This is a genomic window from Roseovarius sp. ZX-A-9 (genome assembly GCF_028369135.1).
Classification (GTDB): domain Bacteria; phylum Pseudomonadota; class Alphaproteobacteria; order Rhodobacterales; family Rhodobacteraceae; genus Roseovarius.
In genome coordinates this window covers 169,238-252,032 of record NZ_JAPWHW010000004.1, presented here as the reverse complement: position 1 = coordinate 252,032, position 82,795 = coordinate 169,238, and the positions used below count along the sequence as shown (strand labels likewise).

Here is an 82,795-nt window from a genome sequence, read left to right as displayed (position 1 = left end):
GGCCGAACACAAGACTGCTTCTGACAAAACGCCAGCACAAATAGGACTTGCAAAAAAGGAGCCATCCACACAGGACGGAGCAACCTATTGCAGAATGTGGGGGCTCTCACCGCGGCAGGCTCATCCCGCAGCTACGGTGGCCGACTTTTCCACCGCTGTTCTCGGCCTAAACTACATAGCTAACAAACTGTCCCGTTGGGCGAGAGTTGGTTCTCGTAGAAAACGCGGGCATTTCATGCTAAACGCTTTTACCTGAGAAGCTCTGAGTCGCTTCAGTGTCTGGACATTTTTTCTTTCGTTAAGCGCCCGTGAATTTCTTGGAAGACCTGTTTTTGTCACACGCTCGTTTTTGGATTCTAGAATTTTTAGGGAGGTACACCATGTTCAAAACATTAATGGCGGCGGCGGTAGCGCTTTGCGGTATCTGCGCCACGCAATCGGTCGCCGCGACGCTCAGTTTCAGCTTTTCGTTCGGTAATGAACGTCAGTCCGCCGGTAGCATCGTCACCGGGATCGTATCCGGGCTGAACGATGACGCCACGGGTGCCGCCAGCAGCGTCATGGTGACATCGAATACTGCTGGCTTTGGATTGGGCGAATATGTCGGTAATCCGCAATACAACAGTTTCACGGTTGCAGGCGGCCGGATCACGTCGTTTGAATTCGCTGTTTTCGGCGAAAAAAATGCCGCCCCCGACGTCACCTGTTGCAACCTTGGCCTTTCGTCGAATTACAACATTGATCCGAATAATTTCGGAGCCGGTCTGCAAAATGGCACAAACGTAATTAGCTACAATTACGGTAGGGACAACAATGGAAACGTGCTTGGCCTGTCCTTCACCCCGATCCCCCCGATCACGGCGGTTCCGCTGCCAGCGGCGGGCTGGCTGCTGCTTGCATCCCTGGGCGGTTTTTCCGCACTGCGCCGCCGCAAACGCGCCGCCTGAGCGTCAGCGCTATTCAGCGGTTCTGAATGCTGGCGCAAGTGTTCTGAAACTGACGCTTGCTACCTGCCGGCTACCCGGCAAAGGACCGGATTGGGCTGCGTTTTGTGCGCATCCTCAATCCCGAGATTTTTCTCCGAATCCGGCGGTGTGCCGTCAGGCATGCAGCAATCTGTGCACCCAGTCACCAGGGGCGCAAGGGAGTCGGGGGATAGCGATGTGTCGGCGCGAACCCTTCGACGACAGGCCTTTAGCCCGTGAGTGATCCGAAATAGTCGCTCCAGCTTTGATGCGGTCTGCCTGCGACTTTCGCAAAGTCGCTGGGCACATCGTAAATGCCAAGGCGAATACCCTCATATATGCCGCCGATGATCGGCCCGATGAAATCGCCCAGTTCGGCGGTGCGATCCGCAACGTACTCTTCTGGCGTCATTTCCCGATAGGTCAGCGACGTGCCGAATGCATCGTTCAAGTAATCGGCAAGCTCGGTTTGACTGATCGGAGTGCCCCACAGGTTAAACGTCTGGCCGTTTAAGGTATCGTTGCTCAACAGGCAGGCATAGGCATGGGCGAGTTCGGCGCGGGTTGTGTAACCGCATTTTCCTGCACCGGCGCTGTTGGCGATCTCGCCTCTGGCTTTGTAGCTTGCGATGTATTCCACGTCCGGTTCGATATAGATGCCGTTGCGCCCGATAGCATAGGCAAGCCCGCTGTCGCGCACATCGGCCTCGGTCTGGCGGTTGCTTTGGACGACGGGGGAGAAGGCTGTGCCGTCCTCAGCGCCCTGAATGCTGGTATAAACGATCTTCTGCACGCCCGCAGCCTTAGCGGCCTCAATAACATTGCGGTGTTGCTGGATACGGGCATCGGGGGCATCCATGCCGGATACGAGCAATAAGGTATCAACGCCGTCCAGAGACGCGCGCAACTGCTCCGGTTGTCCGTAGTCGCCAGGGCGGATTTCGATTCCAAGACCCTTTGCATTCGCCGGGGTGCGGGCAAGGCCGATGATGGACTCACCACCTGCTGTCTTGATCAAGTTGCGGGCAATTGCTCCGCCAAGTTGACCGGATACGGCTGTTATCGCGATTGTCATTGGGCGCTCCTTCATTGCGGCAGGCGGGCGCAGGATACGCCCACCTGAAAGAATTCTTAACCGTGGTAGGCTTGGCTGATGGCAAAGCTGTCTTCGAACCAGTTCCACAAAACCACCTGACCATCGCGCACCTTGGCACGCAGCGCGAAACTAAATTCGCCGATTTCTTTGCCGCTATGAGTGGTGATGCCATTCATACGGCCAAACACAGCAACTGTATCGCCAGAGGCGAAGGCGTCAGTGTTTTCCCATTTGGTGGTTTCAAAGTTAGTCGAAAATACGCCAAGGAACTCAAAGATGGCTTCTTTGCCGAGGGTCTCGCCGATCCAAGGCAATGTCGTGTCGCCTTCACTGTGCCAGACCATATCACCAGCCATCAGGCTGCCCATCGTTTCCACATCGCCGCTGCCCATAGCGCCCATAAAGGCCATAACGGTGTCAAAGCTGGCTTGTGTTGTTTCGTCCATCTCTTGCGCTCCAACTTGTGTGCCGAGGATCAACGCAAGCGACGCGCCGAGGGATGTTGTGAGTAAAGTTCTACGGTGCATGATGTCCTCCTGCAGGGTGTCGGCCCAAATTTCTCTGGGCCGTTACCGTTTGATTTACTGGCCAGAAAGCTGCTGCAACGCGCCTGCCCAGTCTTCGACGTGGTAGGTGCGGGCGATGACGCCGTCTTCCAACTCGTGGATGTCGATGGTCATGATGTCAAAGCTGCGGCCTTCACCATCAACACCGAAGAATGGCGCGACAGGTGTGCCAGTTGCACGGCTGCGCACGACGAATGTGTCACCGTCTTGGTGCATGTCTTGAATGGCCCAGTTGAGGTCTGGCATCAACTGCGCAAAGCCACCCATCTGACCGAGAAACGCCTCGCGGGTTTTTTTGCTACCGGAATAATCGCCCGTGCTGGTCCAGTCCTCGGACGTCGCAGCTTCAAACGCGGTGACGTGTTCTGCGGAACCCGGATTGCTGAGGAGATCGTAGAACGTTGTCACTGTGGCTTTGTCGTCGGCGAATGCACCTGTGGCGAGAGTTGCGAGGGCGGCGGACGCGAAGAGGGTCTTAAATGTCATGGTATTTTCCAGTTTTTGATGAGGGGGGGGGGGAGTAAAGAGTTAGGCAGAAACGACGGGCTGCCAGTCGAGCTTTGGGTTTTCGCGGAACGCGAACCGTTCAAGATGGCTGCCGATAACACGACATGATTTGGTTAGCTCGGCTTGGGTTTCGGCGCTGATAGTAAGCTCCAAAACGCCTTGCTCGGCGGCCAGAACACACTGGCCAAAGGGGAAGGTGATCAGCCCGGATGTGGAGTCAAACTGCACCTCAATCTTGTGCCCGAAGTGCTTGCAAAGTTGTTGCAGGTAGCTGCTGGCCCGTTCGGTTGTGAATTTTGCATTGCTTGTGAACATTGCTGTCTCCTCTGTGTTGAAAACAGAAATAGACAGAACCCGCCTTTTTGATTATCCCACTTATTGAGAAATCATTTTTTCAGAAAGTAGAAAGATGATCGAAGACTACCGCAGCCTCGCTGTCTTTGTCGCCATCGCCGACACGGGGAGTCTGAGTGCTGCGGGGCGTCGTCTAAAGCTTTCAACTTCCGTGATCAGCCACCATCTGTCACGACTGGAAGAACGTCAGGGCGTGACGTTGTTCTTTCGCTCAACGCGGTCCATGTCTTTGACACCAGAAGGTCAAATCGCCCTTGATCCGGCTCGCCGGATGGTCGCCGCAGGGGAAGAGGCCCTTGATGCGATTCATGCCGGTAACGAGGAACCTGTCGGCGCGCTTCATGTGGCGATGCCAGCTTTCGGTGAGCACAGCAAACTACACCAGGCGCTATGGGGATTTACCAAAATGCACCCGATGGTCGCGATATCGCTCCAGTGCAGCGATATGCCGACTGATCTGGTAAAGGACGGGTTTGATTTGGCGATCCGGTTGGGCACATTGCGCAGCAGCAGCTTGAAAAGCCGCCGTATTGCAGATTTTGAACGCATACTGGTTGCCTCTCCGGACTATCTGTCAGCGCGCGAGCCCATTGTAACGCCATACGACCTTGAGGCGCATGACTTCATCGCCGTGACGCAAATTCCGCCGATGATGACGTTGGAACGCAAAGACCAATCCGTGAGCATTGCCCCAACCAACATGCGCATTGAGGTGAATACCGTAAATGCCGCCAAGGCTGCCGTGCTGGCCGGGCTTGGTATCTGGCACCTCCCCCGAAGCGTGATCGAGCAGGAACTGACCGAAGGGCGACTGGTTCGGGTTCTACCGGATTGGAACCTGCCCACATTGGGCATTTACGCTGTTTGGCCAGATATCGGACCGCAAAAAGCGCTGACCCGACGCCTGATTGATCACTTCATAGCGCATCGTTCGGATTTGATGTTGTAGCCGCCCTCTATGTAAGCGCGCTTTTAATCTGTCCATCAATCGCGGCAACAACCTTTGCGACTTTGCCCGCATCAGCCGCATCGGGATGTGGTGCCGAAAAGCTTTTGCTGTCGTTGTCAAAGTATCGGCCTGACGCATCTGAAAATTCATCTGAAAGCACTGCGCGGGTCAGGGTATCAACACCGTTGCAGGTCATTTCCTGCGGTCCCAAAGCCCTCACGCACCATCTTGGTGGCCAGTAGATCCCCCGGATTCACGGCCACCGACATAGGCCCATCCGGGTGATGTACTGCGAAGTCCTGGCTCCACATGGTTAGTGCCAGTTCGCTTTGTGCATAGGCTTTCATGTCGTTCAGGCGTCGCTTTCCCTCTATTGCGTCCACGTCGACGTGGGCTTGCGCGGCGGACGACAGATGCACCAACCGCCCGTCGTTCGGTATGATTGGCAGCAAGAGGGTGGAGAGGAGCGCTGGCGCGTATGTGTTCACCACAAATCGAGCGAACCTGTTTTGTGCCGCTAATTCCCTGATCAACCGTTCATAATGTTGCAACTGCAACAGGCTTGCTGCCAAGGACCGTTGAGTTTCATGCTGAGGCACCGAGTTCCATCGTCTCTTGGGCCATGTCAGCTGCGAGTTTTAAGATGTCGTCTCGAGATGTTCCGCGGAGCATTTCGATGCGCAGGGCGGATATGTTGGCTTGATAACGCAGCGCGAGGCGCTTTGGGTCCGCATCGGGTGGTAGCTCACCCGCGATACGGGCAGCCTCGAAACTCTCGGCAAACTCCGCGCACATTTGATCAAGGTATTGTTTTGATGCGGCGGCGATTTTGGGATCGGTGGAAGTGGTATCAACAACCGTTTTCATCAGCATGCAGGCCCTCCGCGCCGGATCCTCCTGCGCAAGGTTTGCATAGTTTTGAAACTGTTCGGCCAACCCTGAAAGCGGCGTCGCGGCCTTGGCCATTTGTGCGCGAAAACCAGCGCGAGATGCTTCAAAATAACGCTCGATCGCCAGAAGGTAGAGGTTTTCCTTGCTGCCGAACGCGGCATAGATGCTGCCGGGTTTCATGTGCAGAGCCGTTTCCAGATCCTTGAGCGATGTCGCGTGATAGCCCTTGCGCCAAAACAAGGTCAGGGCCGCATCGAGTGCGCGGTCACGATCATAATTCGCGGCGCGGGCCATGGATTAGCCTTCCATCTCGGCGAGTTGCGACAGAATGCTGGTGTAATTTTCTACGCCCTGCGCCCCAGTGACAAGATGTTTGCGGTCAAAAACCATGGCAGGCACGCCAGAAATGCCCTGTTGTTGCCAGAACTGTTCGGCGCTGCGCACGTCATTAGCAAAGCGCTGATCGTCAAGCACGGCGGCGGCCTCTACACGGTCCAGTCCGATTTCGGCGGCCACATCGGCCAGAACAGCAATGTCAGACAAGTTGCGCTGGTTCGTGAAATGGGCAGTAAACAGCGCCATTTTCAAATCATGCATGCGGCCTTGGGTGTCTGCCCAATGCAACAGTTGATGGGTGTTGAATGTGTTGTGCATGCGCGAGTCTTTGGTCCACTCGAAATCAAAGCCGAGATCGCCCGCCAATGCTTTCATCTGCTGGCGCGATTGTTCGGATTGCTCAGGCGTGCTGCCGTATTTTTCGATAATATGCTCGCGGGTGTTCTGGCCTTCGGGCGGCATTTGCGGGTTCAACTCGAACGGATGCCAGTGGATTTCGTGATCGGTGCCAGTGGCATCCAGCGCCTTTGACAGTTGGAGATACCCGATGATGCACCACGGGCACATGACATCGGATACGATATCGATACGTAAAGGTTCGGTCATTTTATATGCTCCGTTTGTGGCTAGGGGCCCGACGGTCGCCGTCAAACCAGAGCCGTAAATCATTGTTGTCAAACAGCAGAGACGCGAGGTTCGCCAGCAGAAGTATTGATAGATAAGTGACGTAGGCGCCATTTGCCACGGGCCGCACAAAAATCAGTATCAAAACCAGCGGCAACCAAAAGATGACATGGCCGCCTGGGACAAGCCTGGTAAAACCGTGATGGAGTATAAGCGTGGGTATACTGACCAGCATCCCGCCCCATGCAAGCGCCGAGACAAGAGCCCCCTTGGGTTCGGTCACGACATAGAGGCTGATCATATTGATTGGCCCAAGCAGGGCCATCATCCAGATCACCACCCAGAGCGGCAAGGCGCGAAACGATTTCCAGATATCTGCAAAGCTGTTGGCTCTTGGCATCGTTCGGTCCCGGGTTTGAAGTGGGCGTGCTGGAGCGGTTGGCCCGCTCCAGCAGCTGATTCATTCAGCCGCGACGGCTGTCTTCTTTTCCCAGGCGAACTTTTGGAACACTTGGTCAACAGGGGTCTTAGCAAAGTGGTTGGTGTAGTTCGACATCAGTTTTTGCGCAGCGCCCAGAATGATTTCGAGGATGTTTGTTTCAGTGAAACCTGCGTCCAGGAACGCCTGCGTTTCGGCATCGGAAACGAACCCACGGTCACGGATCAACGCGAGGGTGAAGGTGCGCAAGGCTTCGAGTTTGGCTGTCGGCAGCGGTGTTTCGTTGCGCAAAGCTTCGGTGATGGCGTCGTCGATTTTCATCATCTTGGCGATGCCGGTGTGGGCTGGAACACAGTAGTGGCAGTTGCTCTCGACATTAATTGTCTGCCAGACAACTGTCTTTTCCTCGTCTGTCATGGAAATTGCCATGAACTGCTGGTGGGCAAAGTTATAGGCGGCCAACAGGGGCGGGGCCGCTGCCATAGTACCGTGCAGGCCCGGAATGCGGCCGTTGTTTTTGAGCGAAGTTTCCAGAAGCGGTTTGCCGGCTTCGGGGGCGGATTCGACTGTATGGATCGGGAAGGTTGCCATGGTCTGTCCTTTCGGGAGGGAGTTTCTTGTCTGGTGAGTTCGACCTAAGTTATATTGAGTGATCACTCAATAATACATTTGAGCGATCACTCAAAAGTGAGCGACGTAGTTAAGCCCGTAGCATTACGAACAGCCTAACCACGTGTTGAAGGCTGTTTCGTCCGATGACACAGCCGCTAACCTTGCTGCCTATGCGGATACAGATTTGCCAATCGCTCAGGGTGTTGTGGAGGCGGTCACGCAGTTCCTCGAACAGATTGACTAATAGAGGCCCTTTAAGAGCGCGCCAAAAACGCTCGGTTTTTGGACCAGCGTAAATTACCTCGTCCAACGCCGCCGCAAACCGCGTTCAAAACCCAAACAGTGTTGAAGGTTTTTGACTTGCCGATGATGGCAGACATTCATGGTCGATGCAGCATTAGTCAAATTGGGGCTCAGAGCCGACTTGCGGCGGTGCAGAGCAAGGCCCGACTTCCAGCGCGCTTGAATGTCGGCTCCCTACTTCGGGGCAAGACTGGCTCGCACGCGCGCCGAACGGCAGCTCTCCGCCCATATGCCCCTCATGCAGGCTTTCCCCGACTAGCAACCAAACCTTGGCGCTTCATCTACTTCGATCTCTGGCTCGGCGCTGCCCTGCGCCCGTTTCGTCATCCGCACAACGAGACGCGCGAAGCTCCCAATCAGCTTGCGGATGGGCGTTGACACTCTGTCGCGTTCATCTCCTTGAAGGCGGGAGACGATGTCGGGCCAGCGGGGCATGTGCAGTTTGCCATTCACCACCTCAGCTTCACCGGACTCAACCGCCTCGAACATCTCCCCCATAGCATCGACCGCCTCGGTTAATTCCCTCTCGCGGCGCAGGAGTTCATTTTCTTTTTCGATTTGCGCTTTTTCTCGCTCTGCGCGAGCTTTTTGGTCAGCAAGCTCTTTGCGACGCAGGGCGGCACGATCCTGTTTGAGGGCGACCACATTGGCCTCATGTGCTGCCACCCGTTCAACGAGCTCCGCGTCCATTGCCTCTTTGCGAGCCGCAAGATCGGCATCTTTCGCCGCCAGTTCCTTGCGCTGTGCTTCAAGCCGCCTCGCATCATCCGCGAGACGCTTGGCATCCCGCCTTTCAGCCGCATATTCCTTTGTGGATTTACGCGCCTGACGCGGACCGACACGAAGCAAGCCGGAGGGCTTTCCAACAGCCTCATAGTAATCGTCCTGCAGTTTTTTCATCGCGTCGGTGTAGGCTTTATTGACGGACGGACGTCCGCGTTTCCTGCGTGCCTCTTGCAAATGCGCCTTGTTTTCCGCCTCCCATGCATCGATCAGCAATTTGTTTCCGGCCTCGACCTCAGCGCATTCCGCTTCCCAAGCCGCAAGTGCATCCGCATGACGGGCGTCATTCTTTTTCTGGGTGTTGCGGTTCTTGGACGGACGCGGTTTTTTGGGCTTTTTCGGGCGCCTGGCCAATTCGGGTTTTGGCAAGGAGGGGATCACATCCGAAGCGTTTTCCTTCCGGTGCAATGCAGCGGCCATCTTCCCCACATGCAGTTTGTTTGCATCAAGCTTGGGGTCGGCGGTGTTCATTGCCAAAATGTGGATGTGAACATGCCCCTCATCGAGGTGCAAAACCGATGTGTAATCGATCCCCTCCGGCATACGTGCTTTGAAGTCATTCAACGCCCGCGCGCTCCATGCATTGACGGTTGCAGCATGGGCATCGGGATCTGCCAAGAACTCTTCCGATGTTAGAGGATGAGAATGAATCTCGGTGTAAAGCGTGGCCGCATCCTTGCGTAGCCTACGGGTGTATGTGGTTCCGTTCTTGAGAGTGACGGTTTCTGTGATCTCCGCCAGCAAACGGGCGCGTTTTGCCCTAAAATCGGCAATTGTCAGAGTTCCCGCGAGTTGCGTGGCAGGCAAGGGGCTGTCCACATGCTCCGAGTAGAGCGGATCACGGGCGGCTTCCCCTTCAACCTGTGCCGCGCTGTTGAAGTGATCCTTGGACCCTTTTACGGGCTTGGGTTGCTCGCTGTATGTTTCTATATGCATGAATTGATAGGCCATGGCGTGTCCTTTTGATGATAACCATTGACAACCACTTATGGCCTATCGCTGAAAGTCAGAGCTGGATTCTGACATGGGAACATATTTTTTGTGGACATAGCGCCTTCTATCAAGCTGAAAATACGCACTAAAATTTAGTTCTTCGCTTACAGCCTGCCTTTGAATACCCTCTGCAACACACTCTTTACTTTCCCCCTTGAGCCACCACCTTTCCACTTCCCCGACCTCAAAACCTTTATAGGTTCCGACCGCAGGGCTTGCTTGCAAGCCTTGCCCCATTTCTTCGCGCCTCCCCAGATTCAGGCGCTGCAAACCTACGTGGATACACGCGCCAAAGCCGGGCCAACGACACGGCAAAAGAGGTTGATCGAATATGGAAAAGGGTATTCGCCTTCGACCGGATTTGTTATGCTTGATTGCCGTATAAACTGTGCGCCCGCTGCTGAAAGAGCGGCCGGGAAAGCTATGCATAGAGACAGACTATAGGTAGCTAAAGCTACCTCGTCTGCCCCTTGCGCCGGAGAGGCGCTCCGTCTGTTCGTAAAACCATGCGTGGCATGATTTTACGAACAAACTGCGCGGCTGGCGTTGCCAGCCTTGCATGACTTCCGTGAAAGCGGAAGGAGAAAGCCTCACGATGCTTGCACGGTCTCGCGTGACGCCAGTTGATCTGGCTGCGCGACCGGCAGCCACGGCAGTTGGCCGATCGCCTCTGCCTTTGGAGAGGACGTCGGTTCGCAGTGAAAGGCAGATCGCAGAACTTTGACCAGGGTTCGATATCTCGAGCCGGGCCGTCGGCAGACGCCGTCGGAAGAAGAAGCCCGAGGGGCGTTTTTCGAGGTAGGGGATATGTGCGACTCCGGCCATGGGGCAGCCTCCGAAAACGGGTTCCAGGGAATCTTGGAGTCGGGATCCGTGTACCGGTTCGTGCACGCGTTTGTGCACCAATTTGTGCACGTGCACGCGTGGCTCCGACTCTTGTCGGGGCTCAACCAATGAAATCAACCAGTTAGGTGATTTTGGCTCCGGCGGTAGGGGGCGCTCCGCGCAGTCAAGTCCCCTTGATTTCAAAGGATTTTTCGACACGGCCGTGCACCGGTTTCAGACGGACTCCAAGATGTGCCCGGAATCTTGGCGTACTGCGAGCATCAATTCAAGCACCAAAAATCAATCCTTACATGCCCGATATTGAACAGACCCGACGTCCGCGTCACGTCGCGGCTCGACGGGCTGGGCAAGCTAACTTGCGGTATCAAATGACCGCAGCATTCCTTGGTGACAGCGACCTCGACACGAGCGATGCCAAAGCGCTGGCAACGGATGAGTGGCTGGCCGAAACGTCGACAGTCGAGACGATGAGACGGTCCGCTCCGTTAGGAGATACGATGTCATATGACCTGCAGATTGGGTCCGCTGACAACTCGTGGTGGTGGGGGTAAAGCAGCATGACCCTGTCGCATTCGTAGATCCGGGAATAGGCCATGAGTTGATACACGTCAGCTTGGCTCACCCCCTGTTTCGGGTCGTCGATCCTGGGCGTTATGCGCTTCCATTTCGTGTCCACGACCATCGCAATCCCGTTTGCGTCCCGGATCAGGATGTCTGGGCGTGTTCGGAAGCGACCGGTTCCATCCTCGTAAAGACAGTCCCGGTGGCCGCCTTGGGTGGTCACCCGAAATGCCGTACCTGCCAGGGCGCGCTGCAGTAGCCGCGCGACATATGCCTCGAAGAGTGTGCTCATCTCGAATAGCAAGGCTTGCCCGTCGGTAGAGCCGACACTCGTCGTCTGGTATCGTTCGCCGAGGAGTAGCCGGGCGAGAGAAAGGAGCTCGTGCCAACGCTGATTGGTGCGGTCAAGGATGGTCAAATCCCACCGGAGAGCGGCGGGCGGTACGGCGGCGATGTCGGAATAGGCGAAAGACAACTCCCGCAGGCTGCGTTGATTGTCGGCGGCCGTCGCCAGTCGGGCGAGCCGGGAGATGGTGGCCTTCATTATCTGATTGAGGGCGATGTTGGGAGAGAGTTCGTCATATCGGCAGGCGAGCGTCTGGGGTTGCGCTGCCAGCGTCGAGAATTGCCGCGTCACGTCGAGCCGACCGCGCAAGGCCGGAAGGTCGTCTTCATGCGCGATGTAGCGCCGCGGAATCCCCTGTCGTACGGCCTCGATCATCTTGCGGCAAAACAGGCGGATCAGGATCTCGAGAAGTGTGTCCCGCTGCCAGCCAAGGTTGGCGGAGTTCCGGGCATCGATGCGGATGTCCCGTGCGACTGCGAGCATGTGGACGAGACGGCGACGGAGGGCTTCGTCAGTCGCATTAGCTTCGCCGATGGCCTCGATCTTGGGTAGAATCTCAAGCTGGCAACCGGGAGACGCGATTACGCCGACAACACCGCGCGCGCGAAGGTGCTTTCGGCGATACTCCAGCACGCCCTCTCCACCGCGTCCGGCGAAGGGAGAACGGCCGGCGACCTCGATGAGCCGCGCGGCGTGAGCTTCAGATATGCTCGCCTCATCTTCGCCGTATGCAATCGTTTCCCACTCTCGAAGGCTTCGCTGTATCATTCGCCGCCGAGCCCGGCGTAATCAAATGCGTCCTCGCGCAGTGACCAACGATATCGAGGAGCGCCGTAGCTATCCTCCATCCCCGGCGGAACGTTCAGAACGTCCCGGATCATGAAGCCTCCTCGCAACGTCCGCTCGTCCGGAGAAGCATCTCCGAGAACGGCGGCCACCTTACCCCAGTCCTCGAAAAAATATTCGGCAAGTAGCGGGATGACCTTGTGGCGCATCACGTCGTCGACTTGGTCCCGGTTGGCGCAGTTAATGAAATAAGCATGCCCGATCTGGTGTTCGCGGTCGTAGAGATACTCGATCCGTTCGTTGAGCGCGGTCAGGATCCGCGGCAGGTCGAGGCCGCTTTCCCGGGCCGCATCTCTCAGTGCCTCCGGTTGGGGCAGCATTTCTCGGAATTCGAATCGTCGACGTAGGGCCGTGTCGAGGAGCGCGATTGAGCGGTCGGCTGTGTTCATAGTGCCCAAGATATGCAGATTGGCCGGCACCCCGAATTCCTCGCCGGAATAGGGCAGGCGCGCCGTCAGCGCGTTGGACATTCCTAATCGTTTGTCGGGTTCGATGAGCGTAATCAATTCGCCGAAAACTTTGGAGATATTGGCCCGGTTGATCTCGTCGATGATCAGCACAAAGGGTTGAGTTTCGCTCCGCCCGTGATCGCTGTCGCGGTTTACCAAGCGCTCAATCGAAGCTTGGTCGATGCGCGTGGGATCAAGCCTGTAGATTGATCGCATGGTAAAATTGCTGCCGTATATCTCGCTCACCGGGACACCACCGCGATCCACCCAGAGCCATCTAACGGCACGTCGGTGACAATAGATGCGGCTGTCGCGCTGTAGATACTCGTAGCTGCCTGTAACCTCGCCTATGGCCCGAAAATACCCGTTGCCTTTACTCACGACAACGACATCTCCAATCTGCATCTGATTGCGAAAGGCATTCAAGAGTGCCACCTGGCCTGATTGCGCAGTCACTTCACCTTCGCGCTTTCCATATTTGCGGCAAGCCTTCAGAATTTCATCAACATCAGAGAAGCGCTCGTCGCTGAAGTCGATGTCCTCCCACCCGAGCAAGGTGTATCCTTCGGATATGGCCTCTTCGAACAAATATTCTTCGGCTGCGATGTCGGCGCGCGCGATCGACATTTTGAAGATCTGCCGCTCTGAAAGCGAAAAGGCATCGTCGTCCGTTTGAACCGCAAAGCCGCTTTCTGCCCGCTCCGCGATACGTCGGAAGATACCGGACACGGGCTCCAGACGGAACCCAGTGCCGACACCGTCAGCGCCATCCGTGACGGGCTGGCGCCCCTCGATAAAGTCCTCGTAGGATAAGGATTGATGAAAGGTAACGAACTCGACCCGCTTTTCGTTGCGCAGTCGATTATAGGAAGCCATCAACTCGGCGCGGTCGTCGGGCACGGGTTCGCCGCACATACGCAATGCCTCGGCCGCGGTGGCAAAGGTTTTGCCCGTGCCCGGTGGGCCATAAAGTATAAGATTGGTTGGAGGCATATCGTCTGAAACTCCGGGTACGGATCCTGCCAACGCATCGCTTCGAGATAGTCGATAGGTGAATGTCGTTGTGCTACTTTGATTGGGACCGCTGATGTCGGGTTTGGTGGCTCCGATCATGTCCAGAAACTTGGATCCCCCCAGGGCCTGGCAGATGTTCGGGAAAACGTTTGTCAGGCCCATGAGCTTTGCCAGATCACTGACATGAACCGTGACCCCTACTTCTCCGGCATCGCGCGCCGGTTCGATGAAGTAATTGCTCGCGCAGGCTCGGATGCGATCAGCCCCGCTCTTCAGATGGCTTTGCTCTGGCGCGTTGCTGGGTCGACCTTCAGAATCGACTATGATGTAGCCAGCGTTGTGTAACCGAGCGGCCGCGGCCCCCGGGGACCATCCGCCGTTAAATTCAGTTTTATCCAATAAATAACCAACAATGGGTTTTGTTGGGTAAGGGCGCTTTGCCGTGTGTGAGGTCGAACGCACCCAATAGCTGCTTGGGTCTCCGAATGCGTCGAATATTTGGGAGTGTTTCCCGGTGTTCTCGTATTCGTCGAATGCCACCATTGCTATCTCGACATCGCGACGCGAAAAATTGGATGCTGAACTTTCGTTTCTCTTGTCGACGATCTCAAACCCGAGTTCGCGTAACTTGGCGCGCGATTCTGCTTCTCCGGCCCCATTGAAATACTGGCTGGCGTTTAGTGATGGCCCGTCGGGCAACTTGGCAATCGCGGCGGCTACTGTTGCCTTGGACGGATACAGAGCGGTCTCGTTGTTCGGTCGTGTCGTCCATTGTTGGGGTTTTGAAAAGCCGACTCGGCGCAAGAAATCCTCGACCCCTTCGGCATCGCAGTCATCCATGACGCTCAGAATTTCTTCCTTTGTCAACTTGTCGACCCATTCCTTATGGGTCTTCATGTTAGGCGCTGCATGATTGTCCTTCCGGAAATCATCATATAGTCCGATTGCCTGCCGCAGAGTAGCGAGACCCGTGCGAAGATCACCATCGATCGGGACTGGTGACGGATTGCTCCGCTGCTGCCGCTCGTCTTCGGTGCTGTAGGCAAATTGTGCAAGCAGTCCGTCTTTCGAAGACCGCTCCAGGGCCTCATCGAGATCACCGATGAACTGCTCGATTCTTCGGATATTGCTAATGCGCGCGCCGATTGTCCGTTCCTCATGGCCACGCCTGCTCAGCCAGTCCCTGAAATCATTTTCTCTCAAATGCCTTGTCCTCAAACTCTCTCGCCGGTGACACCGGCATGCCCGCTACGATCCGGCCATAGCCGACTGATTACCCCAACAGTTGAATACCGAGGCGATGCTCTTGGCAAGCGCAGCAAGTAGTGGGACGATTCACCAGAGCATGCTCGTCCGATGATCAGGAGATAACCGTCTCTCATGGCTCATTGCATTTTGGCGATGTTCGACAAGGACCAATATTCCTTTTGACACGGTGAGAACCTGTCAAGACACATGCCCAAGGAAAAAATGAATGACCAATAGAGAGAAAGCCTCTGAAATTGCTCAACTGCCCCCGGAAAAGCAGGTAGAACTTCTCAAAGTTGCGGCCCGTTCTGTACCACCTCGATCCGTGAGGGGGAGCACCAAAGACCGATTCTATGCACACCAGTGCGGTCTTTCGCGCCGAGTGGTCAAAGCCATGCGAGATGAAGGCCATGGCGAAAAGATATTCTCCGGAAAAGGAATGAACTCCGGGAGGTGGTATTTCCCGATTGAAATCCTTGACCAAGCGATATCCTGGCTCAAGTCCAATCATGGCCGCCTGCATTTTCACGTATTGGCGTCTCGACATCAAAATCGCGATGGCTGAGTGGGGTAACATGCGACCACAGATTACCGAAATAGCCGACATCAAGGATATTATGGAGCTCCGTTTCAAGCCCTCCGATCGAGCCGGGTCGGCCCATTTGATGACCCCGAGTGAGCTACGTGCCGCCATCCACCGTGCGCGCAGGCTTTTCTATGAATCTCCGACAAAGCCTAATCGGGAAGAAAGTTTGAAACGAATTCTTGCCGAAGCAACAAAACGCGAAACTGAAACCAGTTATGATCGCGCTCAGCGTTTGCGCCAACGGATAGCGTGGGAGGTCGCTCAGGAGAAAAAAGAAGAAAGTACTGTTCGGCGCTATCGTAGAGTCATTCGGTATTGACTATGGAATGCTCCTGGCTTTGTTGCACAAATCATCTGAAGTCCGGAGTTCCCCTTTCCCCGGACGGATTTATCCTACGGCCTCTGTGACGGGTATGCCAAGAGCGGTGTAGCGGTTCAGGACGGCGATGCGGACCTGGATTTCTGCGACCTGCCGGTCGAAGTCTCTCGACATCAGGGATTGGCCGAGAAGCTTGATGCAGTTCACCTTGGTCTCGACGCGACTTCGGCGGTGGTATCCGCTCCAACGTCGCCACAATGCCTTGCCAAGATAGCGGGATGCACGCACCGCCTCGTTTCGGGTGACGGCCCCGGCGCTCGTGGGCTTCCACGGTTTGGCGTTCTTGCGCGGGGGTATGACGGCGTGGGCATTTCGGGCGGCAATCGCGTCATGGCATTTGCGCGTGTCATAGGCCCCATCTGCGGTCACTGATCCGATGTTCTGATCAGGCGGGATCTGGTTGAGTAATTCTGGGAGCATGGGGGCGTCACCGACATTGCTGGTGGTGACCTCGACTGCACGCACCTCCAGCGTTTCCTCGTCGATCCCTATATGTATCTTGCGCCAAATGCGCCGTTTGGGGCAGCCTTGCTTGCGCGCGTTCCATTCCCCTTCACCCTCGGATTTGATGCCCGTGCTGTCGATGAGCAGGTTCAGAGGGCCGGTGGCACCGCGATACGACAGGCTCACGTTCAGTGTCTTTTGACGGCGGCAAAGGGTGCTGAAATCGGGCACTGCCCAGTCCAACCCAACCAACCGCAACAGGCTTTCGACGAAACCCGTGGTTTGCCGCAGCGGCAAGCCAAATAGCACTTTTAGCGTCAGACAGGTCTGGATGGCCGCGTCGCTGAACTCTTGCTGTCGCCCACGCTTGCCCGTTGGCGGCGGCGTCCAGGTCATCTCCGGATCAAACCAAATCGACAGCGATCCGCGTTGCTTCAGCGCTGCGTTGTACGAAGGCCAGTTCCTGGTCTTGTACTTCGTAGGGGCCCAACTGCTCATGTCGCCCAGCTATCATGCTGGATTCACACAGTGAATCCCTGAAGCGATTTATGCAACAAAGCCCTTATTTATCCAACACTGAATCGGCGCAAGCAGCTGGACAGGCATTTGGCAGATACAAGAGGCTTATCGAAGCCCAAGAGAAAGAAATCCTCAAGATTAAGGCGATCTTTGACGAAGCTTCGAAATCAATTAAGAGCACTAAGGATGCGGCGGAAACCTATAGGATTGAACTCCTAGAAGGCACGGAGGAAAAGAAAAGCATTCAGTCTGAAATTCATGAAAAGGCGTCTCATATTGATAGAATGCTTTCAGCTACAGAGAGCTTCTATCGAAAGCTAACAGAAGGAGACGCTGAATCCGCATCCATCGAAAACAAGATTGTCGAAGCTAGAGCGAGCGCAGTCGCAAATAGTGATGAAATCACCAAGAAACTTACCGCAGCAAAGAATATGCTGACGGATTTGGATAGAATACATTCTGAGGTGATGGGCTCTAATGCAGATGCGGATGGAGACACAAACGAGAGAGGATTGAAGGCTCAACTTGAAGCACGAACTACTCAACTCGAAAATTTGGTTTCGGATTTTGAGAAGAAGTTTAGCGGTGTGCAGGAGCAAATCGAGGGATTGCTGCCTGGCGCAACAAGTGCGGGCCTCGCTACGGCATACAACAACAGAAGGATAAAGGCGGAGAGAGACGCTCGATTTTACTCTCGAGCGTTTTTTGTAGGTATCTTTTTGTTAGCACTTTCGGCAGCAGCAACAGTTACGCAATCTTTCAGCTTGCAGACTTTGTCTTGGGAACTCATCAGCTTCTCTAGCGCAAAAGAGTATTTAGACAAGTTGCTGTTCAAGCTTCCAATTGTGATACCTATTTTGTGGGCAACGCTGACGGTTTCTAAACGCCGTAGTGAAATGCATCGTCTAGCCGAGGAATATGCTCACAAGGAAGCATTGGCACAATCATACGAGGGCTTCAAACAGCAGATTACTGAAATTGGCAAAGATGATGAACCCCTTATCCGTGACCTCCTTGAAGTAATTCTAAAGGCAATTTCAATTAATGCCGCTACGACCTTAGAAGGCAAGCATGGCGAAAAAATGCCGACACAAGAAGCATTCGAAGAAGCGATGCGTACAGTGACGCGGGGGAATATTGGGAAATAGCGAAGGTCGGCAATCTAGGCTGCGACCGAAGCATTGAAGTAGCACGTCGAACGGCAGCTTTGGGCCGTTGATGTCGATCTGAGGGCCCGGGCACTCGCGATGCATGCCGCGCCGCCGCAGGTCGGCTTTGGAGCCCAGAGTGTCGGATGCTGCATGGTGTATGAATGACGGCTACTACCATCGAGCCAATGCCTTCAATTGCCTGCCAAGTTATTTTGCGGGATTTTTGGCAGCGGAAAACTGGCTTGTCAGCTTACCTTTGTTTGAGCAGGACAGCTTAGTCTCGTAGTGTTTGAATTGGGAAAAGGAGAATTAGCTGATGGCCCGTATAAAAGAGTCAGTAGCTGTGCTTGATGGTGAACCACATCTCAAGCTGACAAAAGGTCGAAGTGCCGCCCTTGTTGAAGCCTGTCGTATTGCTCTTGAAAGTGGTCGCCTTGAGAAAAGGCAGAAAGGCACGATCGGGAGCCTGCGCGAATTGTTCGAGGAGACCGCATCCGGACACTTTGTCGAGCCAGACCCTGCCTGCTTTGTTTACGTACATTACCGCGAAACTCAAACGGACGCATGTAAGATTGGCCACACGCGGGATTTGGAAAAACGTCTGAGCCGCAACACCGACATGACCGAGCCGCTAAAACGCGCGGCGGCTTGGGAGTTTGTTTCAGTCAAAGAAGCAATGAAGCAAGAGGATACGGCGCGAAGCTTATTCGAGCCTTATGGTGCTGGTGGTACCGAGTGGGTCCGAGCGCCTGCTCAGACAGTCGTTTCTCGTTTGATTGAACTGTGGGGACTACCGAACAGAGAGTAAGTTAAGTGCGCGACAGTGTCTTGTGCAAAACCCAGTGTCTTTACTTCTGGGGTTCCGGCAAACAAGAGGCGGTTCTAATCCCAAAGACGACCGTTTGTTATGCGGTTCGCTGAACCGGACATCGGCGCAGTTGCGGCGAATTTACACTTCGTCCGCAGACTGTAAGTTCGCTGCGTCCTTGATTTTGCGTTGCGGCGAAAGTCCGGAATGATGGGCTGCATCGCAGCGGAGGTAGGGCTCGATCAATGGCTGGTATGGGCTGGTAACAGCAATGAGCCGTTTGGAGTACATGACGCAACGCTACCAAGAATTTGCCCTGGGAGCCGTTGGGGTGCTGGCGGAACTGCATCGGCAATGCGGGGGGGGGGCATCCGTGTTTAGACAAGATATTGCTACCAACCGATGCGCCTCCATAGAAGAGAAATATCCCCGTTTCAGAATCTTGGTTATCTGCGAGGAATCGGCAAGGCTGAATTCGGTGACAAATCCGGTGACAAGCCCAAAATCCCCCAATCTCGCTTGGGGCGAGTCTAAGCTAAGTTATTGCTTATTTGGGGTTTTTTGGCTCCGGCGGTAGGGATCGAACCTACGACCAATTGATTAACAGTCAACTGCTCTACCGCTGAGCTACGCCGGAATACCGATCAGGCGTATAGCAACCACGCATGGCGGCGTCCAGAGGGATTGTGAGAAATTTTTGTGTTCATTTCAGCGCAGCGAAAAGATCGTGTCAGCAGTCAGGGTGCCGTGGGGCTCAACCTTTGATTTGATAAAAAGATCAATGAGATGCGCAAGAACGTTGCGCGCGGCGGCGGGCATCAGGGTAGGGGGCGTGTCGGTATAGACTGCGTCGGCGATCTGGCGCGCGTTGGCGGGGCCAGTCGCGAGTCGCTCGATGATCGCGGCCTCTCGCGCGCGCCGGTGTGCGATGAGCCATGTCAGGCGGGCGTGCGGGTCTTCGACCGGGGCGCCGTGTCCGGGCATGAGACGGGTGGCGCGCAGGTCAAGCAGGCGCTGACAGGAGGACATGAAATCGCTCAAGTCGCCATCAGGCGGCGAGACCAGTGAGCTGGCCCAGCCCATCACCAGATCGCCGGTAAAGATCATGTGGTCTGACCGGAACGACAGGTGATTGCCAAAGTGGCCCGGCGTCCAGAGCGCCTGCAGCCGCCAGTCTGGCCCTTCGAGCGCCGCGTCGTCTTGCAGAATAATATCGGGGGCAAAACCGTGATCCACGCCTTCACCACCGGCCACCGTCCCGGAGCGCGCCAGCTCCGTCATCACCGCGCTGCGCCCGGCCTGGGCATTGCCAAAGGCATGGACCGGCGCACCGGTCTGCGCGCTCAGCCGTGCTGCCAGGGGAGAATGATCGAGATGGGCATGCGTGACAAGGATATGGGTGATCCGTTGCCCCGGTGTCAGCGCGCCCAGGATTGCCGCCAAATGCGCGTCGTCGTCCGGGCCGGGGTCGATCACCGCGATATCGCGGCTGCCCAGCAGATAGGTGTTGGTGCCGCGCCAGGTCATCGGCGAGGGGTTCGGCGCCAAGATTCGCCGCAGGCGTGGCGCGACCGGCTCTGGCTGGCCCGGAACGGGATCGAAGGCTGCATCTGAGGACATCGGCGGGTGGCTCCCGGGATTGTTGCGGCGATGGCGAAACGGCTTGCGCCGGGCGGTACGCCGGTTAGGCTTATCCCATGTCTTTCGCCTGGCTCAAACGATATATGCCGCGTGGCCTTTATGGCCGGGCGGCGCTGATCCTGCTGCTGCCGGTGATCTCGGTGCTGGTGGTGGTGTCGGTCGTGTCGGTGCAGCGTCTGATCGAGGGCGTGACCAAGCAGATGACCACCGCCACCGCGCGCGAGGTCCGGCTGGTGCTGGACAAGCGGTCGGAGCCGCGCGATGCCGCCATCCTGGCCATCTCCGTCACACCGGTCGCCCAGGAAGCCGTGCCCCAGAGCGATATCCGGTACTGGTATGATTTCAGCGGCATCATCGTGATCCGTGAATTCAATCGGCTGCTGCCAACGCTGCGATCGGTGTCATTGGCCGACAGCCAGTTGGTGTCGCTGTACATCCAGACCGAGGCCGGGCCCGTCGAACTGCAGTTTGACCGGCGGCGGGTCTCGGCGGCGAATCCGCATCAGCTGTTTGTCAACATGGCGGTGTTCGGGGCGTTGATGACGCTCATTGCCTTTCTCTACCTGCGCAATCAGTTGCGGCCCATCACCCGACTGGCGGCGGCCGCCGCGGCATTCGGGCGGGGCGAAAGCGTGGTCTACCGTCCGGCGGGCGCCAATGAGGTGCGCGCCGCAGGGCTGGCATTCGTCAACATGCGCGCCCGGATCGAGCGGCAGATCGAGCAGCGAACGCTGATGCTGTCGGGGGTCAGCCATGACATGCGCACGCCGTTGACCCGGCTCCGGTTAAGCCTGGCAATGCTGGATGACGAGGAAGAGCGCGAGCCGATGCTGCGCGATGTCCGCGACATGGAGCGGCTGCTGGATGAATTCCTGGCCTTTGCCCGCGATGCGGCTGAAGGGGAGACGGAGCTGATCGATCCCGTCGCCCTGGTCCGGCAGATCGTCTCGGATTGCGAGCGGGCCCGAATTCCGGCGACACTGCACAAGGTCAGCGGCAGCGGCCAGTTGCGACTGCGCGAGGCGGGTATTCGCCGCGCGGTCGAAAACCTGATTGGCAACGCGGTGCGCTATGGCAGCCTAGCTGAAGTGTCGGTGCGTCTGAGCGAACGGTCGCTGCGTATACGGGTCGAGGATGACGGGCCGGGCATTCCCCCCGACCGCCGCGAAGAGGCCACGCGCGCCTTTACCCGGCTGGAGCCGGGCCGCAATCAGGACAAGGGGACAGGCGTGGGGCTGGGCTTGTCGATCGCGGCGGATGTGGCGCGCGTCCACGGGGGCAGCTTGCGGTTGGGGCAGTCCGAACGTCTGGGCGGGCTCTGCGCCGATATCATCATCGCTCGCTGACCAGCCCTCGATCTGCCTGAAAAACGCGGGCATTGCCAAATCCCCGCCAAGCCGCCACTCTGGTGTTGACGAAAACATGCGCGAGCGCGCAGCCGTGACACCCGCCCTTGCGTCGGGTGCGGCAACGGCGGGCGCGGCAGATAATGTTTGGGGGGCCATGCAGACGATTTCGGATCGACAGTGCTGGCGCGCCGCAGACGATGATTGCCCCCGGGATACAGACCGGGTCCGAGAGGGTCGTCAACGCCCCGGTCCCATGCATGAAATCCCCCTTCTTTTCAGGAGCCGAGAATGACCGATAAATCCGATGACATTGACCCAATCGAGACGCGCGAATGGGAGGAATCGATTGAGGATGTTCTTGCGCGTGAGGGGACAGGGCGGGCGCATTACCTTTTGGACCGCGCCGTTCGTGTTGCGCGCGAAGCGGGGGCTGATCTGCCATTTTCGGACACAACAGGGTACCAGAACACGATCCCCGTCGAGGAGCAGATCGGCGATTACGGCGACATCGCGATGGAATGGCGGATCCGGACGATCAACCGGTGGAACGCGATGGCGACGGTGGTGCGGCGCAACAAGATCAGCAGCGAATATGGCGGTCACATCGCGTCATTTGCGTCTTCGGCGACGATGTACGACATCGGCCTCAACCACTTTTGGCGGGCGCGGAATGAAAACCACGGCGGCGATCTGGTGTTTTTCCAAGGCCATGTCGTGCCGGGGATCTATGCGCGCTCGTTCATGGAGGGGCGGATCAGCGCCGAGCAGATGGACAATTTCCGCTCGGAAGTGGGCGGCAATGGTCTGAGTTCCTATCCGCACCCGTGGTTGATGCCCGATTACTGGCAGTTTCCGACGGTCAGCATGGGGCTGGGGCCGTTGATGGCGATCTATCAGGCACGTTTCATGAAATACATGCACAACCGGGGCCATATCGACATGGCCGACCGCAAGGTGTGGTGTTTCCTAGGCGATGGCGAGATGGACGAACCCGAAAGCCTGGGCGCGATCGGTCTGGCGGCGCGCGAGAAGCTGGATAACCTGATTTTCGTGGTCAACTGCAACCTGCAACGGCTGGACGGGCCGGTTCGTGGCAACGGCAAGATCGTGCAGGAGCTGGAAGGTGGCTTTCGCGGCTCGGGCTGGAACGTGATCAAGCTCTTGTGGGGCAAGGGCTGGGACGAGTTGCTGGAAAAGGATGAAACCGGCCGTCTGCGGCAGTTGATGGATGAGACGGTGGATGGCGACTACCAGACGTTCAAATCGAAGGACGGCGCTTATATCCGCGAACATTTCTTCGGCAAATACCCCGAGACGGCGGCGCTCGTGGCGGACTGGTCTGACGACCAGATCTGGGCGCTGCGCCGCGGCGGGCATTCGCCGCGCAAGGTTTATACCGCGTTCAAGCGGGCGTCCGAGACGCAGGGCAAGCCGACCGTTCTGCTGGTCAAGACGGTCAAGGGGCTTGGCATGGGCGCGGCGGGCGAAGGGCAGAATATCACCCACCAGCAAAAGAAGATGACCACCGACCAGCTTCGGCACTTCCGCGACCGGTTCGACATTCCAGTGTCGGACGAGGATGTAGCCGGCGCGCCTTTGGTGGCGCTGAACGACGAGCAGCGCGCCTATCTCAAGGCACGACGCGATGCCTTGGGTGGCCCGTTCCCGCAGCGACAATGGCGCGATGCGCCCAAGCTGGAGGTGCCGGGGCTGGAGGTGTTCGAGGCGCAGACAAAGGGCACCGGAGATCGCGAAATCTCGACCACGATGGCTTTCGTCAGGATCCTGACGACGCTGTTGCGCGACAAGAAGATGGGGCGCAACGTGGTGCCGATCGTGCCCGACGAGAGCCGCACCTTCGGGATGGAGGGGCTGTTCCGCTCGGTGGGGATCTACAACCCGCTGGGGCAGAACTACACGCCGCAGGATGCCGAACAGATGATGTTTTACCGCGAGAGCATCGACGGGCAGGTGCTGCAGGAAGGCATCAACGAAGCCGGCGCGATGTCGGACTGGATCGCGGCGGCCACGTCCTATTCCAACCACGGCGTGCCGATGGTGCCGTTCTACATTTATTATTCGATGTTCGGCTTCCAGCGGATCGGCGATCTGGCATGGGCGGCAGGCGACAGCCGGGCGCGCGGCTTCATGCTGGGCGGCACGGCGGGGCGCACCACATTGAACGGCGAAGGCTTGCAGCACGAGGACGGGCACAGCCATGTGCTGGCGGGCACGATCCCCAATTGCATCAGCTATGATCCGACTTTCAGCTACGAGGTGGCGGTTATCATCCAGCGCGGGTTGCAGCGGATGTATGTAGAGCAGGAGGATGTGTTCTTCTACCTCACGCTGATGAACGAGAACTACGTTCATCCCGACATGCCCGAGGGCGTCGAAGAGGGGATTCTCAAGGGGCTCTACCGGATGCGCAAGACCGCCCGGCCGGGGAAGAAGCATGTCAATCTCATGGGGTCCGGGACGATCCTGATGCAGGCCATGAAAGCGGCCGAGATGCTGAAGGCCGATTTCGGCATCACGTCGGATATCTGGTCGGCCACGTCGATGAACGAACTGGCGCGCGACGGGCAGGATGCGCTGCGCCACAACAGGCTGAATCCGTTGGGCAAGGAGCGGGTGCCGTATGTGACGCAAGTAATGAAGGGCCTCAAGGGGCCGGTGATCTGCGCCACGGACTACATCAAGAGCTATTCCGAGCAGATCCGCGCCTTTGTGCCGGGGCGTTACACGGTGCTGGGCACCGACGGTTTCGGGCGCTCTGACAGCCGCGCCAACCTGCGGCGGTTCTTCGAAGTGGACGCGGCGCATATCGCGGCGGCGGCGATGACCGATCTGTGGCGCGACGGCGCGATCAGCGAGGCTGATCTGAAGAAAGCCCTGAAGAAATACGACATCGACGGCGCCAAGCCGAACCCGAGACTGGTGTGACCAGTCGGGTGTGATCGGGATAGAAAAAGAGGACAGATGATATGACAATAGACGTGCAAGTCCCTGATATCGGCGATTTTGAAGATGTGCCCGTGATCACGGTGCTGGTGGCCGTGGGCGACATGGTGGCCGCAGAGGATCCGCTGGTTGAGCTGGAGAGCGACAAGGCGACGATGGAAGTGCCCAGCCCGGCCGCAGGCAAGGTGGCCGAGATCAAGGTGAAGCCGGGTGACCGGGTGTCGCAGGGCGCGCTTTTGCTGGTGCTCGAAGGCGACGGGGCAGAGGCAGCACCGGCAAAGGCAGAGCCTGCGGCCCCAGCCGCCGCACCGACAACCTCGGCTGCACCGCCCGCCTCACAGGCAGACGCCGCGCCGATGACAGCTCCCGACTTTACCGGCATTCATGCCTCGCCGTCAGTGCGCGCCTTTGCCCGCAGCCTCGATGTCGATCTCAACCGGATCGCGGGCACGGGCCGCAAGGGCCGGATCCTGCGCGAGGACGTGACGGCATCGTTCAAATCTTCCGCAGCCCCTGCTGCGTCTGGGCCGGTGTCAGGCGGCATGGGCATCCCGCCGATCCCGACGGTGGACTTCTCGAAATTCGGGCCCGTCGAGGATGTGGAGATGCCGCGCATCAAGAAGCTGAGCGGCCCGGCGCTGCACCGCTCTTGGCTCAACATCCCGCATGTGACCCATAACGAAGAGGCGGACATCACCGATCTCGACGCCTACCGGCGCGAGCTGGACGCGCAGGCCAAACAGGAGGGCTACCGCGTCACGTTGCTGAGCTTCGTGGTCAAGGCCAGCGTCTCTGCGTTGAAAACCCATTGGGAGGTCAATAGCTCGATCCATCCCGATGGTGACAAGCTGATCAGGAAATCCTTCTACAACATTGGTTTTGCAGCAGATACCCCGAACGGGCTAATGGTGCCTGTGATCCGCGACGCCGACCGCAAAGGCATCGTGGAGATCAGCAAGGAATTGGGCGATCTCAGCGCCAAGGCGCGGGATGGCAAGCTCAAGGGCGACGACATGGCGGGGGCCACCTTCACCATCTCGTCGCTGGGCGGGATCGGCGGCACGTCGTTCACGCCGATCGTCAACGCGCCCGAGGTGGCAATTCTGGGCCTCACGCGATCGAAGATGGCGCCGGTCTGGGATGGCGAGGCATTCCAGCCGCGCAACATGCAGCCGTTGAGCCTCAGTTACGATCACCGCGCCATCGACGGTGCACTGGCGGCGCGGTTCTGCGCGACACTCAAATACTTGCTCGGCGATGTGCGCCGGCTGATGCTGTAAGGGGGCGCAGAAATGGATGTGAAAGTACCCGATATCGGCGATTTCAAGGATGTGCCGGTGATCACCGTGCTCGTCAGCGTGGGCGACACCGTCCGCGCCGAGGATCCATTGATCGAGCTGGAGTCCGATAAGGCGACGATGGAAGTGCCCAGCCCGGCGGCGGGCAAGGTGGCCGTGATCAAAGTGGCACCGGGCGACAAGGTCAACCAGGGCGACGTGATCATGGTGCTGGAGGCGGCCGCGGGCGATGAGGTCGACAAGGCGTCGCAAGGGGCGGAAGAGGCCCCCGCCGCACCAAAATCCGTCGCCGCCAGCGGCACTGCGGCAGGCCGGGGCGATCTGCATGCCGCGCTGGTTGTGCTGGGTTCAGGGCCGGGCGGTTACACGGCCGCGTTCCGTGCCGCCGACCTGGGGCTGGACGTGATCCTGATCGAGAAATTCCCGACGCTGGGTGGGGTCTGTCTCAACGTCGGTTGCATCCCGTCCAAGGCGCTGCTGCACGGCGCCAAGGTGATCACCGAGGCCGCCGAGATGGGGGAACACGGTATCAGCTTTGCTGCGCCGACGGTCGATATCGACAAGTTGCGCGGCTGGAAGGACGGCATCGTGCGCCAGTTGACCGGCGGGCTCGCCGGGCTGGCGAAGGCCCGCAAAGTGCAGGTCGTGACCGGCTATGGCAGCTTTACCGGGCCCAACATGATCGAGGTCGTGGGCGCGGAGGGCACCACCAGCAGCGTCAGTTTCGACCAGTGCATCATCGCTGCGGGGTCCGCGCCGGTAAAACTGCCGTTCATCCCGCATGACGACGCGCGGGTGATCGACAGCACCGGAGCGCTCGAGCTTGATGGCGTGCCCGAGCGCCTGCTGGTGCTGGGCGGCGGCATCATCGGGCTGGAGATGGCCTGTGTCTACGACGCGCTGGGAGCGCGTGTGACCGTTGTCGAGTTCATGGACCAGATCATCCCCGGCGCCGACAAGGACATCGTGAAACCTTTGATGAAGCGCATCGAGGCGCGCTACGAGGCGGTCCTGACGAACACCAAGGTAACGGCGGTCGAGGCGAGGAAAAAGGGCCTCAGGGTCACGATGCAGGGCGATGGCGGCGAGAGCACCGACACGTTCGACAAGGTGCTGGTGGCGGTGGGCCGCCGCCCGAACGGCGCGGCGATCGGGGCCGAAAAGGCCGGCGTGGCCGTGGACGAGCGCGGCTTTATAGCGGTCGACCGCCAGCAGCGCACCGGCGTGCCGCATATCTTTGCCATAGGCGACGTGGTGGGCCAGCCGATGCTGGCGCACAAGGCGGTTCACGAGGGCAAGGTGGCGGCCGAGGTCGCGGCAGGACACAAGCGGTTCTTTGATGCAAAGGTGATCCCGTCAGTGGCCTATACAGACCCCGAAGTGGCGTGGGTCGGGCTGACCGAGACCGAGGCGAAGGCGCGCGGCATCAAGCTGGCGAAGGGCGTGTTCCCTTGGGCCGCCTCGGGCCGGGCGCTGAGCAACGGCCGTCCCGAGGGGATGACCAAGGTGCTGTTCGATCCCGAAACCGACCGGGTGCTGGGCGCGGCCATCACCGGCACCGGCGCGGGCGAACTGATTGCCGAAGTGGCGTTGGCCATCGAGATGGGCGCCGATGCGATCGACTTGGGCCACACCATCCACCCACACCCGACGCTGAGTGAAACCGTCAACTTTGCCGCCGAGATGTACGAGGGCACCATCACCGATCTGATGCCCCCGAAAAAACGCGGCTGACCCCGCTCCAACGGCGCGCGCGCCCTTTGGGGGTGGCGGCCAGTTGGCGCGGCTTGTCAGGCGGTACCACCGAGGCTGGCAAGCCGCAGCGGGCCTCCGATTCTACCGAAATGTCCGCTTTGTGATTGCCGTTGCACGCGCAATCCCCTTTTATGCCCGACAATTGCCCGGCGCGCGTCGACCCGGGAAAAAGAGAGCGCAAACATGACCCGACCCACCGACGAGACGGCGCAAGCGCCTTATCTCCGCCTTCGCTGGCGGGACGGGCGCGCGGATGTCGCCGGGCAGTCGCGCTGGCAGTCGGACCCGGTGCTGCGCGATACTGGCGTCGGGCGGCTCTGGGCGCGGTGGGTCTGGGACGGGACGCGGCTGACGGCCGAGGTCGATCCGTTCGGTTTTTTCAACCTTTTTGTTTATGAAAAGGATGGCACGCTCGCGGTGTCTTCGTCACTGTTGGAACTGGTGGCGCTGGGCTGTGATACGACGCTTGACCACCGGGCGCTGGCGGTGTTCCACCGGATGGGCATTTTCATCCATGATGACACCCCGCTTGCATATGTGCGGACCCTGCCGCCGGGCGCGCGGCTGACATGGCAGGCGGGTGAATTGCGTATCGAGGGCGGCGTGCCCGTGCCAAAGGCCCAGCAGATCAGCCGCGAGAGCGCGGTGGAGGGCATGACGGAACATTTCCGCGCTGCGATGCGCGGCATTCTCGCGGGCTGGGACGGGCCGCTGACCCTGCCGCTCAGTGGTGGACGGGATTCGCGCCATATCCTGCTGGAAATGCTGCATCAGGGGCGTCGGCCGGACGCTTGCGTCACCTTCCACCACAATGGCGGCGCCATGAACGCCGAGGCGCTGGCCGCCCGCGCGCTCGCGACCCGCGCGGGTGTGCACCACGATGTGCTGGGCCATGCCCGTCCGCGCCTGGCCGACGGAATGCGTGCCATCGTGATGACCAGTCTGTGCGCCGAGGAACACGCCCAGATGATGCCGCTGCACGATTATGTAATGGAGCGGGAGGGTGCTGCCTTTGACGGGATCGCGGGAGATATCCTGACCAACCCTGACGGAGATGCGGACCGGTTCTACCGTCTGGCACATGCCGATGACTATGTGGGCATCGCCCGCGGTCTGGTCCAGGGGCACGGGCGGGTCGTCTCGAAGGAGCATTGGGGGCAGGGCGCGGGGCCGCTCTATTCGCCGGGGATGGACGAAGAGGTGCTGGATTACATCGGCCGCGCGGTGGCCGAGTACGCGGATGCGCCGGACCCGTATCAGGTGTTTTGGCTGTATCACCGCACAAGGAGAGAGATAAACTTTGTTCCGCAAGCCATTCTTTCAAAATCAGAAATCGTATTTTGCCCTTACCTGGATGAGGCGTTTGCAAATTTTTGCCTGTCGCTTCCCTATGCGGTCACGAAGGACCAGCAGTTGCACAATGACGTGATCGCGCGGGCCTATCCGGATTATGCCGATATCCCGTTTGCCGAAGGGTTCACGGCGCCGCCGCGGCAGGCTGGATCGCTGCGGCACAAGCTGCGCAGTGCCGCGGATGTATGGCGGATCACCCGCACGCTTGGGAATGTGCCAGGCGGGGCGCGTGCGTTTGTCGGTGAGCCGAATGAACTGCGCCGCAGCCCGGACATGATGTACCGCCTGCACGCCGCCTGTCTGGATGGGTTGGACGCGGAGCGTGCGCGCCTTTTGCAGAAACTGGCCGCACGGTTGGAGCGGGACCGGCCGACGCGGCTGGTTTCGGACGCGCTATGACTTTGGAACGGATCACCCGGCGTCTGGGCGCGATGCGCTATGCGCGGCGGCGCAAGAGGGCGTTTCAGCGCCCGTTTGATGCAAGCGCCAAGCACCGCGTTCTGCTGCTGGCGGTTGATCATCGCATCCCGCAGAGCCAGTATTTTCCGTTTCACTACTATGCCGACAGGTTTCGCGATCAGTATGATGCGGATATCCGTGAGGTGGTGATGGAGGAGTACGGCTCGCAGGAGGAACATCCAGAAGGCGCGACAACCGTCTGTTACCAATCGAATTTTGACATATCGGATGCGGATCTGGAGCGGCACATGTCACTGATCCGCACGCGCAATCCGGATGCGCGGGTGGTCTACATGGATTGGTTTGCGCCCACCGATCTGCGCATGGCCGCGCGTGTGGCACCCTATGTGGATGGATACCTGACCAAACACCTGTTGGCGGATCGCGCGCGCTATGACCGGCCGACCTTTGGCGACACGACATTGATGGATTACTATGGGCGCAATCTTGACCTGAACCACACGGTGCAAAGATTTGATATTCCACTAGGTTTTTGGGACACTCTGCATCTCGGGCCGTCCTTTGCGACAGCCGATTTCATGCTGCCGGTCTTTGACAAGGGCGCGTTGCCACAGGGGGCACGGCCGGTTGATCTGCATGCACGGATCGCGGTGGAGGGTACGCCGTGGTACCGCGCCATGCGGCAGGGCTGTGCCGATGCGGTAGCAGCGCTGAAGGGCGTTCGCAGCGTTACCGGAACGGGCATTCGCCACGACCTCTTTTTGCGCGAGTTGCGCGCCTCGAAGGTATGTTTCAGCCCGTTTGGTTATGGTGAGGTCTGCTGGCGCGACTACGAGGCGGTGATGACGGGGGCGGTGCTGCTCAAACAGGACATGAGCCATGTGGAGACTGATCCGGATATTTTCGTGGCCGGAGAAACCTATGTGCCTGTCGCATGGGACCTGAGCGATTTCGCCGAGAAGGTTGATTGGCTCTTGCGGGATGACGCGGCGAGGGCGAGGATCAGCGCAGCGGCGTTCGAGCTTCTGCGCGACTATGCGCGCTCGGCTCGGTTCGTCGAACAGATGGCACCGGTGCTGCAGCTATGACGGAACAACTTACTGACCTGCCGCCCGTCGATGCGGTGGTGATCGGGCGCAACGAGGGTGCGCGACTGGAGGCGTGTCTGGGCTCGCTTCGGGGGCAGGTGCGGAGGCTGGTCTATGTTGACAGCGGATCGACCGATGACAGTATCGCGATAGCCCAAGCGGCGCGCGCCGAAGTGGTGTTACTCGACCTGCAGCAGCCCTTTACCGCCGCGCGGGCCCGCAACGCGGGTCTGGCACGGCTGGATGGCGATGGGTTGGTGATGCTGGTTGATGGCGATTGTCGGGTGCAGCCGGATTGGCTGTATCAGGCTGCGCTGCATCTGACAGAGCGCCCGGACTGCGCGGTGGTATGCGGACGGCGACGCGAGATTGCGCCACAAGCCAGCATCTACAACCGGCTGATCGACCGCGAATGGGCAGGGCCCGCAGGCGAGGTCAAGGCGTGCGGTGGCGACGCGTTGATGCGTCGGGCGGCGTTGCGCGCCGTGGGCGGATTCAACCCGGGCCTGATCGCGGGCGAAGAGCCGGAGCTGTGCCTGCGCCTGCGCCGGGCGGGCTGGCAGATCTGGCGCATAGATGCAGAAATGACGCTGCACGATGCGGCGATCACGCGGCTGGGCCAGTGGTGGCGGCGGTCTAGGCGGGCAGGGCATGCCTATGCCGAGGGGGCCGCATTGCACGGCAGCGGCCCGGAACGGCATTGGGTGGCCGAGACACGGCGCGCGCTGCTTTGGGGGGCAGTGCTGCCCTTGGCGATTGTTGCGCTGGCGTTCGTGAACGTGCACGCTCTCTGGCTGTTCCTGATCTATCCGCTGCAGGTGATCCGGCTGGGCCTGCGGCCGGGCGGCGGCTGGGACTGGGCGTTTTTCACGGTGCTAGGCAAATTTGCCGAGGCGCAGGGCGCGCTCGGATACTATCTGGGTCGTCTGATGGGCCGGAAATCGGCACTGATCGAATATAAGTGATAGGGCGGCATTCGATGCGGTGAACAGGGCAGGCCGGTGCCTTGCCGCCTATCCACGCCGAAAGGGAGCGCCGGGCTGTCAGCCGCGTCGGCGCTGCCGCAACGCCTGCACTGTCAACGCCGGCAGAATTGCGAAACAGCGCGCATAGCGTGGCACCATCCGGCGCGGGCTGCTGAGTGCGCGCCAGAGCCATTCGAGCGCCAGCCGCCGGACCACGGTGGGTGCACGCCGCTGGTGCCCGCCCAGAAAATCGAGGCCCGCGCCAATCGAGGCAAACCCCACCGACGGGGCCAGATCGCGGCCCCGCGCCGCCAGACGTTCCTGCTTGGGCGCACCAAGCGCCAGGAAACACAGGCCCGCGCCCGAAGCTTCGAGCGCGCGCAGGATCTCTGCCGCCGCCGGGCCATCGGGATCGAACCCCATCGCAGGGGCATTGGTATAGGCCACTTTCAGCCCCGGCACCGCGCGCGTCAGATGGTCTGCGGCATCGCCGAGTGCGGCCTCGGTGCTGCCGATCATCGCGATGGCGCGCCCCTCGCTCGCGGCAACCGCGCAAAGCGGCAGCACCAGATCAGAGCCGGGCAGAAGGTCTACCGGTTGCCGGGCCAGCCGCGACAGCCAGACCACAGGCCGCCCATCCGCCACCACGATGTCCTGGGCGGCATAGGCGGCGGCAAAGGCAGCATCGTGGCGCAGCTTGACCAAATGATCGAGGTTCAGCGTCGCCAGGGCAAAGCCGGACCGTGCCCGAAGATGCGCGCGCACGGCGTTCACCAGCGCGTCGCGGGTGGGCGTGTTGATTTCGATCCGGTTCTGGTCCGTGGAAAACTGCAAAATGGCGCTCCGCGTTCTGGTTGATTGCCAGCCCAAGGCTTAGCCGTGGCGCGCAGCTGCGAAAAGCAAAATCCGCCACGCGCGGCAAATCGGGACAAAGCGGTTCGGCCATGCTAGGTTGCGGCCAAGGCGGCAAGAGACCGCCCGGCCCTTGATGATCAGAGCAGACCGACAGACACGATGCCCAATGCCCTTGCCTATCTGATGCTGATGATCTGGCCGGCGGTCTGCGTCTTCCTGTTTCGGCGGGTGTCGCTGGAGAGGGCGATCATCTGGAGCATTCTCGGCGGCTATTTGCTGCTGCCGCAAGTGGCCAAATTCGATCTGCCGCTGGTCCCGGACATGACCAAGACGTCGATCCCGAATATCTGTGCCTTTATCCTGTGCGTCTTCGTCCTGAAAAAACCTGTCACCATCTGGCCCCGTAACTGGGCAATGCGTCTGTTGCTGACGGGGTTCGTGATCGGGGTGGTGCCGACGGTTCTGACCAATGGCGACGCGATCGTTTTCACCCTGTTGGGAGAGACCGCGCCCATCGTGTTTTCCACAGCCTCGCTGCCGGGCTTGGGCCTGCGTGACCTGCTGTCGGTCGTGATCAACCAGATCATCGTGGTGCTGCCATTTTTCCTCGCGCGCAACTACCTGTCCACCGATACGGGCCTGCGCGAGCTGCTCTATGCGCTGGTGATCGGTGCGCTGGTTTATTCGATTCCGGCGCTGATCGAAATCCGCCTGAGCCCGCAGATAAATATCTGGACCTATGGCTTCTTCCAGCACAGTTTCGAGCAGATGATGCGCGACGGCGGGTTCCGTCCTCTGGTGTTCCTGCCGCACGCATTGTGGCTGGCGTTCTTCGTGATGAGTGCCGCGATGGCAGCGCTGGCGCTGGGACGGCAGGCAGACGGCAGCGAGCGGGTCAGGTTCTACGCCTTTGCCGTTTACCTGCTGGTGCTGCTGGTGCTGTGCAAGAGCCTCGCCTCGATGCTCTATGCGCTATCGCTGGGGGCGCTGCTGCTGATCACCAATGCCAAGGTGCAGATACGCATCGCGCTGATCTTTGCGCTGATCGCGGTGATCTACCCGATGTTGCGCGAGCAGGGATTGATCCCCCTTGATGCGATCCTGAAACAGGCCGAAGCTTTCAACCCGGACCGGGCGCAATCGCTCGGCTACCGCTTTGACAATGAAGAAGCCCTGCTGGAGCGCGCCCATGAAAAGTGGCTGTTTGGCTGGGGCGGCTGGGGCCGTAACCTGGTGCATGACATGCAGACCGGTCAGATCCTCAGCATCCCGGATGGCTCGTGGATCATCGTCTTTGGCACGTTTGGCTGGGTGGGGTATATCAGCCAGATGGGCCTGCTGGGCGGGCCCTTGATCCTGTTGTGGTGGTCACTGCGCATGACCCCAGTGCGCGACGTCCCGCCCTATGTGGCGCCGCTGGCACTGTTGCTGGCGATCACGCTGATCGACATGTTGCTGAACGCGATCCTGACGCCTTACACATGGCTGATCGCCGGCGCGATCTTGGGGTGCAGCGAGCGGCTGAGTGTATCAAAGCCAAGGCGGGCGCCGCAGCCTGCGCCAACCCGTCGAACGGTGATGGGCGCGCCGGTCAAGCGCAGCAGGACGCCACTCTGAAACAACCGTCAGGGCCAAGGCCGGGGGCCAAGGTCAGGGAATTGCACAGAATCACCGCCGACCGGGGGATTGTTGAAGAAACGTGACCAATTTGTTTCCCGCTTGCGGTTTGTCGCCTGAAGCAGATCAACTACATTCTTTACATGGTCGTGAAAAATATAAATAAAGCAAAGTTTTAAGGTGGAAACTTAAACTAACAGCATTTGCATTGCTTCGTGATTTTTCCCGGCTTTGATAGTACATTGGCAGCCAGACAGCCGTGTTTTGTATCCTGTGGAGCTTCGACATCCGCCATGACCCAGCCCACCCCGAACAAGATGTCCGGTGATATTGCAATCGTCGGCATGGCGCTGACCGTGCCCGGGGCGGCCGATGTTGCCGCGTTCTGGCAAAACCTGCGCGCCGGCGTCGAGAGCATCGAGGTGCAGGACGAAGAGGCGCTGCTGGCGGCCGGTGAAGCGCCCGCGCGGATGCGCCAGAAGAATTACGTGCCGGTGGCGGCAAGGCTGGACGGGTTCGACACCTTTGATGCGGAATTTTTTGGCTTCGGCCCCAAGGAGGCGGCGATCCTTGATCCGCAGCACCGCAAGTTCCTGGAAGTCAGTTGGCAGGCGATGGAGCAGGCCGGACGCACACCCGCGCAGTTCCCCGGACGTATCGGCGTCTATGCGGGGTGCGGCATGGGCAGCTATTTCTATTTCAACATCTGCTCGAACCCAGATCTGGTGGATGATGTGGGCATGTTCCTGCTGCGCCATACCGGCAACGACAAGGATTTCCTCAGCACGCGGGTCAGCCATATTTTCGACCTCAAGGGGCCGAGCGTGAACATGCAGACCGCGTGTTCCACATCGTTGGTGGCGATCCATTATGCGCGTCAGGCGTTGATGACCGGCGAATGTGACATGGCGCTGGCGGGCGGTGTGACCATCGAACTGCCGCAGGGGCGTGGCTATCTCTTCAAGGAAAACGAGATCCTTTCGCCTGATGGGCATTGCCACGCCTTCGACCACCGCGCGCAAGGCACCGTTTTTGGCAGCGGCGCGGGCGCGGTTGCGCTGCGGCGGCTGGAGGATGCGGTCGCCGACGGTGATCAGATATGGGCGGTGATCAAGGGCTCGGCGATCAACAATGATGGCGGGGCCAAAGCCGGGTATCTGGCCCCCTCCGTCGATGGTCAGGCCGCCGCTGTGCGCGCCGCAATGGAAGATGCTGCCGTACCTGCCGAAAGCATCGGCTATGTCGAATGCCACGGCACAGGCACCTATCTGGGCGACCCGATCGAGGTGGCGGCGCTGACCGAGGCCTATCGCAGCCAGACCGACGCCAGCGGGTTCTGCGGCATCGGGTCGGTCAAGACCAATATCGGCCATCTCGACACGGCGGCAGGCGTCGTCAGTGTGATCAAGACGGCGCTGTCGCTGCACCACGCGCAAATCCCGCCCAGCCTGGGCTATGAGGCGCCGAACCCGGCGATCGAATTCGAGGATAGCCCGTTCCATGTGAACGCCACTCTCAGTGACTGGCCCGCAGGTCCTCACCCGCGCCGGGCGGCGGTCAATTCGCTGGGCGTCGGCGGCACCAACGCGCATGTGGTGCTGGAGCAGGCCCCGGAACGCGCGGCGTCGGACGAGTCTGACTTTCCGTTCCAGGTGCTCTGTGTGTCCGCCCGTAGCAAGGCGGCGCTGGACGCGAACGCCGCAGCCCTTGCCGCACATCTGCGCGCCAATCCTGATCAGCCCCTGGCCGATGTGGCCTGGACGCTGAAAGAGGGGCGTCACGGGTTCGACAAACGCCGCGTGCTGGTGGCCGAAACCGCCGAAGAGGCCGCGACTCTGCTGGAGGCGGGCGACCCGCAACGTGTCTTTACGCATGAGCGGTTGGGTGACGCGCCAGAGGCGGTGTTCATGTTCCCCGGTGGCGGGGCACAATATCCCGGCATGGCCCGCGATCTCTACGAGACAGAGCCGGTCTTTGCCGAATGGATGGACCGGGGGCTGGCGCATCTGGAACCGCAGCTGGATTATGACATCCGCGCGCTCTGGCTGCCCGAACCGGGGGAAGAGGCCACCGCCGCCGCGACGCTGAAAAAACCGTCGGTGCAACTGCCGCTGATCATGATCACTGAATACGCGCTGGCCCAGCTCTGGATCAGCTGGGGCGTGCGCCCGGCGGCGCTGGTTGGGCATTCGATGGGCGAAAACACCGCGGCCTGTCTTGCCGGGGTGATCGGGTTTGAGAATTGCATCGACCTGGTGTTGCTGCGCGGGCGGCTCTTTGACACCGTGCCCGCGGGCGGCATGTTGAGCGTCTCGTTATCGCGTGCAGAGCTTGAGCCGATGCTCGGCGATGATCTGGACATGGCCAGCGTGAATGCGCCGGGCCTTTGTGCGGTCTCCGGCCCGCAGGATCGGCTGCAAGCGCTACAGACGCAGCTGGATGCCAGCGGCATCGACTACAGCCGCATCGCCATCGATATCGCGGCGCATTCGCGCATGCTCGACCCCATTCTGAGCGATTTCCGCAGCTTCCTGCAAAAACTGACGCTGAGCGCGCCCAGCATTCCCTTTGCGTCGAACCGGACCGGAGCGATGATCACCGATGTGCAGGCGACCGATCCCGAATACTGGGTTCAGCAGTTGCGCAACACGGTGCATTTCGCCGATTGCATCGACATGCTCGGCGCGCGATCCGACCGCGTGTTCATCGAGGTCGGCCCGGGCAAGGCGCTGAGCTCATTGGCGCAGATGAGCGATGCGCTGAAACCGGGACAGGTGGTCAGCACACTGCGCCACCCGGATCAACAGATCGCCGACGATGCCTATTTTCTGGGTGTGATCGGGCGGCTTTGGGCCTGCGGGATCGAGGCGGACTGGGGCCAGATCTGGGGCGAGGCGCGGCGCAACACCGTTGTACTGCCCACCTACCAGTTCCAGCGCAGCCGCTATTTCATCGAACCCGGCAAGGCCGCGCAGGTAGCCGAACCGGCGTTGGCCCGGTCCGAGGATATGCGCGAATGGGGCTACCGCCCGGTGTGGAAGCCCAGCCTCGCCGCATGTGAGCTGGACGTGACCGAGGATCTGGGGACACCGCAGAACTGGCTGTTTTTCGAGGATGACGCGGGTATCGCCGCGCCTGTCATCGCGGCACTGCACGAGGCCGGGCATGGCGTCAGCACCGTGCGGTCGGGCGACAGCTTCCAGCGGCGTGGAGAGGATGCCTATATCCTGTCGCCCGAACAGGGGGCGGAAGGATACGAGGCGCTCTTGGCTGCATTGGCTGCCGATGGCCGTTTGCCGCAGCGGATTGCACATTTCTGGCTGGTAACGGCGGATTCGACGCACCGCCCCGGCAGCAGCTTCTACGACCGGAATATCGAGCACGGTTTTCTCAGCCTGATGCATCTGGCGCAGGCGATGGGTGGGGCAGAGATGCCGCAGCCCTGCCATCTGGACGTGGTCAGCAATGGCGCGGTTCAGGTGCGGGATGAGCCATTGCCCACCCCCGAGAAAGCCTGCGTTCTGGGCCCCGTAGGTGTGATCCCGCGCGAGTTTCCCGGTGTCACCGCTTCGCTGCTGGATATCGAATTACCGCCGCCCCCTGCGCGGCGGAGCCTGTTTTCTCGCAAAAGCGACGATATCGGCGTGCAGCACTCCCTTACAGAGCGGCTCTTGGAGGATCTGCTGGCAGAGCCCGAAAACCACGTTGTAGCCCTGCGTGGGGCCAAGCGGTTGGTGCGCTCGGTCAAGCCGGTTGCGTTGGATGCGGCTGCGGCTGCGCCGGGTTTCCGACCGGGCGGGACTTACCTGATCACCGGCGGTTTTGGTGGGATCGGGTTGAGTGTCGCACGCGATCTGGCCGAGAATTTTCAGGCCAACATCGTGCTTTTGTCGCGCGGCGCCGTGCCTGCACGTGCCGATTGGGACAGGCACGCCGCCGATAGCCGCACAGGCCGCAGGATCGCTGCGCTGCGCGAGATCGAGGCGCTTGGCGGGCAGGTGATGATCGCACAGGCGGATGTGACCGATATCAGCCAGATGGAAGGTGTTGCAGATGATATCGCCGCGCGTTTCGGCCCGCTGACAGGCATCATCCATGCCGCTGGCAGCATCGACGACGCGCCGATTCTGACCAAGGACGCCGCCAGCGTCGCGGGTGTCTTTGCCCCCAAGATAGGCGGCTTGCGGGTGCTGGATGCGGTGTTTCCCGACGGCAGTATCGAATTGATGGTGTTGTTTTCCTCCACCAGCACATGGACACAGCCCGCAGGTCAGATCGACTATGTGGCAGCCAATGCATATCTCGACGCCTATGCCGCCGCCCGAAGCAGTGGCCAGACCCGCGTTGTGGCGGTCGACTGGGGAGTGTGGAGCGATACCGGCATGGCGGCACAGGCGATGGCCGCCCGACTGGGCGCGGCGGAGGCGCCCGAGGCCCGAGCGCTGGACGCGCCGCTGCTCGACGAAACGTGGACCGATGCCGACGACAGGCAGCATTTTAGCGCCACGCTGTCGGCAACGGATGACTGGGTGCTGGCCGAACACCGCACCCGTACGGGCCAGATTCTGCTGCCCGGCACCGGTGTGATCGAACTGGCCGCAGAAACAATGGCCGGGCCACAGGGCTGGACCCCGTTCGAGATCAGCGATCTTTATTTCCTGCGCCCCATGGATGTGGCCGAAGGCGGAACGCGGCGGATCACCCTTACCCTGAGCGGCGATGCGTCAGAGCGACGGTTGGAGCTGCGCGGCGGCGTTACCCTCGATGGCCGTAGCGGCACGGTCCAGACGGCAGAGGCGCGGCTGGTGCCGCTCAACGGGTCTGCACCCGCCATCGACACCAACGCTATCACCGCGCGGTGCGGCGATGTGGCACCCGCACCTTTCGTCTCGCCGCAAGAGGCGCATCTCGATTTCGGCCCGCGCTGGCGGGTTGTGACCGAGGCGCGCTTTGGCGAGGGCGAAGGCATTGCACATCTGTCGCTGCCCGATGCGGCGCAGGGTGATCTGGTGGCGGGGTACCTCGCACATCCGGCCTTGATGGATCTGGCGACCGGCTGGGCGATTGCGCTGCACCGTGCCTATGATCCGGCGCAACTCTGGGTGCCTGCGGGCTACGGGATGGTGCGGCTTTATGCGCCACTTCCCGCGCAACTGATCAGTTGGGTCCGACTGAACCCGGCGGCAGAGGGTGGCACCGCGATCTTCGACATTTCTCTGGCGACGCCAGAGGGCAAGGTTGTTGCCGATATCCGCGCGTTCCAGATGCGCCGCCTCGACAATTCGGCGCTGACCGGGATGCCTGCACTGGCCGCACGCGATGTGCAATTCGATGATGCGGGTGCCGAGGTGGCGCCGCTGTCGCCTGCCGAGGCGCGTCTGATGCATAATATCTCGCTGGGTATCCGCGCCGAAGAGGGGCCGGAGGCCCTGCGCCGGGCGATTGCCCTGGGGCAGAGCCAGATTGTCATCTCGTCGCTGAACTTGCCCGCGTTGATCGATCAGGCAGGCCAGCAAGACACCGTAAGCACGCAGGGCGGCACCAGCTTTGAGCGGCCCGATCTGGACAGCGCATTCGTCGAACCCGCACCGGGGATCGAGACCGCGCTGGCGGCCGTCTGGTCAGGTCTGCTGGGGGTGGCGGAAGTCGGGGCCGACGACAGTTTCTTTGATCTCGGCGGGCATTCACTGCTGGCGGTGCGGTTCTTTGCTCAGGTCAAGCGCGACTACGGCGTGCAATTTCCGATTTCAGTGCTGTTCGAGGCCCCGACGGTTGCCGCGCTGGCCCAGAGGATCGCGGCAGAGACCGGGAGGGATGTGGCGGCCGAGGACGGGCCGCAAGGCGCAGACAAGGCCACCCCCGCAGCGCCGGTCCGCCGTCATCTGGTGGCATTGCATCCCGATATGTCCGGCGGCAAGACACCGTTTTTCATCGTGGCGGGCATGTTCGGCAACGTTCTGAACCTGCGGCATCTGGCCCTGCTGATGGGGCGCGAACGGCCCATCTGGGGCTTGCAGGCGCGCGGGCTGATTGGCGACGAGGCGCCACATGCGACCATCGCAGAGGCGGCCCGTGACTACATCGCCGAGATCCGCAATGTTCAGCCGGACGGCCCGTACTACATTGGGGGATTTTCGGGTGGCGGGATCACCGCGCTTGAAATGGCCCAACAGTTGAAAGATGCGGGGCAGGAGGTACGGCTTCTGGCGATGCTGGACACGCCATTGCCGGTGCGTCCGGCCTTGAGCCGCCGCGACAAGGCCCTGATCAAACTGGCCGAACTGCGCCGCAAGGGGCCGGGTTACCTGCTGGACTGGGCCAAATCCCGGATCGCCTGGGAACTGGCCAAGCGGCGCGGCGATCACCCTGCGAGCGTGGGCGATACCGGCAGTTTCAACAACGCCGAAATCGAAGCGGCGTTTCGTCAGGCCGTTGCCGCGTATCAGGTCAAACCCTGGCACGGGCCGCTGACGCTCTTCCGACCGAAGCTCGACCGGCGTTGGAAAGTGTCGAACGGCAATTGGGTCAGCGCCGCGCGCGAATACGTGTTTGCCGACAACCAATGGACCCAGCACGCGCCACGCACACAGGTGATCGAAGTTCCGGGCGATCATGACAGCATGGTGCTGGTGCCCAATGTCAGCGTTCTGGCCAAGCATCTGGGCGCGCTGGCTCGCGCTGCTGATGCCTTGATGGTCGAGTCCTCGGACCCTGCCGGAACGCCCCATGATGATACGCCAGCGCCCGATTGGGCGCGTTGCACAGCTGCAGAGTGATCGCGATGACCGAACCCACCGTCCTGACCATCGTGCTGAACTACCGCACGCCCGAAATGACCATCAAGGCCACCGCCGCCGCCCTGCGCGAAATGCGCGACATCAAGGGCGAGATCATCGTGGTCGACAATGATTCCGGCGATGACAGCTGCGCGCTGATTTCCGATGCGATCGAGCGTAATGGCTGGGGCGCTGAGGGGCGCGTCAGGCTGAAACAGTCGGGGCGCAATGGCGGCTTCGGTGCGGGTAACAACATTGGCATCCGTCACGGGCTGAGCAACGGTGCGGTGCCTGATTTCTACTATATCCTCAATTCCGACGCCTGGCCGGAGCCCGGCGCTATCCGGGAGTTGCTGAAGGCGCTGCAGGACGATGCGCGCGCGGGCATCGCCGGCAGTTACATCCGGGGTGTGGACGGTGTGCCGCACGAAACCGCATTTCGCTTTCCCTCTATCGCGGGAGAATTCGAAGGCGCGGTGCGCACCGGTGTCGTCTCGCGCCTGCTGAAACACAGCATCGTGCCGCTGCCGATCCCCACTGAACTGAGCCGGGTGGACTGGGTCGCGGGGGCCTCGGCGCTGATGCGCCACCGGATGTTGGAGGAAATCGGCCTCTTTGATGAGACGTTTTTCCTCTATTACGAGGAAACCGACCTTTGCCGCCGGGCGGCGCTGGCGGGGTGGCACACGCTCTATGTGCCGACCAGCGAGGTCGTGCATGTCGGCTCGGTCTCGACAGGGATGAAGACCTGGGCGCGCACGCCGCACTACTGGTTCGACTCGCGACATCACTACTTTGTCAAGAACCACGGGCGCGCCTATGCGGTGGGCGCCACGCTGGCGCGGATCGCGGGGGCGGCGCTGTGGCGGGCGCGGGTCATGCTGTCCGGCAAATCCTTGGGCGACCCGCCGCATTTCCTGCGCGATCTGACCCTGCACGCGTTGCGCGACCCGCTGCGCCGCAAGGCAGCCCAAACACCCGCCCCATTGCCCCGGCTGGCCACAAAGGATGTTAAATGATGTCTGGTTTTTCCTGTATTCTGGTTGGTGATGAGACGCTTCTGGTTGGCTGCGGTGACCAGTTGATCGAACGCGGCGCGCAGGTGCATGTGGTGGCAACTCGCGATGCTGATGTGCGCGCCTGGGCCGAGGGGCACGGCATACCCGTGGTGCGCCGGATCACCGAGATCAAGGATCTGGTTGCCGCCGGTTCGGTGGATTGGTTGCTGAGCATCGCGAACTTGCGGATCCTCCCCGAGGACGTACTGGCACTGCCCGCGCGTGGCGCGGTCAACTTTCACGATGGTCCGCTGCCTGAAATGGCCGGTCTGAATACACCAGTCTGGGCGCTGCTGCAGGGTGCGCAGACCCACGGGATCACCTGGCATCACATGACGGGCGGCATCGACGACGGCGATATCCTGCTCCAGCGCCGGTTCGACATCCTGCCCGACGACACGGCACACTCGCTTAACGCGCGCTGCTATGCCGAGGCGATGGACAGTTTCGGCGCAGTGATGGACGAGCTTGCCTCGGACGCACCTGCGCGCCTGCCGCAGGATACCGAGGGCAGGCAGTATTTCGGGCTGGACGCACGCCCGCATCTGGCCGGCCATCTGGATTTTGCGCGCCCCGAGCAGGACTTGCTCAACCTTGTTCGCGCGCTCGATTTCAGCCCCTACCGGAACCCTGTGACGACGCCCAAGCTGGCCTTGCCCGACACCGTGCTGGCGGTCGGTGCGGCAGAGCGTGTCGAGGGCACAGGTCAGCCCGGTAAGGTTCTGGCGGTGACAGAGGATGGCATCACCGTGGCGGCGCAGGACGGTGCGCTGCGGTTGACCGGTTTGCGGGACATGGCAGGGCACCGCGTTGATGCGCGCACGCTGATTGACGTTGCTGGGCAAGTGTCAGTGCCGTCATGTGCCGATGATCTGAATGCCGTGATGAAGGTGCTGGCCCGGGAAGAAGATCACTGGCGCGCACGCCTTGCGGAGTTGCAGCCCATCGAGGTCCCGCTGGCAGCCGAACCGCGTGCGGAGGCGGATTATCTGCAGGTCGAGATCGCAGTAGATACTGCGCTGGACCGGGCGGGACGGATCGCGGCGATAGCCGACTGGGCCGTATCCGGGGCAGGGCTGTCGGCGGGCGATATTGCATATCACAGCCCCGCGCTGCAGACTCTTGGCGATCTTGGGACCTATGTCATGCCGTGGCTGCCGCTGCGCAGCGGCAGCGCCGAAGAGATCGCCGGGCAACTGGCCAAGCTGGATGCGCGCGGTGGGTTTGCCCGCGATATCGTGCTGCGCGACCCCGCACTGAGCGATCTGGCGATGCCACAGGTTGCGATCAGCGATGCAGGCCCATTGCTGGGCGCGGCGATCACGGCAGAGCCGGGCGAGACTGGCCGCATGGTCCTGCATTTCGATCAGGCACGACTGAGTGACGCGGCGATTTCGCTGTTGCGCGACCGGCTTGAGGCGGCTCTGGGCGGGCGGGATGCCCGCAGTGTTGACGCGGCGCGGATCGCGGAATGGAACGCCACGGACACGCCGTTACCCGCAGTCCAGACCATACACCGCGCGTTCGAGGCACAGGCCGCGAAGACGCCCGATGCGGTGGCGCTGATCTATGAGGCCGAGACGCTGACCTATGCAGCACTTGATGCGCGCGCCAACGCGGTTGCGGCGACGTTGGTCGCGGCGGGTGTGCGGCCGGGCGTGAATGTGGGTCTCTGCCTGCGGCGTGGGCCGGGGCTGTTGATCGGGGCACTGGCGATCCTCAAGGCAGGCGGCGCCTATCTGCCGCTTGATCCTGATTATCCGGCGGACCGGCTACAGCATTGTCTGACTGACAGCGCCGCGTCCGTGATCCTGACCGAGGCAGCGCTTGCGGCTGGCCTGCCAAAAACCGATGCGGCCGTGATCACGCTTGAGCAGGCCCCCGGCATGCTGGCCGAAACGGTAGATGGTGGGGCGGGGCCGGGCGATCTGGCCTATCTGATCTACACCTCCGGCTCTACCGGCCTGCCCAAGGGCGTGATGGTCGAGCACGCACAAGTCGCCAACTTCTTTACCGGCATGGACGCGCATATCACCCATAGCGAAGGCGACACATGGCTGGCGGTGACCAGTCTGGCCTTTGATATCTCGGTGCTGGAGCTGTTCTATACCCTTGCGCGCGGCTTCCGCGTCGTGATCACCGGGGACGAGAACCGCGCGGCGGTCAGCGGCGGTGCGATCCCGGTCTCGGACAAGGGCATGGCGTTCGGCCTCTACTACTGGGGCAATGATGATGGGGCCGGGCCAAAGAAATATGAGCTGCTGATGGAGGGCGCGAAATTCGCGGATCAACACGGGTTCACGTCGCTCTGGACGCCGGAACGGCATTTCCACGCCTTTGGCGGCCCCTATCCGAACCCTGCGGTGACCGGCGCGGCCGTTGCCGCCGTGACCCGGAACCTGAGCGTGCGGGCGGGCAGCTGTGTCGCACCGCTGCACCATCCCGCGCGTATCGCCGAGGAATGGGCGGTGATCGACAACCTGACCAATGGCCGCGCGGGCATCGCCTTTGCCTCTGGCTGGCAGCCCGACGATTTCATCCTGCGCCCGGAGAATACGCCACCGCAGAACAAGCCCGCGCTCTATGAAACGCTGAAGACGGTGCGCGCCCTTTGGCGTGGTGAAGAGGTCGGGTTTACCACGGCCAAGGGCGACGCGCATGTCGTGCTGACGCAACCGCGCCCGGTATCGCGCGAATTGCCCGTATGGGTCACGACGGCGGGCAACCCGGCAACATGGCGCGAGGCCGGAGAGCTAGGCGCGAATGTGCTGACGCATCTTCTGGGGCAGAGTATCGAGGAAGTGAAAGACAAGATCGAGATCTATCACGCCGCTCTGCGCGAGGCGGGCCATGACCCCGAGGATTTCCAGGTCACGCTGATGCTGCACACCTATCTCGCCGAAGACCGCGAGACCGCGCGGCGCATCGCGCGCGAGCCGATGAAGGATTATCTGCGCAGTGCGGCGGGCCTGATCAAGCAATATGCCTGGGCCTTCCCGGCCTTCAAACGGCCCAAAGGCGTGAAGAATGCCTTCGAGATGGACCTCGGTTCGCTGGAAGAGGACGAACTGGAGGCGATCCTTGATTTCGCATTCGAGCGGTATTTCGAGGATGCGGGCCTGTTCGGCACCGTCGAGGATGGCGTGGCGCGCACCGAAGAGCTCAAGGCGATCGGCGTGACCGAGATTGCCTGCCTGATCGACTACGGGATTGATCCAGCCACCGTGCTGGAAGGGTTGAAGCCGCTGGCCGAAGTGCTGCGGCGAGCGAACACGCCGGTCACCCTGGAAGAGGATGACTTCTCGATTGCGGCACAGATCGTGCGCCATGGCGTGACCCATCTGCAATGCACGCCCAGCATGGCGCGGATCATGGCGATGAACCCCGAGGCGCGTAGCGCGTTGGGCCGCATCCGCCACCTGCATGTCGGCGGCGAGGCGCTGCCGAACGATTTGGTGCGTGAACTGCGCGCCGCGACCAAAGCTGAAATCCTCAACATGTATGGCCCGACCGAGACTACGATCTGGTCCTCGGTTGCGCGCGTCGATGCCGAACCTGCCACCCTGGCGGGGATCGGGGCACCGATTGCCAACACCGAAATGCATGTTCTGGACGCAAGCGGCGCGCCGGTGCCTATCGGCGTGCCGGGCAATCTCTGGATCGGGGGTGCCGGGGTGGCGCGCGGCTATTGGCAGCGTGACGACCTGACCGCCGAACGGTTCCGCTGCGTTCCCGCCAGCGGCAGCGATGCGCGCCTCTACGATACCGGCGATATGGTGGCATGGTTGCCCGATGGGACGCTGCGCTTCGTCGGGCGCGCCGACAATCAGGTCAAGATTCGCGGCCAGCGGATCGAGCTGGGCGAGATCGAAGCCTGCCTCAGCTCGGTGGGCGGAGTGACCGAGGCCGTCGTGGTGGCGCGAACCGGCAAGGGCGGCGATGTGCGGCTGACGGGGTATTTCACCGGCCCCGCCACCGTGCCAGAGGCGCTGCTGCGCAGTCACCTGCAACGCCATCTGCCCGAGGTGATGGTGCCCGCGCATCTGGTGCAGATCGACCGCTTTCCGTTGACGCCCAACAAGAAAATCGACCGGAACGCGCTGCCAGAACCGGAACTGTCGGCAAAACCGCCACAGGCCGCCAATACCGGGGCGGCACCGGTGTCGGAGATCGGGCGGATCGTGGCAGGTGTCTGGAGCGCCATTCTCGGCGTGCCGAATATTGGCGCGCGAGATAACTTCTTTGATCTCGGGGGGCATTCGCTGTTGGCAGTGCAGGCGCACCGCGACATTCGCAGCCAGATCGGCGGCCGGCGGCTGACGATCACCGATATCTTCCGCTTCCCGGTCTTTGGCGATCTGGTGTCACATCTCGAAGCGTCCGGCGGGCCTGTGTCTGCGCCCGAGCCTGCGCCGAAGGACGCGCCCGACCGCGCGGCCACGATGTCGAAACGCCGCGCGATGCGCGCCGGACGGGGGGCGAAATAATGATGCCGGTCAATGCTTTGCCCTTTGAGCCCGCGCGCGCAGACCTGTCATTGGAGGCGGCAGTACGGCTGATGCTCGGCCCGCGCGTCGCCGTTTCGGTCACCGATCCGCGCGCGCCGGATGCGGTTCTCTGGCCAGCCGAAGCGGTTGCAATCACGCGCGCCACCCCGGCGCGCAAGGCCGAGTTTGCTGCGGGACGTGCGGCGGCGCGCAGCGCGATGCAGGCGTTGGGTCATCCACCGCAGGCGGTTCTGAGCGGCGCAGATCGTGCACCTATCTGGCCGGACGGGTTGACCGGCAGTATCAGCCATACGGGCGATACCTGCATCGCGGCAATGGCCGAGGTCAGCGCGTTGCGCAGCATCGGTGTCGATATCGAGGAGGACAGCCCGCTGGAGGCCGACTTGATCCCGCATGTGTGTACCCTGGCCGAACGCGCCTGGCTCGCGACCCAGCCAGAAGCAGACCGTGGCCCGCTGGCCAAGCTGATCTTCTCGGCCAAGGAATGCGCCTACAAGTGCCAATACGTCGTGACCCGCACGCTCATCGACTTTGCCGCGCTGGAGATCACACCCGATCTGGACACTGGCCAGTTCGAAGCAACGTTTACCTGCGATGTTGCACCGATCACGGCGGGCACCCGTCTTCATGGGCGGTTCGCATTGCTGCCCGGTCTGATCGTCACGGCAATGGGCCTCTCGCGCAGCCCGCGCTGGACAATACAGGGTCAATGAGAATGTTTCGACGCAGGGGCGGCGGTGCTGGTGATGTGATATGCGTAATCGAATGACGGTATGGACTCTCCTTGGCCTGCTGGCGCTAGCAATTACGCTGGTGGCAAGCTGGGCATTTCTGCGCGGCAAGGGGCCGTCGGCCGAAGTGGTTTCGGCCGCCTATGCAGCACCGTTGCCCGCACCCGAAGCACCGTTGCGGGTGTTCCACCTCGGGCACAGCCTGGTGGGCCGCGATATGCCCGCGATGCTGGCACAATTGGCAGGTGACGGTCACCGCTACGAAAGCCAGCTGGGCTGGGGCACGTCGCTCAAGGAACACTGGGAACCGGGCCAGCCGATCAACGGGTTCGAGGCCGAGAACGACCATCCGCGATACCGAGATGCGCGCGAGGCGATTGGCTCGGGCGATTACGACGCGGTGGTGCTGACCGAGATGGTCGAAATCCGGGATGCGATCAAGTACCACGACAGCGCCCGCTACCTGCGCAAATGGGCAGCCCTTGCGCGGCAGGCAGATCCGGCGCCGCGTCTCTATCTGTACGAAAGCTGGCACCATCTCGATGACCCCAAGGGCTGGCTGGCGCGGCTGGATATGGATCTGGGGCAATACTGGGAGGATGAACTGCTGTTGCGCGATCTGGAGGCCGGCGCGGACTATCCACCGATGCGGGTCATTCCCGCGGGTCAGGTGCTGGCGCATTTCGTGCGCAGCGTCGAAACGATGGGCGGGCTGGAAAATGTGCAGACCCGCGAGGACCTCTTTCAGAGGCGCGAGGATGGCAGTCTTGATACGATCCATGTGAACGATCTGGGGGCCTACCTGGTGGCGCTCACGCATTATGCGGTCCTTTATCACCGTTCGCCGTTGGGATTGCCGTATCAATTGCAGCGCGCGGATGGCAGTGCGGCAGAGCCGCCGGGCCCGCAGGTCGCGGAACTGATGCAGAAAACCGTTTGGGAGGTCGTCTCGCACTATCCAAAGACGGGCGTGGCGCCATGAGCGTGACGCTGACACGGCGCGGCTTTGGTGCGCTGACCTTTGGCCCGTTGGCCATGGCGGCGCTGCCGGGCTGGGCGCAGGGTGCCGCGCGCCCCATCGCGATGAACCTCGCGTCTGTGACCGACTGGGCGACACAGCAACCTTTCCTCGATATCATGAAAACCGCGCGGCGCTGGATCGGGCATCGCCCCGGCCAATGGGGCGGCGTCGAGTTCGACACCTTGGCCGCCCTCGGCCTGCTGGACGACGATGGCTGGCCGGTGCGCATTCCGTCCGATCTGGGCTCGATCGGGACGCTCATCCTGACCGATATTCCCGAGGCCGCCGATCTGGCCGGGCGCTATGTGCTGCGGTTTGACGGCGACGGCATCGTCGAAGTGAGCGGGCGGGCCAGGAACAAGCGGTATGGCAAGAACAAGGTCAGCTTTGACTACACGCCCGGACCGGGGCCGGTCGAGATCCGCATTCAGCGCAGCGACCGGCGCGGCAGCGGCGATTACGTCCGCAACATCACCGTCACGCGGCAAGAGGACCGGGCCGCATTGGCGGCGGGCGGGGTCTTTCGCCCCGGATTTCTGGATATGCTGCGCGGCGTGGCTGCGTTGCGTTTCATGGATTGGATGAACACCAACGATTCCGAGCAGGTTGACTGGAATACGCGCCCAAGGCCCGGCGATTTTTCCTATACGCGCGGCGGCGTCCCTATCGAGGTGATGGTTGATCTGGCCAACTCGCTGGAGGCGGACGCGTGGTTCAACATGCCGCATCTGGCTGATGATGCCTATGTCCGCAGCTTTGCCGAACTGGTGAAGGCGCGGCTTGACCCGGCGCGCCGGGTCTATGTGGAGCACTCCAACGAAGTCTGGAACTGGCAATTCCTTCAGACCGATTGGAGCGATGCCCAGGCCGAAGCGCGTTGGGGGCAGCAACATCGCGGTATGCAATTCCACGGCATGCGCGCGGCGCAGGTCGCGCAGATCTGGGCGCAGGTGTTCAGCGGCGCGGATCGCAAACGGCTGATCAACGTGATCGCGACCCAGACCGGCTGGCTGGGGCTGGAGCGCGACATTCTGGGGGCGCCGCTCTATGTGGCCGAAGACCCCGCGCAGAACCGCCCGCCGCACGAGGCGTTCGATGCCTATGCCGTCACCGGCTATTTCGGCCATTCGCTGGGCACCGACCAGTTTGGAGATCTGATGCATGACTGGCTGGAACAGAGCCGCGCCGCAGCCGAGGCAGAGGCCACCGAGCAGGGCCTGACGGGCGCCGCGCTGGCAGATTACATCGAAGTGCACAGGCATGATGCTGCGGTTGTGCTCGCGGCAAAGGAATTGCGAGATGGCAGCGTCACCGGAGATGCGGTGGATTCGGTTGCCGACCTGCTGGACCGGGTGCTGCCCTATCATGCGGCTGTCGCTGCCGAGCATGGGCTGCAATTGCTGATGTATGAGGGCGGCAGCCACGTGGTCGGCATTGGTGGACAGGTCAATGACGAGGCACTGACCGCGTTTTTCACCTATCTGAATTACACGTCGCAAATGGGCGCGCTCTATGATGAGCTGCTGGCGGGGTGGTTCGCCCTGACGGGTGGAATATTTTGCCATTACGCGGACATGCAAGCGCCGGGCAAATGGGGTAGCTGGGGGGCTTTACGCTATCCCGGTGATGCAAATCCGCGTTGGGATGCCATCGCCAGGCTGTTATGAGCGCGTCGCGCGCCGCCAGCGTGATCGTGCCCGCCCATAACGAGGCAGGCTACCTCGCCGATTGCCTGCATGCGGTGCTGGCCTCGGATCTGGGTGATGCCCAGATCGAGATACTGCTCGTCGCCAATGGCTGCACGGACGATACCGCACGGATCGCGAGAGATATCGGCGTGCGCGCGGCGGTTCCCCTGCATGTGATCGAGACGCCGCAGGGTGGCAAGCTGCATGCGCTGCGACTGGGGGATCAGGCGGCGCTCTACGGCACGCGCATCTATCTTGATGCGGATGTGCTGGTGACTGCTGGGCTGATCGCGGGCCTGATCGGCGCGTTGGCGGACGATGCCCCGCGTTATGCCAGCGGCGTGCCCTGCATCGCACCCGCCCGCAGTGCCGTGACACGGGCCTATGCGCGGTTCTGGAAGACGTTGCCTTTCGTGCGGCAAATCGCTCCGGGCTTCGGTCTCTTCGCAGTGAACGCGGCCGGGCGTGAGCGTTGGGGAGACTGGCCACAGATCGTTTCGGACGATACTTTCGTACGGTTGCACTTTGCGCCGTCAGAGCGGCTGCGCGTCGCCCACGGCTATAGCTGGCCGATGGTCGAGGGGTTCGGCAATCTGGTGCGGGTCCGGCGGCGGCAGGATCGCGGGGTGGCCGAAATCGCCGCGCGCTATCCGCAGTTGTTGCGCAATGACGACAAGGGCGGCGTGGGGGCCGCCGGGCTGGCGCGCCGGGCGCTGCGCGACCCGCTGGGCTTCGCGGTTTATGGCGGTGTCGCGCTGGCGACGAAACTGCCGGGGCAGGGCGGTTGGGTGCGCGGGCGCTGAGCTAGACAGACTCTGCGCGCGGCAAGGCGGCCTCCCGGATCGCTGCCGCAAGTTTGGCCGCCTCACCTTCGACATCATGGCGTGCCAGCACACGGTTGCGGCCTGCCGCACCCATTTTGGCCCGGTCTGCCGGGGAAAGCCGCGCCAAAGCCTCTGCCGCAGTCACCAGTGCCGCCACATTGCCCGCCGGCACCAGCCAGCCGGTCTTGCCGTCCTGCACCAGTTCGGGCGTGCCCGCGATATAGGTGGCGATCACCGGGCGCGCGGCGGCCATGGCCTCCATCACTACCATCGGCAGACCTTCGGCAAAGCTGGGCATGATCAGCGCGTGACACTCCGCCAACGCGCCGCGCACACCGGCCTCGTCGAGCCATCCGGTAAACGTCACGGCGTCGCCCAGACCTGCTTGCTGAACCGCATGTTCAAGCGCGTGGCGCATCGGGCCATCGCCGATCAACGTCAGGTGAGCATCCGGGTGCCGCTGGACCAGTTCGGCCAATGCCGGGACCAAAACCATCTGGCCTTTCTGTTCGACAAAGCGGCCAATCGCGACGAGGGACAGGCCGCTCTCTGGCATCGGCGCCGGGTCGGCAAAGCGGGCAGGCTCAATCCCGCAATGTATGACCTTGATCCGGTTCCAATGGTCGAAATCCACCCAGCGGCACAGCTGGCTGCGGCCGAACTGGCTGATGGCGACGGTGAAGGCCGAATGTCTGATCTTCAGGCCCAGCGAGAGCGCGCGCGGGGCATCGAACTCTTCCGGGCCGTGTACGGTGAACGAGTAGCGCGGCCCGCCCAGCATGTGCGACAGCATCGCAACGGTGGCCGCGTTTGTGCCGAAATGCGCGTGGGCATGCGTCACACCCTCGGCCTCGCAGCGGCGCGCGACATAGGCGGCTTCGGCGAGGTAAACGAGGTGGCGCAGGCGACCGACCTCTGATGCGGCCCCCATCCGCCACGCTTGTCGTAGGGCGGCCAGCATGGCACCCGGACGCGCGATTCCGACGCGCAGCAACGCTGCCAGCAGGCCAGTCGCGCCCGCGCGCAACACATAATGAGTTTTTTTGGCCTCGGCACGGTCCAGCGCGTCGACCAGTGGCACGTCAGCGGCGCGCATGGCCAGCCGGATGATCTCGAATCCGTGCCGTTCGAGCGCGTGTAGCTCGCGCCGGATAAAGCTGTGCGAAGGTTGCGGATATGTGTTGAGGATGTAGGCAATTTTCACGGGCGACGGTTCCGGCTTGGTGTGCGCCCGAGGTTAGGCGCAGCGCGGCAAAAGGGAAAGCGCGGGAAACGCGATTTGCCGCGCTCCGCGTACGATATGGCACAGTCGCCGTTTCGATCGCGCTGACCCGGCTCCGGCTGATTGACCGGCGGGCGCGGGCGGCATAGCGTGCGATCAGGCAGGATCGGCTGCGGAACATGGAATAGCGGCGCGATGAAACGTCTGATCAAGGTAATGAGCGGTAATCAATTAACTGCGCGCATCCTGCGCAGCACATCCTGGGTGCTGGTCGGGTTTGGCGGCGCGCAGGTGATCCGGCTGGCGTCGAACCTGATCCTGACGCGTATCCTGTTCCCCGAGGCCTTCGGGTTGATGGCGTTGGTCACGGTGATCACCGTGGGGCTGATGATGTTCTCGGACGTGGGAATCGGCCCGAGCATTAGCCAGAGCAAACGCGGCGATGATCCGGCGTTCCTGAACACCGCTTGGACCATTCAGGCGATGCGAGGGCTCACGCTCTGGGTGATCACGCTGCTCTTGGCCTGGCCGATGGCACAGTTTTACGATCAACCGGATCTGGCGATCTACCTGCCGGTCGCGGGGCTGGCTCTGGTGATCTCCGGCCTGCTCCCGACGCGGATCGAGACCGCACGCCGGCATCTGATCTTTGGACGTCTGACGATCCTTGACCTGATTTCTCAACTGATCGGGCTGAGCCTGATGGTGATCCTGGCCCTTATCACGCATTCGGTGATGGCGCTGGTTCTGGGGGGGATGTTCAGCGCGGCCACCAAGCTGATCCTGACATGGCGCTATCTGCCCGGTGCGCCCAACCGGTTCCAGCTGGAGCGCGAGGCGGTGAACGAGCAGGTGCATTTCGGCAAGTGGATATTTCTCAGTACGGCGTTCACCTTTGTCAGTTCGCAAGGTGACAAGGCGATCCTGGGCAAGTTGCTGACACTGGGGGTTCTGGGCGTCTACAATATCGGTTTTTTCCTTGCCAGCTTTCCGATCATGCTGGGCATGACGATGGCGCACCAGTTGATGATCCCGATCTATCGTGACCGTCCGCCGGGGGCCTCGCCCGGCAATCGGGCACAGTTGCGCAAGATGCGGTTGTTCATGTCCGGCGGGCTGTTTGCAATGTTAGGCTTCATGAGCTTCGCCGGGCCGTGGCTGGTCGATCTGCTCTATGATGACCGCTACGAACAGGCGGGCGCGATGATCGTGCTGATGGCCTGTGCTTTCCTTCCGCAGGTCATCGGGCTCAGCTATGACCGCGCGGCGCTGGCGGCCGGGGATTCGCGCGGTGCGTTCATCTTTTCGGGCATTCGCTCACTGGTGCAGATGGTGTTGCTGTATGTGGGGTTCACCACATACGGGCTGATCGGCGGCCTGGTCTCTTACGGGATCGCGATGGTGCTGGTGCATCCGGTGCTGATTGCGCTCGCGCTGCGGCACCAGGCGTGGGATGCCGCGCATGACGTGGGCTTTGCCGTGCTGGCGCTGGTGATAACCGTCGTGGCGGTCTGGCTGCATGGTGATGCAATCGTGGCGCTGGCAGCGATCAGGTAGCGCGTTCAGGACTGCCCGGGCGGGCGGCCCCCAAGATGCGATAATCTGCGACGCCACGATCCCTTGCGCCGAACCGGTTTCATCTCGGGGATCGAAATGACCGGGCGCAGGCCGAGCTCGCGCTCCATCTGCGCGGCAGAGCGGATCACCGGATGGCGCAGATCCAGCGCGAAGGCCACGCCGAGGCCCAGCAGCAGGCTGGCCGCCGCGCCAAGAACCACGATCTGCTTGCGGGCGGTGGTAAAGGGATATTCCGGCAGCGGCGCGGGCTCTAGCACGGTCAGGCGCTCGGACTGGCGCTGCGTCTCAAGCTGCAGGCCGATCTGAGCCTCTTTGCGCCGGGCACTGACCTGTTGCAACTGGGCGCGCAGATCGGTCAATTGGCGGGTGTATTCGGCCAGTTGCAGGTCCAGTTCCGGCGTGCCGACGAGGCTGTCGTTTAAGCGCTCCAGCGTGCGCGCCAGCAGTGCGCGCTCGGCTTCAAGGCCCTGCAGTTCCAGCATGTCGGCTTCGCGTTGGCGTTTCTCGATCCGGGTGTTGGCGGGGGCGGCGATCTGGCGCTGCAAGGTCAACATCTTGCGGTCGATGTTCAGAATCGCCTCGGTCACGGTTTCGGCTTCGCGCTGTGCCGCTTCTATATTGCCGGGGGTGGCAATGTCGTTCTCGGTGCGAAAGCGCGAGATGTCGGCCTCGAGCGTTTCGATCTCGGAGCGGACCGCCGCTTCCTGAAGCTCGAAGAAGGCAAGTGTCTCGCGGGCCTGTTCCAGTCGGGAACTAATGCTGAGCGCGATGGTCCGTTGTGAAAACTCGTGCGCGATTTGCTGGGCGCCATCCGCACTGGGCCAATTCGCGGTGATCCGCAGCAGCGAAACGGTGCCGTCGTCGCTATAGCCCTCGCGCGCGGCGGCAACCCCTTCGAGCGAGACCGCGCGGCGGATCAGACCGACCTTGTCAGCGTCAGACATGCCTTCTGCATCGGCGAAAAGCCCCAGCTTCTCGATCAGTTCCAGCACGCCACCCCGTGACATTACCTGTTGCTCGATCATTTGCAGGCGGCGGGCCGAGGATCCGCTGATGGTGGACGGTGCCAGTTCCGCATCTATCTTCGGGCTCTGGACCTGCAGGACCTCGGACGAGGTGTAGAGGTGCTGTTTTGAAAGAGCGTAGAAAAATGACAGGGCGGATCCGATCAGGAAAACAGCAATGATCGTCACGATGCGGCGGCGCACCATGTCAATCGCGTCTGCAATCGAAAAAATCGATCCCATATAGTTGCCTTCTGCCTCAATCGCGCCATTTGGCGGCATCTGTGCCGGGCTGAACCCGGGCTGCTCGGCTTTACGCCTCGCATATCATATAGGCGAAACTATGACGTGCAGCCAGATTGCGCCGCTCAGGCGGCCTGCAGGGGCACGTCGATCCGCGTGCGATTGAGAATGATGCCCAGCAGGTTCGTCTTGCCCTGCAAGCGCCGTTCGCATTCCTCGATCTGCGGACCGAGCGTGCGGCTGGCATCGGCTACAAGAAGCACCCCGTCGACCTGCGGCAGAAACGCCTCGAGGTCATCGTATTCCAGCATCGGCGGCAGATCGTAAAGCACGATATCGGGGAAAAGGGTGCCAATCATGTCGTCGAGCACGGCGCCGGTGCGCTTGGAATGCAGCATTTCCGAAGGGTTTACGGGGCGTGCGCGGTTCAGACCGACCGCCAATGTCTCGGAGCAGCGCATCAGGTGATCGCGCGCCGAGACCTGCCCGGCGAGATAGCGGTGCATGTCGCCCGGGCCGCGCAGGCCAAGCGCCGTGGCGATCCCCGGATTGCGCTGGTTGAGGTCCATCAGCACGGTCCGGAAATCGGGGATGCGGCTGATGCTGAGCGCGAGGTTCACGGCGGTGAAAGTGGTGCCACAGCCCGATGTGGGGGCGGTTACGGCGATGCGGTTCCAGACTTCGCTCTGAAGTGTCTGGAGCAGTTGCGTGCGCAGATCGTCGATCACCCGCAGAACACGCCGGTCGCCGCCTGCCAACGCCATCTGAGCTTTCAGGGCCGAGGATGCGCCGTGGCCGAACGGAACCTGTTCAAGCGTTTCCCAGCTGCCGCTGCCATATTGCGCAATCTGGGCCGCGCGCTGTGCGGCGGGCAATGCCGCTTCGTCCTCGTCAAGGAAAGGCACTTCGGCCAGTCCCAGCGACGGGTCGCGGTTGCCCCATTTGGCCGGCATGTACTGGCCATTGACCCGGCGGGTCAGTTCCAGGTCAAAGGGCAGGTCGCGCGTATTCGCCACGTGCCCGCGTGTGCCTGCGCTGCCGCGTGTTCCGCCCTGTTTGGGTTGTGCCGACTCCGATTTCATTTTGCGCGAGCGATCAGCGCCGCGTGCTTTATTGTCTCGTTCCACTATTGCACCTTTTACAATTGCGCCGGACAGCCAATCCGGCAAGGCGCCCCCAAAAATCTTAGTACCCGGTTCGTTTCAACACAGCGCCCACTGTCAGCAGCAGCACCTTGAGGTCCTGCATCAGCGACATGCACCGATTATACTCTTCGTCCAACATCACACGCAACTTGAACAGGCTCTCATTGCGCTCGGACACTTGCCAAAGGCCAGTGATTCCCGGACGCAGCGAAAAATAATGTTGTGCATCGCCGTAGATCGGCAACTGATCCACCATCATCGGACGCGGCCCCACCAAGCTCATCTCGCCTGTCAGCACGTTCCAAAGCTGCGGCAACTCGTCAAGCGAGGTCTTGCGCAGGAAGGCCCCGCAGCGTGTGATGCGCGGGTCATTCTTCAGCTTCTGCGTCGACTCCCATTCGCGGCGCAGCGCGTCATCCTCGGCCAGCAGTTTTTCCAGCATGGCATCGGCATCGCGCACCATGGTCCGCAGTTTCAGGATTCGAAACACAGTGCCGCCTTCGCCAAGACGGTCCTGACGATAGAACGGCGCGCCGCCCTCGACCCACAAGAGCAGGGCGCTGAACCCGACCAGCAACAACGCGAGCGGGGCCGTCAGCAGCACGAAGGTGATATCGAGAACCCTCTTGCCCGTCGACCGATAGAAATTTTGCCGGGGCAGGGTCGTTTCAACCGGAACAGCCGGGTTGATCGGGCGCAGCAGATCGACCACCTCTGCGGGTGAGGGGCGATTGAAATAGCTCATCAACGCTGGTTTTGGAAATCCGGTATGCGGGCCACCCGAAACAGCATTCGGCTGGCCTAATTGCATATTTGTATCGGCCATAGGCATTCCCCAATCGTCCACAACACGTCACACCACTCAACTGCCTCTGCCCGGCGCCGCCATGTCTGCGGCTTCCCGTGTTCGATTCCGGCGCGGCCTGCGAACGAAATGCTTCGTTGCGACCCCGTTAAACCCGGTCCCTAGATCGGTTGTGGACAGCTCAGAGACGAAAAGTTGCCTCTAAATTGACACTTTCCAACCTAACATTTCTCGGCAAATTTTTAATGAAATCTGCAGAAACACATTGTTTCCATAAACGATAACCCAAACAGCTAACGACTTGAAAGAAATACATCTTTAGCGTGTATTTTGGTTCCTCAAACGATGACGGCGACGCCCAACCGGCAGAATTGTTTCCGGTCCGGAAACGCAACGTTAAACATGCGGCATGAAATTGGAATCGGGCGACACTTTTGCACTGCCCGATTTCTGCCCAGATTTTGCCCTGTTTTGTCAGAATCACCGTCTTGCCCCCCTGGTTGGCCACCTTTTGCTGCAACAAGCCGGCGCAGATCAGGGGAAATTGACAGTTTTCCCGTCATAAATGTGGCAAGAATTCCTGCTGCGCGGCGCTCTTTTACGCGATTGTGGCACAGCCTGCGCGGGCTCTTTTTGAGGCCGCCAAGATGCGTGGATTCGGCATCTACTAAATTTTTAGTTTGACATGGCGGCCCGCGAAACATGACACTCATTCCCATCGGGGGAGACCGATCACAAACAATCCAAGGGAGGAGACAAGATGCGTAGGTATCTGCTCTCTGCCGTCGCGGCCACCGCCGTGATCGCAGGGTCACAGGCCGCCATAGCCGACGAGGCGGCGGCACAGCGCTGGATCGACAAGGAGTTCCAGCCATCCACACTCTCCAAGGCCGAACAACTGTCCGAGATGCAGTGGTTCATCGAGGCGGCCAAGCCCTATGCGGGCATGGAAATCAACGTGCTGTCCGAGGGTATTCCGACACATTCGTATGAATCGGACGTTCTGACCAAGGCATTCCACGAAATCACCGGGATCAAGGTCAATCACCAGATCCTTGGTGAGGGCGAAGTGGTGCAGGCGGTACAGACCCAGATGCAGACCGGCCGGAACCTCTATGATGGTTATGTGAATGATTCCGATCTGATCGGCACGCATTCACGCCTGCAGCTTGCGTATAACCTGACGGAGCAGATGGCGGGCGACTGGGCGGCGACAACGTCACCGACGCTGGATCTGGATGATTTCATGGGCATCCAGTTCACCACAGGGCCGGATGGCAACCTCTACCAACTGCCTGATCAGCAATTCGCGAATCTCTACTGGTTCCGCAAGGACTGGTTTGACCGCGAAGACCTGAAAGCGGCGTTCAAGGAGAAATACGGCTACGAACTGGGCGTTCCGGTCAACTGGTCGGCCTACGAGGACATCGCCGATTTCTTCTCGAATGACGTGAAGGAAGTCGATGGCACGCGCATCTATGGCCACATGGACTATGGCAAGCGTGCGCCTGACCTTGGCTGGCGGATGACCGATGCCTGGCTGTCGATGGCGGGCGCAGGTTCCAAAGGTGAGCCGAACGGCATCCCGATTGATGAATGGGGCATCCGCATGGAAGCGGGCACCTGCAACCCGGTTGGCGCAAGCGTCACACGCGGTGGGGCAGCGAATGGCCCGGCAGCGGTCTATGCGATCCGCAAATGGGATGAATGGCTGCGCAATTACGCCCCTCCGGGTGCGGCAAGCTATGATTTCTATCAGTCGCTCCCGGCTCTGGCGACCGGCAACGTGGCCCAGCAAATCTTCTGGTACACAGCCTTTACCGCCGACATGGTGGCACCGCAGTCCGCTGGCAACAACACGGTGGATGAGGACGGCAACCCGCTCTGGCGGATGGCGCCCAGCCCGCACGGGCCATATTGGGAAGAGGGCCAGAAGGTCGGCTACCAGGATGTGGGCAGCTGGACGTTCCTCAAGTCCACGCCGTCGGATCGCGCGCAGGCCGCATGGCTTTATGCGCAGTTCGTGACCTCCAAGACGGTGGATGTGAAGAAGTCGCATGTCGGCCTCACCTTCATCCGCGACAGCAGCGTGCGGCACGAAAGCTTTAGCGAGCGTGCGCCGAAACTGGGCGGCCTGGTGGAATTCTACCGCTCGCCCGATCGCACCGCGTGGTCGCCCACGGGCATCAACGTGCCGGACTATCCCAAACTGGCACAGATCTGGTGGCAGCAGATCGGTGACGTGAACTCGGGCGCCTTCACGCCGCAAGAGGCCATGGACCGGCTGGCAAACGAGATGGACATCACCATGTCGCGGATGCAGGCGGCAGACGAGGCCGCGAATGTCTATGGCGGCTGCGGTCCGCGCCTGAACGAGGAGAAGGACGCGGAATGGTGGTTCGCCAATGGCGGCGCCAAGCCGAAGCTGGAGAACGAGAAGCCCCAGGGCGAGACCGTCAATTATGACGAGCTGGTCGCCCGCTGGGCGGCTGAGTAATCCACCTGAACAGGAACGGGCCGGGGCGAATTACGCGCCCCGGCCCACGCGCCTGTAACTGGCAAGGGTCAAGATGACTATCGAATTACACGCCATCACCAAGCAGGTCGCGGGACGGGTGCATATCAAGCCGACAACGCTGACCCTGCATCCGGGACATTTCAACGTGCTGCTGGGCCAGACCGGCGCGGGCAAGACATCGTTGATCAAGATGATGGCCGGGCTTGATCCCATTGCCTCGGGGCAGGTGATCATGGACGGGCAGGACGTGACCCGCCTGAGCACGCAAAAGCGCAACATCAGCCTCGTGCATCAGTTTTTCGTCAATTACCCGCATATGACGGTGTTCGACAACATCGCCTCGCCGCTGAAGGTTGCCGGCGTGGCAAAGTCCGAAATTCAGGGCCGCGTCGAGGAGGCCGCCGATATTCTGCAATTGCGCCCGATGCTTCACCGACGCCCGCATGAATTGTCGGGCGGGCAGCAGCAGCGAACCGCGCTGGCACGGGCCATCGCCAAGGAAAGCCGCGCAGTATTTTTGGACGAGCCGCTGGCGAACCTCGATTATAAACTGCGCGAGGAATTGCGCGAACAACTGCCCGAGCTATTCGCCGGGCGCGGCGCCGTGGTTGTCTATGCTACGTCTGAGCCGGAAGAGGCGCTGCTGCTGGGCGGCGAGACCGGGCTGATGGAGGACGGGCATGTGGTGCAATTCGGCCCGACGGCCGAGATTTACCGCAAGCCTGCGACGCTTGGGGCGGCACGGGTCTTTTCCGACCCGCCGATCAACGTGGCACAGGTGCGCAAGACCGGCAGTGAAATGCAGATGGGTGATGCCGCGCGCTGGCCAGTGCCGCGCGGGCAGGAGGGGCTGGCCGATGGCCCCTATACGCTGGCCGTGCGACCGCACCACGTCACGCCCCACCCGCGCGGAACCGCGACCGTTCAGCTGAGCGGCAAGGTGCTGGTAACGGAAGTCAGCGGCTCGGAGTCGAGCGCGCATTTTCAGATGCAGGATGCCGCGTGGGTGTCGCTGTCGCACGGGGTAACCCGGTTCGAGATCGGCCAGCAGCATCCATTCTACCTTGATCCGGCGGGCTGCTACTACTTTGGTAAGGACGGCGCGCTGGCGGCGCAGGGGGGCGTGGTCTGATGGCGAAAATCACCCTCAGAGGCCTCCGGCACAGTTACGAGCCCAGCCCCAAAGGGCCAGAAGATTATGCGCTGAAGGCGATTGATTTGGATTGGTCCGATGGCGGTGCCTATGCGCTGCTGGGCCCGTCGGGTTGCGGGAAATCGACGCTGCTAAACATCATTTCCGGGCTTCTGGTCCCGTCCGAGGGGCAGGTACTGTTTGACGATCACGATGTGACAGCCCTGCCACCCGACCGGCGCAACATCGCGCAAGTGTTTCAGTTTCCGGTGATCTACGACACGATGAGTGTCTACGACAATCTGGCCTTTCCATTGCGCAATCGCGGTGTGCCAGAGGCGCGGGTGGCCGAGCGTGTGGGCGAGATTGCCGAGATGCTGGATGTCACCGATCTCTTGCGCACGCGCGCGGCAGGGCTCAGCCCCGACAACAAGCAGAAGATTTCGATGGGGCGAGGGCTGGTGCGCGATGACGTCAACGTGGTGATGTTCGACGAGCCGCTGACCGTGATCGACCCGCATCTGAAATGGAAGCTGCGCAGCAAGCTGAAAGAGCTGCACGCCCGCGTCGGTGCCACGATGATCTACGTCACCCACGATCAGACCGAGGCGTTGACCTTTGCTGATCAGGTGGTGGTCATGCAGGATGGCGAGATCGTGCAGATCGGCACGCCGGTAGAGCTGTTCGAGAGGCCCGCGCATACCTTCGTCGGCCATTTTATTGGCTCGCCCGGCATGAATGTGCTGCCAGCGGTGCAAGACGGCGCGCGCGTGCTGTTCGAAGGGCATTCGGTCGCGCTCGAAGGGCCGGTGACTGGCGGGGCGGGGCGGCTGGAGATCGGTATACGCCCCGAGTTCATCGAACTGGCGGAAACGGGCCTGCCTGCAACGGTCCGTCGCGTTGCCGATGTCGGACGGCATAATGTGGTCGAGGCGGTTGTTGGGAAAACGTCGGTCAAGCTGGTGGTCGAAGGCGACGTGCCGGCCCCCGGCAGCGATGTGCATCTGGGCTTTCGCCCGGATCAGACCCGCGCCTATCGTGACGGTTGGTTGGCCACCGAAAGGGAATCGACATGAGAACCCATAACCAGAAGGCATGGTTTTTCGTGCTGCCCGTCCTCCTGCTGGTGGCGTTCAACGCGCTTATCCCGATGATGACGGTGGTCAACTATTCGGTGCAGGAAACCTTTGGCAACAACGTGTTCTTCTGGGAAGGGCTGCGCTGGTTCCAGGAGTTGCTGAATTCGGACCGGTTTCATGCCGCGCTGGGGCGGCAGTTTCTGTTCACCGGGATCATCCTAGCGGTCGAGATCCCGCTGGGCATCATCATTGCGCTGGCCATGCCGCGCAAGGGGATGTGGGTGCCGGTCTGTCTGGTGCTGATGGCGCTGCCGATGCTGATCCCGTGGAACGTGGTGGGCGCGATGTGGAACATATTCACCCTGCCGCGGATCGGCATGCTGGGCTATTTCATGAACGATGTGCTGGGCGTGCATTATGACATGACGCAAAACCCGACTGCGGCATGGATCACTATCGTCATCATGGATGTCTGGCACTGGACGTCGCTGGTGGTGCTGTTGTGCTACGCAGGTTTGGTCAGCATTCCCGATGCCTATTACCAGGCAGCCAAGATCGACGGGGCGTCAGGCTGGGCTGTCTTTCGCCACATCCAGTTGCCCAAGATGAAACAGGTGCTGACCATCGCGATCCTGCTGCGCTTCATGGACAGCTTCAACATCTATACGGAGCCTTTCGTGCTGACCGGCGGGGGGCCGGGAAATTCCACGACATTGCTCAGCATCGATCTGGTGAAGATCGCCCTGGGGCAGTTCGACCTCGGCCCGGCAGCAGCGATGAGCCTGATCTACTTCGCGGTGACGCTGCTGGTGTCGTGGCTCTTCTACACGTTGATGACGAAGGACGATGAGCCATGAAAAAGCGCAGCCTGATCCCGATCCTCTACATCGCCTTCCTGATGCTGCCGATCTACTGGCTGGTGTCGATGTCATTCAAGACCACAAACGAGATCCTCTCGGGGTTCTCGCTGTTTCCGCGCACTTTCACGCTGGAGAATTACAAGGTGATCTTCACCGATCCCACCTGGTACTGGGGGTACATAAACTCGATCATCTATGTCTCTCTGAACACGGTAATTTCCATATGCGTCGCACTGCCCGCGGCCTACGCGTTCTCGCGTTATCGGTTCCTAGGGGATAAGCAGCTGTTCTTCTGGCTTCTGACCAACCGGATGGCGCCGGCGGCGGTCTTTGCATTGCCGTTCTTTCAGCTTTATTCGGCGGTGGGCCTGTTCGATACGCATCTGGCCGTGGCGCTGGCGCATTGCCTGTTCAACATCCCGCTGGCGGTGTGGATCCTGGAAGGCTTCATGCGCGGCGTTCCCAAGGAGCTGGACGAAACGGCCTATGTGGACGGCTACAGCTTTCCACGGTTTTTCGTCACCATCTTTTTGCCGTCGATCAAGGCGGGCGTGGGCGTGGCCGCGTTCTTTTGCTTCATGTTCTCATGGGTCGAATTGCTGCTGGCCAAGACGCTGACCGCAGTAGAAGCGAAACCCATCGCCGCGACCATGACGAAGACCGCCAGTAGCGCAGGCTATGAACTGGGCCTGTTGGCCGCTGCGGGGACGCTGACGATCATACCCGGTGCTATCGTGATCTATTTCGTGCGCAACTACATCGCCAAGGGCTTTGCCCTGGGGAGGGTGTGATGAGACGCATCGCGACTTTGGCGCTGCTTGTCCTGCCTGCCGCAGCAACGGCGCAAAACAGCTGGGGCACCGTGGCGCAGGAGGCGGAAAAGCCGTTTTCGTGGACAGCGCCCCTCTGGCCAAGTTTCTGGATGGCCTGGACGCCGGTCACGTTGCTGTTGTTCATCGGCATCTTTGCGGCGATGGGCGTCATCACCGTGCTGGAAATCCGTCGCCCCGGCGGCGACGAACGTAAAGGCGCGCTTGGCCTCACCACGACCCGTGGGGACCGGCTCTTCATCACGCTTCTGGGCACGGTCTATATCTTCCTCGCCTGGCTTGGGTTGGTGGGTATGCCGCTCTGGGCGCCACTGGGGCTGAGCATCGCGTGGGGAATTTTCTGCTTCTGGAAGGTCTGAGCCGACGCGCTTGGCAGAAAGCCGGATATGCTGTCTATTGGATGATACGAGCAGACGAGGGATCAACCGGAAAAGCAGGGTACGGAATGCGGCCAAGAAAGAAGAACGATTTCCTGACAGATGTCGAACTGGAATTGATGACGCACCTGTGGGAACTGGGCCGCGGATCAGTGCGCGATGTGATGGGCCTGCTCGCGCCGGAGCGGCCGCTGGCCTACACGTCGGCGGCGACGATCCTGCGGATCATGGAGCAGAAGGGCTTTGTGCGCAGCGACAAGCAGGGCAAATCGCTGATCTACGAGCCGATCCTGGCCAAGGATACCTATCAGGCCAAGACCCTGCGCGATCTGTCGGACAAGCTGTTTGACGGTACGCCCGCCAGCCTGGTGGCGCGACTGGTTGATGATACCGGCATGTCAGAGGAATCCCTTGAAGAGATACGGGCACTTCTGGACAGGAGATTGCGAGATGATCCGGCTGAATGACGTGTTCGATGCTTATCTTGACGCCAACATCGTGCTGGCGCTTGCTGCGGCTGTCTGGCTGCTGACACGCACGGCGCTGCGGGCGACGCCGCTGCGTGGGGCCTATGCGCCGCAGTTGCGGCTGGCCTATGCGCTGCTGGCGGCCATGACGCTGGTGCCGCTGTGCCAGGCGGCGCTTGATCTGGCGCGGGCCAGTGGCCTGCTGGACAAGAACGCAGTGCTGCACCTTTCGGACATCGCGGTGGCGCAGTTTCTGGAAGGCCGGATCGCGATGTCACCCGTGGCATTCGAAGAGATGCTGGGCTGGCGTGCCGCGTTCACGCAGGCCGTCGTTGCGCCCACAGGCTGGGCGGGGTTGGCCATTGCGGCCTTTCTGATCATCGGCAGCGCCGCCGCGTTGACATGCAGCCTGCGCAGCCTGATCCGGGTCCGCGGGCTGATCAAGCGCAGCTACCTCTGGCGCCGGATCGGGGCGGTCGAGCTGCGGTTGACGGATGAGATCCATGTGCCGTTTTCCACGCGCGGGCTGTGGCGGCACCATGTGGTGCTTCCGTCAGAGATGCTGGCACGTGAGAGCGATCTGCGTATCGCGGTCACCCATGAGCTTCAACATATCCGGCAGGGCGATCTGGGCTGGGCACTGGGAATCGAGGCGTTGCGCGGGCTGTTCTTCTGGAATCCGGCCTATCATTTCTGGCGCCGCGAGATTGAACGGCTGCGCGAACTGGCCTGCGACCAGCAAGTGCTGGCGAGCGGTCGATTCGGGGTCAAGGCATATTGCGATTGCCTGATCCGGGTGTGCCGCAACAGCTTGCGCGACAACCGCCGCGGCCAGATCGGCGTGCCGGTGGTCAGCCTGGTGCCGATGCGTGCTGGCCGGGCAGGGTGCCGCGCCTCGACCGTACTGCGTGGGCGGGTCCTGTCGATGCTGCATGCCAGACCGCTGGCGCGCACCGGACGGATCACCAGCGGCGCGATCATCGGTGTGACGGTTCTGACATTGCTGGCTCTGGCGGCAATAGCGCAACGCTCTGGCGACTGGAGCCATGACCGGCTGATGCTGTCCACCATCGTCAATCTCGAACGGCTGGCGCAACATAATGCGCCGGTAGCGCCGGTCTGGTAGAGTCGGCAGCCGCGACATACTGCGCAAGCCCGCATTCGGTGCTATACTTTAGCTCTGCGGCGGTATAGGTGGCGCTCTTTGGTGGCGACGCTTTGTACTTTTGCAGATCGCCCCGCATTCAACGACCCTCAAAGAGACGGACCACACGTGAAAAAAGCCCTCGCCGACGCCCTGCAATCCCGTGGCTACACGGACCTGACCCCTGTGCAAAAGGCGGTCACCGAGCCCGGGCTGGAGGGGTCTGATCTGCTGGTCTCCGCCCAGACCGGATCGGGCAAGACGGTGGCCTTTGGTATTGCCATCGCGCCTGCCATTCTGGACGAGGCGGAGCGCTTTGAACCCGCAGCCGCGCCACTGGCGCTGGTCATCGCGCCGACACGCGAACTGGCGTTGCAGGTCAAGCGCGAACTGAGCTGGCTTTTTGCAGGCGCCGGCGCGGTTCTGGCCTCTTGCGTGGGCGGTATGGACATGCGCGACGAGCGGCGCGCGCTGGGACGCGGTGCGCATATTGTCGTCGCGACGCCGGGGCGGCTGCGCGATCACCTGACACGCGGCTCGATCGACCTGAGTGCGTTGCGCGCCGTTGTGCTGGACGAAGCTGACGAGATGCTCGACCTCGGGTTTCGCGAAGATCTGGAATTCATCCTCGGCGAGTCTCCAGAAGAGCGCCAGACTCTGCTCTTTTCCGCCACGGTACCAAAATCCATCGCGGCCTTGGCGCAGAAATATCAACGTGACGCGATCCGCGTCTCCACGAAGGCCGAAGAGAGCCAGCACGCTGATATCGAGTATCGCGCACTGTCGGTGGCGCCGCAGGATGCGGAAAATGCGATCATCAACGTGTTGCGGTATTTCGAGGCGCCCAACGCCATCGTGTTCTGCAACACCCGTGCGATGGTCAGCCGGATGACCACGCGCCTGTCCAATCGCGGCTTTTCGGTCGTGGCGCTTTCGGGCGAGTTGAGCCAGGCCGAGCGCAGCCATGCCTTGCAGGCGATGCGCGACGGGCGGGCACGGGTCTGTGTGGCCACTGACGTGGCGGCACGCGGGATCGACCTGCCCAACCTCGATCTGGTGGTCCATGCCGAACTGCCATCCAGCCACGAGACATTGCTGCACCGCTCTGGCCGTACCGGACGCGCCGGGCGCAAGGGCATCAGTGCGCTGATCGTCCCTCCGAAATCGCGCAAGAAGGCCGAGCGCATCCTGCAAAGCGCCAAGGTGCGCGCCACTTGGGGCCCCGCGCCGGGTGCTGACGAGGTGATTGCGCAGGACGAGGCCCGGATGCTGGCCGATCCCGCCTGGCACGAGGCCATCGAGCCGCAAGAGCAAGAGGCGGTGGACAAGTTGACCGGCCATTTCTCGGCCGCACAACTGGCGGCGGCCTACTTGCGGCTGCGTGCCGAGCGTCATTCCGCGCCGGAGGACTTGTCGGATCCGGGCGCCAAGCCCGAGCCGCGCGCGCCTTTCGGCCCGTCGGTCTGGTTCTCGGTGTCGGGTGGGCGCGCGGCAGGTGCCGAGCCGCGCCGTCTGTTGCCGATCCTGTGCAACGCGGGTGGGATCACCCGTGACGATATCGGTGCAATCCGGGTGCGCGACGACATGAGCTATGTCGAAATCCGCGCGGCGAGTGCCGCGAACTTCATCACGAGCATCGGCCCCGGCGGCACGGTCGAGGGCAACGCCACGGTCACGCAACTGGACCGCGCGCCGGATTTCGCCAAAACCTACAAATCCGCGCATCCGTCCAAACCCGCAGGCGCGCCGAAATATGCCAAACCTGCCGGTGCGACTAAATATGCGAAATCCGAAGGTGGGCCGAAACACGCCAAGCCCAAGACCAAGTCCGAGGTGGCGATGGAGGATGGCGCACTGGTGGCCAAGCGCGGCCCCAAGCCCAAGAGCGGCAAGCCCGACCACGCCAAAGGCCCACCGCCGCCCAAAAGCAAACCCAGCAGCAAGAAGAACCGCGCCCGCGTTGCCGTTGGCAAAACTGCGCATAAAGGTGCGGGCAAACCCTTTGGCAAACCTTCCGGTAAACCCGGTGGCAAACCGGCGCCGCATCGCAAGGGTGGCGCGAAACGCGAGGATTGATGCGTTGCGGCAAACCGTTGCATCGCGGCGTTTTGTCGAAACCTGTCAGGAGACGCTGCGGCCGATCGTGCTCAGGTAGTTGTCGTAGAAACTCTGCACGCCCCATTCCATCTGTGACAGCGGGCCGGGCACGAAGCGGTGCGCATTCACGCCCTGTTGGTTGATGCGGATGATCCGTTCGTCATCCAGAGAGGTCACATGCCAGAGCCAGGTAAGGGCGTCGCGATCATAGTCGCGCCCAGCTTCGGCGTCGCCGCGCACATACCAGACGACCTGGATATCAGTCTCTTGCAGGCCGCGCGGGATGAAACGGTAGCCGACCACATGATCGGAATAGATCAGGAAATTGTTGAGAATTCCGATCTGCAGATCGGTGGCGCCGCCATCGTAACCGCCGAGCGTGCCCAGTAGCGGCGCCAGCGGCGCGCCGGCGTGGCTGCCGGTCTCATAACCGGGATAGAGCGGGTAGCGGCGATAGTAGAAATTCATGCCCGTATCGCCAGTTTCAGGCAGGCTCAGAATTTCGTCCGGCAGGCCAGCGGCGCGCGCCCGGTCGCGCATCGCCCCCAGCAATTCATCGGTCATCGACGCCGGATCCTTGAGGCTGTGACTGCGCGAGTATTCCTTGTGGGAGGGCGCGCAATGATAGCACTCCATGTAATTTTCCACCGCCAGTTTCCAGTTGGCAGGCACCGGATAGGACGCGCTGTGCGCGATCCGCAGGTTTTCCAGACCAAACGGTGCCGTCAGCGGGCGCAGCCGGTCCAGGCCTGGGTCTATCTCCGGCGCAGTCTCGCCCGGACAGACGAAGATCAGCCCGTCAAAAACGCGCAGATGCGCCTCAAAGAGCCCGTATGCGGACGGGTCGAAATCCGGCCCCATGTCGCGCCCGCCGCGCAACTGTCCGTTCAGATCATAACTCCACGCGTGGTAGGGGCAGACGAAAAGGCGCGTGTTGCCCGCCGCTTCGGTACAGACGCGCGAGCCGCGATGGCGGCAGATGTTGAGATAGGCGCGCACATTGCCCGTGCGGTCACGGGTGATGATCAGGGATTCTTGCGCATAGTCGAAAAGGAAATAATCACCCGCATCGGGGATCTGGCAGACATGCCCGACCCAGATCCAGCTTTGGTTCCAGTAGGCGGCAATGTCGTGTTCATAGATATCCGCGCGCGTGTAGAACGGTCGGGGCAGCGCAAAGCCTGTGGAGCAGTCGTTGAGCAGAGCGGGCAGATCGGTGGGTAATGTAACGGACATGGGCGAGGTCCTCGGATGCAAACGGTGCTGGTGGGATGGCTCTGCACCACCAGACCAGACGACCCGCCGCCGAGGCAAGACAGGGGAAAATCACGCGCGCCGCTCTGTGGCCGCGCCGCCTCAGCTGTAGTGCTATCCTGCTTTCCGGCGACCCGCCTGTGATGTGGCGGGACTCCGGGATCAGACGCAGATCGATCTAGTCGACCATCATCTCCTTGATCGCGGTAAGGGTCACGTCCGGGTAATCGCGCTCGATCCGGTCGATATCCCATTGCAGGCGCGTCAGGTATACAACGTCGCCGTCATTGTCATGCGCGATATGCTGCTTGTTGGCCGCGATGAATTTTTCCAGTGCCGTTTTCGACCCCTGTGCCCAGCGGGCCGATTTGAACTGAGTGGGTTCGAAACGAACCGGCAGGCCGTATTCCAGCTCGATCCGGCTGGCCAGAACCTCGAATTGCAACTGTCCCACGACGCCGACGATGAAACCCGAGCCGAAGACCGGCTTGAAGACCTTGGCGGCGCCTTCCTCGGCAAACTGCATCAGAGCCTTCTCCAGATGCTTGGATTTGAGCGGGTCGCCCGCGCGCGCGGTCTGCAACAATTCGGGGGCAAAGCTCGGGATGCCGGTCACGCGCAGGGCTTCGCCCTCGGTCAGGGTATCGCCGATGCGCAGCTGGCCATGATTCGGGACGCCGATGATGTCGCCGGCCCAGGCCTCGTCGGCCAACTCGCGGTCGGAGGCGAGAAATAGCACAGGATTGGAGATGGTCATCGGCTTCTTGGTCCGCACATGGGTCAGTTTCATGCCGCGTTTGAAATGCCCCGAGGCCAGACGCAGGAACGCCACGCGATCGCGGTGCTTGGGGTCCATGTTGGCCTGCACCTTGAACACGAAACCGGTGACGTTGGTTTCTTCCGGGGCGATCTGGCGGGGCTGGGCCGATTGTATCTGTGGCTCGGGTCCGTAGACGGCAATTCCATCCATCAACTCTTTGACGCCGAAGGAATTTATCGCAGAGCCAAACCAAATCGGGGTCATATGCCCTTCGAGCACCGCTTGCGGGTCGAGCGTGGGCAGCAATTCGCGCGCCATCTCGACCTCTTCGCGCAGCTTTGTGACCAGCGCGGCAGGCAGGTTTTCATCGAGCGCCGGATCGTCCAACCCGTTGATCTCGATGCTTTCTGCCACCTTGTTGCGGTCGGCCCGGTCCATCAGTTCCAGCCGGTCGCGCAGCATGTCGTAACAGCCGACAAAATCGCGGCCGACACCGATAGGCCAACTGGCCGGGGTCACGTCGATGGCCAGATTTTCCTGTATCTCGTCGATGATCTCGAACGTATCGCGGCTTTCGCGGTCCATCTTGTTACAGAAGGTCAGGATCGGCAGATCGCGCAGGCGGCACACCTCAAAGAGTTTCTGAGTCTGGCTCTCGACCCCTTTTGCACCGTCGATCACCATCACCGCCGCATCCACTGCCGTCAGGGTGCGGTAGGTATCTTCGGAGAAATCCGAGTGGCCGGGCGTGTCGACGAGATTGAAGCGAAATTTCTTGAAATCGAACGACATTGCAGAGGCCGAGACCGAAATCCCCCGGTCTTTTTCCATCTGCATGAAGTCGCTGCGCGTGCGCCGGGCCTCGCCCTTGGCGCGGACCTGGCCGGCCATCTGGATGGCGCCGCCGAACAGCAGGAATTTCTCGGTCAGCGTCGTCTTGCCGGCATCAGGGTGACTGATGATCGCAAAAGTACGGCGGCGCGCAATTTCGAGCGGCAGATCGGGGCGGTTTGGGGCGATGTCCAACATGCGCCGCGTATACGGCGCGGGCGCCGGGCGCGCAATACGCGCCGCACCCTGATACAGAATGGAGATGCCAGGCGATGGAACCGGAAATGCGCTGCGGGATTTGACGGTTCGGACGATCAGGTCGAAGGACTGTCCGGGGATAGCGGACCTTAGCGTGTCGAGGCCCGCCGCAACATGGCGGCGGCATCTGGATGGTCCAGAAGCGCCTTGCTGACTTCGAAGTCGAGATGAACGCGCTCTGAATGCCCCGGCAGCACCTGTGCGAGTTTCTCGTTTAGTTCCGGTGGCAGGGCGGGGCGTGTGCGGGTGTCGACCAGCAGCGTCTCGGCCGCGATCCCTTCGGCATAGATGATTTGGTGGCTATCAAACAGCAATTGAAAATAATCGACGAACCCGCCATCAGCCTGAACAATGGTATCGCCGTTCACCAGGTGCCGCGCCCGCACCAGCAATTCGTGGCGACCGGCCCCCAGCGCATCCGAGCGCTGGTAGATGAAAAGCCTGTGATCGGGACTGACATTGAGATCATTGGTATTGTGCAGCGCACCCGCGCGGATGCGGATCGGTGCAAAGGCGCCCACCGCCCGCACAGTCGAACTGCCGATCCAGCGCACCTCTTGGGGGCCGTCATCGCGGGTCAGCACCATGTCGCCAACCTTCAGCTCTTCGATCGGTCGCTGTGCGCCGGAGGCCAGCGTGATATTCGTGCCGCGCGAGAATGAGACACAGGCCAATTCGGCGAATTTCGCCGCAGCCCCTTCGATGTCGATCCCGACCAGCGTGTAATCCGTGCGCGGCACCATCGGGGCCAGCGGAATGGCAAAGATCTCCTCGACATCGCCCGCGTCGTCCACTTCGACGAGAATCAGGATCTCGGTGGTGGCGCCTGTCGCGCTCATCATCGTCACACAGCAATCTATGTGCAGCACGTCCCCTGGCCGGCCAAGCTGCGTGCCTTGTGCGACGGTCAGCGCGCCCGCGCCATCGGTGCTGAAAGAGAGCCGTTGCAGCGCGACGTCAAGGCCCAGTTCATAGGTGTCGTCCAGGTCAAGCTCGGCTGCGAAAGACAGGGAGTCGCCCAGATTGGCGCCATTCACCACGCTGATTGCATCGGCGGGGTAGACCGGGATGGATTGGACAAGGGCTTGGATCATCTGCACAACTCGTTTTACATCTTTTGGTCCGGCAGGCTGTGCCGTAAGCTGAAGTTAAAGCGAAATTGTGGCAAAGAGAGGCCGATCCGCGGCGGATTTCAGGACATTCTGGCCCGTTGGCGCGTTGACGTCACGGGGAAAAATCGCCGGGCGGCAGGCAGAATCAATACATGAGAATGAAGGAGAGCAAGTGATGGATATGGGGCTGACGGGAAAACGGGCGCTGGTATGTGCGTCGTCCAAGGGTCTGGGGCTGGGCTGTGCGCGGGCGCTGGCGGGCGAGGGCGTCAATCTGGTGATGAACGCACGCGGCGCCGAGGCGCTGGCGCAGGCGGCAAGCGCGATTCGCGATGAGTTTGGCGTCGAGGTCACTGAAGTGGTCGCTGACATCACCACCGCCGAAGGTCAGGCGCGCGTGCTGGAAGCCGCTGGCGATGTGGATATTCTGGTGAACAATGCGGGCGGGCCACCCCCCGGCATGTGGCATGACTGGAACCGTGACGATTTCATCAAGGCTCTTGATGCCAACATGCTGACGCCGATTGCTTTGATGAAGGCGTTGCTGCCGGGCATGATCGACCGTGGCTGGGGCCGGGTGGTCAACATCACCTCGCAATCTGTCAAATCGCCGATCCCCGTGCTGGGGCTCAGCAATTCCGCGCGGGCTGGCCTGACCGGCTATGTTGCCGGCACGTCGCGTCAGGTGGCGGGCAAGGGTGTGATCATCAACAACCTGTTGCCGGGCATTCACGACACCGACCGGGCCACCTCGCTGGATCAGGCGGTTGTGGACGCGCAGGGTGGCACCTTCGAGGAGGTCCGCGCCCAGCGTTGCGCGTCGATCCCCGCAGGGCGTTACGGCACGCCCGAGGAATTCGGCGCCGCCTGTGCATTCCTGTGCTCGAAACATGCGGGGTTCATCGTCGGGCAGAACCTGTTGCTGGATGGTGGTGCGGTCAACACGACACTCTGACAGGCCGGGAAAACCGTTCACAAACGCGTTTGTGATCTGATCGGGCATAGTCCGAAGCGCGCTGTCGGGCTACCCATTGGCAAAAAACAGCCAAAGGGGAGCCCGCCTCATGCAGGCCATCGCCATTATAGCCGCATTCGGTCTCGTCGTCGCCGCCAGCATCGTCGTGGCCCCGCGCCGGGCCACGGTCGAAGGGTTCTTTGGCGGGGTTGGCGCGCGCGGACATGCGCCGAGTCTTTGGGTTCTGGTGCTGAGCCAGGTGACAACATGGATCTTTGCCCGGTCGCTGATGAACTCTGCGATCCTGGGCTATTTCTACGGGATCTGGGGCACGTTGGCCTATGCCGCCTATTACGGATCATTTCTGACCGGCGGGTTTATCGTGGCGCGGTTGCGGGCGCAGGGCGCACATTCGGTGCAGGACTGGCTTGGCGCGCGGTTCGGTACGGTGGGGCAGGCGTGCTACAATCTGGTGGTGGCGCTGCGCCTGCTGTCCGAAGTCTTTGCCAATCTGCTGGTGGTAGGGCTGATCTTTGCCGCGGCGCTGCCGCAGATCGACGTTGCGCGCGAAGCGTCAATCGCGGTCGTGGCCATGCTCGGCCTTGGCTATAGTGCATGGGGCGGGCTGAGCGCGGCATTGCGCACCGATGTGATGCAGATGCTGGTTTTTCTCGGTGTCTTTGCCGCCGCCTTTGTGGCGCTGGTCGTCAGTCCGGGGTTCTCCATGATTGAGGTGTTGACCGCGCCGGGGACATCCGGCGCGTGGAATGGTCAGGTGCTGCTGCTGGTGGCCCTGTTGCAGGTGTTTTCCTATCCCGCGCATGATCCGGTGATGATGGATCGCGGGTTTCTGGCCGATCCGGCCACCACGCGCAGATCGTTCCTGCATGCATTCTGGATATCGTCCCTGTGCATCATTGCCTTTGGCATGTTCGGCATTCAGGCCGGTCTTGTCGGTGCCTCCTATGAGGGGCAGCTATTGACCACTTGGGCCACGATGTTCCCGCCCTGGCTTTACGTCGCGTTGCTGGTGTCGCTGCTGATCTCGGCGCTCAGCACGCTTGATTCCGCACTGGCCAGCGCCGCGCGACTGGTGGTTGAGGAACTGCACCTGGCGCCGCGCACGTTGACGGCGGGGCGCATGGCGATGTTCGCTTTCATGGCGGTTGGTGCCGGGCTGACGCTTTGGGGAAACCAGACGCTCTTTGACGCGGTTGCGGTCAGCGGCACGGCAAGCATGTTCCTCAGTCCGGTACTGTTGGCAGGGCTGGTAATGCGACGCGACATTGCGCTCTGGTCATACCTCGTGGCGTTCGGGGCCGCGATCATCGGGGCGGCTATCTATTTCGCGCGGGATGCGGCCTGGGCTGTGACGCTGTTGCCGCAAGGGCACAAGTACGAACAGCTTCTGGTGATCTGTATCGCCGTGCTGCTGGCTGGCGGTATTGCGGTCTGGGCGGGATCGTCGCGCCGGGTGTGACGTGCCGCCATGTCTTGCGTGTGGCGCGAAGGGTTGCTATCTGCCGGTTGATAATTCCGATTGTTTTCATCGGACAAGCCGAAAGGACGGCCCGTGGCAGAACGGCCCTCGCGACTGGAAATCAAGAACCTTACACGCAGCTATGACGGGCGCGTGGTGGTCGATGACGTATCCCTCGCAGTCGGCCCGGGACAGGTGACCTGCCTGCTTGGGCCTTCGGGCTGCGGCAAGTCCACGACATTGCGGATGATCGCCGGCGTCGAGATGCAGGATTCGGGCGAAATCTGGGTCGATGGCACGTTGATTTGCGACACGCACACCCGTGTGCCACCGGAACGGCGCAATATCGGGCTGATGTTTCAGGATTTCGCGCTCTTTCCGCATCTTTCCGTCTTCGAGAATGTGGGCTTCGGGCTCAGCGGGGACCGGGACGCCCGTGCGACCCGAATCCGCGAGATGCTGGATCGCGTCGGGCTGGCGCGGTTCGAGTCGGCCTTTCCGCACGAGCTGTCGGGGGGCGAACAGCAGCGCGTGGCGCTGGCCCGCGCGCTTGCCCCGCGCCCGCGCATCATGCTGATGGACGAGCCGTTTTCGGGCCTCGATAACCGGCTGCGCGACGGTATCCGAGACGAGACGCTGGAGATCCTGCGCGAAGAGGACGCCGCCGTTCTGCTGGTCACGCACGAACCGGTCGAGGCGATGCGCATGGCTGACGAGATCGCGTTGATGCGGGGAGGGCGGATCGTCCAGCAGGGTGCGCCCTACAACATCTACAATTCCCCGGTAGATCGAGATGCGGTGTCATTCTTCAGCGATATCAATGTGATCAGGGGAACTGTTCAAGGGGCGTTGACCGATACGCCCTTTGGTCAATTCCTGGCCCCCGGCGTGCCGGATGGGCAGGAGGTCGATATCGTCATCCGCCCTCAGCACATCAAGATCGACTTTGACCGGCACGGGCGCGGGCCGAATCCGACACCCGGCGACGGGACGCCGGCCTTGGGCGTCGTGCGGCGCGCACGGTTCATGGGCTCCGAAAGCCTTGTGGAATTCACGATGGCGCATGATGGATCGACCCTGCGCGCCACCGTCCCCAACGTTTTCCTGCCCAACGAAGGTCAGAACCTGTGGCTGATGATCCGGCGCGACCGGTGTTTCGTGTTTCCCGCCCGCAAGGGGGCGAGCCTCGCGTGATCGGGACGTTGACCGGGACGCTGATCGGGCGCTTGGCCAAAAATGCCGCGCTGCCGCGCTTTCGTTCTTTTAACCTGCGCCCAGAGGGATTAGATAATACTGACGAAATTCCCGGGGCACATTCGATCCACCCCCGAGACAGGGAGAATACTCATGCTGAACAATATCGGCCTTCCGGGCATCCTGCTCATCGCCGTTGTGGTGCTGGTCCTTTTCGGACGCGGCAAGATCTCGTCGCTGATGGGCGAGGTGGGCAAGGGCATCACTTCGTTCAAGAAGGGCATCCATGAAGGCAACAAAGAGCTGGAAGATGCGGCGAACGATACCGATGAAGTCGCCAAGGACGTGACGCCCGAATCCAAAAAAGACAAGGCCTGAACGCAACATGTTCGACCTTGGCTGGACCGAGCTTATGGTGATCGGCATCGTGGCGTTGATCGTCGTGGGGCCGAAGGACCTGCCTGGCATGTTCCGAACTGTCGGACAGTTCGTGGGCAAGGCCAAGGGCATGGCGCGCGAGTTTTCCAAGGCAATGAACGATGCGGCGGATGAGTCCGGCGTCAAGGATGTCACCGACACGTTGCGCAAGGCGACAAGCCCGGTCAAAACGGCCATGTCCGAAGTCCGCAAGACTACCGAGAGCTTTACCCAAGCCACTCAGGACGCGGGCAAGCCCAAGTTGAGCCCCGAGCGGCAAGAAGTGGCGGACAAGGTCAGCCAGAAAGCCGCCGAGAAAGCCACCGAACGCAAGGCGAAAGAAACGGCTGAGGCCGCTGCTGCAGCGGCCAAACCAGCCAAGAAGGCAAACGCCAAATCCGCGGCGGCGAAAACGCCCGCCGCCAAGACATCCACGACGAAAAAAGCCGCGCCCGCCAAGAAGCCGACAGCCAAGAAACCGGCAGCCAAGAGTGCTGCGGCCAAACCTTCCGCGGCCAAGCCCGCGGCAAAGAAAACCACCGCCCCGAAGGCCGCGGCCAAGCCAGCCAGGAAAAAGGCGGCTGAGGACAAGGCATGAGCAATACCGACGAGATCGAAGACAGCAGCGCGCCATTGATCGAGCATCTGGCAGAGCTGCGCACGCGCCTGATCCGGTCAGTGATCGCGTTTATCATCGGCATGGTCATCTGCTTTTCCGTGGCCACGCCGATCTTCAATTTCCTGACTGCACCGCTGTGTTCGGTGCTGGCGGACCGAGGGCAGGACTGCAACCTGATCTTCATCTCGCCGCAAGAGGGCTTTTTCGTTGCCATCAAGGTGTCGCTGCTGGGGGGCTTCATGTTGGGCTTTCCCTATATCGCCAACCAGATGTGGCGGTTCGTGGCGCCCGGGCTCTACAAGACGGAAAAGGGCGCGTTTCTGCCATTCCTGATCGCATCGCCATTCATGTTCATCCTCGGGGCGGCCTTTGCCTTTTACGTGGTGACACCGCTGGCCTATGATTTCTTCCTCGGGTTCCAGCAATTCGGGACCGGTGGCGAGGCGATCGAGGGCGCGCAAGGCCCAGCACCGCTCAGCGTCGTCTTTCAGGGCTCCGCGCAGGAGTATCTGAACCTCACGATCAAGTTCATCGTGGCTTTCGGCCTGTGCTTCCAGTTGCCCGTGCTGCTGACCCTGATGGGCAAGGCCGGGCTGGTCGGTGCCGAAGGTCTGAAAGCGGTGCGCAAATATGCGGTGGTCGGCATCCTGGTATTGGCCGCTCTGGTCACGCCGCCGGATGTGATTACCCAGGTGATCCTGTTTGTCGTGGTCTACGGGCTTTACGAGATCTCCATTTTCCTGGTGCGCCGGGTCGAGCAGAAGCGCGAAGCGAAGCTGCGCGCCGAGGGCCTGTGGTTTGAGGATGACGATGAGACCGACATGCCCGACGACGAAATCCACCCCGAGGACGAACCGCAAGGGACGGATGAGGAGCCGCGCAAATGAGCGACCCGCTGGAACGGATCGCGGCTGCACTGGAACGTGTCAGCCCACCACCTTTCGATGCCCCCGATTTCACCAAGGCCGATGCGTTTGTCTGGCAGGTTGCGCCTGACCGGCTGCAGCCGGTACCGAAGGTCTCGCGCGTGGATATGAGCCTGCTTCTGGGGGTGGACCGTTCGCGCGACACGTTGCTTGAAAACACCCGCCATTTCGCCCGTGGGCTGCCTGCCAACAATGCGCTTCTCTGGGGGGCGCGTGGTATGGGGAAATCGAGCCTCGTCAAGGCGGTACATGCCGCAGTCGTGGCCGAGGGCTTGCCGCTCAAGATCGTCGAGTTGCAACGTGAGGATCTGACCAGCGTTACCCGCCTGCTGGCGCTCCTGCGCTCCAGTGACATGCGCTTTGTTCTATTTTGCGATGACCTCAGTTTCAGCCATGATGACCAGCATTACAAATCGCTCAAGGCCGTGCTGGATGGTGGCATAGAAGGGCGGCCTGAGAACGTGGTGTTTTATGCCACGTCGAACCGGCGCCATCTGATGCCGCGTGACATGATCGAAAACGAACGCGCCAGTGCGATCAGCCCCAGCGAGGCGACCGAAGAGAAGGTTTCGCTCAGCGACCGGTTCGGCCTCTGGCTGGGCTTCCATCCCTGCGGGCAGGATGAATACCTGGCGATGATCAGGGGCTACTGTGACGCCTACGGGATCGAGATCGACGATGAGACGCTGCGCGCCGAAGCGATCGAGTGGCAAGCGACGCGCGGCTCGCGCTCGGGCCGGGTGGCCTGGCAATACGTGACGGACTTGGCAGGGCGGCGTGGTGTGGCGATACCCGCCTGACGTCGTGCCGGGTAAGCGGGCCGGGCGATTGAGTATTTTTGGCAAAATGAAGGACTAGGCGGGTGGCTTTGGCGACCCGTGATGCGCCCTCGAAAAGGGACGGGCGCGCGAGTTGTCTGCGGCTGGCTCCTAAATCCCCGGTGATAACCTGCCGCTGACGGGTGGGTTGTCACCGGGGATCTGACCAGTCATTCGGTGAGATAGGGGACCGGATCTAGGCTCTCGAACCCTTCGCGTACTTCGAAATGCATCGCTGCGGGGCCGGAGCTGCGGACCTTGGCCAGCGTGTCGCCGCGGCTGACCTTGTCACCTTTTTCGACCACGAGATTATCGACGTTGGAATAGACCGTCATCAGGTTGTTCGCGTGTCGCACAACAATGATCGGTGTGCCGGCCGTGTCTTGGGTGATTGCAGCCACAGTGCCCTTGTCGGCCGCCTTGACGGGCGTGCCGGGGGCTGCGGCGATATCAATGCCGTCGTTCTTTCCCTTGGCATAGGCGCGCACAATGTCGCCGCGCACCGGGTAGCCCATGCGTGCCTTGCTCTTCTTTGTCACGGTCTTGCTGAGATCGGGCGCGTCGCCGGGCTTGACCTTGGGCGTCGAGATGTCGGTGACCGGAACCGTATCGTCCTCTGGCAGCGGCTTCACGGCGCTTGGCGGTTCGGGGGTGGGCGATCCCACTCCCGGCGGTTCGGTCTGAGGGATGTCTGTCGCATCAAAGGGTTTGCCGACCTCGCCCGGCAGCGCGACGGGGATCATCAGGTACTGGCCTTCACGCACGCCGAAATCAGCGCCCAGCCCATTCCAGTCGGCGAGGCTGCGGATCGACACATTGTAGAGCCGTGCTATGGTATAGGCTGTTTCGCCGCGCGCGACCTTGTGGCGTACAGGCTCGGTGCCGGTCTGCGTCGCGGGGGACAGCGCGCTGGTTTCGATCTGGTTCTTGTCCGCCTTGTCGATCGCGCCGCCGGCGATGGTTGCGATGTCCACGCCATCGGGGCGGATCGGGCCGCCTGTCGGCTCTGCGACGCGGCCGGGCAGGGCGATCACCTCGCCCCGGCGCAACCTGTCGTCGGGGCCGATACCGTTGAACCGCCCCAGTTCGGCCGCGTCAACGCCGATCCGGGCGGCAAGGCTGGCCAGGGTGTCGCCGCGTCGCGCGATCGCGACCTGGTAGCCGGGATACGAGATGATGCCGCGGCTGTCCGGATCGGGCCGGGCCGCGGTGGCCTTGCGGGCCGCTTCGGCGGTATCCAGCCCATGGCCGATCCCGCCGCGCATGTCAAAGTCGAGTGGCGCGCTGCAACCGCCCAGAACCAGCACCGCAGCGCCGGCCAAGAAAATGGCGGGGCGTTTGGAAAAACTCATCTCGATCACGTCCTCATCATTTGCCCCTTGTGCGCCGGGGCTTTGCCTTATTCAACCAACTATGCCGTGTCCCGGCCCAAACCTTCGACCAGTGGCACAAACCGCACCGGCCGCAACTCGTCATAGTCAAAGCCTTCCTCGTTGCGCGTCACGCGGATCAGGCTTTGCACGGCGTCGGACTGTCCGACCGGCACCACCATGATACCCCCGATTTTAAGTTGCGCCAAGAGCGGTCCCGGCGGGTCTTCGGCGGCAGCGGTTACGATGATGCGGTCAAAGGGGGCCTGATCGGGCAATCCGAAGCTACCATCGGCGGTGAGCGCCGTGATATTGGTCAGGTCCATCATGCGGAAAATCTCGGTCGCCTCAAGGACCAGGCGCTTGTGACGGTCCACTGTGTAGACGCGCCGGGTCAGCTGGCTGAGGATCGCCGCCTGGTAGCCGCTGCCGGTGCCGACCTCCAGTACCTTGTCGCGCGCCGAGAGTTTCAGGGCCTGGGTCATCAACCCGACGACAGACGGCTGGCTGATTGTCTGACCGCAGGCGATGGGCAGCGGCATGTCCTCGTAGGCACGGCCCGAGAAATAGCCGCGGATGAAAGGGCCGCGGTCGATCTTTTCCATCGCGTTCAGCACGCGTGCGTCTGTCACCCCCTTGGAGCGGAGTGCGAAGAGGAATTGCATTTTGCGTTCCGCTATCTGATCAGGCTGGTCATTCAATGGCTTTCAGCGACTCCAGAATGTCATGCGCGGTTAAATCGGCCCGCATCGGTGTGACCGAGATGTACCCCTTGAGATTCATGTCAGCGTCGGATCCGTCGGCCGTCTGCTGGTTTTGCGGCGCACCGGTGACCCACAGGAACTGGCGTCCCGACGGCGAGCTTTGCGGCTTGACGCCGAAGCCCATATCCCGGCGGACACCCTGGCGAGTGGCGCGCAGTCCCTTGACCGCACTGGCGGCCACGGGCGGGAAATTCACGTTGTAGAAGATGCCGTAGTCTTCGCGTTCCCACACGCCTTTGTCGAGCAGGCGTTGGACCGTATCAAGCCCGTGCTGGCGCGCGGCGTCGAACTGATCGTCCAGATCGCGATTGTCGGGGCCGTAATACTGGCTGAGTGCGATGGCGGGCACGCCTTGCAGCGCGGCTTCCATCGCGGCGCCGACAGTGCCGGAGTAGACGGCGTTCTCGGCCGAATTGTTGCCACGGTTGACGCCCGACAGAACCAGATCCGGCAGCGCACCTTTCATGATGTCGTGGATTGCTGCCAGCACGCAGTCGGCGGGACTGCCCTGCACCGCATAGCGGCGCGTGCTCATCTGGCTGACCATCATCGGTTGGGTGTAGGAAATGCAATGTCCGACGCCCGATTGCTCGAATGCGGGCGCGACGGTCCAGACCTCGCCCCCCGGTCCGGCGAGCTTTTCGGCGATTTCCTGGGTTACCTCCAGGCCGGGTGCGTTGATTCCGTCGTCATTGGTGATGAGAATGCGCAATTTTCCGCTCCTGCCCCGCGTTTGGTCTTGTGTAGCGGGCAGGGGGCAGTCCGGCAAGCGGGCGCGGCACTCATTTGTTGCTTTGGAAGCCCTGCCAGGGCGCATCCGGTTGCGGGGTCGCGATATTGCCCTATTGCAGTAGCCCCAGCAGCCGGCGCGCCTCGTTGCGCGGATCGGCCAGATCATCGCGGGGCTCGCCGGGGTGGAAGCGGGCGCGGGTGGCCGTGGGCATCGGTTCCGGGCTGACGATATGCACGCGCGGGCCGGTCCGGTCGGTTTCGGCCTGCCAGGAGCGCGCCAGCGCGATCTGTGCCGCCTTGGTGGCGCCGTAGGCCGCGTGAAACTTCTCGCCTGCCTTGAAATCCTCGAAGAACATCGCCTGACCCGTCGTGCCCAGCAGCGGTGCGATGAACGGGATCAACTGCCCGGTGGCGGTGACGTTGCAGGCCACGGATTTGTCCCAGTCGCGGGCATCCAGATGCGCCGCCAGCGTGAGCGGAGCCGCATGGATCGCGGTATGCGCCCAGAGCGCGACACCGCCCCAGCGATCATGGATCGAGCGACAAAGCTGGCGCATCGCATCGGGGTTGGTGATGTCCATCGGGGCCAGCGTGGCGCTGTGCCCGGCAGCCTGAATGCGGTCATCCAGCTCTTCCAGCGCGCCGGTGGTGCGGGCCACGGCAACGATGTGGTAATGCGGGGCCAGTTCTTCGGCCAGCGCGGCGCCGAGGCCGCGCGAGGCGCCGGTGATCAGGGCAACGGGTGTGGTGCTGTCATTGGTCATGCGAGGGGCTTTTCATTCCTTGCTCTGCAAATCAAGAGGCAAAGCGCCTTCGCTGGGCGAGCAGGGCGGGATTGAAACCTCGCCTCCGCCCGAGGCGGAGTGTTACCCGCCCGGGATGACCATCCGCTCGGTCTGCCCGTTATGCATCAGAATGATCTGCCCCTGCTCGATCGCGGCCACGGTTTGTCGGCCGATGCGGTCGCCTGGTTTGACCTGCGTGATCTCGCCGCGGCTGGATTTCACCAGGGCATAGGCGCGGTTCTTGGCGTTGATGGTCCCGATCAGAACGGTTCCCGATGGTATTTCGGCCTCTTGGGTCGCGGCCGTTCCGACCACTTGAGAGGGTGTTGAGGTATCGCTGAAATCTGTCACGTGATCCCCTTTCAAGGCGTGTTTCAGCGCGATTTAGCCCTGTGCAAGGTCGGGCGAAAGGGGAGGTGTCGGGCGTCGGCGGGAAAATGCCGCGTCGCAGCATCGGCGGCGGCAAAGCGCCGCCGATAGCCTGCGTATCCAAGTATCGGAATGAGCGGCCTACTCGGCCGCCTTCAATACAAACCCCTGTTCGACCTGATCCGATGGAATCACCGGGTATTCACCGGAAAAACAGGCGTCGCAATATTGCGGGCAGGCGGAGTTGCGGCCCGATTCCTCACCGACGGCACGGTAAAGCCCGTCAAGCGAGATGAACCGAAGGCTGTCAACGTTCAGATGCTCGCGCATTTCCTCTTCGGACATGGTCGCGGCCAGCAGTTTTTCGCGCTTTGGTGTGTCCACGCCATAAAAGCAGGGCCAAGCGGTGGGCGGAGAGGCGATTCGGAAATGCACCTCCTTTGCGCCCGCATCAAGGATCATTTCCTTGATCTTGCGGCTGGTGGTGCCGCGCACCACGCTGTCATCGACCAGGATCACGCGCTTGTCCTTGATCAGCGCGCGGTTCACGTTCAGCTTCAGCCGGACGCCCATGTTGCGGATCTGCTCGGTCGGCTCGATGAAGGTCCGGCCCATGTACTGATTGCGGATGATGCCCATCGCGTAGGGAATACCGCTTTCGTGGCTGAAACCGATGGCTGCAGGCGTGCCGCTGTCGGGCACCGGGCAGACGATATCCGCATCTACCGGAGCCTCGCGCGCCAGTTCGATCCCGATCTGGCGGCGTGTCTCGTAGACGCTGCGCTGGCCGATGATCGAATCGGGGCGGCTGAAATAGACATGCTCGAAGATGCACGAGCGCGGCTTTTGCGGGCGGAAGGGAAAGTGGCTCTCGACGCCGTTTCCGTTGATCACGACCATCTCTCCCGGCGCCACTTCGCGCACGTATTTCGCGCCGATGATGTCCAGAGCACAGGTTTCCGAACTGAGCACCCAGCCATCGGCCACCTGGCCCAGCACCAGCGGGCGCACGCCCAACGGATCACGAACACCGATCAGCTTGGTCCGGGTCATCGCCACAATCGAGAACGCGCCTTCGACTCGGCGCAGTGCATCCTCCATCCGCTCAGGGATGGTACGTTGCA

67 protein-coding genes and 1 tRNA gene (1 of these 68 only partly in view) are annotated in these 82,795 nt (G+C 61.4%); 38 read left to right on the top strand and 30 right to left on the bottom strand.

Annotated elements, in window-relative coordinates:
- Positions 1–317: 317 nt before the first annotated feature.
- Positions 318–947: a VPLPA-CTERM sorting domain-containing protein gene (locus tag O3306_RS06185; protein ID WP_272004616.1), complete on the top strand. Its 630-nt coding sequence runs from the start codon at positions 318–320 to the stop codon at positions 945–947.
- A gap of 247 nt (positions 948–1,194) precedes the next feature.
- On the opposite strand, the gene O3306_RS06180 is transcribed toward O3306_RS06185, so the two are convergent.
- The 4 genes from O3306_RS06180 to O3306_RS06165 are packed head-to-tail and all read right to left on the bottom strand — an operon-like array spanning position 1,195 to position 3,449.
- Positions 1,195–2,040, bottom strand: a complete 846-nt coding sequence (locus O3306_RS06180; RefSeq protein ID WP_272004614.1) for an SDR family oxidoreductase — start codon at positions 2,038–2,040, stop codon at positions 1,195–1,197.
- A gap of 56 nt (positions 2,041–2,096) precedes the next feature.
- The gene (locus O3306_RS06175) at positions 2,097–2,588 is read right to left on the bottom strand and encodes a nuclear transport factor 2 family protein (RefSeq protein ID WP_272004612.1); all 492 of its coding nucleotides are present in this window, start codon (positions 2,586–2,588) and stop codon (positions 2,097–2,099) included.
- Between the two features lie 54 nt (positions 2,589–2,642).
- Positions 2,643–3,113 (bottom strand): ester cyclase, encoded by a 471-nt coding sequence (locus tag O3306_RS06170; RefSeq protein WP_272004610.1) that lies wholly within the window; start codon positions 3,111–3,113, stop codon positions 2,643–2,645.
- Positions 3,114–3,155: 42 nt separating this feature from the next.
- A complete protein-coding gene (locus tag O3306_RS06165; protein ID WP_272004608.1) occupies positions 3,156–3,449 on the bottom strand; it encodes a DUF2218 domain-containing protein in 294 nt (97 codons plus the stop codon).
- Between the two features lie 94 nt (positions 3,450–3,543).
- Between O3306_RS06165 and O3306_RS06160 the strand changes: the two genes are divergently transcribed.
- A complete protein-coding gene (locus O3306_RS06160; RefSeq protein WP_272004606.1) occupies positions 3,544–4,437 on the top strand; it encodes a LysR family transcriptional regulator in 894 nt (297 codons plus the stop codon).
- A gap of 7 nt (positions 4,438–4,444) precedes the next feature.
- Here O3306_RS06160 and O3306_RS06155 read toward each other — a convergent pair whose 3' ends face one another.
- The 9 genes from O3306_RS06155 to O3306_RS06115 all read right to left on the bottom strand — a co-directional run bounded on the left by O3306_RS06155 (position 4,445) and on the right by O3306_RS06115 (position 14,683).
- Positions 4,445–4,633: a hypothetical protein gene (locus O3306_RS06155; RefSeq protein ID WP_272004604.1), complete on the bottom strand. Its 189-nt coding sequence runs from the start codon at positions 4,631–4,633 to the stop codon at positions 4,445–4,447.
- Positions 4,614–5,009, bottom strand: coding sequence for a hypothetical protein (locus tag O3306_RS06150; protein WP_272004602.1), 396 nt, complete (start codon positions 5,007–5,009; stop codon positions 4,614–4,616). Before O3306_RS06150 ends, O3306_RS06155 begins: the two co-directional genes overlap by 20 nt.
- Positions 5,010–5,022: 13 nt before the next feature.
- Complete coding sequence (locus O3306_RS06145; protein ID WP_272004600.1) at positions 5,023–5,622, bottom strand: TetR/AcrR family transcriptional regulator; 600 nt, start codon at positions 5,620–5,622, stop codon at positions 5,023–5,025.
- 3 nt (positions 5,623–5,625) lie between these two features.
- A complete protein-coding gene (locus tag O3306_RS06140; RefSeq protein WP_272004598.1) occupies positions 5,626–6,270 on the bottom strand; it encodes a DsbA family oxidoreductase in 645 nt (214 codons plus the stop codon).
- Position 6,271: 1 nt separating this feature from the next.
- Complete coding sequence (locus tag O3306_RS06135; protein ID WP_272004597.1) at positions 6,272–6,688, bottom strand: hypothetical protein; 417 nt, start codon at positions 6,686–6,688, stop codon at positions 6,272–6,274.
- A gap of 60 nt (positions 6,689–6,748) precedes the next feature.
- Positions 6,749–7,318, bottom strand: coding sequence for a carboxymuconolactone decarboxylase family protein (locus tag O3306_RS06130; RefSeq protein ID WP_272004595.1), 570 nt, complete (start codon positions 7,316–7,318; stop codon positions 6,749–6,751).
- A gap of 579 nt (positions 7,319–7,897) precedes the next feature.
- A complete protein-coding gene (locus O3306_RS06125) occupies positions 7,898–9,376 on the bottom strand; it encodes a Mob protein (RefSeq protein WP_272004593.1) in 1,479 nt (492 codons plus the stop codon).
- Positions 9,377–10,628: 1,252 nt separating this feature from the next.
- Positions 10,629–11,939 carry an McrC family protein gene (locus O3306_RS06120; RefSeq protein ID WP_272004591.1) on the bottom strand — a complete coding sequence of 437 codons (1,311 nt, stop codon included), beginning with the start codon at positions 11,937–11,939 and terminating at the stop codon, positions 10,629–10,631.
- Positions 11,936–14,683 (bottom strand): AAA family ATPase, encoded by a 2,748-nt coding sequence (locus O3306_RS06115; RefSeq protein ID WP_272004589.1) that lies wholly within the window; start codon positions 14,681–14,683, stop codon positions 11,936–11,938. The genes O3306_RS06120 and O3306_RS06115 overlap by 4 nt, the downstream gene beginning before the upstream one ends.
- Positions 14,684–14,954: 271 nt before the next feature.
- On the opposite strand from O3306_RS06115, the gene O3306_RS06110 reads away from it, so the two are divergent.
- Both O3306_RS06110 and O3306_RS06105 read left to right on the top strand, forming a co-directional pair.
- Positions 14,955–15,293 (top strand): hypothetical protein, encoded by a 339-nt coding sequence (locus O3306_RS06110; protein ID WP_272004587.1) that lies wholly within the window; start codon positions 14,955–14,957, stop codon positions 15,291–15,293.
- Positions 15,238–15,633: a hypothetical protein gene (locus O3306_RS06105; protein WP_272004585.1), complete on the top strand. Its 396-nt coding sequence runs from the start codon at positions 15,238–15,240 to the stop codon at positions 15,631–15,633. The genes O3306_RS06110 and O3306_RS06105 overlap by 56 nt, the downstream gene beginning before the upstream one ends.
- Positions 15,634–15,702: 69 nt before the next feature.
- Here the strand turns inward: O3306_RS06105 and O3306_RS06100 are convergent, their stop codons facing one another.
- On the bottom strand, positions 15,703–16,635 hold the full coding sequence (locus O3306_RS06100; RefSeq protein WP_272004584.1) for an IS5 family transposase: 933 nt from the start codon (positions 16,633–16,635) through the stop codon (positions 15,703–15,705).
- A gap of 14 nt (positions 16,636–16,649) precedes the next feature.
- On the opposite strand from O3306_RS06100, the gene O3306_RS06095 reads away from it, so the two are divergent.
- The gene (locus tag O3306_RS06095) at positions 16,650–17,804 is read left to right on the top strand and encodes a hypothetical protein (protein ID WP_272004582.1); all 1,155 of its coding nucleotides are present in this window, start codon (positions 16,650–16,652) and stop codon (positions 17,802–17,804) included.
- Between the two features lie 319 nt (positions 17,805–18,123).
- On the top strand, positions 18,124–18,615 hold the full coding sequence (locus O3306_RS06090) for a GIY-YIG nuclease family protein (protein WP_272004581.1): 492 nt from the start codon (positions 18,124–18,126) through the stop codon (positions 18,613–18,615).
- A 562-nt stretch (positions 18,616–19,177) separates the two neighbouring features.
- Here O3306_RS06090 and O3306_RS06085 read toward each other — a convergent pair.
- Both O3306_RS06085 and O3306_RS06080 read right to left on the bottom strand, forming a co-directional pair.
- Positions 19,178–19,252 (bottom strand) — tRNA-Asn (locus O3306_RS06085).
- A 71-nt stretch (positions 19,253–19,323) separates the two neighbouring features.
- Positions 19,324–20,235 (bottom strand): MBL fold metallo-hydrolase, encoded by a 912-nt coding sequence (locus O3306_RS06080; protein WP_272004579.1) that lies wholly within the window; start codon positions 20,233–20,235, stop codon positions 19,324–19,326.
- 77 nt (positions 20,236–20,312) lie between these two features.
- On the opposite strand from O3306_RS06080, the gene O3306_RS06075 reads away from it, so the two are divergent.
- The 7 genes from O3306_RS06075 to O3306_RS06045 all read left to right on the top strand — a co-directional run bounded on the left by O3306_RS06075 (position 20,313) and on the right by O3306_RS06045 (position 31,448).
- Positions 20,313–21,602 (top strand): ATP-binding protein, encoded by a 1,290-nt coding sequence (locus tag O3306_RS06075; protein WP_272004577.1) that lies wholly within the window; start codon positions 20,313–20,315, stop codon positions 21,600–21,602.
- A 291-nt stretch (positions 21,603–21,893) separates the two neighbouring features.
- Positions 21,894–24,551 (top strand): pyruvate dehydrogenase (acetyl-transferring), homodimeric type, encoded by a 2,658-nt coding sequence (gene aceE, locus O3306_RS06070; RefSeq protein WP_272004575.1) that lies wholly within the window; start codon positions 21,894–21,896, stop codon positions 24,549–24,551.
- A 41-nt stretch (positions 24,552–24,592) separates the two neighbouring features.
- Positions 24,593–25,849, top strand: a complete 1,257-nt coding sequence (gene aceF, locus O3306_RS06065) for a dihydrolipoyllysine-residue acetyltransferase (protein ID WP_272004573.1) — start codon at positions 24,593–24,595, stop codon at positions 25,847–25,849.
- Between the two features lie 12 nt (positions 25,850–25,861).
- On the top strand, positions 25,862–27,601 hold the full coding sequence (gene lpdA, locus O3306_RS06060) for a dihydrolipoyl dehydrogenase (RefSeq protein ID WP_272004571.1): 1,740 nt from the start codon (positions 25,862–25,864) through the stop codon (positions 27,599–27,601).
- A gap of 204 nt (positions 27,602–27,805) precedes the next feature.
- Positions 27,806–29,374: a hypothetical protein gene (locus O3306_RS06055; protein ID WP_272004569.1), complete on the top strand. Its 1,569-nt coding sequence runs from the start codon at positions 27,806–27,808 to the stop codon at positions 29,372–29,374.
- Positions 29,371–30,483 (top strand): glycosyltransferase family protein, encoded by a 1,113-nt coding sequence (locus O3306_RS06050; RefSeq protein ID WP_272004568.1) that lies wholly within the window; start codon positions 29,371–29,373, stop codon positions 30,481–30,483. The genes O3306_RS06055 and O3306_RS06050 overlap by 4 nt, the downstream gene beginning before the upstream one ends.
- Entirely contained in the window at positions 30,480–31,448 is a 969-nt protein-coding gene (locus O3306_RS06045; RefSeq protein ID WP_272004565.1) for a glycosyltransferase, read from the top strand. Before O3306_RS06050 ends, O3306_RS06045 begins: the two co-directional genes overlap by 4 nt.
- A 78-nt stretch (positions 31,449–31,526) precedes the next feature.
- On the opposite strand, the gene O3306_RS06040 is transcribed toward O3306_RS06045, so the two are convergent.
- Positions 31,527–32,282, bottom strand: coding sequence for a WecB/TagA/CpsF family glycosyltransferase (locus O3306_RS06040; protein WP_272004563.1), 756 nt, complete (start codon positions 32,280–32,282; stop codon positions 31,527–31,529).
- Between the two features lie 180 nt (positions 32,283–32,462).
- Here O3306_RS06040 and O3306_RS06035 point away from each other — a divergent pair, with 180 nt between their 5' ends.
- The 8 genes from O3306_RS06035 to O3306_RS06000 all read left to right on the top strand — a co-directional run bounded on the left by O3306_RS06035 (position 32,463) and on the right by O3306_RS06000 (position 50,505).
- Entirely contained in the window at positions 32,463–33,920 is a 1,458-nt protein-coding gene (locus tag O3306_RS06035) for a hypothetical protein (protein ID WP_272004562.1), read from the top strand.
- Positions 33,921–34,213: 293 nt separating this feature from the next.
- Entirely contained in the window at positions 34,214–40,696 is a 6,483-nt protein-coding gene (locus tag O3306_RS06030) for a type I polyketide synthase (protein WP_272004561.1), read from the top strand.
- A 5-nt stretch (positions 40,697–40,701) separates the two neighbouring features.
- The gene (locus O3306_RS06025; protein ID WP_272004559.1) at positions 40,702–41,715 is read left to right on the top strand and encodes a glycosyltransferase family 2 protein; all 1,014 of its coding nucleotides are present in this window, start codon (positions 40,702–40,704) and stop codon (positions 41,713–41,715) included.
- Positions 41,715–46,241 carry a MupA/Atu3671 family FMN-dependent luciferase-like monooxygenase gene (locus O3306_RS06020; protein WP_272004557.1) on the top strand — a complete coding sequence of 1,509 codons (4,527 nt, stop codon included), beginning with the start codon at positions 41,715–41,717 and terminating at the stop codon, positions 46,239–46,241. Before O3306_RS06025 ends, O3306_RS06020 begins: the two co-directional genes overlap by 1 nt.
- Positions 46,241–46,975: a 4'-phosphopantetheinyl transferase family protein gene (locus tag O3306_RS06015; RefSeq protein WP_272004555.1), complete on the top strand. Its 735-nt coding sequence runs from the start codon at positions 46,241–46,243 to the stop codon at positions 46,973–46,975. The genes O3306_RS06020 and O3306_RS06015 overlap by 1 nt, the downstream gene beginning before the upstream one ends.
- Before the next feature lie 52 nt (positions 46,976–47,027).
- Positions 47,028–47,975 (top strand): hypothetical protein, encoded by a 948-nt coding sequence (locus O3306_RS06010; protein WP_272004553.1) that lies wholly within the window; start codon positions 47,028–47,030, stop codon positions 47,973–47,975.
- A complete protein-coding gene (locus O3306_RS06005; protein ID WP_272004552.1) occupies positions 47,972–49,681 on the top strand; it encodes a hypothetical protein in 1,710 nt (569 codons plus the stop codon). The genes O3306_RS06010 and O3306_RS06005 overlap by 4 nt, the downstream gene beginning before the upstream one ends.
- The gene (locus O3306_RS06000) at positions 49,678–50,505 is read left to right on the top strand and encodes a glycosyltransferase (RefSeq protein WP_272004550.1); all 828 of its coding nucleotides are present in this window, start codon (positions 49,678–49,680) and stop codon (positions 50,503–50,505) included. The genes O3306_RS06005 and O3306_RS06000 overlap by 4 nt, the downstream gene beginning before the upstream one ends.
- 1 nt (position 50,506) lies before the next feature.
- On the opposite strand, the gene O3306_RS05995 is transcribed toward O3306_RS06000, so the two are convergent.
- Positions 50,507–51,730, bottom strand: coding sequence for a glycosyltransferase (locus O3306_RS05995; RefSeq protein WP_272004548.1), 1,224 nt, complete (start codon positions 51,728–51,730; stop codon positions 50,507–50,509).
- 213 nt (positions 51,731–51,943) lie between these two features.
- Between O3306_RS05995 and O3306_RS05990 the strand changes: the two genes are divergently transcribed.
- Positions 51,944–53,305 carry an oligosaccharide flippase family protein gene (locus O3306_RS05990; RefSeq protein WP_272004546.1) on the top strand — a complete coding sequence of 454 codons (1,362 nt, stop codon included), beginning with the start codon at positions 51,944–51,946 and terminating at the stop codon, positions 53,303–53,305.
- Positions 53,306–53,310: 5 nt separating this feature from the next.
- On the opposite strand, the gene O3306_RS05985 is transcribed toward O3306_RS05990, so the two are convergent.
- The 3 genes from O3306_RS05985 to O3306_RS05975 all read right to left on the bottom strand — a co-directional run bounded on the left by O3306_RS05985 (position 53,311) and on the right by O3306_RS05975 (position 56,463).
- Positions 53,311–54,573, bottom strand: coding sequence for a GumC family protein (locus O3306_RS05985; RefSeq protein WP_272004544.1), 1,263 nt, complete (start codon positions 54,571–54,573; stop codon positions 53,311–53,313).
- 125 nt (positions 54,574–54,698) lie between these two features.
- Positions 54,699–55,655, bottom strand: a complete 957-nt coding sequence (locus O3306_RS05980) for a CpsD/CapB family tyrosine-protein kinase (protein ID WP_272004542.1) — start codon at positions 55,653–55,655, stop codon at positions 54,699–54,701.
- Positions 55,656–55,758: 103 nt separating this feature from the next.
- Complete coding sequence (locus tag O3306_RS05975; protein WP_272004540.1) at positions 55,759–56,463, bottom strand: sugar transferase; 705 nt, start codon at positions 56,461–56,463, stop codon at positions 55,759–55,761.
- 820 nt (positions 56,464–57,283) lie between these two features.
- Here O3306_RS05975 and O3306_RS05970 point away from each other — a divergent pair.
- From O3306_RS05970 to O3306_RS05930, 9 genes are all read left to right on the top strand, one after another.
- Positions 57,284–59,020: an ABC transporter substrate-binding protein gene (locus O3306_RS05970; protein WP_272004538.1), complete on the top strand. Its 1,737-nt coding sequence runs from the start codon at positions 57,284–57,286 to the stop codon at positions 59,018–59,020.
- A 73-nt stretch (positions 59,021–59,093) separates the two neighbouring features.
- A complete protein-coding gene (locus O3306_RS05965; protein ID WP_272004536.1) occupies positions 59,094–60,173 on the top strand; it encodes an ABC transporter ATP-binding protein in 1,080 nt (359 codons plus the stop codon).
- Positions 60,173–61,249, top strand: a complete 1,077-nt coding sequence (locus O3306_RS05960) for an ABC transporter ATP-binding protein (RefSeq protein ID WP_272004534.1) — start codon at positions 60,173–60,175, stop codon at positions 61,247–61,249. Before O3306_RS05965 ends, O3306_RS05960 begins: the two co-directional genes overlap by 1 nt.
- A complete protein-coding gene (locus O3306_RS05955; protein WP_272004532.1) occupies positions 61,246–62,109 on the top strand; it encodes a carbohydrate ABC transporter permease in 864 nt (287 codons plus the stop codon). The genes O3306_RS05960 and O3306_RS05955 overlap by 4 nt, the downstream gene beginning before the upstream one ends.
- Positions 62,106–62,903: a carbohydrate ABC transporter permease gene (locus O3306_RS05950; protein ID WP_272004530.1), complete on the top strand. Its 798-nt coding sequence runs from the start codon at positions 62,106–62,108 to the stop codon at positions 62,901–62,903. The genes O3306_RS05955 and O3306_RS05950 overlap by 4 nt, the downstream gene beginning before the upstream one ends.
- A 131-nt stretch (positions 62,904–63,034) precedes the next feature.
- Positions 63,035–63,301 (top strand): DUF2160 domain-containing protein, encoded by a 267-nt coding sequence (locus O3306_RS05945; RefSeq protein ID WP_309502386.1) that lies wholly within the window; start codon positions 63,035–63,037, stop codon positions 63,299–63,301.
- 86 nt (positions 63,302–63,387) lie between these two features.
- Entirely contained in the window at positions 63,388–63,786 is a 399-nt protein-coding gene (locus O3306_RS05940) for a BlaI/MecI/CopY family transcriptional regulator (RefSeq protein ID WP_272004526.1), read from the top strand.
- The gene (locus O3306_RS05935) at positions 63,770–64,912 is read left to right on the top strand and encodes a M56 family metallopeptidase (RefSeq protein ID WP_272004524.1); all 1,143 of its coding nucleotides are present in this window, start codon (positions 63,770–63,772) and stop codon (positions 64,910–64,912) included. Before O3306_RS05940 ends, O3306_RS05935 begins: the two co-directional genes overlap by 17 nt.
- Positions 64,913–65,059: 147 nt before the next feature.
- A complete protein-coding gene (locus tag O3306_RS05930; RefSeq protein WP_272004522.1) occupies positions 65,060–67,006 on the top strand; it encodes a DEAD/DEAH box helicase in 1,947 nt (648 codons plus the stop codon).
- Positions 67,007–67,051: 45 nt separating this feature from the next.
- Here O3306_RS05930 and O3306_RS05925 read toward each other — a convergent pair whose 3' ends face one another.
- From O3306_RS05925 to O3306_RS05915, 3 genes are all read right to left on the bottom strand, one after another.
- Positions 67,052–68,263 carry an aromatic ring-hydroxylating oxygenase subunit alpha gene (locus O3306_RS05925; protein WP_272004520.1) on the bottom strand — a complete coding sequence of 404 codons (1,212 nt, stop codon included), beginning with the start codon at positions 68,261–68,263 and terminating at the stop codon, positions 67,052–67,054.
- Positions 68,264–68,459: 196 nt separating this feature from the next.
- Positions 68,460–70,070, bottom strand: a complete 1,611-nt coding sequence (locus tag O3306_RS05920) for a peptide chain release factor 3 (protein WP_272004518.1) — start codon at positions 70,068–70,070, stop codon at positions 68,460–68,462.
- Positions 70,071–70,219: 149 nt separating this feature from the next.
- Complete coding sequence (locus O3306_RS05915) at positions 70,220–71,224, bottom strand: Hint domain-containing protein (RefSeq protein WP_272004516.1); 1,005 nt, start codon at positions 71,222–71,224, stop codon at positions 70,220–70,222.
- Positions 71,225–71,417: 193 nt separating this feature from the next.
- Here O3306_RS05915 and O3306_RS05910 point away from each other — a divergent pair, with 193 nt between their 5' ends.
- The 7 genes from O3306_RS05910 to O3306_RS05880 all read left to right on the top strand — a co-directional run bounded on the left by O3306_RS05910 (position 71,418) and on the right by O3306_RS05880 (position 77,633).
- Positions 71,418–72,197, top strand: a complete 780-nt coding sequence (locus O3306_RS05910; protein ID WP_272004514.1) for an SDR family oxidoreductase — start codon at positions 71,418–71,420, stop codon at positions 72,195–72,197.
- A 109-nt stretch (positions 72,198–72,306) separates the two neighbouring features.
- Positions 72,307–73,677 carry a sodium:proline symporter gene (locus O3306_RS05905; RefSeq protein WP_272004510.1) on the top strand — a complete coding sequence of 457 codons (1,371 nt, stop codon included), beginning with the start codon at positions 72,307–72,309 and terminating at the stop codon, positions 73,675–73,677.
- 93 nt (positions 73,678–73,770) lie between these two features.
- On the top strand, positions 73,771–74,871 hold the full coding sequence (locus tag O3306_RS05900) for an ABC transporter ATP-binding protein (protein WP_272004508.1): 1,101 nt from the start codon (positions 73,771–73,773) through the stop codon (positions 74,869–74,871).
- Between the two features lie 153 nt (positions 74,872–75,024).
- Positions 75,025–75,249 carry a twin-arginine translocase TatA/TatE family subunit gene (locus tag O3306_RS05895; protein ID WP_272004507.1) on the top strand — a complete coding sequence of 75 codons (225 nt, stop codon included), beginning with the start codon at positions 75,025–75,027 and terminating at the stop codon, positions 75,247–75,249.
- Between the two features lie 7 nt (positions 75,250–75,256).
- Complete coding sequence (gene tatB, locus O3306_RS05890) at positions 75,257–75,886, top strand: Sec-independent protein translocase protein TatB (protein WP_272004505.1); 630 nt, start codon at positions 75,257–75,259, stop codon at positions 75,884–75,886.
- Positions 75,883–76,794: a twin-arginine translocase subunit TatC gene (gene tatC / locus O3306_RS05885; protein ID WP_272004502.1), complete on the top strand. Its 912-nt coding sequence runs from the start codon at positions 75,883–75,885 to the stop codon at positions 76,792–76,794. The genes tatB and tatC overlap by 4 nt, the downstream gene beginning before the upstream one ends.
- Complete coding sequence (locus O3306_RS05880; RefSeq protein WP_272004500.1) at positions 76,791–77,633, top strand: ATP-binding protein; 843 nt, start codon at positions 76,791–76,793, stop codon at positions 77,631–77,633. The genes tatC and O3306_RS05880 overlap by 4 nt, the downstream gene beginning before the upstream one ends.
- A gap of 188 nt (positions 77,634–77,821) precedes the next feature.
- Here O3306_RS05880 and O3306_RS05875 read toward each other — a convergent pair whose 3' ends face one another.
- The 6 genes from O3306_RS05875 to purF form a co-directional block, all read right to left on the bottom strand.
- Positions 77,822–79,003, bottom strand: coding sequence for a peptidoglycan DD-metalloendopeptidase family protein (locus tag O3306_RS05875; RefSeq protein WP_272004498.1), 1,182 nt, complete (start codon positions 79,001–79,003; stop codon positions 77,822–77,824).
- Between the two features lie 59 nt (positions 79,004–79,062).
- Positions 79,063–79,686 carry a protein-L-isoaspartate(D-aspartate) O-methyltransferase gene (locus O3306_RS05870; RefSeq protein ID WP_272004496.1) on the bottom strand — a complete coding sequence of 208 codons (624 nt, stop codon included), beginning with the start codon at positions 79,684–79,686 and terminating at the stop codon, positions 79,063–79,065.
- 28 nt (positions 79,687–79,714) lie between these two features.
- On the bottom strand, positions 79,715–80,497 hold the full coding sequence (surE, locus tag O3306_RS05865; RefSeq protein ID WP_272004494.1) for a 5'/3'-nucleotidase SurE: 783 nt from the start codon (positions 80,495–80,497) through the stop codon (positions 79,715–79,717).
- 130 nt (positions 80,498–80,627) lie between these two features.
- Positions 80,628–81,281, bottom strand: coding sequence for an SDR family NAD(P)-dependent oxidoreductase (locus O3306_RS05860; RefSeq protein ID WP_272004492.1), 654 nt, complete (start codon positions 81,279–81,281; stop codon positions 80,628–80,630).
- Positions 81,282–81,383: 102 nt separating this feature from the next.
- Complete coding sequence (locus tag O3306_RS05855) at positions 81,384–81,653, bottom strand: amidophosphoribosyltransferase (RefSeq protein WP_272004490.1); 270 nt, start codon at positions 81,651–81,653, stop codon at positions 81,384–81,386.
- 159 nt (positions 81,654–81,812) lie between these two features.
- On the bottom strand, positions 81,813–82,795 hold the 3' portion of the coding sequence (gene purF, locus O3306_RS05850; RefSeq protein WP_272004488.1) for an amidophosphoribosyltransferase. Its footprint extends 496 nt past the window's final position; only the last 983 of its 1,479 coding nucleotides appear in the window; its start codon lies beyond the right edge, outside the window — the gene reads right to left on this strand; it ends in the stop codon at positions 81,813–81,815.

Coding starts and splice junctions, on each gene's coding strand:
- O3306_RS06135 (WP_272004597.1), bottom strand. CDS start 6,688: ATGCCAAGAGCCAACAGCTTTGCAGATATCTGGAAATCGTTTCGCGCC.
- O3306_RS05955 (WP_272004532.1), top strand. CDS start 61,246: ATGAGAACCCATAACCAGAAGGCATGGTTTTTCGTGCTGCCCGTCCTC.
- O3306_RS05880 (WP_272004500.1), top strand. CDS start 76,791: ATGAGCGACCCGCTGGAACGGATCGCGGCTGCACTGGAACGTGTCAGC.
- O3306_RS06155 (WP_272004604.1), bottom strand. CDS start 4,633: ATGACCTGCAACGGTGTTGATACCCTGACCCGCGCAGTGCTTTCAGAT.
- O3306_RS05920 (WP_272004518.1), bottom strand. CDS start 70,070: ATGTTGGACATCGCCCCAAACCGCCCCGATCTGCCGCTCGAAATTGCG.
- O3306_RS06100 (WP_272004584.1), bottom strand. CDS start 16,635: ATGAGCAGTTGGGCCCCTACGAAGTACAAGACCAGGAACTGGCCTTCG.
- O3306_RS06095 (WP_272004582.1), top strand. CDS start 16,650: ATGCTGGATTCACACAGTGAATCCCTGAAGCGATTTATGCAACAAAGC.
- O3306_RS05860 (WP_272004492.1), bottom strand. CDS start 81,281: ATGACCAATGACAGCACCACACCCGTTGCCCTGATCACCGGCGCCTCG.
- tatC (WP_272004502.1), top strand. CDS start 75,883: ATGAGCAATACCGACGAGATCGAAGACAGCAGCGCGCCATTGATCGAG.
- O3306_RS06005 (WP_272004552.1), top strand. CDS start 47,972: ATGAGCGTGACGCTGACACGGCGCGGCTTTGGTGCGCTGACCTTTGGC.
- O3306_RS06010 (WP_272004553.1), top strand. CDS start 47,028: ATGACGGTATGGACTCTCCTTGGCCTGCTGGCGCTAGCAATTACGCTG.
- O3306_RS06055 (WP_272004569.1), top strand. CDS start 27,806: ATGACCCGACCCACCGACGAGACGGCGCAAGCGCCTTATCTCCGCCTT.
- O3306_RS05905 (WP_272004510.1), top strand. CDS start 72,307: ATGCAGGCCATCGCCATTATAGCCGCATTCGGTCTCGTCGTCGCCGCC.
- O3306_RS06030 (WP_272004561.1), top strand. CDS start 34,214: ATGACCCAGCCCACCCCGAACAAGATGTCCGGTGATATTGCAATCGTC.
- O3306_RS05895 (WP_272004507.1), top strand. CDS start 75,025: ATGCTGAACAATATCGGCCTTCCGGGCATCCTGCTCATCGCCGTTGTG.
- O3306_RS05965 (WP_272004536.1), top strand. CDS start 59,094: ATGACTATCGAATTACACGCCATCACCAAGCAGGTCGCGGGACGGGTG.
- O3306_RS05980 (WP_272004542.1), bottom strand. CDS start 55,655: ATGAAATCGGAGTCGGCACAACCCAAACAGGGCGGAACACGCGGCAGC.
- O3306_RS05915 (WP_272004516.1), bottom strand. CDS start 71,224: ATGATCCAAGCCCTTGTCCAATCCATCCCGGTCTACCCCGCCGATGCA.
- tatB (WP_272004505.1), top strand. CDS start 75,257: ATGTTCGACCTTGGCTGGACCGAGCTTATGGTGATCGGCATCGTGGCG.
- O3306_RS06145 (WP_272004600.1), bottom strand. CDS start 5,622: ATGGCCCGCGCCGCGAATTATGATCGTGACCGCGCACTCGATGCGGCC.
- O3306_RS05925 (WP_272004520.1), bottom strand. CDS start 68,263: ATGTCCGTTACATTACCCACCGATCTGCCCGCTCTGCTCAACGACTGC.
- O3306_RS05935 (WP_272004524.1), top strand. CDS start 63,770: ATGATCCGGCTGAATGACGTGTTCGATGCTTATCTTGACGCCAACATC.
- O3306_RS05970 (WP_272004538.1), top strand. CDS start 57,284: ATGCGTAGGTATCTGCTCTCTGCCGTCGCGGCCACCGCCGTGATCGCA.
- O3306_RS06170 (WP_272004610.1), bottom strand. CDS start 3,113: ATGACATTTAAGACCCTCTTCGCGTCCGCCGCCCTCGCAACTCTCGCC.
- O3306_RS05960 (WP_272004534.1), top strand. CDS start 60,173: ATGGCGAAAATCACCCTCAGAGGCCTCCGGCACAGTTACGAGCCCAGC.
- O3306_RS06080 (WP_272004579.1), bottom strand. CDS start 20,235: ATGTCCTCAGATGCAGCCTTCGATCCCGTTCCGGGCCAGCCAGAGCCG.
- O3306_RS05875 (WP_272004498.1), bottom strand. CDS start 79,003: ATGAGTTTTTCCAAACGCCCCGCCATTTTCTTGGCCGGCGCTGCGGTG.
- O3306_RS05870 (WP_272004496.1), bottom strand. CDS start 79,686: ATGCAATTCCTCTTCGCACTCCGCTCCAAGGGGGTGACAGACGCACGC.
- aceF (WP_272004573.1), top strand. CDS start 24,593: ATGACAATAGACGTGCAAGTCCCTGATATCGGCGATTTTGAAGATGTG.
- O3306_RS06020 (WP_272004557.1), top strand. CDS start 41,715: ATGTCTGGTTTTTCCTGTATTCTGGTTGGTGATGAGACGCTTCTGGTT.
- O3306_RS06105 (WP_272004585.1), top strand. CDS start 15,238: ATGGCCGCCTGCATTTTCACGTATTGGCGTCTCGACATCAAAATCGCG.
- O3306_RS06045 (WP_272004565.1), top strand. CDS start 30,480: ATGACGGAACAACTTACTGACCTGCCGCCCGTCGATGCGGTGGTGATC.
- O3306_RS06075 (WP_272004577.1), top strand. CDS start 20,313: ATGTCTTTCGCCTGGCTCAAACGATATATGCCGCGTGGCCTTTATGGC.
- O3306_RS06175 (WP_272004612.1), bottom strand. CDS start 2,588: ATGCACCGTAGAACTTTACTCACAACATCCCTCGGCGCGTCGCTTGCG.
- O3306_RS05945 (WP_309502386.1), top strand. CDS start 63,035: ATGGCCTGGACGCCGGTCACGTTGCTGTTGTTCATCGGCATCTTTGCG.
- aceE (WP_272004575.1), top strand. CDS start 21,894: ATGACCGATAAATCCGATGACATTGACCCAATCGAGACGCGCGAATGG.
- O3306_RS06180 (WP_272004614.1), bottom strand. CDS start 2,040: ATGACAATCGCGATAACAGCCGTATCCGGTCAACTTGGCGGAGCAATT.
- O3306_RS05940 (WP_272004526.1), top strand. CDS start 63,388: ATGCGGCCAAGAAAGAAGAACGATTTCCTGACAGATGTCGAACTGGAA.
- O3306_RS05950 (WP_272004530.1), top strand. CDS start 62,106: ATGAAAAAGCGCAGCCTGATCCCGATCCTCTACATCGCCTTCCTGATG.
- O3306_RS06015 (WP_272004555.1), top strand. CDS start 46,241: ATGATGCCGGTCAATGCTTTGCCCTTTGAGCCCGCGCGCGCAGACCTG.
- O3306_RS05975 (WP_272004540.1), bottom strand. CDS start 56,463: ATGAGCTATTTCAATCGCCCCTCACCCGCAGAGGTGGTCGATCTGCTG.
- O3306_RS06000 (WP_272004550.1), top strand. CDS start 49,678: ATGAGCGCGTCGCGCGCCGCCAGCGTGATCGTGCCCGCCCATAACGAG.
- O3306_RS06165 (WP_272004608.1), bottom strand. CDS start 3,449: ATGTTCACAAGCAATGCAAAATTCACAACCGAACGGGCCAGCAGCTAC.
- O3306_RS06130 (WP_272004595.1), bottom strand. CDS start 7,318: ATGGCAACCTTCCCGATCCATACAGTCGAATCCGCCCCCGAAGCCGGC.
- lpdA (WP_272004571.1), top strand. CDS start 25,862: ATGGATGTGAAAGTACCCGATATCGGCGATTTCAAGGATGTGCCGGTG.
- O3306_RS06120 (WP_272004591.1), bottom strand. CDS start 11,939: ATGATACAGCGAAGCCTTCGAGAGTGGGAAACGATTGCATACGGCGAA.
- O3306_RS06035 (WP_272004562.1), top strand. CDS start 32,463: ATGCCCAATGCCCTTGCCTATCTGATGCTGATGATCTGGCCGGCGGTC.
- O3306_RS05910 (WP_272004514.1), top strand. CDS start 71,418: ATGGATATGGGGCTGACGGGAAAACGGGCGCTGGTATGTGCGTCGTCC.
- O3306_RS05985 (WP_272004544.1), bottom strand. CDS start 54,573: ATGGGATCGATTTTTTCGATTGCAGACGCGATTGACATGGTGCGCCGC.
- O3306_RS06110 (WP_272004587.1), top strand. CDS start 14,955: ATGACCAATAGAGAGAAAGCCTCTGAAATTGCTCAACTGCCCCCGGAA.
- O3306_RS06025 (WP_272004559.1), top strand. CDS start 40,702: ATGACCGAACCCACCGTCCTGACCATCGTGCTGAACTACCGCACGCCC.
- O3306_RS06125 (WP_272004593.1), bottom strand. CDS start 9,376: ATGGCCTATCAATTCATGCATATAGAAACATACAGCGAGCAACCCAAG.
- O3306_RS06160 (WP_272004606.1), top strand. CDS start 3,544: ATGATCGAAGACTACCGCAGCCTCGCTGTCTTTGTCGCCATCGCCGAC.
- O3306_RS06050 (WP_272004568.1), top strand. CDS start 29,371: ATGACTTTGGAACGGATCACCCGGCGTCTGGGCGCGATGCGCTATGCG.
- O3306_RS06090 (WP_272004581.1), top strand. CDS start 18,124: ATGGCCCGTATAAAAGAGTCAGTAGCTGTGCTTGATGGTGAACCACAT.
- O3306_RS06140 (WP_272004598.1), bottom strand. CDS start 6,270: ATGACCGAACCTTTACGTATCGATATCGTATCCGATGTCATGTGCCCG.
- O3306_RS05990 (WP_272004546.1), top strand. CDS start 51,944: ATGAAACGTCTGATCAAGGTAATGAGCGGTAATCAATTAACTGCGCGC.